At 72.6% G+C, this 115343-nt stretch carries 100 protein-coding genes, 1 pseudogene and 2 riboswitches (1 of these 103 running past the window's edge); of the genes and pseudogenes, 40 read left to right on the plus strand and 61 right to left on the minus strand.

Going from position 1 to position 115343, the window contains the following annotated elements:
- Positions 1 to 423: 423 nt before the first annotated feature.
- A complete protein-coding gene (locus tag IE260_RS18740; protein ID WP_189873325.1) occupies positions 424 to 1428 on the plus strand; it encodes a sigma-70 family RNA polymerase sigma factor in 1005 nt (334 codons plus the stop codon).
- Here IE260_RS18740 and IE260_RS18745 read toward each other — a convergent pair.
- Entirely contained in the window at positions 1321 to 1707 is a 387-nt protein-coding gene (locus tag IE260_RS18745) for an STAS domain-containing protein (RefSeq protein ID WP_189873327.1), read from the minus strand. The two genes, IE260_RS18740 and IE260_RS18745, sit on opposite strands and share 108 nt — an antisense overlap.
- A gap of 125 nt (positions 1708 to 1832) precedes the next feature.
- Here IE260_RS18745 and IE260_RS18750 point away from each other — a divergent pair, with 125 nt between their 5' ends.
- Entirely contained in the window at positions 1833 to 2753 is a 921-nt protein-coding gene (locus tag IE260_RS18750) for an AEC family transporter (RefSeq protein WP_189873328.1), read from the plus strand.
- Positions 2754 to 2817: 64 nt separating this feature from the next.
- On the opposite strand, the gene IE260_RS18755 is transcribed toward IE260_RS18750, so the two are convergent.
- From IE260_RS18755 to IE260_RS18810, 12 genes are all read right to left on the minus strand, one after another.
- Entirely contained in the window at positions 2818 to 4095 is a 1278-nt protein-coding gene (locus tag IE260_RS18755) for a thymidine phosphorylase (RefSeq protein ID WP_189873330.1), read from the minus strand.
- Positions 4096 to 4106: 11 nt separating this feature from the next.
- Positions 4107 to 4499, minus strand: coding sequence for a cytidine deaminase (locus IE260_RS18760; RefSeq protein ID WP_189873332.1), 393 nt, complete (start codon positions 4497 to 4499; stop codon positions 4107 to 4109).
- A complete protein-coding gene (locus IE260_RS18765; protein ID WP_189873334.1) occupies positions 4496 to 5770 on the minus strand; it encodes an ABC transporter permease in 1275 nt (424 codons plus the stop codon). The genes IE260_RS18760 and IE260_RS18765 overlap by 4 nt, the downstream gene beginning before the upstream one ends.
- Positions 5767 to 6891: an ABC transporter permease gene (locus tag IE260_RS18770; protein WP_189873336.1), complete on the minus strand. Its 1125-nt coding sequence runs from the start codon at positions 6889 to 6891 to the stop codon at positions 5767 to 5769. The genes IE260_RS18765 and IE260_RS18770 overlap by 4 nt, the downstream gene beginning before the upstream one ends.
- Positions 6891 to 8447 (minus strand): ABC transporter ATP-binding protein, encoded by a 1557-nt coding sequence (locus IE260_RS18775; protein ID WP_189873338.1) that lies wholly within the window; start codon positions 8445 to 8447, stop codon positions 6891 to 6893. Before IE260_RS18775 ends, IE260_RS18770 begins: the two co-directional genes overlap by 1 nt.
- Positions 8448 to 8659: 212 nt before the next feature.
- Positions 8660 to 9706, minus strand: a complete 1047-nt coding sequence (locus IE260_RS18780; RefSeq protein ID WP_189873340.1) for a BMP family lipoprotein — start codon at positions 9704 to 9706, stop codon at positions 8660 to 8662.
- A 299-nt stretch (positions 9707 to 10005) separates the two neighbouring features.
- Positions 10006 to 11058 carry a BMP family lipoprotein gene (locus IE260_RS18785; RefSeq protein ID WP_189873342.1) on the minus strand — a complete coding sequence of 351 codons (1053 nt, stop codon included), beginning with the start codon at positions 11056 to 11058 and terminating at the stop codon, positions 10006 to 10008.
- Between the two features lie 291 nt (positions 11059 to 11349).
- Entirely contained in the window at positions 11350 to 12579 is a 1230-nt protein-coding gene (locus IE260_RS18790) for a M20 family metallopeptidase (RefSeq protein ID WP_189873344.1), read from the minus strand.
- 258 nt (positions 12580 to 12837) lie between these two features.
- Entirely contained in the window at positions 12838 to 13905 is a 1068-nt protein-coding gene (locus IE260_RS18795) for a hypothetical protein (protein WP_189873346.1), read from the minus strand.
- A gap of 41 nt (positions 13906 to 13946) precedes the next feature.
- Positions 13947 to 14885 carry an N-acetylneuraminate synthase family protein gene (locus IE260_RS18800; RefSeq protein WP_189873348.1) on the minus strand — a complete coding sequence of 313 codons (939 nt, stop codon included), beginning with the start codon at positions 14883 to 14885 and terminating at the stop codon, positions 13947 to 13949.
- A gap of 14 nt (positions 14886 to 14899) precedes the next feature.
- Positions 14900 to 16153, minus strand: coding sequence for an N-acylneuraminate cytidylyltransferase (locus tag IE260_RS18805; protein WP_189873350.1), 1254 nt, complete (start codon positions 16151 to 16153; stop codon positions 14900 to 14902).
- Between the two features lie 83 nt (positions 16154 to 16236).
- Positions 16237 to 17550 (minus strand): DUF6716 putative glycosyltransferase, encoded by a 1314-nt coding sequence (locus IE260_RS18810; RefSeq protein ID WP_189873352.1) that lies wholly within the window; start codon positions 17548 to 17550, stop codon positions 16237 to 16239.
- A gap of 198 nt (positions 17551 to 17748) precedes the next feature.
- Between IE260_RS18810 and IE260_RS18815 the strand changes: the two genes are divergently transcribed.
- From IE260_RS18815 to IE260_RS18840, 6 genes are all read left to right on the plus strand, one after another.
- The gene (locus IE260_RS18815) at positions 17749 to 18729 is read left to right on the plus strand and encodes a glycosyltransferase family 2 protein (protein ID WP_189873354.1); all 981 of its coding nucleotides are present in this window, start codon (positions 17749 to 17751) and stop codon (positions 18727 to 18729) included.
- The gene (locus tag IE260_RS18820; protein ID WP_189873356.1) at positions 18726 to 20060 is read left to right on the plus strand and encodes a polysialyltransferase family glycosyltransferase; all 1335 of its coding nucleotides are present in this window, start codon (positions 18726 to 18728) and stop codon (positions 20058 to 20060) included. Before IE260_RS18815 ends, IE260_RS18820 begins: the two co-directional genes overlap by 4 nt.
- Positions 20061 to 20245: 185 nt before the next feature.
- Positions 20246 to 22912: a glycosyltransferase family 4 protein gene (locus IE260_RS18825; RefSeq protein WP_229880904.1), complete on the plus strand. Its 2667-nt coding sequence runs from the start codon at positions 20246 to 20248 to the stop codon at positions 22910 to 22912.
- A gap of 186 nt (positions 22913 to 23098) precedes the next feature.
- On the plus strand, positions 23099 to 24046 hold the full coding sequence (locus tag IE260_RS18830; protein WP_189873360.1) for a class I SAM-dependent methyltransferase: 948 nt from the start codon (positions 23099 to 23101) through the stop codon (positions 24044 to 24046).
- 43 nt (positions 24047 to 24089) lie between these two features.
- Positions 24090 to 25241: an acyltransferase family protein gene (locus tag IE260_RS18835; protein ID WP_189873362.1), complete on the plus strand. Its 1152-nt coding sequence runs from the start codon at positions 24090 to 24092 to the stop codon at positions 25239 to 25241.
- A gap of 77 nt (positions 25242 to 25318) precedes the next feature.
- Positions 25319 to 26260: a class I SAM-dependent methyltransferase gene (locus IE260_RS18840; RefSeq protein ID WP_189873364.1), complete on the plus strand. Its 942-nt coding sequence runs from the start codon at positions 25319 to 25321 to the stop codon at positions 26258 to 26260.
- A 13-nt stretch (positions 26261 to 26273) separates the two neighbouring features.
- On the opposite strand, the gene leuE is transcribed toward IE260_RS18840, so the two are convergent.
- Positions 26274 to 26924, minus strand: coding sequence for a leucine efflux protein LeuE (gene leuE / locus IE260_RS18845; RefSeq protein ID WP_189873366.1), 651 nt, complete (start codon positions 26922 to 26924; stop codon positions 26274 to 26276).
- A gap of 24 nt (positions 26925 to 26948) precedes the next feature.
- The gene (locus tag IE260_RS18850) at positions 26949 to 28529 is read right to left on the minus strand and encodes an acyl-CoA mutase large subunit family protein (protein WP_189873368.1); all 1581 of its coding nucleotides are present in this window, start codon (positions 28527 to 28529) and stop codon (positions 26949 to 26951) included.
- A gap of 245 nt (positions 28530 to 28774) precedes the next feature.
- On the opposite strand from IE260_RS18850, the gene IE260_RS18855 reads away from it, so the two are divergent.
- Entirely contained in the window at positions 28775 to 29614 is an 840-nt protein-coding gene (locus IE260_RS18855; RefSeq protein ID WP_229880909.1) for a L,D-transpeptidase family protein, read from the plus strand.
- 208 nt (positions 29615 to 29822) lie between these two features.
- On the opposite strand, the gene IE260_RS18860 is transcribed toward IE260_RS18855, so the two are convergent.
- From IE260_RS18860 to IE260_RS18880, 5 genes are all read right to left on the minus strand, one after another.
- On the minus strand, positions 29823 to 30956 hold the full coding sequence (locus tag IE260_RS18860; protein WP_189873374.1) for a hypothetical protein: 1134 nt from the start codon (positions 30954 to 30956) through the stop codon (positions 29823 to 29825).
- Positions 30956 to 31618, minus strand: a complete 663-nt coding sequence (locus IE260_RS18865; RefSeq protein WP_189873376.1) for an RNA polymerase sigma factor — start codon at positions 31616 to 31618, stop codon at positions 30956 to 30958. The genes IE260_RS18860 and IE260_RS18865 overlap by 1 nt, the downstream gene beginning before the upstream one ends.
- 363 nt (positions 31619 to 31981) lie before the next feature.
- A complete protein-coding gene (locus IE260_RS18870) occupies positions 31982 to 32722 on the minus strand; it encodes a hypothetical protein (RefSeq protein WP_189873378.1) in 741 nt (246 codons plus the stop codon).
- Positions 32723 to 32767: 45 nt separating this feature from the next.
- Complete coding sequence (locus IE260_RS18875; protein ID WP_189873380.1) at positions 32768 to 33385, minus strand: RNA polymerase sigma factor; 618 nt, start codon at positions 33383 to 33385, stop codon at positions 32768 to 32770.
- A 146-nt stretch (positions 33386 to 33531) separates the two neighbouring features.
- Positions 33532 to 33972, minus strand: a complete 441-nt coding sequence (locus tag IE260_RS18880; RefSeq protein WP_189873381.1) for a hypothetical protein — start codon at positions 33970 to 33972, stop codon at positions 33532 to 33534.
- A gap of 194 nt (positions 33973 to 34166) precedes the next feature.
- Here IE260_RS18880 and IE260_RS18885 point away from each other — a divergent pair, with 194 nt between their 5' ends.
- Positions 34167 to 36869, plus strand: a complete 2703-nt coding sequence (locus tag IE260_RS18885) for an FG-GAP-like repeat-containing protein (RefSeq protein WP_189873383.1) — start codon at positions 34167 to 34169, stop codon at positions 36867 to 36869.
- Between the two features lie 51 nt (positions 36870 to 36920).
- Here the strand turns inward: IE260_RS18885 and IE260_RS18890 are convergent, their stop codons facing one another.
- From IE260_RS18890 to IE260_RS18905, 4 genes are all read right to left on the minus strand, one after another.
- Entirely contained in the window at positions 36921 to 37304 is a 384-nt protein-coding gene (locus IE260_RS18890) for a hypothetical protein (RefSeq protein ID WP_189873678.1), read from the minus strand.
- A gap of 165 nt (positions 37305 to 37469) precedes the next feature.
- Positions 37470 to 38027 (minus strand): hypothetical protein, encoded by a 558-nt coding sequence (locus tag IE260_RS18895; protein WP_189873385.1) that lies wholly within the window; start codon positions 38025 to 38027, stop codon positions 37470 to 37472.
- A gap of 86 nt (positions 38028 to 38113) precedes the next feature.
- A complete protein-coding gene (locus tag IE260_RS18900; RefSeq protein WP_189873387.1) occupies positions 38114 to 38617 on the minus strand; it encodes a hypothetical protein in 504 nt (167 codons plus the stop codon).
- Positions 38618 to 38750: 133 nt separating this feature from the next.
- Positions 38751 to 40370 (minus strand): beta-N-acetylhexosaminidase, encoded by a 1620-nt coding sequence (locus IE260_RS18905; RefSeq protein ID WP_229880877.1) that lies wholly within the window; start codon positions 40368 to 40370, stop codon positions 38751 to 38753.
- A 218-nt stretch (positions 40371 to 40588) separates the two neighbouring features.
- Here IE260_RS18905 and IE260_RS18910 point away from each other — a divergent pair, with 218 nt between their 5' ends.
- The 9 genes from IE260_RS18910 to IE260_RS18950 all read left to right on the plus strand — a co-directional run bounded on the left by IE260_RS18910 (position 40589) and on the right by IE260_RS18950 (position 47021).
- The gene (locus IE260_RS18910; protein WP_189873682.1) at positions 40589 to 41101 is read left to right on the plus strand and encodes a 2-oxo-4-hydroxy-4-carboxy-5-ureidoimidazoline decarboxylase; all 513 of its coding nucleotides are present in this window, start codon (positions 40589 to 40591) and stop codon (positions 41099 to 41101) included.
- 212 nt (positions 41102 to 41313) lie between these two features.
- Positions 41314 to 41694 (plus strand): succinate dehydrogenase, cytochrome b556 subunit, encoded by a 381-nt coding sequence (gene sdhC, locus IE260_RS18915; RefSeq protein ID WP_189873389.1) that lies wholly within the window; start codon positions 41314 to 41316, stop codon positions 41692 to 41694.
- A 5-nt stretch (positions 41695 to 41699) separates the two neighbouring features.
- The gene (locus tag IE260_RS18920) at positions 41700 to 42182 is read left to right on the plus strand and encodes a succinate dehydrogenase hydrophobic membrane anchor subunit (RefSeq protein WP_189873391.1); all 483 of its coding nucleotides are present in this window, start codon (positions 41700 to 41702) and stop codon (positions 42180 to 42182) included.
- Positions 42183 to 42201: 19 nt separating this feature from the next.
- Complete coding sequence (gene sdhA / locus IE260_RS18925; RefSeq protein WP_189873393.1) at positions 42202 to 43956, plus strand: succinate dehydrogenase flavoprotein subunit; 1755 nt, start codon at positions 42202 to 42204, stop codon at positions 43954 to 43956.
- Complete coding sequence (locus IE260_RS18930) at positions 43956 to 44717, plus strand: succinate dehydrogenase iron-sulfur subunit (RefSeq protein ID WP_189873394.1); 762 nt, start codon at positions 43956 to 43958, stop codon at positions 44715 to 44717. Before sdhA ends, IE260_RS18930 begins: the two co-directional genes overlap by 1 nt.
- 116 nt (positions 44718 to 44833) lie before the next feature.
- Entirely contained in the window at positions 44834 to 45244 is a 411-nt protein-coding gene (locus tag IE260_RS18935) for a VOC family protein (protein ID WP_189873396.1), read from the plus strand.
- 109 nt (positions 45245 to 45353) lie between these two features.
- The gene (locus IE260_RS18940; RefSeq protein ID WP_189873398.1) at positions 45354 to 45761 is read left to right on the plus strand and encodes a hypothetical protein; all 408 of its coding nucleotides are present in this window, start codon (positions 45354 to 45356) and stop codon (positions 45759 to 45761) included.
- 4 nt (positions 45762 to 45765) lie between these two features.
- Positions 45766 to 46245 (plus strand): thiol-disulfide oxidoreductase DCC family protein, encoded by a 480-nt coding sequence (locus tag IE260_RS18945; RefSeq protein WP_189873400.1) that lies wholly within the window; start codon positions 45766 to 45768, stop codon positions 46243 to 46245.
- A gap of 11 nt (positions 46246 to 46256) precedes the next feature.
- Complete coding sequence (locus tag IE260_RS18950) at positions 46257 to 47021, plus strand: TetR/AcrR family transcriptional regulator (protein ID WP_189873402.1); 765 nt, start codon at positions 46257 to 46259, stop codon at positions 47019 to 47021.
- Between the two features lie 45 nt (positions 47022 to 47066).
- Here the strand turns inward: IE260_RS18950 and IE260_RS18955 are convergent, their stop codons facing one another.
- Together IE260_RS18955 and IE260_RS18960 are read right to left on the minus strand one after the other, a co-directional pair.
- Complete coding sequence (locus IE260_RS18955; protein ID WP_189873404.1) at positions 47067 to 48389, minus strand: metallophosphoesterase; 1323 nt, start codon at positions 48387 to 48389, stop codon at positions 47067 to 47069.
- 63 nt (positions 48390 to 48452) lie between these two features.
- Entirely contained in the window at positions 48453 to 48692 is a 240-nt protein-coding gene (locus IE260_RS18960; RefSeq protein WP_188184088.1) for an SCO4848 family membrane protein, read from the minus strand.
- Positions 48693 to 48783: 91 nt separating this feature from the next.
- On the opposite strand from IE260_RS18960, the gene IE260_RS18965 reads away from it, so the two are divergent.
- Positions 48784 to 50073 carry a D-alanyl-D-alanine carboxypeptidase family protein gene (locus IE260_RS18965; RefSeq protein WP_373303361.1) on the plus strand — a complete coding sequence of 430 codons (1290 nt, stop codon included), beginning with the start codon at positions 48784 to 48786 and terminating at the stop codon, positions 50071 to 50073.
- On the opposite strand, the gene IE260_RS18970 is transcribed toward IE260_RS18965, so the two are convergent.
- The 4 genes from IE260_RS18970 to IE260_RS18985 are packed head-to-tail and all read right to left on the minus strand — an operon-like array spanning position 50021 to position 52828.
- Positions 50021 to 50926 carry a YihY/virulence factor BrkB family protein gene (locus IE260_RS18970; RefSeq protein WP_189873407.1) on the minus strand — a complete coding sequence of 302 codons (906 nt, stop codon included), beginning with the start codon at positions 50924 to 50926 and terminating at the stop codon, positions 50021 to 50023. The genes IE260_RS18965 and IE260_RS18970 overlap by 53 nt on opposite strands.
- Positions 50914 to 51384: a GtrA family protein gene (locus IE260_RS18975; protein WP_189873409.1), complete on the minus strand. Its 471-nt coding sequence runs from the start codon at positions 51382 to 51384 to the stop codon at positions 50914 to 50916. The genes IE260_RS18970 and IE260_RS18975 overlap by 13 nt, the downstream gene beginning before the upstream one ends.
- Positions 51378 to 52325, minus strand: coding sequence for a decaprenyl-phosphate phosphoribosyltransferase (locus tag IE260_RS18980; protein ID WP_189873411.1), 948 nt, complete (start codon positions 52323 to 52325; stop codon positions 51378 to 51380). Before IE260_RS18980 ends, IE260_RS18975 begins: the two co-directional genes overlap by 7 nt.
- Positions 52322 to 52828 (minus strand): phosphatase PAP2 family protein, encoded by a 507-nt coding sequence (locus IE260_RS18985; protein ID WP_189873413.1) that lies wholly within the window; start codon positions 52826 to 52828, stop codon positions 52322 to 52324. Before IE260_RS18985 ends, IE260_RS18980 begins: the two co-directional genes overlap by 4 nt.
- A gap of 133 nt (positions 52829 to 52961) precedes the next feature.
- On the opposite strand from IE260_RS18985, the gene dprE1 reads away from it, so the two are divergent.
- Together dprE1 and dprE2 are read left to right on the plus strand one after the other, a co-directional pair.
- Positions 52962 to 54317: a decaprenylphosphoryl-beta-D-ribose oxidase gene (gene dprE1, locus IE260_RS18990; protein ID WP_189873415.1), complete on the plus strand. Its 1356-nt coding sequence runs from the start codon at positions 52962 to 52964 to the stop codon at positions 54315 to 54317.
- A 19-nt stretch (positions 54318 to 54336) separates the two neighbouring features.
- The gene (dprE2, locus tag IE260_RS18995) at positions 54337 to 55092 is read left to right on the plus strand and encodes a decaprenylphospho-beta-D-erythro-pentofuranosid-2-ulose 2-reductase (RefSeq protein ID WP_189873417.1); all 756 of its coding nucleotides are present in this window, start codon (positions 54337 to 54339) and stop codon (positions 55090 to 55092) included.
- Positions 55093 to 55122: 30 nt separating this feature from the next.
- On the opposite strand, the gene IE260_RS42605 is transcribed toward dprE2, so the two are convergent.
- The 3 genes from IE260_RS42605 to trpS all read right to left on the minus strand — a co-directional run bounded on the left by IE260_RS42605 (position 55123) and on the right by trpS (position 59202).
- Positions 55123 to 57396 (minus strand): protein kinase domain-containing protein, encoded by a 2274-nt coding sequence (locus tag IE260_RS42605; protein WP_189873420.1) that lies wholly within the window; start codon positions 57394 to 57396, stop codon positions 55123 to 55125.
- A gap of 37 nt (positions 57397 to 57433) precedes the next feature.
- On the minus strand, positions 57434 to 58015 hold the full coding sequence (locus IE260_RS19005; RefSeq protein ID WP_189873422.1) for a 2'-5' RNA ligase family protein: 582 nt from the start codon (positions 58013 to 58015) through the stop codon (positions 57434 to 57436).
- Positions 58016 to 58188: 173 nt separating this feature from the next.
- Positions 58189 to 59202: a tryptophan--tRNA ligase gene (trpS, locus tag IE260_RS19010; RefSeq protein WP_189873424.1), complete on the minus strand. Its 1014-nt coding sequence runs from the start codon at positions 59200 to 59202 to the stop codon at positions 58189 to 58191.
- Between the two features lie 89 nt (positions 59203 to 59291).
- On the opposite strand from trpS, the gene IE260_RS19015 reads away from it, so the two are divergent.
- From IE260_RS19015 to IE260_RS19025, 3 genes are all read left to right on the plus strand, one after another.
- On the plus strand, positions 59292 to 59906 hold the full coding sequence (locus tag IE260_RS19015; RefSeq protein ID WP_189873426.1) for an RNA polymerase sigma factor: 615 nt from the start codon (positions 59292 to 59294) through the stop codon (positions 59904 to 59906).
- Entirely contained in the window at positions 59899 to 60774 is an 876-nt protein-coding gene (locus IE260_RS19020; RefSeq protein ID WP_189873428.1) for a hypothetical protein, read from the plus strand. The genes IE260_RS19015 and IE260_RS19020 overlap by 8 nt, the downstream gene beginning before the upstream one ends.
- Before the next feature lie 129 nt (positions 60775 to 60903).
- Complete coding sequence (locus IE260_RS19025) at positions 60904 to 61617, plus strand: hypothetical protein (protein WP_229880884.1); 714 nt, start codon at positions 60904 to 60906, stop codon at positions 61615 to 61617.
- Positions 61618 to 61838: 221 nt separating this feature from the next.
- Here the strand turns inward: IE260_RS19025 and IE260_RS19030 are convergent, their stop codons facing one another.
- The 4 genes from IE260_RS19030 to pdxR all read right to left on the minus strand — a co-directional run bounded on the left by IE260_RS19030 (position 61839) and on the right by pdxR (position 66641).
- Entirely contained in the window at positions 61839 to 63287 is a 1449-nt protein-coding gene (locus IE260_RS19030; RefSeq protein ID WP_189873432.1) for a glycine hydroxymethyltransferase, read from the minus strand.
- Positions 63288 to 63318: 31 nt separating this feature from the next.
- Positions 63319 to 63426, minus strand: a riboswitch (ZMP/ZTP riboswitch).
- A 173-nt stretch (positions 63427 to 63599) separates the two neighbouring features.
- The gene (locus tag IE260_RS19035) at positions 63600 to 64784 is read right to left on the minus strand and encodes a glutathionylspermidine synthase family protein (protein ID WP_189873434.1); all 1185 of its coding nucleotides are present in this window, start codon (positions 64782 to 64784) and stop codon (positions 63600 to 63602) included.
- 3 nt (positions 64785 to 64787) lie between these two features.
- Positions 64788 to 65138: a hypothetical protein gene (locus tag IE260_RS19040; RefSeq protein WP_189873436.1), complete on the minus strand. Its 351-nt coding sequence runs from the start codon at positions 65136 to 65138 to the stop codon at positions 64788 to 64790.
- Positions 65139 to 65216: 78 nt separating this feature from the next.
- The gene (gene pdxR / locus IE260_RS19045; protein ID WP_189873438.1) at positions 65217 to 66641 is read right to left on the minus strand and encodes a MocR-like pyridoxine biosynthesis transcription factor PdxR; all 1425 of its coding nucleotides are present in this window, start codon (positions 66639 to 66641) and stop codon (positions 65217 to 65219) included.
- A 47-nt stretch (positions 66642 to 66688) separates the two neighbouring features.
- On the opposite strand from pdxR, the gene IE260_RS19050 reads away from it, so the two are divergent.
- The 3 genes from IE260_RS19050 to IE260_RS19060 are packed head-to-tail and all read left to right on the plus strand — an operon-like array spanning position 66689 to position 68351.
- Positions 66689 to 67192, plus strand: coding sequence for a carboxymuconolactone decarboxylase family protein (locus IE260_RS19050; protein WP_189873440.1), 504 nt, complete (start codon positions 66689 to 66691; stop codon positions 67190 to 67192).
- Positions 67189 to 67635, plus strand: coding sequence for a carboxymuconolactone decarboxylase family protein (locus tag IE260_RS19055; protein WP_189873442.1), 447 nt, complete (start codon positions 67189 to 67191; stop codon positions 67633 to 67635). Before IE260_RS19050 ends, IE260_RS19055 begins: the two co-directional genes overlap by 4 nt.
- Entirely contained in the window at positions 67632 to 68351 is a 720-nt protein-coding gene (locus IE260_RS19060; RefSeq protein WP_189873443.1) for an isocitrate lyase/PEP mutase family protein, read from the plus strand. Before IE260_RS19055 ends, IE260_RS19060 begins: the two co-directional genes overlap by 4 nt.
- A gap of 3 nt (positions 68352 to 68354) precedes the next feature.
- Here the strand turns inward: IE260_RS19060 and IE260_RS19065 are convergent, their stop codons facing one another.
- Genes IE260_RS19065 through IE260_RS19085 form a run of 5 tightly spaced genes read right to left on the minus strand, consistent with a single transcriptional unit; the run spans position 68355 to position 75583 of the window.
- Entirely contained in the window at positions 68355 to 69302 is a 948-nt protein-coding gene (locus IE260_RS19065; protein WP_189873445.1) for an ABC transporter substrate-binding protein, read from the minus strand.
- Between the two features lies 1 nt (position 69303).
- The gene (locus IE260_RS19070) at positions 69304 to 71247 is read right to left on the minus strand and encodes an ABC transporter permease (protein ID WP_189873447.1); all 1944 of its coding nucleotides are present in this window, start codon (positions 71245 to 71247) and stop codon (positions 69304 to 69306) included.
- On the minus strand, positions 71247 to 72476 hold the full coding sequence (locus IE260_RS19075; protein ID WP_189873449.1) for a quaternary amine ABC transporter ATP-binding protein: 1230 nt from the start codon (positions 72474 to 72476) through the stop codon (positions 71247 to 71249). Before IE260_RS19075 ends, IE260_RS19070 begins: the two co-directional genes overlap by 1 nt.
- On the minus strand, positions 72473 to 74005 hold the full coding sequence (locus tag IE260_RS19080) for a GMC family oxidoreductase (RefSeq protein ID WP_189873452.1): 1533 nt from the start codon (positions 74003 to 74005) through the stop codon (positions 72473 to 72475). The genes IE260_RS19075 and IE260_RS19080 overlap by 4 nt, the downstream gene beginning before the upstream one ends.
- A gap of 48 nt (positions 74006 to 74053) precedes the next feature.
- Positions 74054 to 75583, minus strand: coding sequence for an aldehyde dehydrogenase family protein (locus IE260_RS19085; protein ID WP_189873454.1), 1530 nt, complete (start codon positions 75581 to 75583; stop codon positions 74054 to 74056).
- 201 nt (positions 75584 to 75784) lie between these two features.
- Here IE260_RS19085 and IE260_RS19090 point away from each other — a divergent pair, with 201 nt between their 5' ends.
- Entirely contained in the window at positions 75785 to 76702 is a 918-nt protein-coding gene (locus IE260_RS19090; RefSeq protein ID WP_189873456.1) for a bifunctional helix-turn-helix transcriptional regulator/GNAT family N-acetyltransferase, read from the plus strand.
- Positions 76703 to 76784: 82 nt separating this feature from the next.
- On the opposite strand, the gene IE260_RS19095 is transcribed toward IE260_RS19090, so the two are convergent.
- The 4 genes from IE260_RS19095 to IE260_RS19110 form a co-directional block, all read right to left on the minus strand.
- Positions 76785 to 77774, minus strand: a complete 990-nt coding sequence (locus IE260_RS19095; RefSeq protein ID WP_189873458.1) for a malate dehydrogenase — start codon at positions 77772 to 77774, stop codon at positions 76785 to 76787.
- 579 nt (positions 77775 to 78353) lie between these two features.
- Positions 78354 to 79622, minus strand: coding sequence for an XRE family transcriptional regulator (locus IE260_RS19100; RefSeq protein WP_189873460.1), 1269 nt, complete (start codon positions 79620 to 79622; stop codon positions 78354 to 78356).
- A gap of 582 nt (positions 79623 to 80204) precedes the next feature.
- A complete protein-coding gene (locus tag IE260_RS19105) occupies positions 80205 to 80681 on the minus strand; it encodes a DUF3017 domain-containing protein (RefSeq protein ID WP_189873462.1) in 477 nt (158 codons plus the stop codon).
- Positions 80671 to 81525, minus strand: a complete 855-nt coding sequence (locus tag IE260_RS19110; protein ID WP_189873464.1) for a bifunctional methylenetetrahydrofolate dehydrogenase/methenyltetrahydrofolate cyclohydrolase — start codon at positions 81523 to 81525, stop codon at positions 80671 to 80673. Before IE260_RS19110 ends, IE260_RS19105 begins: the two co-directional genes overlap by 11 nt.
- 297 nt (positions 81526 to 81822) lie before the next feature.
- Here IE260_RS19110 and IE260_RS19115 point away from each other — a divergent pair, with 297 nt between their 5' ends.
- Positions 81823 to 82464 (plus strand): hypothetical protein, encoded by a 642-nt coding sequence (locus IE260_RS19115; RefSeq protein ID WP_189873466.1) that lies wholly within the window; start codon positions 81823 to 81825, stop codon positions 82462 to 82464.
- Between the two features lie 265 nt (positions 82465 to 82729).
- On the opposite strand, the gene purH is transcribed toward IE260_RS19115, so the two are convergent.
- Together purH and purN are read right to left on the minus strand one after the other, a co-directional pair.
- Positions 82730 to 84292, minus strand: a complete 1563-nt coding sequence (gene purH / locus IE260_RS19120; protein ID WP_189873468.1) for a bifunctional phosphoribosylaminoimidazolecarboxamide formyltransferase/IMP cyclohydrolase — start codon at positions 84290 to 84292, stop codon at positions 82730 to 82732.
- Positions 84289 to 84918 (minus strand): phosphoribosylglycinamide formyltransferase, encoded by a 630-nt coding sequence (purN, locus tag IE260_RS19125; RefSeq protein WP_189873470.1) that lies wholly within the window; start codon positions 84916 to 84918, stop codon positions 84289 to 84291. Before purN ends, purH begins: the two co-directional genes overlap by 4 nt.
- 363 nt (positions 84919 to 85281) lie before the next feature.
- On the opposite strand from purN, the gene IE260_RS19130 reads away from it, so the two are divergent.
- Complete coding sequence (locus tag IE260_RS19130) at positions 85282 to 86079, plus strand: hypothetical protein (protein ID WP_189873472.1); 798 nt, start codon at positions 85282 to 85284, stop codon at positions 86077 to 86079.
- Between the two features lie 11 nt (positions 86080 to 86090).
- Here the strand turns inward: IE260_RS19130 and IE260_RS19135 are convergent, their stop codons facing one another.
- Entirely contained in the window at positions 86091 to 87797 is a 1707-nt protein-coding gene (locus tag IE260_RS19135; RefSeq protein ID WP_189873474.1) for a cell division protein PerM, read from the minus strand.
- 104 nt (positions 87798 to 87901) lie between these two features.
- On the opposite strand from IE260_RS19135, the gene IE260_RS19140 reads away from it, so the two are divergent.
- Positions 87902 to 89068: a helix-turn-helix domain-containing protein gene (locus tag IE260_RS19140; protein ID WP_189873476.1), complete on the plus strand. Its 1167-nt coding sequence runs from the start codon at positions 87902 to 87904 to the stop codon at positions 89066 to 89068.
- 68 nt (positions 89069 to 89136) lie between these two features.
- Here IE260_RS19140 and sucD read toward each other — a convergent pair whose 3' ends face one another.
- From sucD to IE260_RS19185, 7 genes are all read right to left on the minus strand, one after another.
- The gene (sucD, locus tag IE260_RS19145) at positions 89137 to 90021 is read right to left on the minus strand and encodes a succinate--CoA ligase subunit alpha (protein WP_189873478.1); all 885 of its coding nucleotides are present in this window, start codon (positions 90019 to 90021) and stop codon (positions 89137 to 89139) included.
- A gap of 28 nt (positions 90022 to 90049) precedes the next feature.
- Positions 90050 to 91231 (minus strand): ADP-forming succinate--CoA ligase subunit beta, encoded by a 1182-nt coding sequence (gene sucC, locus IE260_RS19150; protein WP_189873480.1) that lies wholly within the window; start codon positions 91229 to 91231, stop codon positions 90050 to 90052.
- 570 nt (positions 91232 to 91801) lie between these two features.
- The gene (locus IE260_RS19155; protein ID WP_189873482.1) at positions 91802 to 92935 is read right to left on the minus strand and encodes a hypothetical protein; all 1134 of its coding nucleotides are present in this window, start codon (positions 92933 to 92935) and stop codon (positions 91802 to 91804) included.
- Between the two features lie 166 nt (positions 92936 to 93101).
- Positions 93102 to 94118: a hypothetical protein gene (locus IE260_RS41710; protein WP_229880886.1), complete on the minus strand. Its 1017-nt coding sequence runs from the start codon at positions 94116 to 94118 to the stop codon at positions 93102 to 93104.
- Between the two features lie 197 nt (positions 94119 to 94315).
- A complete protein-coding gene (locus IE260_RS19175) occupies positions 94316 to 95479 on the minus strand; it encodes a VWA domain-containing protein (RefSeq protein WP_189873490.1) in 1164 nt (387 codons plus the stop codon).
- Positions 95476 to 97896 (minus strand): DUF5682 family protein, encoded by a 2421-nt coding sequence (locus IE260_RS19180; RefSeq protein ID WP_229880889.1) that lies wholly within the window; start codon positions 97894 to 97896, stop codon positions 95476 to 95478. Before IE260_RS19180 ends, IE260_RS19175 begins: the two co-directional genes overlap by 4 nt.
- Before the next feature lie 117 nt (positions 97897 to 98013).
- Complete coding sequence (locus IE260_RS19185; protein WP_189873492.1) at positions 98014 to 99213, minus strand: ATP-binding protein; 1200 nt, start codon at positions 99211 to 99213, stop codon at positions 98014 to 98016.
- A 133-nt stretch (positions 99214 to 99346) separates the two neighbouring features.
- Here IE260_RS19185 and IE260_RS19190 point away from each other — a divergent pair, with 133 nt between their 5' ends.
- Both IE260_RS19190 and IE260_RS19195 read left to right on the plus strand, forming a co-directional pair.
- Positions 99347 to 100702, plus strand: coding sequence for an SWIM zinc finger family protein (locus IE260_RS19190; RefSeq protein ID WP_189873494.1), 1356 nt, complete (start codon positions 99347 to 99349; stop codon positions 100700 to 100702).
- A 23-nt stretch (positions 100703 to 100725) separates the two neighbouring features.
- Complete coding sequence (locus IE260_RS19195) at positions 100726 to 102345, plus strand: DUF5691 domain-containing protein (protein WP_189873496.1); 1620 nt, start codon at positions 100726 to 100728, stop codon at positions 102343 to 102345.
- Positions 102346 to 102605: 260 nt separating this feature from the next.
- Here IE260_RS19195 and icmB read toward each other — a convergent pair whose 3' ends face one another.
- Positions 102606 to 103022, minus strand: a complete 417-nt coding sequence (gene icmB / locus IE260_RS19200) for a coenzyme B12-dependent isobutyryl CoA mutase small subunit (protein WP_189873498.1) — start codon at positions 103020 to 103022, stop codon at positions 102606 to 102608.
- 535 nt (positions 103023 to 103557) lie between these two features.
- Between icmB and IE260_RS19205 the strand changes: the two genes are divergently transcribed.
- A complete protein-coding gene (locus IE260_RS19205; protein WP_189873500.1) occupies positions 103558 to 104490 on the plus strand; it encodes an esterase/lipase family protein in 933 nt (310 codons plus the stop codon).
- A gap of 189 nt (positions 104491 to 104679) precedes the next feature.
- Positions 104680 to 106239, plus strand: coding sequence for a M23 family metallopeptidase (locus tag IE260_RS19210; protein ID WP_189873502.1), 1560 nt, complete (start codon positions 104680 to 104682; stop codon positions 106237 to 106239).
- A 59-nt stretch (positions 106240 to 106298) separates the two neighbouring features.
- Here the strand turns inward: IE260_RS19210 and pcrA are convergent, their stop codons facing one another.
- The gene (gene pcrA, locus IE260_RS19215) at positions 106299 to 108782 is read right to left on the minus strand and encodes a DNA helicase PcrA (RefSeq protein WP_189873504.1); all 2484 of its coding nucleotides are present in this window, start codon (positions 108780 to 108782) and stop codon (positions 106299 to 106301) included.
- Between the two features lie 247 nt (positions 108783 to 109029).
- Positions 109030 to 109185, plus strand: a riboswitch (cyclic di-AMP (ydaO/yuaA leader).
- Between the two features lie 8 nt (positions 109186 to 109193).
- Here pcrA and IE260_RS19220 point away from each other — a divergent pair.
- Complete coding sequence (locus IE260_RS19220; RefSeq protein WP_189873506.1) at positions 109194 to 110384, plus strand: C40 family peptidase; 1191 nt, start codon at positions 109194 to 109196, stop codon at positions 110382 to 110384.
- A gap of 26 nt (positions 110385 to 110410) precedes the next feature.
- Positions 110411 to 111410: pseudogene (locus tag IE260_RS19225) on the plus strand (tellurite resistance/C4-dicarboxylate transporter family protein).
- Here the strand turns inward: IE260_RS19225 and IE260_RS19230 are convergent.
- A complete protein-coding gene (locus IE260_RS19230) occupies positions 111388 to 111741 on the minus strand; it encodes a hypothetical protein (protein ID WP_189873508.1) in 354 nt (117 codons plus the stop codon). The pseudogene IE260_RS19225 and the gene IE260_RS19230 sit on opposite strands and share 23 nt — an antisense overlap.
- Positions 111742 to 111992: 251 nt before the next feature.
- Between IE260_RS19230 and IE260_RS19235 the strand changes: the two genes are divergently transcribed.
- Entirely contained in the window at positions 111993 to 113042 is a 1050-nt protein-coding gene (locus IE260_RS19235; RefSeq protein ID WP_189873510.1) for a C40 family peptidase, read from the plus strand.
- Between the two features lie 19 nt (positions 113043 to 113061).
- Here IE260_RS19235 and IE260_RS19240 read toward each other — a convergent pair whose 3' ends face one another.
- Together IE260_RS19240 and IE260_RS19245 are read right to left on the minus strand one after the other, a co-directional pair.
- On the minus strand, positions 113062 to 113805 hold the full coding sequence (locus tag IE260_RS19240) for a LuxR C-terminal-related transcriptional regulator (protein WP_189873512.1): 744 nt from the start codon (positions 113803 to 113805) through the stop codon (positions 113062 to 113064).
- Positions 113802 to 115094 (minus strand): ATP-binding protein, encoded by a 1293-nt coding sequence (locus IE260_RS19245; RefSeq protein WP_189873514.1) that lies wholly within the window; start codon positions 115092 to 115094, stop codon positions 113802 to 113804. Before IE260_RS19245 ends, IE260_RS19240 begins: the two co-directional genes overlap by 4 nt.
- A 179-nt stretch (positions 115095 to 115273) precedes the next feature.
- Here IE260_RS19245 and IE260_RS19250 point away from each other — a divergent pair, with 179 nt between their 5' ends.
- Positions 115274 to 115343, plus strand: the start of a protein-coding gene (locus IE260_RS19250) for a PspC domain-containing protein (protein ID WP_189873516.1). The gene runs 1346 nt beyond the window's last position; 70 of the gene's 1416 nt are visible here — the first part of the coding sequence; it begins with the start codon at positions 115274 to 115276; the stop codon falls past the right edge of the window.

Raw genomic sequence — 115343 nt, forward strand, 5'->3', positions numbered from 1 at the left:
CCCCCGAACCGGACAGCGGCACCCCACGCGTGACCGTGCCCCCCCGAACCGGACAGCGGCACCCCACGCGTGACCGTGCCCCCCCGAACCGGACAGCGGCACCCCACGCGTGACCGTGCCCCCCCGAACCGGACAGCGGCACCCCACGCGTGACAGTGCTCCCCCGGACCGGACAGCGGCACACGGCGCGTGACGGAGTGCCACCGGCGGACCGGACGGTGGCAGGCGACGTGCGGCGGTGTGCCGCCGGAGTGGGTGGTGGGTGCTCGGGGGCGGGGTGGGTGGGCGGGCACCGTAGCAGTGGGGCGCCTTCGGCCTGCGGGTTTCTCGACTCCGCGGGCCGTTGTCAGTGGGCTGCGGTAGCTTCCGAAGTGCGAGGCGCGAAGACGCGCACGACGGGACGGCCACAGGGGTGGGTGGACGATGACCAACGGCACGGTGACGACCGAGCTCGACGACGCGCTGGAGAAGCACCGGGTCGAGCTGACCGGCTACTGCTACCGCATGCTCGGTTCCTCCTTCGAGGCCGAGGACGCCGTCCAGGACACCCTGGTCCGCGCCTGGCGGAGCTACGACAGGTTCGAGGGCCGCTCCAGCCTTCGCTCCTGGCTCTACCGCATCGCGACGAACGTCTGCCTGGACATGCTGACCGCCGGCAACAAGCGGGCCCGCCCGATGGACCTCACGGACTCGACGCCCCTCGCCCAGGCCGCCCTGTCGCCCCGCCCCGACAACACCTGGCTGGAGCCGATGCCGGACACCCGCATCCTGCCGACCACGGCCGACCCGGCGGAGGCCGCGGTCGCCAAGGAGTCGGTGCGGCTCGCCTTCATGGCCGCCCTGCAGCAACTGCCGCCCAAGCAGCGCGCGGTGCTGATCCTGCGCGAGGTGCTGGCCTGGAAGGCGAGCGAGGTCGCCGAGCTGCTCGGCACCTCCGTCGCGTCCGTCAACAGCGCCCTGCAGCGCGCCCGCGCGACCCTGGCCGAGCGGGAGGACAGGGGCGACGGCGCGGCGGTGTCGGACCCGCTGGACGAGGAGCAGCAGAAGCTCCTGGAGCGCTACGTCGCGGCCTTCGAGGGTTACGACATGACGGCCCTGACGGCCCTGCTCCACGAGGACGCCGTCATGACGATGCCGCCGTTCGACCTGTGGCTGGCCGGCCCGTCGGACATCACCGGCTTCATGACGACGCTCGGCGCCTCCTGCGCGGGCTCGCGGCTGCTGCCGGTCCAGGCCAACGGGCTCCCGGCCTTCGCGCACTACAAGCCGGACCCGGAGGCCGGCGGCTTCTCCCCCTGGGCGGTCCAGGTGCTGGAGATCTCAGACGGCCGCATCACCGGGTTCCACTGCTTCCTCGACACCAAGCGGTGGTTCCCGCTGTTCGGGCTGCCCCTCCGTCTCGAAGCGGAGACCGACCAGGTCGAGTAGGGCGTGCAGCGCGGGGTCGGGGTCGCGCAGCCGGATCCGGCCTCCGGCCCGCCGGGCGGTGAGTTCCAGGCGGGCCAGCAGGTCGACGACCGCGAGTCCGGGCGGCCCGAGCCCCCCGACATCGCAGACGACGACTCCGGCCCGGCCGGCTTCCAGCAGCGCGCGCACCTCGTCGCAGAGCCGGGGCAGCTCCCCACGGGAGACAGGCCCCGGCAGCACGAGTACGGCGGGTGTCACGGCGTCCACGTGCGGTAGACCCGGCGCGGGCGAGGAACTCATCGGTGCCGGTCCGGTCAGGTATCACATTGACCTTGCCGCAGCCCGCCCCAGAGGGTTGGCTGTATGCCCCAAGCATCCCCTCCCGCCGCGCTGCCCGACGTCTTCCTCCCGGCCGAGGAGGCGCCGTGCAGGGTGTGCTGACCGGCTTCGCGGTCATCGCGGTGGTGATCGCCGTGGGCTATGCGCTCGGCCGGGGCGGTCACCTCGGGGACCAGGGCCGCGAGGTGCTGACCCGGCTCGCCTTCCACGTGGCCTCGCCCGCCCTGCTGTTCACCACGCTGGCGGGGGCCGACCTGTCGGTGGTCTTCTCCAGCCGGCTCCTCGTCACGGCGCTGAGCACGGTGGCGGTGGCCGGGGTCTTCGTCGCGGTCGGCGTCGTGCGCGGCTGGGGCGTGGGGCGGACCACCATCGGCGCTCTGTGCTCCGGCTACGTCAACTCGGGCAACCTCGGGATCCCGATCGCCGTGTACGTCCTGGGCGACGCCTCGCTGGTGGCGCCGGTGCTGCTGTTCCAGCTCGTCGGTGTCACGCCGGTCGCGCTGACGATCCTGGACCTGTCGGGCGACGGGGCGAAGGGGCCGCTGTGGCGGCGGCTGCTGACGCCGCTGCGCAATCCGATAGCGCTCGGCTCGCTCGCCGGGGTCGCGGTGTCCGCGAGCGGGGTGCGGATGCCGGGCCCGGTCATGGATCCGCTGACGCTCATCGGCAACATGTCGGTGCCGGCGGTCCTGCTGGCCTTCGGTATCTCGCTGTGCGGCAGCACGATGCCCGGGCGCGGGGCCGACCGCCACCCGGTGCTGCTCGCGGTCGCCCTGAAGGCGGTGGGTCAGCCGGCGGTGGCCTGGGCGCTGGCGACGGGGGTCTTCGGTCTGCGGGGCGCGCAACTGCTGGACGTGGTGGTGACGTCGGCGCTGCCGGCGGCGCAGAACCTCTACACGTACGCGTCGACGTACGGGGTGGGCGAGCGGCTGGCACGGGACGCGGTCCTGGTGTCGACGGTGGTGTCGATACCGGTGCTCGTCGTGGTGGCGGCCGTCCTCGGGTGACGGCATGCGAACGGGACCGGCGGGGCTGCACCGGTCCCGTTCACGCGCATGAGGAAACCGCGGGTCAGGCGATCCGCTCCCGGACCACCGGGGCGGCGGTGAACTTGGTCCCCGGCGCGGCGATGTCGTACGAGCCCTCCACCGCCGACAGGGCGTACGCGAAGCGTTCCGGGGTGTCCGTGTGGAGGGTGAGGAGGGGCTGGCCCTCCGTCACCGTGTCACCGGGCTTGGCGTGCAGTTCGACGCCCGCCGCCGCCTGCACCGGGTCCTCCTTGCGGGCGCGGCCCGCGCCCAGGCGCCAGGCGGCGACGCCGATGTCGTAGGCGTCGAGGCGGGTCAGGACGCCGGAGGCGCCCGCCTTCACGACGTGCTGCTCCTTCGACGTGGGCAGCTCCGCGTCCGGGTCACCGCCCTGGGCCGCGATCATGCGGCGCCAGACGTCCATCGCCGAGCCGTCGGCGAGCGCCTTCGCCGGGTCGGCGTCCTTGAGGCCGGCCGCGTCGAGCATCTCTCGGGCGAGCGCGAGGGTCAGTTCGACGACGTCCGCCGGGCCGCCGCCCGCCAGGACCTCCACGGACTCGCGGACCTCCAGGGCGTTGCCCGCCGTGAGGCCGAGAGGGGTGGACATGTCGGTGAGCAACGCGACCGTCCTCACCCCGTGGTCGGTGCCCAGGCCGACCATCGTGGACGCCAGTTCGCGGGCGTCCTCGATCGTCTTCATGAAGGCGCCGCTGCCCACCTTCACGTCCAGGACGAGGGAGCCGGTGCCTTCCGCGATCTTCTTGGACATGATCGAGGAGGCGATCAGCGGGATCGCCTCGACCGTGCCGGTGACGTCGCGCAGGGCGTACAGCTTCTTGTCCGCCGGCGCCAGCCCGTCGCCCGCGGCGCAGATCACCGCGCCGACGCCGTCCAGGACCGACAGCATCTCCTCGTTGGACAGCAGCGCGCGCCAGCCCGGGACGGACTCCAGCTTGTCCAGGGTGCCGCCGGTGTGGCCGAGGCCGCGGCCCGACAGCTGCGGGACGGCCGCCCCGCAGGCCGCCACGAGCGGGGCGAGCGGCAGGGTGATCTTGTCGCCGACGCCGCCCGTGGAGTGCTTGTCGGCGGTCGGGCGGGACAGGGACGAGAAGTCCATGCGCTCGCCGGAGGCGATCATCGCGGCCGTCCAGCGGGCGATCTCGCGGCGGTTCATGCCGTTGAGCAGGATGGCCATCGCGAGCGACGACATCTGCTCGTCGGCGACCTCGCCGCGCGTGTACGCGTCGATGACCCAGTCGATCTGCTCGTCGCTGAGTTCGCCGCGGTCCCGCTTGGTGCGGATGACGGAGATGGCGTCCATGTCTGGCTTCCTTACTTGGTGAGGTGGTCCGGCCCGAAGGCCTGGGGCAGCATCTCCGACAGCGGCAGGACCCCCGCCGGGGTCTCGAGCAGCAGGTCCGGGCCGCCGAACTCGTACAGCAGCTGGCGGCAGCGGCCGCACGGCACCAGGACCTCGCCGTGGCCGTCCACGCAGACGAAGTGCGTGAGCCGGCCGCCGCCGGTCAGCTGCAGCTGGGAGACCAGGCCGCACTCGGCGCACAGGCTGATGCCGTAGCTGGCGTTCTCGACGTTGCAGCCGGTGACCGTGCGGCCGTCGTCGACCAGGGCGGCGGCGCCGACCGCGTAGCCGGAGTACGGGGCGTACGCCCGTGCCATGGCGTCCCGGGCCGCCTCGCGCAGCCCGCCCCAGTCGGCGCCGGTCACTTGCCCTGCCCCTTGCGGTACTGCATGCCGTCCGCCTTGGGCATCCGCAGCCGTTGCGCGGACAGGGCGAGGACGACGAGGGTGACGACGTACGGCGTGGCGGAGACGACCTGGTTGGGGACCTCGTCGGTGCCGGCGTACCAGGCGAACACCAGGGCACCGACGACCAGGGTGATCACCGCGTGGACGTACTTCTTGCGGACCGCCAGCCAGATGGCGCCGGCGAGCAGCAGCAGCGCGCCGAGCAGCAGCAGGGCGTGGACGTTGGCGGAGCCGCCGCGCAGGTTGAGGCTGTCGGTGTAGCCGAACAGGCCGGCGCCGATGGCGAGGCCGCCCGGCATCCAGTTGCCGAAGATCATGGCCGCGAGGCCGATGTAGCCACGGCCGCTGGTCTGGCCCTCCAGGTAGAAGGGGTTGGCCACGATGGACAGGAAGACGCCGCCGAGGCCGGCCAGGCCGCCGGAGATGATCACGGCCAGGTACTTGTACTTGTAGACGTTGACGCCGAGGGACTCGGCGGCGACCGGGTTCTCGCCGCAGGAGCGCAGGCGCAGGCCGAAGGGCGTGCGCCACAGGATCCACCAGGTGGCGGGGACCAGCGCGACCGCGATCAGGGTCAGCCAGGAGACGTTGGTGACCAGGCCGCCGAGCAGGCCGGCGATGTCCGAGATCAGGAACCAGCCCTGGTCGTTGAGGGACTTCAGCCCGTCGGAGAGCCCGGGGATCGTGAAGTGGCCGAGGGAGTCGACCGGCGGGGACTGCTTGGCCGAGCCGCCCTGGTGGCCCTCGAAGGCGAGCGGGGCGAGGTAGCGGGTGGCGCCGAGGGCGAGGATGTTGATGGCCACACCGGAGACGATGTGGTTGACGTTGAAGGTGACGGTGACGATCGCGTGCAGCAGACCGCCGATCGCGCCGCCGACGATGCCGACCAGGACACCGGTCCACGGTCCCCACTGGAAGCCGGCCCAAGCACCGAACCAGGTGCCGAGGATCATCATGCCCTCGAGGCCGATGTTGACGACGCCCGCGCGCTCGGCCCACAGGCCGCCGAGGCCGGCGAGACCGATCGGCACGGCGAGCTGCAGCGCGGTGGACATCTGGCTGACGTTGGTGATGCCGTCGGCGCCGGTGATGATGCGGACGAGCGAGGTCAGCGCCAGGGCTCCGGCGATGACCAGCAGCAGCACGGGCCACGACATGCGGCGGCCGGTCGGCGCCGCGGGCTGCAGCGTGGGCTGGTTGACGTCGGTCGGAGAGACGGGGGCGGTCATCGGCCAGCCACCTCCTTCGTGGTGTTGTTGTCGGCGCCGAGGACGTGACCGGCGGCGAGTTCCGCGCCGACCCGGCGCTGCTGGCGGCGCAGGCCCCACTCGCGGACGGCCTCGTAGGAGACGACGACCGAGAGCACGATCAGGCCCTGCATGATGACCGCGATCTCCTTGTCGTAGCCGTGGAAGTCCAGCTCGGGGCTGGCCTTGTCGAGCCAGGCCCACAGCAGGGCGGCGAAGGCGATGCCGACCGGGCTGTTGCGGCCGAGCAGGGCGATGCCGATGCCGAGGAAGCCGATGCCGGTGGGGAAGTTCAGGCTGTAGGTGTGGGTGTCGCCGAGCAGGATCGGCAGGCCCGCGAGTCCGGCGAGTCCGCCGGAGATCAGCATCGCGGTGAGGACCATGCGCTTGGGGTCGACTCCGCTGGCCGCGGCGGCGGACTCCGAGGCGCCGGAGGCGCGCAGGTCGAAGCCGAAGCGGGTGCGGTTGAGGACGACCCAGTAGCCGATGCCGAGCAGGACGGCGAGGATCACCAGGCCGTAGATCTCGCCGGCGGCGCCCATGTCGATGCCCGGGATCCATCCGGACTCGTGCATCTCGCCGGTGGTGTTGTTGTTGCCGATCTTGACGCCGAAGACGTCCGGCAGCCACAGGTAGCCGATGACGGAGGTGGCGATGGCGTTGAGCATGATCGTCGCGACGACCTCGCTGACGCCCCGGGTGACCTTCAGGACGCCGGCGATGCCGGACCAGAAGGCGCCGGTGAGGACGGCGGTCAGCAGGAGCAGCGGGATCTGCAGGAACGCCGGGAGGTTCGCGTGGGCGCCGACGATCGCGGCGATCATCGCGGCGAGCTGGTACTGGCCGTCGACGCCGATGTTGAACAGGTTCATCCGGAAGCCGATGGCGACCGCGAGGGCCGCGATGTAGTACATCGACGCCTGGTTGACGATCAGGACCTGGATGTCGGAGAAACCGGCCTGCTCGAACATCAGGGCGAACGGCTCGACCGGGTTCTTGCCCGAGGCGATCAGGACGATCGCGCTGAGCACGAAGGCCACGGCGAGCGCGATGACCGGCCCGGCCACCGCGAGGAGCACGCGCTCCTTGTCGAACTTCTTCATCAGCGGGCCTCGTCTTCCGTACCCGGGCCGTCGGTCGGGGTCTCTTCGTGCTCGAGGTGTCCGGACGCGGCACCCGTCATGGCCGAGCCCAGCTCCTCCGGAGTGATGGTGGCCGGGTCGGCGTCCGCGACGAGCCTGCCGTCGTAGATCACGCGCAGGGTGTCGGACAGGCCGATCAGCTCGTCCAGGTCGGCGGAGATCAGCAGCACGGCCAGTCCCTCGCGCCGGGCCTCGCGGATGTGGTCCCAGATGGCGGCCTGCGCACCGACGTCCACACCGCGGGTGGGGTGCGCGGCGATGAGGAAGCGCGGCTTGTGGCTCATCTCGCGGCCGACGATCAGCTTCTGCTGGTTGCCGCCGGAGAGCGAGGCGGCGGTGACGTCGATGCCGGGGGTGCGGACGTCGTAGGTCTCGACGATCCGGCGGGTGTCCTCCTGGGCGGCCTTCGGGTCCAGCCAGACGCCCTTGGCGTTGGGCTTCTCGGTGACGTGGCCGAGGATGCGGTTCTCCCAGAGGGGCGCTTCCAGGAGCAGGCCGTGACGGTGGCGGTCCTCGGGGATGTAGCCGACGCCCTGCTCACGGCGCTTGCGGGTGGTCCAGCCGGTGATCTCCTCGTCGGCGAGCCGGATGGTGCCGGAGTCGGCGTGGCGCAGGCCGATGAGCGCGTCGACCAGTTCGGTCTGGCCGTTGCCCTCGACACCGGCGATGCCCAGGACCTCGCCCGCGTGGATGGTGAAGGTGACGTCGTCGAGCAGCGCCTTGCCGCCCGGGGCCGCCAGGCGCAGCTTGTCGACCGCGACGACCGGGCGGTCGGTGACCGTGGACTCGGCGGTCTCCGGGGTGGGCAGCTCGCTGCCGACCATCATCTCGGCGAGCTGACGCGGGGTCGTCTCCGCGGGCACGGCCGTGCCGACCGTGGTGCCGCGGCGGATGACGGTGATGTCGTCGGCGACCGACAGGACCTCGCCCAGCTTGTGGGAGATGAAGATGACGGACAGGCCCTCCGACTTCAGCTCGCGCAGGTTGTCGAAGAGGGCGTCCACCTCCTGCGGGACCAGGACCGCTGTGGGCTCGTCCAGGATGAGCGTGCGGGCGCCGCGGTAGAGGACCTTGAGGATCTCCACGCGCTGGCGGGCGGCGACGCCGAGCTCCTCGACCAGGACGTCGGGGCGGACGCCGAGGCCGTAGCGGTCGGAGATCTCCTTTATCTTGCGGCGGGCCTTCGCGCCGATGCCGTACAGCTTCTCGCTGCCCAGCACCACGTTCTCCAGCACCGTGAGGTTGTCGGCGAGCATGAAGTGCTGGTGGACCATGCCGATGCCGCGGGCGATCGCGTCGGCCGGCGAGTGGAAGCTCACCTGCTCGCCGTCGATCGCGATGGTGCCCTCGTCCGGCTTCTGCATGCCGTAGAGGATCTTCATCAGCGTCGACTTGCCGGCGCCGTTCTCGCCGACGAGGGCGTGGACGGTGCCCTTGCGGACGGTGAGGTGGATGTCGTGGTTGGCCACGACGCCCGGGAAACGCTTCGTGATCCCGGCGAGCTCGACGGCGGTCACCTGACCACCCGCCGCCGCTCCGGCCGGAGGGCTGCTGGACGCGTTGATGGCGCACTCTCCTGGGGACGGGGGTCGTCTACGCGCGTAGCGCCCCTACGGCATCGAAAGGGGCGACGCATCGCCACGACGGGGTACGGGGAGGCGGCCTCCCCGTACCCCGCCGCGCGGACGCAACCCCGTGGTTACACGCTGCTCAGGGTCTTGCTGGGATGTCAGCTGCTCTTGACCTTGATCTCGCCGCTGATGATCTTCTCCTTGGCCGCCTCGACGGCCTCCTGGACCGCCTTGTCGGCCTTGAACTTGGGGTTGGAGTCCGCGAGACCGACCTCGCCGGACTTCAGATCGCCCCTGACGATACCGGTCTCGGGCTTGCCGTCCTCGACCGACTTCGAGAGGTTGTAGACCGCCTTCGCGACGTCCTTCGTCGCCGAAGTCAGGATGTATTCCTTGTACTTGGCGAGGGCTTCCTGCTTGTACTGGTCGGAGTCGACGCCGATCGCCCAGATCTTGTTGGCGGCGGCGGCCTCGATGACACCCTGGCCGGACAGACCGGCGGCCGCGTAGACGACGTCGGCCTTCTTCTCGATCTGGCCCTCGGCGGCGGTCTTGCCCTTGTCCGGGCTGGAGAAGCCGCCCTCCTCCGCCGTCTGCGTCAGGTACTGCGACAGCACCTTGACCTTCGGGTTGGTGTCCTTGACGCCCTGCTGGAAGCCGGCCTCGAACTTGTGGATCAGCGGCACGTCCACGCCGCCCACGAAGCCGACCGTGTTGGTCTTGGTGCTCTTGGCGGCGGCGACGCCGGCGAGGTAGGACGCCTCCTCCTCGGAGAAGACCAGGTCGGCCACGTTCTTGGCCTCGATGGTGGCGTCGTCCACGATGCCGAAGGTGGTGTCCGGGAACTTCTCCGCGGCACCCTTCATGGCGGCGGCGTACGCGTAGCCCACGCCGATGACCGGGTTGTAGCCCTGCTTGGCCAGGGACTCCAGGCGCTGCTGCTTGTCGGCGTCCGTCTCGCCCTCGGTGGGCTCGATGTCGGCCGTCTCGTAGCCGAACTCCTTCTTCGCCTGCTCCAGGCCCGCGTACGCGGCGTCGTTGAACGACTGGTCGCCCTTGCCGCCGACGTCGTACGCGATGGCGAGGCCCTTGTCGCCCTTCGACTCCGACGACCCGGAGGTCGAGGTACCACCGCAGGCGGAGAGGGCGAGGGCCAGGGAGGCGGTCGCTGCGCCTGCGACCGTGATCCGGGAAATCCGGCGCATGTGGGGTGCTCCTGTCGTACAAGCGCCGGACGGTTCGGCTTCGGCGCTGGCTTCGCCGCAGATTAACGCGCGTAGACCTGCCTGAAAACCCCTTCTGTCCACCTTGTTATCCGCCCGTGCCCAAGGCGCCGCGTGGGACGGGCCGGGGCTTGCCGGACGCAAACAGCGCGTGGTCGGAGGGTGACGGGAGGAACCGGGAACGCCGGAGCGGGCGGGCGCTTCCCGGGCACCCGCCCGCTCCGGTCACGTTCCGCCGCGCTCGCCCCTGGGGGCGGTACGCGGCGGGGCCGTGTCGCGGATCACTCGGTCTTGACCTTGATGGAGCCGTCGACGATGCCTTCCTTGGCCTTGGCCACGGCGTCCGCGGCGCCCGGGACCTCGGCGAACTTCGGGTTGCTGTCCGACAGGCCCACGCCGTCGGACTTCAGGTCGAAGGTCTGGGTGCCGGTCAGCGGCTTGCCGTCCTCGACCGACTTGGCCAGGGCGAACACCGCGCCGTTGATGTCCTTGAGCGCGGAGGTCAGGATGTGGTCCTTGTACGCCGCGAGGGCTTCCTGCTTGTACTGGTCGGAGTCGACGCCGATCGCCCAGACCTTCGCCTTGGCGGCGGCCTCGATCACGCCCTGGCCGGACAGACCGGCCGCCTGGTAGACGACGTCGGCCTTCTTCTCGATCTGGCCCTCGGCGGCGGCGCGGCCCTTGTCCGGGCTGGAGAAGCCGCCCTCCTCCGCGGTCTGCGTCAGGTACTGCGAGATCACCTTCACCTTGGGGTTGGTGTCCTTGACGCCCTGCTCGTAGCCGGCCTCGAACTTGTGGATGAGCGGCACGTCCACACCGCCCACGAAGCCGACCACGTTCGTCTTGGTGGCCTTGGCGGCGGCGACACCGGCGAGGTAGGACGCCTCGTTCTCGGCGAAGACGAGCGACGCCACGTTCTTGCCCTCGACCACGGAGTCCACGATGCCGAAGGTGGTGTCCGGGTACTTCTCGGCCACGGCCTTCATCGCCGGGCCGTAGGCGAATCCGACGCCGATGACCGGGTTGTAGCCCTGCTTCGCCAGCGAGGCGAGGCGCTGCTCCTTGTCGGCGTCGGTCTCGCCCTCGGTGGGCTCGATGTCGGCGGTCTTGTAGCCGAACTCCTTCTGGGCCCTCTGCAGACCGGCGTACGCGGCGTCGTTGAAGGACTGGTCGCCCTTGCCGCCGATGTCGTACGCGATCGCGAGGCCCTTGTCGTCCTTGGCGCCCTCGTCGCCGCTGTTGCCTTCGCTGCTGGTGCCGCCGCAGGCGGTGGCGGCGAGTGCGAGCGACGCGACCCCCACCGCGACGCGGGTCAGTCTCGATATCCGACGCATCTGAAGTTCCCCATTCTCCAAAGCCCCGCAGCGGGCGCTCGGTTCGGCGCACATTAACGCGCGTAGAAACTCCTGGGAACGGGGTTCCGCAGGGCCGTTACCCATTCGTGCCGCTGGCCGGTTACGCCCTTGTGAACCACCGGACCGAAGGGGCCCGAAAGGGGCGCGCGCGGGGCATGTGCGGGCCTGCACCGCACGCGCACCCGGCTGCTCCGGGCCCGCCCCGGCCGCAACCGCAACGGCCGGGCCGCGGGCGGTCCCCCTGCCGGACGGCGCCGACGGGCGCGGCCGTCAGACGGCGTCGATGAGCGCGGCCGCGGTGAAGAGCTCCACGCCGACGGTGATGGCGTGCTCGTCCACGTCGAAGTCACCCTGGTGCAGGTCGCGGACCGTGCGCTCGCCGGGCGGGCGGACCCCGAGCCGGGCCATGGCGCCGGGCACCTGCTCCAGGTACCAGGAGAAGTCCTCGCCGCCGAGGCTCTGCTCGGTGTTCTCGACGGCGTCCGTGCCGCGCCGGGCGGCCATGGCGGCCTGGAGCAGTTCGGTGCTCGTCACCTCGTTGACGACCGGGGGCACGCCTCGCACGTAGGTGATCTCGGACTTGGCCCGGTACAGGTTGGCGATCTCGTCGATGGCGCCGACGACGAGGTCGGGCGCCTGCCGCCAGGCGTCCAGGTCGAGGCAGCGCACGGTCCCCGCCAGCTCGGCGTGCTGCGGGATGACGTTCGGGGCGTGGCCGGACTCGACCCGCCCCCACGTCATGACGAGCCCGCTGCGGCTGTCCACGCGCCGGGACACGAGCGCGGGGACGTCGACGACCACGCGTGCCGTGGCGGTGACCAGGTCGGTCGTCAGGTGCGGTCGTGCGGTGTGTCCGCCGGGGCCGTTGAGGGCGATCTCCAGTCGGTCGCAGGCCGAGGTGATGGGGCCCACCCGCAGTCCGATCCTGCCGACTTCCACCCGGGGGTCGCAGTGCACGGCAAGGATGCGGCGCACCCCGTCGAGTGCGCCGCCCTCGATGGCGTCGGCGGCACCGCCGGGCAGCACCTCCTCCGCCGGCTGGAAGATCAGCCGCACGGGCCGGGGCAGCAGGCCCTCCTCGTGCAGGGCGGCGAGCACGAGTCCGGTGCCGAGGACGACCGTGGTGTGCACGTCGTGCCCGCAGGCGTGGGCCCGGTCCGGCACGGTCGACCGGTACGGGCACTCGCTCTTGGTGTCCGGGATGGGCAGGGCGTCGATGTCGGCCCGCAGGGCGAGCATCCTCGGGCCGCCGGCCCACTGTCCCGATTCGGTGCCGATGTCGCAGACGAGTCCGGTCCCGACGGGGAGCACGCGCGGCTTGAGGCCGGCCGCTTCGAGCCGTTCCTTGATCGCGGCAGTGGTGCGGAACTCCTGGTTGCCCAGCTCGGGGTGCATGTGCAGGTCGCGACGGAACGCGACGAGTTCGGCACGCAGTGCCTCCGGCAAGTTGCCGGGAAGCAGTGCTTCCCCTGACGGATCGGCCTCGGACTCTAGGGACATCAGTTGCTTCACCCTCTGAAGGGTAGGACGCCGAGGCGGTCAACTGACCCACGATCAACAAAAGTTCAACCCGTTAGGGGACGAAAAGTTGGCCGTACGGCGCATGGCTCTCGACAGAGGTGGGTACCCTCATGGGTCTTTTCGGCCGTGGTGCCCGCTCTCTGTTTTCCTTGCTGCTTCCACGGATACCACGCCCCGCCCACCCCACGCGTCCCCGTTCACCAGCCGGACGACCCGTCGGGGCCCGGTGCGGGGTGTCTAGCCGGCGCTCGGCACGGCCGACAGCCGGTGCACGTCCCGTGCCGTCCCGGTCACCCCGGACAGGAAGCCGCGGGCCCGTGGTGAGGCGTTCCGGGTCAGCCAGTCGGGGTCGATGTCGCAGACGGCGACCCTGACCCGGGTGCCGGCCAGGGCCAGCGGCAGGGTGTGGACGACCGTGGACGGAAAGCTGAGGATGGTCCGCCCGATCGGGCCACGGCGGGCGATCAGCTCCAGGGGGAGGTCGGGGCGGACGACCTCCAGGCCGGTCTCCACCGCCAGCCGGTGGAGCTTCTCGGCGCTCTCGCGGCGGTGGGCGAAGTAACGGGTCGCGCCGTGGGTCTTCGCCAGGCCGCGCACGGCCTCCAGGTAGCGGTCGCCGTCCACGACGCCCGTTTCCACCAGTGACGTGCCGACCATGTCGGCGCCCTTGGTGATGCGGGGCGGCCCGAAGCGGGCGCGGGTCCAGGCGAAGCCGTTGGCGGTGACCGTGACGCCGTCCGGGGTCTCCTCGATCGGCATGGAGGAGAAGACCGAGACCCGGCGGTCCCGGGTCGGGGTCAGGCGGCGGCGCGCCGAGGAGGACACCGGGGCGAAGAGCAGGTCTCGGGGGCCGGGGCGGGTGCCCTTGCGGTGCCAGCGCACCAGGCGTTCGCCGCGGGCCAGCTGGGTGACGAACTCCATCGTGGCCGTGCCGTCGTCGACGACGACCAGCTCGCGGGCCCGGGTGATGGTGAGGAGCAGCTGCACGTAGCGGGAGAAGGGGTCGCCCATGACGATGCGGTCCGCTCGGCGCAGGGAGGCCGTCAGGCCGCCCACGGTGCGGAACGGGGCCGTGGCACCGCCCCGCGCCTCCTCCCAGCGGACCTGGTGGCCCTCCTGCCGGGCCAGTTCCGCCATGCGGCGCAGCTGGCCGCGGGTCATCGGGTCGACGGGTGACAGGACGACGAGGGTGAGCCCCGCGCCGGGCGCGTGCGTGTGCGCCCACTCCAGCACGTTCAGGAGCTGCACCGGGCTCTCGACGAAGGCGAGAGTGTGGGGGCCGGCATTCCCGGCGCGGGGGCTCATCGGCGTACGACCGTCCCGTCGTGGTGGGGGTGGGGGTGAGGTCAGACCGAGACCGGCTCGCCCGCCGCCGCGGCGATCTCCGCCTCGGCGACCACGCCGGTGACGCGGCGCAGCTTCTTCATGGGGCCGAGCTCGGACTCGTAGACCTTCTTGACGCCGTCGCCGAGGGAGGCCTCGATGGTGCGGATGTCGCGGACGAGGCGGGTCAGGCCCTGCGGCTCGACCGAGGCGGCCTGGTCGGAGCCCCACATGGCGCGGTCCAGGGTGATGTGGCGCTCGACGAAGGTGGCGCCGAGGGCGACCGCGGCGAGGGTGGTCTGGAGGCCGGTCTCGTGGCCGGAGTAGCCGATCGGGACGTTCGGGTACTCCTGCTGGAGGGTGTTGATCACGCGCAGGTTCAGCTCCTCCGCCTTCGCCGGGTAGGTGGAGGTGGCGTGGCAGAGCAGGATGTTGTCGCTGCCCAGGACCTCGACGGCGTGGCGGATCTGCTTCGGGGTGGACATGCCGGTGGAGAGGATGACCGTGCGGCCGGTGGCGCGCAGGGCGCGCAGCAGCTCGTCGTCCGTGAGGGAGGCGGAGGCCACCTTGTGGGCGGGGACGTCGAACTTCTCCAGGAAGGCGACGGCCTCGGTGTCCCACGGGGAGGCGAACCAGTCGATCCCCTTCTCCTTGCAGTACTCGTCGATCTGGCGGTACTCGTCCTCGCCGAACTCCACGCGGTGGCGGTAGTCGATGTACGTCATCCGGCCCCAGGGGGTGTCGCGCTCGATGTCCCACTGGTCGCGCGGGGTGCAGATCTCGGGGGTGCGCTTCTGGAACTTGACGGCGTCGCAGCCGGCCTCGGCGGCCACGTCGATCAGCTTGAAGGCGTTGTCGAGGTCGCCGTTGTGGTTGATGCCGATCTCGCCGGTGATGTAGACGGGGCGGCCGGGGCCGGCCTCGCGCGTACCGAAGGTGCGGATGCGGGAGTTGGTGCTCATGGCTGGGTCTTTCCTTACTTGGACTGGGTGATCGTGGTGGGGGATGCGAGGGAGTCGAGCGAGGGGCCGAGGATCCAGCCGGCGATCTCCCGGATCGCGCCGTCGCCACCGGGGACGGTGGTGACCGCGCGGGCGGCGCCGCGTACGACGTCGTGGGCGTTCGCGACCGCCACGGGCCAGCCGACGAGGGCGAAGCACGGGAGGTCGTTGACGTCGTTTCCGACGTAGAGCACGCGCTCGGGCGCGATGCCCTGCTCCTCGCACCACTGCTTGAGCGCGAGGTCCTTGCGGTCGATGCCGTGCAGCACCGGGAGCTTCAGCTTCCGGGCGCGGGCGGCGACGACCGGGTTCACCTCCGTGGACAGGATCAGCATCGTCAGCCCGCTTCTGCGCAGGGCCGCGATGCCGAGTCCGTCACCGCGGTGCACGGAGACGAACTCCCGTCCGTCGGAGTCGATCAGCACCCGGTCGTCGGTCTGGGTGCCGTCGAAGTCGAGGACGACCGCGTCGATGTCGTCGGCGGTCGGAAGCGCGCCGGGGCGTGCCGCGTCGAACAGGGGCGCGAGGGCCCGGGCGCGGGCCAGGTCGTGCGGGTCGTCGATCTCCAGGACGCGGGCCGGGTCGGTGCGGACCAGGTCGGTGCGGCCGAAGAAGCGGTGCCCGTGCTCGCGGAAGCCGGCCGCGTCCATGGCGTAGGCGGCGCCGGTCTCCAGCAGGTCCTGGGGGCGGTCCTGGCGGCGCGGACGGTACGACTTGTCGTGGTTGACGCCGTGGCCGCCCTCGGCCTCGTCGTCCGCGTCGCGCCACACGAAGCCGTGGAACGGGGCCACCGTGACGGCGGTGTCGGCGCCGTTCTCGACGACCGCGGCGGCCACCCCGTCGACGTCCTCGCGGACCAGGAACGGGCTGGTGCACTGCACGAGCAGTACCACGTCGACGGTCGCGCCGTGCAGGGCCTCGTGGGCCTCCATGGCGTGCAGCACCGCGGCCTCGGAGGTCGCCGTGTCCCCGGCGATGGCGGCCGGGCGCAGCACGACCTCGGCGCCGGCCTCCCGGGCCGCCGCGGCGATGGCCTGGTCGTCGGTGGAGACCACGACGTCCGTCACCAGGCGGGTGGCCCGGCACTCGCGCACGGCGCGGGCCACGAGGGGCACGCCGCCGACGGGGGCGAGGTTCTTCGCGGGGACGCCCTTGGAGCCGCCGCGCGCGGGGATCACGGCGAGCACACGGCGCACCGAGGCGCCCTGGCCCGCTTCCGGGTCGGTCATGGCATCTGCTCCTTGCGCAGGTATCGCGGAAATCGGGGCGGTCGTCGCGGGAGGACGGGCGCTCGTCGCGGGGTCCGGGGCGGTCACAGCTCCCCCATCCGCCGGATCACCGGCGCCACCCGCTGGACGCCGTGCCGGTAGGCGCCGCGCGCGGCCCGGCGCACGATCTGCCGGACCGGGCCGGGTTGCCTGTCGGCGGCGGGCGCTCCGGGCAGCGGGGTGCCGTCCGGGCCGAGGTGGTGGCGGGCGAGGATGCCGGGCAGATAGCCGGGGGCGGTGACGGGCGTGTAGTACGGGGTGAGCGGGGGCAGGCCGCCGGGCCGGCCGAGCAGCTTCGCGATGCGCTCGCGGGCCGCGTCGAAGGCGGTCGCGTAGGTGCCGTCCGCCGCGACGCCCTGCCGGGCGACCCACTCGGGGTCGGGCACCGGGCGGTGGCCGTCGTCGAGCTGGTCCCAGGAGGCGAGGCAGCCGGAGCCGACGAAGTGGTGGTTGCCGAGGGCCTCGCGCACCCCGAGGTCGGTGAGGACGGCGGTGGGGATGCGCCGGTGCAGGGACTCCAGGGCGGCCGTGGAGCTGATGGTCACCAGCAGGTCGGTGCGGTCGAGGACCTCGCCCATGTGCCCGTAGACCAGGCGGAAGTTGGGCGGCGGGTCGGCCTTCTGCACCAGCTTCTGGTAGGGCAGCTCCTCGATGTGCGTGGTGTGTTCGCCGGGCTTGGAGCGCAGCTTCAGCAGTACTTCGCGCTCGGGGTGCCGGCGGGCGTGCCGGATGAGCCGGTCCAGCAGGTAGGTGCGGTCCTTGCGGCTGTCCGGGACGGAGGGCTGGGCGGCGAAGACGACCGTGTACGGGTCGTGCTCGCCGGTGTAGCCGGCACCGCCGAGGAACGGCAGCGCGACCTCCGTCACGGCCGAGGCGTCGGCGCCTACCCCCTCGTACACGGACCGGAAACGGTCGGCGTCCTGGCGGGAGTTGGCGAGGACCAGGTCGGCGCCGTGGCGCAGCAGCAGACCGTCGGCGAGCTTCTCGTAGACGACGCCGACGTATCCGGTGACGACGACGGGCCGGTCCGTGCGGTCCTCCCAGACCCGCCCGAGCCCGTGCAGCATGGCCTGGACGCCGCCGCCGACCAGGGCGAGGACGAGGACGTCGTACGGTTCCTCGGCCATCGCCCGCAGGAACTCGACGGCGGTGACCTCGCTCAGTGAGTCCGCGTCGACGCCGACTTCCCGCAGCTGGCGGGCGGTGGGGGTGGCTCGGCCCCGCAGGAGGTACCCGTCCAGGTGGACGTCCGAGTCGTCCGGTGACATGCGGGTCGCGGTGAGCGCGCCCCATTTCCACCGGGTGTCGGAGTCCGCGAGGACGGCCACTCGCAGGGCCTTCGTTGCACTTGCTGGCACGCCGAAGACGCTAGGAAGCCATTTCTAGGAACCGCCCAACCGGAATCCAACAAATGGTGAACAGCACATCGCCGAATGGCGAATCGGGCCGCCGGACGTCCGGAAAAGCGTTCGCTTCACGGCTTCGCCACGCCTCGTTCACCTCGCATCAAGCCGCGGGTAAAGCCGAATGCCGGACCGCCGCCTAACGTCCCTCACGTGCTCAAGCTCTCCGTCATCGTGCCGTTCTACAACGTGCGGCAATACGCACCCGACACCCTGCGGAGTCTGCGCGCGAACGCGCGGGACGACTTCGAATTCATTCTCGTCGACGACTGCTCGACCGACGGGACCGCGGACATCCTCGCGCGCGCGGAGCGCGAGCTGCCGGGGGCGGTACTGCTCAGACACGAGCGGAACGGCGGCCTGGCGACCGCCCGCAACACCGGCATCGACCGGGCGCGCGGCGAGTACCTCACCTTCCTGGACGGCGACGACTGGCTGGCGCCCGGCCACTACGACCGGCTGGTCGCCGCGATCGAGGAGCTGGGCTGCGACTTCCTGCGCACCGACCACGTCCAGTGCACGGCACGGGCCCGCACCGTGCACCGGGTGCCGCACGGCCGCCGCAACGTCGTCCTGCGTCCGCGCGACGCGATCCTGCCCGCCCACCGGTCCACCTCGGTCGACTACGCCTTCGCCTGGGCCGGCGTCTACCACCGCCGGCTGGTCGAGCGGGGCCTGCTGCACTTCACCGACGGGCTGCGCACGGCCGAGGACCGGCCGTGGATCTGGAAGCTGCACCGGGAGGCGGAGTCCTTCGCGGTGACCGGGCTGCTCGGGGTCTTCTACCGGCGCGGGGTGGCGTCCTCGCTCACCCAGATCGGGGACGTCCGCCAGCTCGACTTCATCCGCGCCTTCGACGAGGTCGTCGCGGGGGCGGCCGGGGACGCCGACGCCGCGAACCTGCTGCCGAAGGCCGTGCGCACGTACTGCGCGATCATTTCCCACCATCTCGGTTCCATCGAAAGGTTCGAGCCTGCCGTGGCCCGGAAACTGAAGGCGATGAGCGCCGCCGCGCTGCGGCGGATGCCCCAGGACGCACTCGACGAGGTGCTCGGCTCGATGGACGCCGAGCGCGCCACGCGGCTGCGCCGGCTGCGCCGCCGCGCGGTTCCGGCCGCGGGGGTGGCCGCGTGACCACGCAGATCTTCCTGGCCTCGACGCTGTACGGCACGGCCACGCTCGCCGCGGCCCTCGACGCGGGCTGCTTCGCCCCGGCCGACCGGCGGATCCTGCTGGTCTCCAACAACGCGGCGACGCCCGAGACGACGCCCGCCCTGGACGCGATGCCCGGGTTCGAGGAGCTGCGGCCGCGGTTCGACGACGTGGTGTCGTGGAACGAGACGATCTTCCCGTTCCATCCGGGCGGCTGGTCTCCGCGGGTGGAGGACGTGCCCATGTGGGAACGGTATCTGCGGCTGGCCTGGGGGCTCGGCGACGACGACGTGGCGCTCGCCGTGGAGTCCATCCAGGTGCACCCGGCCCTCGGGGTGGCGCAGATCTTCAACGACGCGCCCCTGACCGTCTACGCGGACGGCCTGATGAGTTACGGCCCCACCCGCAACAAGCTCGACCCGCTGGTCGGCACGCGCGTGGAGCGGCTGCTCCACCTCGACCTGGTGCCGGGGCTGACGCCGCTGCTGCTGACCGAGTTCGGCGTCGGGCCGGAGGTCGTGCCGACACAGGCGTTCACCAAGGTGCTGGCCGAGCTGGCGGGCACCGGCGCCGGTCTGCCGGACGTCGAGGAACCGGCCCTGCTGCTCGGCCAGTACCTGTCGGCGCTCGGCATCCTCTCCGCGGAGGAGGAGGAGGCGCTGCATGTGCGGATGCTGACGGGCGCCGTCGGCCTCGGCCACACCCGCGTGGTGTTCAAGCCGCACCCCACGGCCCCGGCCCGCTTCACCCGCACCCTGGAGCAGGAGGCCGAGAAGCTCGGCGTCGACCTCACCGTGCTGGACACGCCGGTCCTGGCGGAGGTGCTGTACCAGCGGATGCGCCCGGCGCTGGTCGTCGGCTGCTTCTCCACGGCCCTGCTCACCGCGTCCGCCCTGTACGGCCTGCCGGTGGCCCGGGTCGGCACCGACACCCTGCTGGACCGGCTGACGCCGTACGAGAACAGCAACCGCGTCCCCGTCACGATCGTCGACGCGCTGCTGCCGGAGCCGGCCGACTCCGACGCCGTCGCGGAGGGCCGGCGGGGCCTGGACACCGATGCCCTGGCCGCGCTGGTGCGGGCCGTCGGGTTCGCGATGCAGCCCAAGATCCTGCCGGAGCTGCGGCCGGCGGCCGAGGAGTACCTGCGGAGCAGCCTGAACGCCCGCACCCGGCGGTACTTCAAGAAGCGGCGGCTCACCTCGCTGGGTCTGCCCGGCGGCATTCCGGAACGGCTGGCATTCCTGCCGCGAAATTCCACGGCACGCAAGGTGGTGCGTCGGGCGCGGGCCATTCGACGCTCGATCAAACGATGAGGTAATTCCCGGCGTCGGGAACATGAACGCAGGGTTCAAAACCCACCGGCCCGCCCTCCGTTCATTTTCCCTTCACCCCTCGGTCGTCACTTCTCGTGCGATGATCCCCTCGGAGATTCTCCTCGAAAAAATCACAACTCTGTGCATCTGTGCATCACAGACCCTTTGGACTGGGCTGGTTGTCTATGCGTATCGCCGTCTTCATCGAGAACCGCAACGGTGTCGGTCTCACCGCACGGATCATGAACGCTCCCGGAGCCCGGGAGCACACCTTCCTGCTGGTCACCGCAGACCTCGACGGAGACGTGGGGCGGTGGATCGAGGAGGAGGCCTCGACCCGGCTCGACGGCGCGCGGGTGCGCAATCTGTTCCGGGAGGAGGAGACGCTCGCGCACGCGCAGTTCCTGGAGGAGACAGGTCCCCGAATATCGGAGTTCGTGCGGACCGAGTCCGTCGACCGGCTGATCCTCTTCAACGACCAGTCGCAGCGCGGCAGCAGGGTCGCCCGTGCCCTCACCGACACGCTGCCGGTGGTCCTCGTCCAGGACGGCCACCTCGACTTCCACTACAAGAGACTCAGACCCGGCCTGCGCGACCAGAACTGGTACTACGGGTCCTCCGACCCCGCCGCCGTCTGCGTCTGGGGCCCGGCCACCGCCCACCACCTGCTGTACCGCACGGCGGACGCGGACCCGGCCGTCCACATCACCGGCGCCCTCGGTCACAGCGACGACCCGGACCTGCTGCGCGCCGCGCACAACCCCGCGCCGCGGCCGGCGCGCTCCTCCCGGGACCCGCTGCGGATCATCGTCCTCGACCAACCCCTGGGCGACCAGCGCAAACTGGCGGCCGGTCAGCACCGCGAGTACCTGCGGGCGGCCTGCGAGGCGCTCGCCGAGTTCGGCGAGGTCGCGGTCAAACCGCACCCCTCGACCCTCTCCGGCCATCTGAACTGGCTGGGCACGCTGCCCGGGATCACCGTCCTCGACGAGTCGACGCTGGTGGACGCGGCCGGCCTGGAGTCCTACGACCTGGCCGTCACGTTCTTCTCCACGACCTATCTGCAGACCCTGCGGGCCGGCGTGCCGCTGGTGCTGTTCAGCCCGCCGCCGCTGAACATCGTCTTCCCCGCCGTCAACCACGCGCTGCTGCGCAACGTCGGCACCGTCGGCGAACTCACCGACGTGGTGGGGCAGTTGCACCGCACGGGCAAGTTCACCGGCAACAACACCGGCGAGCCGCTGACGCACTTCCTCACCTTCCGCGACGACGTGGCCGAGCGGATCCTCACGGTGGTCCAGGAGGCGAAGGTCCGCGCGCCGCGCGCCGCCCCCGGGTCCGACACGGCCGCACCCGCACCAGTCGGCACCCGTGCCGAGCGCGCGCTGCGCGCCGTACGGGACCGGCAGACGCCGCCGCGTTCGCTCGCCGTTCTGGGCCTGGGCTTCGGCTACGTCACCGGCGTGGCGATCCCGATCCTGACGTACACGCAGGCGCTCCTCGCGCACTCCCCCGTGGACGTCCGGTACATCGACCTGAGCGCCTACTGCCGCACCGAGGACGTCCTCGCCGCGCTGCGGGACGTCGACGTCGTCCTCGTCAACAGCCTGGCTCCGCTGTGGCGTTCGGCCCTCGGCAACGAACTGGTCGGCGAACTGGTGTCCGAGGACCGAAAGGTCTTCCTGTACGCGCACGAGACCGAGCACGTCATGGCCTACGAGGCCGAGCACAGCACGCTGCGCCACAAGGAGATGCTCAAGCTCCTGCCGCAGCTGAGCGTGCTGTGCGTGTCCACGGCCCAGGCCGACATGTTCCGCGGGCTCGGGGTCGCCGACCCCGTCGTCGTCTACAACACCGTCCCGCAGGACACCCACCGGGTCCGCGCCCGGGTCACGCCGGGGGCACAGCCGCGGATCGTGATGGTCGGCTCCATGCAGGACCGCAAGGGCCTGGACGTCTTCTCCCGGGTCGCGGAACTCGCCTACGCCGAGGGCCTGCCGTGGCGGTTCGCGTGGATCGGCCACCGCACCCCGCGGATCGCCTCCTCGACCCTGATCTCCGACCGGGTGACGTGGATGGGCGCGCTGTCGCGGGCGCGGGTCCGGGAGGAGCTCGCCGCGTCGGACGTCTTCTTCCTGTCCTCCGTGGACGACCCGATGCCGCTGTCGGTGGTAGAGGCCGTCCAGCAGCGGCTGCGGGTGGTGACGTACCGGCGGGTCGGCTCCCACGAGGTGCTCGACGGGGTGCCGGGCTACCGGTCGTTCGCCGACTACACACCCCAGGCGGCGTTCGAGGCGCTGCGGGCGGTGCTCGGCGAGGAGGTCTCGGAGGACGACTACCGGGAGGTCGAGGAACTCTTCGACATCCCCGCGTTCACCGCGCGGATGACGGCCGCGCTGGGACTGCCCGGGCCCGACCGGGTGCCGCACCGCCGGGAGGCCGCGCCCGAGGAGGACGGGGACACGGCGGACGGCGAGGGCCCCGAAGAGCTGCGGGCGGTGATCCCGCAGCAGATCCGGCACCTCAACGAGGACTTCAAGCGTCATGTCAGCACGGGCAACGTCGAGGACGCGCTGCGGGTGGGCACCGAGATCCTGCGCCGCCGGCAGCCGGTGGACGTGCTGATCGGCATGGCCGAGCTGCGCGCCGCCCGGGGCCAGGCGAAGGAGGCGTGCCAGCTGCTGGCCGCGGCGGCCATCGTCGGCGGCGACCGGGGCCGGGTGTGGTCGGAGATCTCCCGGGTGGCGGCCCTGCTCGGCGCGCGCGGACGTGCCATCCGGCAGCTGGCCCGCAAGGAGTCGATGCGGGCGCAGGTGACCCATCACTCCGCGCGACTGCGCAAGGGGGACTGAGCGAGACCGGCCGGGGGCGCGACGGCCGCCCCCGGCCGGACATCCGGAGTTCCGCAGAAGTTCGCCTGATGGCCCGCTCGGCTGTTCTCCTCACGGCCGGGCACATGCCTAGCCTTTGCCCCACCCACCCCACCCGTGTTCCTCGTACTCACGTTCAACTCCGTGACGGATTGAGGTCCTTGGCCCATGAACAGCCGTTCCATGCTCCGCAGTTCGGTTTCCCGGCGTCTGCTGCGCCCGGTCGCCGACCTCATCGACCAGCGCATCGAGCGGCAGGTCCGCTCGGCGGTGCGGCGCGCCGACGCCCAGGGGACGCCGGCCGCCCCGGCCACCGAGCAGCTGGTCCGTGACGTCGAGCTCCTCAGGCGCCGGCAGCTGACCTTCGAGCTGCTCCTCGGGCCGCGGGGGCGCGGCATCTCCCGCATGGTGGCCGAGGCCCCGCTGGAGCGTCTGTACGCCGAGGTCGCGGCCCTGTCCGGCGACCGTGACGCGGCGGTGCGCAACGTCGCCGCCGCCTTCCGGCTGCTCGTCGCGCTGGAGTCGCTGGGCGTGGGCCGGATCGCGGGCGGCACCATGAACATCTGCGGCAAGCTCGGCGCCATCCCGCTGCTCGACCCGCCGAACGACGAGATCCTGGAGATCGGCACGCTGTACGGCATGTTCTCCGCCGGGCTCGTCCGGATGATGGAGCGCGACGGCCGCAGCCCGAGCCTGACGATCGTCGACCCGTTCGCGGGCGTGCAGCTCCAGCCCGGCACCGACCAGCGCCCGGACCCCACCGGGGCCCCGGTCGACGAGCACGCCGTGCGCACCAACCTCGGCCTCGCCGGTCCGGCGGGCGCGGCGGCGCGGATCCAGCAGGGGTTCTCCGAGGACCCCGAGACCCGGGCGGCCGTCTCCGACCGCCGCTACGGCGTGATCGTCGTGGACGGCGACCACTCGGCCAAGGGCGTCGCCCAGGACCTGCAGTGGGCCGAGGAGATCGCCGCGCCCGGCGCGATCGTCGTCCTGGACGACTACGGCGACCCCCACTGGCCGGGCATCAAGAACGCCCTGGACGACCACCTGAAGGGCGAGACCCGCTTCACCTACCTGGGCAAGGCGGCCCACGCGGCGTACCTGCGGGCGTCCTGAGCACCGACACCGACCGGAGAACGGTCAAAGGAGAAGTACGAGCGTGACCGAGACGGTCGTGAGCACGTCGACAACGCGGCCCGGCACGGCCGCCCTCGCCCCGGCACCGCCCGCACCGGCGCCCGAGGTGAGAAGGGCCGCCCCGGGCCGGCTGCGCGCCCTGGACGGACTGCGGCTGGTGGCCGCGCTGATGGTGGCGGCGTACCACTACGGCGGACGCGGCGGCTTCGTCACCGATGCCTGGGGGAGTTCCCCCAAGCACCAGTTCCCGACGCTGCACACCCTGTTCTCCTACGGCTGTCTCGGTGTCCAGGTCTTCTTCGTGATCAGCGGGTTCGTGATCTGCATGAGCGGCTGGGGGCGGTCCCTGACGTCGTTCTTCGCGTCGCGCGTGTCCCGGCTGATGCCCGCGTACTGGGTGGCGGTCGTCCTGGTGACGGCGGTGTTCGCACTGCCGGCGGTCGCCTATGACGCGGTGTCGCCGAGCGACGCCCTGGTCAACCTGACGATGCTGCAGCAGCCGCTGGGCGCTGACCGGGTGCTGGGCGTGTGCTGGACACTGTGGGTGGAGGTCCGCTTCTACGCGCTGTTCGCGCTGTGCGTCGTCCTGCCGGGCGCGAACCGCCGGCGGGTCCTGCTGTTCTGCGCCGGCTGGCTGCTGGCGGCGGTGATCGCGCAGGCCGCGCACGAGCCGCTGCTCGACCTGGTGCTGATGCCGGAGTACGCCCCGTTCTTCGTCGGCGGCATCGGCCTGTACCTCGTCCACCGTGACCGGCGGGACGTCCACGGCTGGGGCGTCACGGCCGTGAGCTTCCTGATCGGGCAGCACTACGCGGTGGGCGAGCTGTGGAACGCCTCCGACCCGAACGCCTTCGCCCACCGCACCACGGTCGGCATCGTCCTCGTCGTCGCCTTCGGCTTCGTGGCGGTGGCGGCGATCGCCCTGGGCTGGCTGAACTGGGCGAACTGGCGCTGGCTGACGGTGGCCGGGGCGCTGACGTACCCCTTCTACCTGGTCCACGAGCACCTGGGCTGGGTGGTGATCCAGGGCCTGCATCGCGGTCTGCACGTTCCGTCGGCGGCGACCTTCGTGCTGACGGTGGCCGCGATGTTGCTGCTGGCGTGGCTGCTGTACCGGTTCGTCGAGAAGCCGCTGACGCCACGACTGCGGTCGGTGCTCTCTCGGACACATTGAGCGATTCGTGCGATGTTCTGTCCATGAGATTGCGCGCGCTGACTGCTTTTCGGCCATAGAGGAGGCATCCTCGCTTCATGGCGACTGCGCAAGCTACGCACAAGGACCCCAGTGAGCTGAAAGACGTCCCGGGCTGGTTCTGGCCGCTCGACCAGGTGCTGTTCTCCTGGTTCCTGGAACGGCAGGAAGCCCGGGGGACCCGCGGCGACCTGCTCGAACTGGGCGCCTACATGGGCAAGAGCGCGATCCTGCTGGGTCACCATCTGCAGGACGGTGAGAGCCTGACCGTCTGCGACCTGTTCGGGACCGAGCCGCCGGACGAGGCGAACCGGGCCGAGCTGGCGCGATCCTACTCCTCGCTCACCCGGCAGGCGTTCGAGCGGAACTACCTCGCCTTCCACGACACCCTGCCGACGATCGTCCAGGCCCCCAGCTCCGCGATCGTCGACGAGGTGGAACCCGGCACCTGCCGGTTCGTCCACATCGACGCCTCGCACCTGTACGAGCACGTCCAGGGCGACATCGGCGCGGCCCGCGACCTGCTGCTGCCCGACGGCATCGTGGTCCTCGACGACTTCCGCACCGAGCACACCCCGGGTGTCGCCGTCGCCGCCTGGGAGGCCGTCCTCAACCGGGGTCTGCGGCCCGTATGCCTGAGCAGCCAGAAGCTGTACGGCACGTGGGGCGACCCGGAGCCCGTCCAGGAGGAGCTGCTCGCCGCGCTGCGCGGGCGCGACGACTGCGGGGTGCACGTGGAGTGGGCCGCCGGGCACCGGCTGATCCGCGCCCGCGCCAAGGCGCAGGGCATGCGGCCGCCGTCGCTGCCCAGCGCTCGGCGCCCGGCGGCCACCGGCGCGGACCGGGGCCCTGGTGCGGCACCGTCCGGCGCCCCGGCGGGCGCGGCGCGGCCGCTGACTCCGCGCGCCCGCGCCCGTCGCCTCGCCCTGGACCTGCTGCCGCCGGTCGTCACCCGGGCCGTACGCCGCTACCGGGCGGCGCAGCGGGCCGGCGTGCGCTGACCGCCCCCGGCCGCTAACTCGCCAGCGACAGCTTCACGGCGAAGCCGAGGAACAGCGCGCCCGCCGCCGAGGTGGCCCCGGCCGCCAGCCGCCGCCTGCGGCGGAACGCCTCGGCCAGGCGGGTGCCGCCGAATATCAGCAGCGACAGGTACAGGAAGCTGGCCGTCTGCAGCATGGCGCCGAGGATGACGAACGAGAGCGCGGGGTAGGCGTAGCCGGGGTCGACGAACTGCACGAAGAAGGAGATCAGGAAGAGGATCGCCTTCGGGTTGAACAGCGACACCACCAGCGCGCGGCGGTAGGGGTGCTCGTCGGTGGACGGGACGGCGGCGGACCCCTCGGCCGCAGCGGAGGTGCCCCGTGCCTTCCACATGCTCCACGCCGAGCGCAGCATGCCGTACGCCATCCACGCCAGGTACGCGGCACCGGCGTACTTCACCACCAGGAACAGCAGCGGGGTCGTGGTGAGCACGGAGGCCGCGCCCAGCGCCGCCAGCGTCATCAGAACGGTGTCTCCGGTGAAGACGCCGGCCGCCGCCGCGTAGCCGGTGCGGACGCCCTTGCGGGCGGCGACGGAGAGGACGTAGAGCGAGTTGGGACCGGGCAGCAGGACGATCAGGACGAGGCCTGCCAGATAGGTGGGAAGATCGATGACGCCGAACATGGAGAGGAGTTTCGCACGCCGGGATCAGAAGGCGTCCGAGGGTACGTACGTCCCCCAGACCTCGCGCAGTGCGTTGCAGACCTCGCCGACGGTGGCGCGGGCGCGCAGGGCGTCCTTCATCGGGTAGAGGACGTTGTCGTCGCCCTCGGCGGCCTTCTTCAGGGCGGCCAGTGCGGTGTCGACCGCGGGCTGGTCGCGCTCGGCGCGCAGCTTGGCCAGGCGCTCGGCCTGCTGGGCCTCGATGGCGGGGTCGACGCGGAGCGGCTCGTAGGGCTCCTCCTCGTCGAGCTGGAAGCGGTTGACGCCGACGACGACCCGCTCGCCGGAGTCGGTCTCCTGCGCGATGCGGTAGGCGTTGCGCTCGATCTCGTTCTTCTGGAAGCCGTGCTCGATGGCGTTGACCGCGCCGCCGAGGTCCTCCACCTTCGCCATCAGCTCCAGCGCCGCCGCCTCGACGTCGTCGGTCATCCTCTCCACGACGTAGGAGCCGGCGAAGGGGTCGACGGTCGCCGTCACATCCGTCTCGTAGGCCAGCACCTGCTGCGTGCGCAGCGCCAGACGGGCGGACTTGTCGGTCGGCAGCGCGATGGCCTCGTCGAAGGAGTTGGTGTGCAGCGACTGGGTGCCGCCGAGGACCGCGCCGAGGCCCTGCACCGCGACCCGGACCAGGTTGACCTCCGGCTGCTGCGCGGTGAGCTGCACCCCGGCCGTCTGCGTGTGGAAACGCAGCATCAGCGACTTCGGGTTGCGCGCGCCGAACTCCTCCTTCATCACCCGCGCCCAGATCCTGCGGGCCGCGCGGAACTTGGCGACCTCCTCCAGGATCGTCGTACGGGCCACGAAGAAGAACGACAGGCGCGGCGCGAAGTCGTCGACGTCCATGCCGGCCGCGACCGCCGTGCGCACGTACTCGATGCCGTCCGCCAGCGTGAAGGCGATCTCCTGCGCCGGCGAGGCACCCGCCTCCGCCATGTGGTAGCCGGAGATCGAGATGGTGTTCCACCTCGGGACCTCGGCCCGGCAGTACTTGAAGATGTCCGCGATCAGCCGCAGCGACGGCTTCGGCGGGAAGATGTACGTCCCGCGCGCGATGTACTCCTTCAGCACGTCGTTCTGGATCGTGCCGGTGAGCTTGTCGGCGGAGACGCCCTGCTCCTCCGCGACCAGCTGGTACAGCAGGAGCAGCAGCGCGGCCGGAGCGTTGATCGTCATCGACGTCGAGACCTTGTCCAGCGGGATCCCGCCGAACAGCACCCGCATGTCGTCGATCGAGTCGATCGCCACGCCGACCTTGCCGACCTCGCCCGAGGCGATCGGCGCGTCGGAGTCGTGACCCATCTGGGTGGGGAGGTCGAAAGCGACCGACAAGCCCATCGTGCCGTTCGCGATCAGCTGCTTGTACCGGGCGTTCGACTCCGTCGCCGTACCGAAACCCGCGTACTGCCGCATCGTCCACGGACGACCGGTGTACATCGTCGGATAGACGCCGCGGGTGAACGGGTACGCCCCCGGCTCGCCCAGCTTCTCCTCCGGATCCCAGCCCTGGAGAGCATCGGGTCCGTAGACCGGCTCGATGGGCAGCCCGGACTCCGACTCGCGTGCCATGGTGTGATGCCTCCCCGCTGAGCGGTACTCGTTTGCTCGCCAGTCGCCCGCCGTACAGGCCGACCTTCGACGGACTGTAGCGGCGCACGTGCACCCGGTGGAGGGGCACACGCTGGGACCTTGCTCACAGCAACACTGCGGCCCCGGTCACAACCTTGCCGCGCCGTTCGCGGCCCGTCATCCGCGGGGAACATCTCAGGTGACGTCCGTGCGGATCCATGAGACGACGGGGGGCCGTGACGCGTATGACGGGCATGGGGAGTCTGGGGAGGACGGCCGCGGTGGCCGCCGTGGCGGCCGCGGTGGCGGTGAGCGGCTGCACGGTGCAGGGCGCGGAGGCCGACGGCAGGGGGCGCCCACCGGTGCGCGTCGACATCACCGGCGCACCACCGCCGCCCGCGCCGTCCACGCCGCCCGGGGACCGCACGAGCGCCCCGCCCGTCCGTACGGAGCCCCGGGTGCTGTGGGCGCGCGGCGACACGGGACGGGACGTGCGCGAACTCCAGGCCAGGCTGCGCCAGATCGCCTGGCTCTTCGAGGGGCCGACCGGGACGTACGACGACGTGACGGAGCGGGCGGTGAAGGGCTTCCAGGGCAAACGCGGGCTGCCCCGCACGGGACGGACCGACACCGTCACCTGGCAACGGCTGCTGCGGATGACGCGTGAGCCGGGCCGGTGGGACCTGTACCTCATGGGCGGGCAGCCGGCCGCCGCACCCGACCCGCGCTGCACCACCGGCCGGGTGCTGTGCGTCAGCAAGTCGAGCCGGACGCTGCGCTGGATGGTCGACGGGAGGACGGTGTCCACGATGCCGGTCCGGTTCGGCTCGCAGTACACGCCGACCCGGGAGGGCGTGTTCCACGTCTACTGGAAGTCCCGCCACCACTGGTCGACGCTCTACGACTCCCCCATGCCGTACGCGATGTTCTTCAGCGGCGGCCAGGCCGTGCACTACTCGGAGGACTTCGCCGCGCGCGGCTACGCGGGTGCCTCGCACGGCTGCGTCAACGTACGGGACGAGGCGGCGATCGCGGACCTGTACGCGCAGGTGCGCAGCGGCGACAAGGTCGTCGTGTACCCGTGAGACCGGGCGGGTGAGGGGGATGCGGGGCGCGGGCGGGACCGGGGGAACGTGTCCCGCCCGCGCCGAGGTGCACGAGCCGTGGGTACGGGGGGAACCCCGGCTCGGTGCGACAGCCGATGACCAGTCGGCTCACTTCTTACTGCGCCGCGGCGGGCGAAAGTGTCACACCTGCGGTGCGGGAAATCCGCTTCAGTCACGAAAGCGCAGGTCAGGGGGTTTTCTCGGTGGCGGAGGACGACTGCGGCGAGTGCGCCGGCCGCTCCTTCCTCAGGGGCTCGTGGGCGGCCGAGGAGCCCTCGGGTCCGGAGGGACCCTGGGCGTGCGGGGTCGGTAGGCGGCTGTCGTCGTCGCCACCCTTGCCGTTCTTGCCACCCTTGCCCTCCTTGTCCCCCTTGTTGCGACCGCCGCCCTTGTCGCCCTTGTCGCCCTTGTCGCTCTTGGTGTCTTCGTCGCCCGTGTCCTTGCGGGTCCCGTGGGCTCCGGCGGCGTCCCCGGTCTCGCCGGTCTCCCCGCCGTCCCCGCCGCTGTCGCCGTCGCCGTCCCGGCCGGTGGCGCCGGTCCCGGCGAGGACGCCCTTGCAGTACGTCCGCACCCGGGAGGAACCGCCGGCCGCCTCCTTCAGCGCCTGCCTGCGGGCGTCGTCGAGCCTCTCGCCGGCACGCAGGTCACGGCAGGACGCGGCGAGGCCGTGCCGCCGGTCGCCGGAGTCGCGCGCCCGGTCGTCGGAGCCCGGGTCGCGGTCGGCGTCCGTGCCGCCGCCCGTCCCGTCCCGCGTGGCGCCCGGGGCGGAGGGCCCGGTCGCGGCGCCGTCGGGTGGGGAGCCGCTCCGCTCGCCGTCCGGCGAGGGTGACGACAGGAGCGGCCGTTCGGGTGTCGCGGCGGCCGAGACGGTGGCGGCGGGAGCCGGTTCCGTACCGCCGAACGGCGTCGGCAGCACTCCGGTTCCGGCCGCGACCGCGACCCCGCCCACCATGCCGACGGTGAGCGCGGCGGCCAGCCCGAAGCGCACGGGGCGGCCCCAGCGGGAGCGCCGGGCGCCCTCGCCCCGACCGCAGATACGGACGAGCCCGGCGTCGGCGGGCCGCGCCTCGGTGTCCCGGCCGGGGCGGGCCGGCGCGACGTCCGGCCGCTCGGTGCGCGCCTTGCGGAAGGCGGCCAGAGCGGCGGCCTCGCCGGGGAGTTCCTGGCTGGTCGGCGGGGGTTGCGCGGAGAGCGCGTGCAGAGCTTCGGCGAGCCGTTCGGCCCGGTCCCGGACCGCGGGGTCGACAGCGTCCAGTGACTCTCCGCGCAGCAAGAGTTCCGCCGTTTCGCGGTCCAGCCACCTGTCCTGCTCGTCGGCCATCACATGTCCTTCTGCGTCTGCGCACGCGTATGCGTCACAGTCGCGGACGTCACCGCACGGCGGCGCGGTTCTCGCTGGGGCGGCAGGGCGTCGAGTCCGCCGGCCGATTCCGGATCGGCACCGAGCAGCTCGGCCAGGCGCTTCAGGCCGCGGTGCGCCGCCGTGCGGACGGCGCCCGGGCGCTTGCCCAGCGTCTCGGCGGCGCTCTTGGCGTCGAGGCCGACCACCACACGCAGGACGACGGCCTCGGCCTGGTCCTGGGGGAGCCGGGAGATGAGGGAGAGGGTGCTGTCGGTGGCCAGGGCCTCGATGGCCTCACCCGCGGTGTCGGACTCGGCGGGCTTCCCGGTCAGCTCCGTCTCGTCGCCGCCGATCACCGGCCGGCGCCCGCGCATGCGGATGTGGTCCAGCGCGCGGTTGCGGGCGATGCGGGCGGCCCAGCCGCGGAACCGGTCCGCGTCGCCCTGGAAGCGTTCCAGGTCGCGGGCGATCTGCAGCCACGCCTCGGACGCCACGTCCTCGGCGTCGGGATCGCCGACCAGCGTCCGTACGTAGCCGAGCAACCGCGGGTGCACGGTGCGGTAGACGGTCCGGAACGCGGTCTCGTTCCCGTCCTGTGCCGCACGCACCGCGGCGGTCAGCTCCGCGTCGTCCCCCAGCACCGAGCGCCACCTCTTTGCGCCTAGGCCGGCGCCGCTCTCGCGGACCGGGTTCTCGCCGTCGTGGTTCCTGGATCGATGGTTGCGGTGGTCCTCCGCGGATGTGATGCGGCAGGAGTCCCCCCGCTGATCGGCGCGAAAGGCACGTTACGTCTTGAAACCGCCGCTCGTCCATGTGCTCATCACCTCGCCGTACAAGATGCAACTAACCCGTGATGCGGTGAGGTGTGACAGAAAACGCAGTCGTGGCGCTGTAGTGAGTACGGGCCGCCGCGCGGCCCGTACCGCGCGACGGCCGGGGCCTCTCCTGTGGGGGGTGGCGGCCCCGGCCGTTGCCTCGGCCGCCGTCGTCCCTCCGGACGCGGACTACTTGTCGCCGCCGCGGGGCGGACCGTCGCCCGCCTTCTTCCCGCCGTTGCCGTCGGCCTTGCCGCTGCCCTGTCCAGCCGTACCGCCCGGATTTCCGTTCGAGGCCGCCGGGCCCGGTCCGTCCGCCCTGCCCGGTTCCTTCCCCGTGGCGGGACCTGCCGTGCGCCCGGCGCAGTAGGCGGCGACGTTCTCCCCACCGCCCGCCTCCTCCACCAGCCGCCGCCAGGCCGTGGCGTCCAGCGCCTTGCCCCTGCCTTCGAGGCGCTCGTACGCCCGGCACTTGGCCGCGGTGTCCTGCGCGGCGGCCGGGCGGTCCGGCCGCGCGGAGGCGGCGGGGGGCGTGCCGGAGGGCCGCGTCGGGTCGGGACGGTCGGCGGAGGACGTGGCGGCGGGCGGGCGACCCCGGTCGCCGTCGGCGCCGTCCCCGGCCGACCCGGCGGCGCCGATCGCCGCGTAGGCGACACCGCCCAGGGTGAGGCTCGCCAGCAGCACGGAGAGGGTGGAGCGCAACGGACGCCACGCGTGCCGCCGGGCCCGGGGCCGCCAGTCGTCCCTGCGCCGGGTCCGTGCCGCCCGGTGCGCACCCGCGTCCCGAGCCGCCCGGAAGGCCGCCACGGCCCGACGCTCGCCCTCGCCGTCACCGCGATCCGCCCGCAGGGCGCCGGCGAGCAGGACGGCGGCATCGGGGCGTGCGGACCGGCGGTCGGTGGGGCCGCCGTCGCGCTGCCGTTCACCCATGTCCGCTTCCGTTCCCGCTCGGTTCACCGGGCCGCCTCCGGCCCGTCATGTCGACTCCCCCAGCGTCCGGGGGGCCTCTTCCGTCACAGTGTCGACGCCCAGCTGCCGCGCCAGCCGCTTCAGCCCCCGGTACGCCGCCGTGCGCACCGCGCCCGGCCGCTTGCCGAGGACGCGCGCGGCGGCGGGGCCGTCGAGGCCGACGACGACGCGCAGCAGCACGGCCTCCGCCTGGTCGCGCGGCAGCCCCCGGACCAGTTCCAGGGCGGCCTGCGTGGACAGGGACTCCAGCGCCTGGTCGTGCGTGGAGTGCGGGCCGGGCAGGTCCAGCACGTCCTGTTCCAGCGCCGTCGCGCGGGGCCGCACCTTCTGCCGGCGCAGGTGGTCCAGTGCCCGGTGCCGGGCTATGGTCGCCGTCCAGCCCCGGAACCCCGCCCCGTCGCCCTTGAACCGTCCCAGGTCGCGGGCTATCTCCAGCCAGGCGTCGGACGCCACGTCCTCGGCGTCGTCGCCGACGATTCCGCGCAGGTAGCCGAGCAGGCCGGGCTGCACGAGCCGGTAGGCGGCCGCGAAGGCGGCCTCGTCGCCCTCCTGGGCCCGCGCGACGGCCGCACCCAGTTCCCCGTCGTACGCCTGTCCGCGGCGGGCTTCCCCTCGCTGGCCCAAGAACCGTCCCTGTTCCGTACCGAGTTCTCGGCGCGCTCCGGTGAGCCCGCCCCGTGCGGCACGCACGAACGGTCACGTCGCACGTCCCCCGTGGTCATCAGCGTCGGGCCGCACAGAAGTGTCACAGGCGGCGGCCCGGACGCGGTTCACGCCACGGCCGGCCGGCGGCGCCGGGCCCGCCCGTGCAGCGTCAGGTAGAAGAGCTGCAGCGACTCCTCGGGGCCGCCGGACACCAGGCGGTTGTGGACCTTGCCGAGCGGGTTCCACACCCGGCCGTCCGGCATCCGTACGCCGACCGGATGCCCGAAGTACGCCCGCTGGCCGGCGTCGAAGTCCACCCAGACCGCGCCCGCGCGGCGCACCAGCACCTCGCCGACGTAGGCGCCCAGGCCGAGCAGCGTGCCGCGGGCCCGTTCGTGGTCGGCGCCCCCCTTGCGCAGCCCGTCGATCAGGAAGTCGACGATCCGCAGGCTGGCCGGGGAGTAGTCCAGCGGCAGCCGGTTGCGGGCGGTGGCCCGGCCGACGAACGCCGTCGCGTACGCCCGCATCTGCCCTGCGCTCGGTATGCCGCCGTCCGCCTCGTCCATCGGGACCACCCCACCCCTTCGCTCGGTGCCGGGAGACCGCGCCCCGGCTCCCCCGCTGACCCAGCGGACGGGACGCCTCAGGTGTCACTCCGGTGACGAGGGCGCCTGTGACGTTCCGTAGGCTCTGCACGCTGAGTCATTGACACCTGTGTGACAGGTGATTCGATCGTGTTCTTTTTCTAGGGGTGGGGCAGTTGAGTCCTCGCAGGACCCATGCGTACAGAGCGCTCAGTCTCAAAAGACGTGTCTGGCTGACGACCGGAGCCGTCGTCCTGAGCGCCGCGGGTGTCGTGACGTACGCGGTGGCGGACCCGTCCGCGCCGTCCGACGGCAAGAGCGCCACGGCGCGCAAGCCGTCCGTCCACACGCTGAAGCTGGAGAGCGAGGGCGCGGGCCGCAAGGGGCTCGACCGGCGGGACACCAAGCGCTTCAGCGCCGTGCTGGTGACCTGGGACGACCCGGACGCCAAGGCCAAGGGCACGCCCGAGGTGCGGACCCGGGACCTGGAGACCGGCAAGTGGTCGGGCTGGCAGCAGCTGGACGTCGAGCCGAACCAGGCCGACGGCGCCGAGGGCGAGCGGGCCGCCGCGCGCGGCGGTACCGGCTCGCTGTGGACCGGTGACGCCGACGGCATCGAGGTACGCGTCGTCAAGGCGGACGGCACCGAGGCGGGCGGCCAGCCGGCCGGCATGGACGTCAAGCTGCTGGACCCCGGCACCGACCCCAAGGGCACGATCCAGCCCGCGGCGTTCGCGGCCGAGACCACGGCTCCGGCGACGCAGTCCCCGGCGCCCACGGACACGGAGACGACCACCGCCCCCGGCGCGGGTACGGCCACGGAGTCGGAGCCGGCCACGCCGACCGGTGCGCCCACGGAGACGGTCACCGCAACCCCCACCGGGACGCCCAGCGGTTCGGCGTCCCCGACCGCCTCGCCCTCCCCCACACCCACGATCCCCGCGCCGCGCCCGTCGACGGTCGTCAAGCCGCCGGTCATCACGCAGGCCCAGTGGGGCGCCTCCACGGACTACGACGGCACGCCGAGCTACGGCACCGACATCAAGGCCGCCGTCGTCCACCACACCGGCATGGACAGCGACAACGGCCTGTCCTGCGCCCAGTCGCGCGCCCGGATGCGCTCCATCCAGCAGGAGCACTTCGCCCGCGGCTACTACGACATCGGCTACAACTTCCTCGTCGACCGGTGCGGCCAGATCTTCGAGGGCCGCAGCGGCGGCATGGACCTGCCGGTCGTCGGCGCGCACGACGTCGGCTTCAACACCAACACGCTCGGCATCTCCTACATCGGCAACTTCGAGAAGGTGCAGCCCAGCCGGGCCGCGCTGGACGCCATCGCGCGGATCGTCGCGTGGAAGTTCGGGATGTACGGCATCGACCCGACCGGCAAGGTCACGCTGACCTCCGGCACCCCGAAGGGCCAGGACGGCAACCTGGTCGACAAGGGCACGTCGATCACGCTGCCCCGGGTCTTCGGCCACCGTGACACCAACGCCACGGCCTGCCCCGGCGCGAACCTCTACCCCAAGCTCTCCCGGATCGCCACGCTCGCGAAGACCCCGGGCATCTCGCACGCCCTGCCCACCGCCGACTACAACCGCGACGGCGTCACCGACCTGGCCGTGGGCGTCCCCGTGGGCAACGTGGTGAAGGTGGTCCCCGGCGGCATCAACGGCCCGGTGACCGGGTCCAGGCTGTCCCTCACCCAGAACAGCGCGGGCGTCCCCGACTCCACCGAGTCCGGTGACTCCTTCGGCGCCTCCACCGCCTGGGGCGACGTCAACGGCGACGGCCACGCCGACCTCGCGATCGGCGCCCCCGGCGAGGACGACACCAGCGGCAACGCCGACCGCGGCATGGTCACCGTGATGTACGGCCCCGCCCTCACCACCGGCTTCTCGTACTACGCGACGGGAGTGACGTGGGCCGGCGCGAAGCTCGGCACCGCGGTCACGGTCGGTGACTTCAACGGCGACGGCAAGGCGGACGTCTTCTCGGCCGGCACCGGTCGCGGCGGCAACTACAACGTCAAGCTGACCGGGGGCGCCACCACCTACGGCAGGCTCACCTCGGCCACGGGCTCGGTCGGGTACATGGACGCCGCCACCGGCGACTTCAACCGGGACGGCTACGCGGACGTCGCCCTGAACTACCGCGACAACGTGGGCGTCGGCCAGGTGGTCCGCTTCGCGGGCTCGGCGACCGGCCTGACCAAGGTCGGCGTCATCTCCGTCAAGGGCGGCCGGTCCATCGCCGCGGGCGACGTCAACAACAACGGCTACGACGACATCGTCATCGGCCAGCCGTCCGCCACGGAGTCCGGCGGCATCTCCGGCGGCCAGGTCACCATGCTCCTCGGCACGTCCACCGGGTTCACCACCACCGGTATGAAGGTCATCCACCAGGACACGTCCGGCGTCCCCGGCGGCAACGAGTCCGGCGACTCCTTCGGCACCTCGGTGTCGCTGGGCGACTACAACGCCGACGGGTACGCGGACGTCCTCACCGGCGCCCCCGGCGAGGACGCGAGCCGAGACGGCGTCAACCGCGTCAACTCCGGCTCCGTGGTCCTGATCAAGGGCACCGCGTCCGGCCTCACCGGCACCGGCTCGGTCTACATCTCCCAGGACAGCTCCAGCATCGCCGGCTCCACGGAGAGCGAGGACCGGGTCGGCTCGTCCGTGTCCCTCACCGACCTGTCCGGGTACGGACGCGCCGACCTCACCTTCGGGGCCGACGGCGAGGACGGCACGGACGGCCTGGTGCACCACGTCCCGAGCAACAGCTCCGGGCTGGGCTACTCGCAGTCCGTGATCTGGAGCAAGACCACGCTGGGCACCCCGACGGACGGACGGCTGGGTCAGACGCTGACCCCGTAGCCGCCGGCCCGGCCTGCCGGGGACCGCACCCGTACGGTCCCCGGCAGGCCGTCACCCGCCCGTCGCCTGCCGGCACAGCAGCCGCAGCGACCCGTCCCCCGCGAAGCAGCGGCGGGCCTCGTCGATGGGGTCCCACAGGCGCCCGTCGGGGGTGCGGACCCAGTGGTCACCGCCCGCCGACCACCACTCGGCGCCGGCCTGACGCACGATCACCTCACCGGCGTACGCGCCGAGACCGCGCAGTACGGTCTCCACCGCGGCGTACGGCGCCTGCTCGGCCCGGATGCCCTCGATCAGGCGGTCCACGCGCCACAGACTCCGGGCCGAGTAGTCCAGACGCAGCCGCGCGCCCTCGCGCAACGTGGCCACCGCGTCCGCCGCCCACCGCACCGGTTTGGCCGCGGCCGACGGCCGGGTCTCCTGCTGAGTCGTCAATCCGCTGGTCACAGTCGTCACATCCGCTAGAGCGTCGACCGGCGGCGTTTCGTCACTCGGATCCGGCGGTGGTCCCGCAACGGGTGCAGGACCGCCCCACCTCCCCCACGAGCAGCGCATCTCCGCCGCGCACTCCCCGCACGACGCTCACAGACGCCGGTGGTTTCACACCCGGCCGCGGGCCCGCCGGGACACCACCGCGCGCAGCACCCGGCGCCCCTCCGTGGCGACCTCCAGAGCCCCGCGCAGCCCGGTCGTACCGTGCCCGGCGAGCAGTTCCAGGACGGTGACCTGGCGGCGCAGTTCGGCGGCCACGAGTGGCGACAGTCCCTCCGTACGGCCCTCCCGGCCGACGTCGGCGCCGGAGGCGGCGTCGGACGCCGGATCGAGGAGCCGGTGGATCCTGAGCGAGGCGACGGAGCAGGCGTCGGCCCACACCCGTACCTCGGCGGCGCCGCGCCCGACCGGCGCGGCGGCCAGCATCCGGCGGGCCAGCAGCACGGCCTCGTCCTCGTCGGCCGCGTCGGGACCGGCGAGCTTGCCGCGCACCTGTTCCAGTCCCTCTCCCCAGTCGCCCCCGTCGCCGTCGGCGAGGGTCGCCCACAACGGACGCAGGACGTCGTCGTCACCGTCCAGCAGGGGTACGCACCGATCCAGACAAGCCAGTCCGCTCGCGGCCAGTCCGCGTGCGTCGGCCTGCGCGATCAGTTCCACCAGGCTCATCCAGCGTCTCCCTCTTCATGCCGCTTCACCTGCTCGCAGCCACGGAACCCGCACTTCCCCCTACTGCGTGCGACGGCCCGGGAGTGTCACAGGGGCACCACGCCCAGCCGGTCCAGGAACCGGAAGAAGAGGTTTTCGGCCAAGGGATCGGGGTCGGCCGACAGCACGTCGAGCAGGTCGTCGGCGCTCGCGGTGCGCCCGGCCTCGGCCGCCCAGGCGACCGCGCGGTCGGCGGCGTCACGGGGCTCCAGGAAGTAGTCCTCCAGCGTCAGCCCCTCGTTCTCGGCGCCGAGGTATCCGGCCATCGCGGCCCGCGCCAGACAGGTGGTCCACGCCCCGCTCCCCGGCGCCGCCGCCTCCACGACCACGCAGTCGCTGTCCATGACGTAGCCGAACAGGGCGGGCGCGCCGGTCTGCGCTGCCAGGTCGTTCATGTTGCCGACGTCGCCGTCGCCGCCCGGGAACTCCCACACCTGCCAGCCGTCCGGCGCGGACACCCGCAGGGTCATGTCCGCGGCGCCCGCCAGCGCGTCCAGTTCCGCGAGCGGCCGCTCGGCGCGGCCCACGACGAAATACCCCCAGTAGCCCATGTCCCGGCTCCCCCCGGCGTGTCCGTTCGGCTCGCCCAAACACCACCACAGCCGTACGGGGGTTCGCAGCCGGATCGGACAATCCGTACGGGACCGGCGGTGCGGGACCCTCGGTGGGCGGACCGCCGCGGGGTCAGTCCAGCCGGTTCGCCAGTGTCCGGAACTCCGCCCAGGACAGCTCCGGCCGGTCCGGGTCCCACAGCTTCTGGACGGTCGCCGCCAGCGGCAGCCGGATCCCGTCGGCGACCTGGGCCTGCGTCTGGGAGTTCGGCAGGTCGCCCCATACGGCGAAGCTGCCGCCGAGGATCTGGTCGTCGTACCTGGCGTCGACCGGCTGGGTGCCGCGCAGGACGCGGGGGGTCCACTGCTCGTAGATGCGCTGTCCGGTCGGGTAGACGAAGGTCTGCGGCTGTCCGAGCACGTAGTAGAGGAACTCGTCGTTGTAGTTCAGGACCTTGCGGCCCTCGCGCAGGTACTCGACAGGCTGCCGGGCGCCGATCTCCTTGCCGGTCCAGTAGGCGACCTGGATGTCGTCGGCCGGCTTGACGGAGGTGTCGCGGAGGAATCCGTCGTTCCAGGCCCGCGGCGTCCGGTCGTGGGCGCGGACGGTCTCGGCGCGGCCGTTGAGCCAGCCGGTGGTGAGGTCGGCGACGGTGGCGCCGGGACCGTACGCCTTGCGGGCGGCGGCGGCCAGCTGGGGGTAGGACGCCTCGGGGTCGGGCACCACGAGCGCCTGGTACTCGTCGGCGCCCAGGTGCCACTGGGAGCCGGGGAAGAGGTCGGCGTACTCGTTCAGCAGGTCGTCGACGATCTCGGCCGACTCCGGCTTGGAGATGTCGATCGCGCCGCGGGTGGGCGTGCCCTGCGCGTTGCGCAGCTGGAGGTCGGGGTGGGCGGCGATCACGGCGCCGAGGTGGCCGGGCGAGTCGATCTCGGGGACGACGGTGATGTGGCGGGACGCGGCGAGATCGATGATCTCCTTCATCTCGGCCTTGGTCAGATGGTCCTCGGAGACGATCTCCGGGTGCGAGTCGGACTCGATGCGGAACGCCTGGTCGTCGGAGAAGTGCAGGCCCAGCTCGTTGAACTTCAGGTCGCCCAGCTCGCGGATCCGGTCCTTGATCCAGTCGGCCGTGAAGTGCTTGCGTGCGATGTCCAGCATGAGCCCGCGCCGCGGCTTGTCCGGCTCGTCCCGCACGACGCCCTCCGGCGCCGTGCCGCCGTCGTCGACCGCCTGCTTCAGGGTGCGGGTGCCGTAGTAGACGCCCGCCTCGGCCGGGCCGCTGACGGTGACGCGCCCGTCGCGCACCGTCATGGTGTACGACTCGGCGTCCGCGCTCTTGTCGCCCTTGAGTTCCAGCCGCAGGTCCCCGGCCCGGGCGTCGCCCTTCTCGCCCGCGTAGGCCATCCCCAGCTCGCCGGCGATCAGGCGCCCCTCGTCGGCGAGGCCGGCGTCGGCGACGACGACGCGGTGGCCGCGCTCCGGCTGCCAGCCGGGGCCGCGCGCCGGGGTGTGGTCGCGTACGGCGGGGATGGTGCGCGGTTCCTGCGACAGGGGGTACGAGCGCGTGGGGCTGGGCGTCGGTGCGGCCACGGAGACGCCGTCGGTGGACCGCGCGGAGCCCGCGGGGCCGCCGTCACCGCCGGCGGCCCACAGGCCTGCGCCGACACCGACCGCGGCGACCGCCGCGGCGGCGATCACGGCCCGCTGCCTCACCTGTCGCGCCGGAGTCCGGCGTCCGTGCTGGCTCACGTCGCCAACCTACGGCCGTCGGCGACGGCATGCGTCCACCACACGTTCCGAAACTCTCCCGTTCGGGTGAAATTCGGGCAGCCGTCGGACACCTCATGCCCCCATTCGATAACGTGGCGCCACATCTCTCACACAATCCCCTGCCGACACACACGTGACGCCCACGAGGACCCACGCTGCCTGCGCACCGTCTTCCAGATCTCTCCGGCCGAGTCGCCATACCGGTACGAGTGCAAACCTGCGGCACATCCTCGCCGCTGGAGCACTTCAACAGCGCTCCCGCCGACGTCGCCGCCCAGTCCCTGCTCACCTGCCTGAACAGCCACCGCTGGGCCCACCGCATCGCCTCCCACCGCCCCTACCCCGACCTGCCCTCCCTCCTGGCGGCCGCGGACGAGGCGTCGTACGACCTGGCCCCGGAGGACCTGACGGAGGCCCTGGCGGCGGAGGCGCTGCCGCCACTGCCCGAGGACACGTACGCCGTCGCCCACACGGCCCTGAGTGCGGCGCATGCCGCGTACGAGGCCCGTTTCGGACACGCATTCGTCATCTGCCTGGATGGCCTTCCTGTGACCGAGGCCCTGGATCACGTACTCGGAGACATTCGGTCACGATTGACCAACGATCCGGAGGAGGAACGCCTGGTTGCGGCAGAGCAACTCCGCCGCCTGGCAAGGGGCAGGCTGACCGGCATGCTCAGGGGCGCGGGGAACTGCGCGACCAGCCACTGACGGCCCGAACCCGGCGAACCGGACAAGCCCCCCACTTCCTCGCCTCCGGATAAGCCACCCGCGTGCAAGTTTGATCACACCGGCAGGCCCCCCGTAAGCGCCGCAGGCAACCGTCGCTACGATGCTGGGGGCCGGTGGACCGTACCCGGCCGGGCCCGACCGACACGAGAAAGCCGGCGCGGCCCCAATCCCCGCTCCCGGAGGAAACTTCCGTGCCGGCTGGAACGCTGTACCGCGGCCGGGAAGGAATGTGGTCCTGGGTGGCTCACCGAGTCACCGGCGTCCTCATTTTCTTCTTCCTGTTCGTTCACGTGCTGGACACCGCCCTCGTCCGTGTGTCCCCCGAGGCCTACGACAAGGTCGTGGCCACGTACAAGTCGCCGATCGTCGCGCTGCTGGAGTACGGCCTCGTCGCCGCCATCCTCTTCCACGCGCTCAACGGTCTGCGCGTCATCGCCGTCGACTTCTGGGTCAAGGGCGCTCGCTACCAGAAGCAGATGCTCTGGACCGTCGTCGCCCTGTGGGTCGTGCTGATGCTCGGGGCGATCTACCCCGTCCTCGGCCACGCCGCTCGTGAACTGTTCGGGAGCTGACGCCAATGTCCACGACTGAATCCACCGCTTCCGGGATCGGCCCCGTCGAGGGTGCCTCCGTGTACACCGTCGACAACCCGGCGCCGCTGATCGAGGCCCCCCGCCGGCGCACCAAGAAGACCCCGAAGACCACGCGCGGCAACTTCGAGATGGTCGCCTGGCTCTTCATGCGCCTGTCCGGCGTGGTGCTGGTCGTCCTGGTGATCGGCCACCTGCTGATCCAGCTGGTGCTGGACGGCGGCGTCTCCAAGATCGGCTTCGCCTTCGTGGCCGGCCGCTGGGCCTCGCCGTTCTGGCAGGTCTGGGACCTGCTGATGCTGTGGCTCGCCATGCTGCACGGCGCCAACGGCCTGCGCACGGTCATCAACGACTACGCGGAGCGCGCGAACACCCGTCTGTGGCTCAAGGGCCTGCTCTACACCGCCACGGTGTTCACCATCCTGCTGGGCACGCTGGTGATCTTCACCTTCGACCCGAACATCCGCTAGGCACGGGGCTGCGAGAATCATGAAGATCCACAAGTACGACACCGTCATCGTCGGCGCCGGCGGCGCCGGTATGCGGGCCGCCATCGAGGCGACCAAGCGCAGCCGCACGGCCGTCCTGACGAAGCTCTACCCCACCCGCTCCCACACGGGCGCCGCGCAGGGCGGCATGGCCGCCGCGCTGGCCAACGTGGAGGAGGACAACTGGGAGTGGCACACCTTCGACACGGTCAAGGGCGGTGACTACCTGGTCGACCAGGACGCCGCCGAGATCCTGGCGAAGGAGGCCATCGACTCCGTCCTCGACCTGGAGAAGATGGGCCTGCCGTTCAACCGCACCCCGAACGGCACCATCGACCAGCGCCGCTTCGGCGGTCACTCCCGCAACCACGGCGAGGCCCCGGTCCGCCGCTCCTGCTACGCGGCCGACCGCACCGGCCACATGATCCTCCAGACGCTGTACCAGAACTGCGTCAAGGAGGGCGTGGAGTTCTTCAACGAGTTCTACGTCCTGGACCAGCTGATCACCGAGGTCGACGGCGTCAAGCACTCGGCCGGTGTCGTGGCGTACGAGCTGGCGACCGGCGAGATCCACGTCTTCCAGGCGAAGTCCGTGATCTACGCCTCCGGCGGCACCGGCAAGTTCTTCAAGGTGACGTCCAACGCGCACACGCTGACCGGTGACGGCCAGGCCGCCGTGTACCGGCGCGGGCTGCCGCTGGAGGACATGGAGTTCTTCCAGTTCCACCCGACCGGCATCTGGCGCATGGGCATCCTGCTGACGGAGGGCGCCCGCGGTGAGGGCGGCATCCTCCGCAACAAGGACGGCGAGCGCTTCATGGAGAAGTACGCGCCGGTCATGAAGGACCTCGCCTCGCGTGACGTCGTCTCCCGCTCCATCTACACGGAGATCCGCGAGGGCCGCGGCTGCGGTCCCGAGGGCGACCACGTCTACCTGGACCTGACCCACCTCCCGCCGGAGCAGCTGGACGCCAAGCTGCCCGACATCACGGAGTTCGCGCGCACCTACCTGGGCATCGAGCCGTACACGGACCCGATCCCGATCCAGCCGACCGCGCACTACGCGATGGGCGGCATCCCGACCAACGTCGAGGGCGAGGTCCTGGCGGACAACACCACCGTCGTGCCGGGCCTGTACGCGGCCGGCGAGGTCGCCTGCGTGTCGGTGCACGGCGCCAACCGCCTGGGCACCAACTCGCTGCTGGACATCAACGTCTTCGGCAAGCGGGCCGGCATCGCCGCCGCGGAGTACGCGCAGAAGGCGGACTTCGTCCCGCTGCCCGAGGACCCGGAGTCCCTCGTCGTCGGGCAGATCGAGCGGCTGCGCACCTCCACCGGCAACGAGCGGGTCGCGGAGCTGCGCCGCGAGCTGCAGGAGACCATGGACGCCAACGTCATGGTGTTCCGCACCGAGCAGACGATCAAGACGGCGGTCGAGAAGATCGCCGAGCTGCGCGAGCGCTACAAGAACGTGGCGATCCAGGACAAGGGCAGGCGGTTCAACACCGACCTGCTGGAGGCCGTCGAGCTGGGCAACCTGCTCGACCTGGCCGAGGTCATGGCGGTCTCCGCCCTCGCCCGCAAGGAGTCGCGCGGCGGTCACTACCGCGAGGACTACCCGAACCGCGACGACGTCAACTTCATGCGCCACACCATGGCGTACCGCGAGGTCGGCGACGACGGCACCGAGTCCATCCGTCTCGACTACAAGCCGGTCGTCCAGACCCGCTACCAGCCGATGGAGCGTAAGTACTGATGGCTACCCCCGTTATGGACAAGGTGCAGGCGGACGCCACCGCCTCGCCGTACATCACGGTCACTTTCCGCGTCCGGCGCTTCAACCCCGAGGTCTCGGCCGAGGCGACCTGGGAGGACTTCCAGCTCGAGCTCGACCCGAAGGAGCGCGTCCTCGACGGCCTCCACAAGATCAAGTGGGAGCAGGACGGAACGCTGACCTTCCGGCGTTCCTGCGCCCACGGCATCTGCGGGTCCGACGCCATGCGGATCAACGGCAAGAACCGTCTGGCCTGCAAGACGCTGATCAAGGACATCAACCCGGAGAAGCCGATCACGGTCGAGCCCATCAAGGGCCTGACGGTCCTGAAGGACCTCGTGGTCGACATGGAGCCGTTCTTCCAGGCGTACCGGGACGTGATGCCCTTCCTGATCACGAAGGACACCAACGAGCCGACGCGTGAGCGTCTGCAGTCCGCCGAGGACCGCGAGCGCTTCGACGACACGACGAAGTGCATCCTCTGCGCCGCCTGCACGTCCTCCTGCCCGGTCTTCTGGAACGACGGCCAGTACTTCGGTCCGGCGGCCATCGTCAACGCCCACCGCTTCATCTTCGACTCGCGTGACGAGGCCGGCGAGCAGCGGCTGGAGATCCTCAACGACCGTGACGGCGTGTGGCGCTGCCGCACGACCTTCAACTGCACGGACGCCTGCCCGCGTGGCATCGAGGTCACCAAGGCGATCGCGGAGGTGAAGCGGGCGCTGATCACGCGCCGCTTCTGACCAGCCGTTCCCCGTACGTCCCCGAGGGCCCCGCTTCCGCCGGAAGCGGGGCCTTCGGGCATTTTCGGAACCCGCCAATCACGGGTTCCGGCCGATGATCGCCCTACTCTGACGGCATGTCAGATGACGAGTCCTACGAGCTGCTCGGGTTCGACAACGTACTGCTGCCCGTCGGAGACCTCGGTGAGGCCGTCGGGTTCTACGAACGCGCCGGGTTCCCCCTGGCCTTCCGGCTCGACGAGGCCGGGATCGCGCTGCTGAAGGTCGGAGGGGAGACGCCGGGCATCCTGCTGCGCGCGGAGGAGGAGTTCGGGCGCCGTCCGCCGCTCTGGCCCTCCGCGCGGGTGTGGCTGGAGGTGCCGGACGCCCGGACGGCGGACCGCGCCCTGCGCGAGGTGGGCATCGTGCCGCTCGACGAGCCGTTCCCCGTGGCCACCGGATGGACCGTGGAGTTCGCCGACCCGTGGGGCAACGTCATCGGTCTCACGGACTACTCCAAGCGCCGGGAGCTCGGCCGCCGGCCGTGACGCCGACGCCGTGACGCGGACCACTCCGCCCTTGAGTTGAACACGTTCAAAAGCAGGTCTAGAGTCTGCCCCGTCAGCGTTTTGAACGCGTTCAAGAAGGGGTGGGGCAATGGACCGCACCGTCATCGCCTACGTCATCTACCTGGTCGTCAGCATCGGCCTGACCGTCTGGGTGGCCCGCACGCTCAGCCGCAACGGACGGGTCTTCCTCGCCGACGTCCTGCACGGCAACGAGAAGCTCGCGGACGCCGTCAACCACCTCCTGGTGGTCGGCTTCTACCTCGTCAACCTCGGCTTCGTGGCCCTGTACCTGAGCGACGACGAGACGATCACCGACACCCGCGGGATATTCGAGGCCCTGTCGACCAAGCTGGGCGTGGTGCTGCTCGTGCTGGGCGTGATGCACCTGGGCAACGTGTACGTGCTCAACCGGATCCGGCGGCGCGGTGTGATGGAGCGCGAGCAGCTGCCGCCGGTCGAGCCGCAGGGCTGGGTGGCCCCGACGGCGGGGGCCTGACCCGATGGCTCCCGCTCGGGCGACGGCCGGCGCCCCGGTGCGCCGGCTCACCGTCCTCTACGACGCCGAGTGCGCCCTGTGCACCTTCGTCCGCGACTGGCTGCTGCGGCAGCCGAGGCTGGTGCCGCTGGAGCTCGTGCCGGCGGGGTCCGACGAGGCCCGGCGCCGGTTCCCCGGACTGGACCACGCCGGCACCCTGGACGAGGTCACCGCCGTCGGCGACGCCGGGCAGGTCTACCGGGGCGCCGCCGCCTGGATCGTCGTCCTGTGGGCGCTGCGCGAACACCGGCCGCTCGCCCACCGGCTCAGCACCCCCGCGGGGGCGAGGCTGGCCAAGGGCGCGGTCCTGGCCGCCGCCAAGTGGCGGGGCGGGCAGTGGGGAGGCAAGGCCTACCGCCGGGCCGACGGGTGGACCTACGACCCGCGCGCGGGGTGGTCGTACGCCGGGCCCGGCTGTGACAACGGCACCTGTGTCACTCGTTAGGCTCTGGTCCTGTGCCTGCGAAGAACGACGGCCCCGACGAGGCGGCCCCACTCAGCAAGTCCGAACAGACCCGCGCGCTGATCCTGGAGACGGCCATGCGGCTGTTCCAGGAGCGCGGCTACGACCGGACGACGATGCGGGCCATCGCCCAGGAGGCCGGGGTCTCCGTGGGCAACGCCTACTACTACTTCGCGGGCAAGGAACACCTGATCCAGGGCTTCTACGACCGGATCGCCGCCCAGCACCAGGAGGCGGTCCGGGAGGTCCTGGCCCGGGAGACCGACCTGGAGGCGCGGCTCGCTGGCGTGCTGAAGGTGTGGCTGGACATCGCCACGCCGTACCACGAGTTCGCGGTGCAGTTCTTCAAGAACGCCGCCGATCCGGACAGTCCGCTCAGCCCCTTCTCCCCGGAGTCGGAGCACGCGCGCGTGGAGGCCATCAGCGTGCACCGGGCGGTGCTGGCCGGGGCGAAGACCAAGGTGCCGGAGGACCTGCGGGACATCCTGCCCGAGCTGATGTGGCTCTCGCAGATGGGGCTCGTCCTGTACTGGGTCTTCGACCGGACTCAGGGGCGCGAGCGCAGCTACCGGCTCGCCGAGCGCGGCGCCCGGCTGACCGCGCGGGGCGTCGCGCTTGCCCGTTTCCGCGTGCTGCGCCCCCTGGTGCGCGAGGTGCACGAGCTGTTCACGGACTTCCTGCCGGGCATGACGAAGGCACTCCCGGACCCGGCGAAGAAGGGGACACCCGATGCGGGGGACGGGCCCGGGCGTGCCTGAGCGGTCGCCCGGTGGCGTCGGCCGGGGACCGGCAGCGGGACCCCGTCAGGCCTGACGGGACGCCAGCTCGATCACCGTGATGTCCGAGGGCGCCCCCACACGCGTGGGCGGGCCCCAGGCGCCCGCGCCCCGGCTGACGTACAGCTGGGTGTCGCCGTAGCGCTCCAGGCCCGCGAGCGTCGGGTTGGCGGCGCCCGCGATGAGGTTGCCGGGCCAGAGCTGGCCGCCGTGGGTGTGGCCGGAGAGCTGGAGGTCGACGCCGTGGTCGACGGCGTCGTGGATCTGCACCGGCTGGTGGGCGAGCAGCACGCACGCGCGTGTCCGGTCCCGGTCGCCGAGGGCCTTCGCGTAGTCGGGGCCCTGGCCCTCGTCCTCGCCGGCCACGTCGTTGACGCCCGCGAGGTCGAAGTGGGGCAGCTCGGTGCGCGCGTTCTCCAGCGGGAGCAGGCCGAGCCGCCGTACCTCCGCCACCCATTGCTCGGCGCCGGAGAAGTACTCGTGGTTGCCCGTGACGAAGTACGCGCCGTGCCGGGCCCTCAGCCGGGCCAGCGGGGCCGCCGCCGGCCCGAGGTCCTTCACGCTGCCGTCGACCAGGTCGCCGACGACGGCGATGAGGTCGGGCTGCGTGGAATTGATCGTGTCGACGACCTTCTGCGCGAAACCCCGGCCGAGGACCGGGCCGAGGTGGATGTCGCTGACCACGGCGATGCGGAAGCCGTGCGCCGCGCGCGGGAGCTTGGCCAGCGGCACGGTGACCCGCTTCACCTTCGGGCCGCTCAGCACGCCGTACGTGCCGTACCCGACGGTCCCGACGGCCGCCGCGGCGGCGGCGCCGGCGACGACGCGGGAGACGAACAGGCGGCGGGAGGGCACGGCGAGGGGGCTCGGGGGCGGGGCGTCCGGCGGGCCGTCGGGCGTGGGGGGCGGCTCCGGGGCATCGGTCCTCGGCGGCGCGGTCGCCGCCGGTATGCGCTCCGGGGCCGCGGCCTTCGGCGCCTGCTGACGGGCGCTCTCCGCCGGGACCGGCTCCGACCGCGGTGCGGCGGCCCGCCGGGCCGGCAGCCGTCGCAGCACGGGCCGTACGACCTCACCGGCCAGTACGGCCAGCAGCAGGTAGATCGACAGGGCCAGCCACAGGAAACCGGGCCAGGCCAGGACGCGCTGGAGCCAGAACGGGGCGCCGGTGCGCTCGGCCACCAGCGCGCCGACGGCCAGTGCCCAGCCCCCGGCGATCACGACGGCGCCGATGCGGCGGACGGGTCCGGGGCCCCGGGTGGTGTCGCGGAACAGGCGCCGCCACACGTACCAGTTCGCCGCCACCAGCACGCTCACCACGGCCAGCGCGACGAGCGCGAAGACGACCACCATGCCGTCGTTTCCCCTCCGTTGTGACGTCCAGGGACGTCCATGGCCTCCGGCTGCGGCGTCCGGCTATGACGTTCGGCGCAGTGCGCGCAGTCCGCGCAACCCGATGACCCCGATGATCGTCCCCAATACGAAGGAGACGACGGCGAGCAGCAGGTGCACCCAGAAGTAGGCCGTGGGTTCGCCGTCCTCGAAGGCGAGCCCGCTGCTGTCCTTGATCAGATTATTGACGAAAGTGATCCAGATGAACCAACTCCACACCCCGAAGGCGAGCAGGAACCAGGAGACGGGGCGGCTGAGCTTCATGGGTCCAGTATCGCCGTCCCGTGTCCGGTTCCGTGTCCGGGGTGGGGAGGGGGCCGGGACTCCGCCGCGCCCGGCGGGTACGTTCTCGCTCGTGCCCGCACCCAAGAAGACCCTCAGGCGATCCCTGCTGGTCGCCTCCGCCGTCCTGACCACCCTGTCGTCCCTGGCGATCACGGCGCCCGCCGCGCATGCCGCGCCGAGTCCCTCGGCGAGCCCGTCGGCCACGCCCCCGGCGTCGATGTCGACCGTGGGCGGCGCCCGGCTCGGCAAGCCCGGGACACAGGTCGATCTCGCGGGCGGAGCGCCCGTCCTGCCCAAGGACCTCACCGCACGCTCGTGGATCGTGGCCGACGCCGAGTCCGGGGAGGTCCTCGCGGCGCACAACGCGCACTGGCGGCTGGCCCCGGCGAGCACGCTGAAGATGCTGTTCGCCGACACGCTGCTGCCGAAGTGGCCGAAGACCACCAAGCACAAGGTCGAGGTGTCCGACCTCGCGGGCGTCGGCGCCGGCTCCAGCATGGTCGGGATCAAGGAGGAGGAGACCTACACGGTCCACGACCTGTGGCTCGGGGTCTTCCTGCGGTCCGGCAACGACGCCGTGCACGTGCTGTCCGCGATGAACGGCGGGGTCGACAAGACGGTGCAGGAGATGAACCGGCACGCCGAGGAGCTCCAGGCCGGCGACACGGAGGTGGTCAGCCCCGACGGCTACGACGCGCCGCGCCAGGTCTCTTCCGCGTACGACCTGACGCTGTTCGCCCGCTCGGGCCTGCAGAAGAAGGACTTCCGCGAGTACGCCTCCACGGTCCGCGCGAAGTTCCCGGGCCGGACCACGAAGGACAAGAAGGGCAAGACGTCCCGCGAGTCCTTCGAGATCCAGAACACCAACCGGCTGCTGACCGGCGACTCGGGCCTGGACGTCTACCCGGGCATCGCGGGGGTGAAGAACGGCAACACCACCCACGCCGGCGCCACCTTCACCGGCGTCGCCGAGCGGGGCGGCAAGGTGTTGCTCGTCACGGTCATGAACCCGGCGAAGGACGAGCACAACGAGGTGTACAAGGAGACCGCCCGGCTCTTCGACTGGGGTTTCCAGGCGGCCGGCAAGGTGAAGCCGGTGGGCGAGCTGGTGCCGCCGAGGAGCGCCGCCCGGACGGACTCCAAGCCCGGGGCGGACGCCTCCGGCGAGGCCGGGGGCACCGGCAAGGGCGCCGCCGGGTCGAAGCCCGTGGCGGGCGCCCCGGCCGCGGACGGCTCCAGCGGCGTCGCGATCGCGGCGGCCGTCGCCGGCGGGCTGCTGGTCCTGCTCGCGGGCGGCGCGTTCCTGGTCAACCGCCGTTGGCCGCTGCCGGACCTGGTGCGTCGCCGGCCCCGTCCGTGAGCTCCGCCTCCTTGCTCTGCGTCGCCGTCCAGGCGGCGCAGAACAGCACCAGCTTCGAGGTGAAGTTGATCCACAGCAGCAACGCGATGGGGACGCCGAAGGTGCCGTACATGCTCTTCGTTGCCACGCCCTGCATGTAGCCGCTGAGCAGCAGCTTCAGCAGCTCGAAGCCGACCGCGCCGATCAGGGCGGCCACCACCAGGCGGCGCCTGGTCGGCTCGACGCCCGGCAGCAGGGTCAGGACGTAGAGCAGCACCAGGAAGTCGGCGAGCGCGGCGACGGCGAACGCGGCGATGTACAGCAGGGCCCCGCCGAAGCCGCCCTCGATGCCCAGTTGGCGGATGATCCAGCCGACCAGCGCGGAGGCCACGGTGGAGATGCCGATGGTGACCAGGAGCGCGCCGCCGAGGCCGACCAGGATGCCCGCGTCCTTGGCCCGGTGCAGGACCGGGTTCTCGTCCTCGTCGGGCAGTTCCCAGACCGCTCGCAGGCAGCCCCGCGTCGCTTCCACCCAGCCCATGCCGGTGAACAGCAGCAGGGCGCCGGCGACCACGGAGACGGTGCCCGCGTTCTGCACCAGGCTGTCGATGTTCAGCTGGTCGGAGATGCCGGGCACCTGTTCGGCGAGCTTGTCCTGCAGCTTGTCCTGCTGCTCGGTGCTGAGCGTGGAGGCGGCGATCGCGGCGGCCAGGGTGAGCAGCGGGAAGAGCGCGACGAAACTGGTGAAGGTCATGGCGGCGGCCAGCCGCGTCCACTTCACCCGGTCCAGCCGCTCGTACGACCGCCACGCGTGCGTGGCCATCAGCCGCGCCGCCCAAGGCCCCACGACGGGGAGCTTTTTCAGCCAGTCCATGATCCGACTCTGCCCCCGTTTCTCTCGGTCCATGGTCCCGGGCCGCCGCCGGTTCCTTCCCCGGCGCGGAAGACCAGTGTTCTTGTGCCCCAAAAACGCAGGATGGTGGCGAGCGCCATGCCGATTCCGGCGCCGGAGACGGTGTCCGCGCGCTGCGAGGTGAAGCCGAGGCCGTAGTGGCTGACGGCCAGGCACAGCAGCTGTACGGCGGCGCCGGCGACGTTCACCGCGAAGAACACGGCGTAGGCGCGCAGGCCGCCGGGCCGGGTGTGCCGGTAGGTGCCGAGCGCGTTGCCCGCGTACGCCACGGTGCAGCCCGCGACGAAGGAGAGCGCCTTGGCGGTGAGCGGGTCGAGTCCGGCCGGGCCGCGCAGGCAGGTGAACAGCGCCAGGTCGGCGGCGTAGGCGAGGAGTCCGGCCGCGGCGAAGCCGAGGAGTTCGCGCCGACGACCTACCAATTGGCCACCGCCAGGCCGTACATCGACACCCACACCACGCCGATCAGCGCCAGCGCCCGGTCGCGCAGGACGACGTCCTCGGGCTCCCCCGCCGTGCCGCGGTCGGCGAAGACGGCGTACCTCAGGACCGCGAGGATGAAGGCGACCATGGACAGCTGCCGCCACGGCAGCACGCTGGTGTGCGGGACGCCGCCCTCCTCCATGGCCCACAGGCAGTAGGCGAGGACGGCGACGCCGGCCGCGAGCTGCCAGACGAAGCGGAGGTAGCCGGTGGTGTACTCGGTGAGCAACGCGCGCGTCGCGCCCGCCTTCCCGGCCATCTGGACGGCTTCGGAGTAGCGCTTGGCCGACACCATGAACAGCGCGCCGAAACCGGTCGTGATCAGGAACCAGCGGGACAGCGGGATGCCGAGCGCGAGCCCGCCGATCATCGCCCGCATCAGGAAGCCGGTGGTGACGACGGCGAGGTCGACGACCAGGACGTGCTTGAGGCTGACGCAGTACGCCAGTTGCATGCCGAGGTAGGCGGTCAGCACGACGGCGACGGCGGGCGGGCACAGCCAGGCCGCGACGACGGGCGCGAGCACGCCCAGGGTGCCCCCGACGGCGTAGGCGACCGGTACCGGGACCTGTCCGGCGGCGATCGGCCGGTGCCGTTTGACCGGGTGGGCGCGGTCGGCCTCGGCGTCACGGGCGTCGTTGACGAGGTAGACCGCGGCGGCGCAGGTGGTGAACAGGACGAAGACGAGGGCGAGCCGGGCCAGGGAGTGACCGGAGAACAGCTCGCCGGCGGCGGCCGGGGCGGCGACGACCAGGACGTTCTTGATCCATTGCCGGGGACGTGCGGTCCTGAGCAGACCGCGCGGGAGGCCACCCTTGCGGGGCGGCGCGGATGGCTGTTCCTCGGGGGCACGCTGCCGCAGGACGGCCGTGTCGGTCACGGGGTGCCTCCTGTCATCCAGCGGGCGCCGAGCCGGGCGGTGAGCACGCCCAGGGCCGCGCCCGCGGCCACGTCCGAGGGGTAGTGGACGCCGACGACCAGCCGCGACACGCACACCGCCGCGGCGAGCGGCCAGGCCGCGTGCGCTCCGAGCGCGCCGAAGGCGACGGCGGCCGCCGCGGCGGAGGTGGCGTGCGAGCTGGGGAAGGAGTGCCGGCCCGCCGTACGCACCAGGGGCTCGACGTGCGCGGGGCGCGGGCGGCGCACGATCCGCTTCAGCCCCATGCTGGCGAGGTGTGCGCCCGCGGTGAGTGCGGTGCCGCGCAGCCAGGCGTCGCGCCGCGCCCGATCCACGGCGGCTCCGGCGAGGCCGGCCGCGAGCCACAGCGCGCCGTGCTCCCCCGCCCAGGACAGGGCGCGGGCGGCGCCGGCCACGCGCGGGTCACCGCCGCACGCTCTGAGCACCGAGACGATCCGGTGGTCCATGTCGTCGAGGTCGTCCATGTGGACTCACTGTTCACGCCGACGGCATCCGAAGTCCGGCAATATCGAGCGACATACCATTAATCACCCGTTTCGGGGAGAGGCATGAGGTTTCACAACCGACCAGTCACATAGGGGCGATACGGTCACCGGCATGTCTGCCGACACCGTTCCCGTCACCGGCTGGGGCCGTACGGCGCCCACCACCGCCCGGCTGATCCGCCCACGGACGTACGAGGAGGCCGTGGCCGCGGTCCGGGACTGCGGAGCCCGCGGCGGCATCCCCCGGGGCCTGGGACGGGCGTACGGGGACGCGGCGCAGAACGCGGGCGGCGCCGTGCTCGACATGACCGGCCTGGACCGCATCCACGCCATCGACGCCGACGGCGGCACCGTGCGGTGCGACGCGGGCGTCTCCCTGCACCGGCTGATGGAGGTGCTGCTGCCGCTCGGCTGGTTCGTTCCGGTGACGCCCGGCACCCGCTACGTGACGGTCGGCGGGGCGATCGGCGCGGACATCCACGGCAAGAACCACCACGTGTCCGGGTCCTTCGCCCGCCACGTCCTGTCCCTGGAACTGCTCACCGCCGACGGCGGGATCCGCACCGTCGCCCACGGCACGCCCCTGTTCGACGCCACCGCCGGCGGCATGGGCCTGACCGGTGTGATCCTCACCGCGACCGTGCGGCTCCAGCCGGTCGAGACCTCGCTGATGACGGTCGACACCGAACGCGCCGGTGATCTCGACGACCTGATGGCCCGTCTGACGGCCGGCGACCACCGCTACCGCTACTCGGTGGCCTGGATCGACCTGCTCGCCCGCGGCGCCGCGACCGGCCGCGCGGTCGTCACCCGCGGCGACCACGCGCCCCTGGACGCGCTGCCCGCCGGCACGCGCGCCCGGAGGGAGCCGCTGGCCTTCCGCACCTCCCGCCTGCCGCCCGCCCCCTCCTTCGTGCCCGGTGGCCTGCTCAACCGGACGACGGTGGGGATCTTCAACGAGCTCTGGTACCGGAAGGCACCACGCGCGCGTACCGGTCAGCTGCAGCGGATCTCCACCTTCTTCCACCCCCTGGACGGCGTGCCCCACTGGAACCGCGTCTACGGCCGCGGCGGCTTCGTGCAGTACCAGTTCGTCGTCGGCCACGGCCAGGAGGACGCACTGCGCCGGATCGTGCGCCGCATCTCCGCCCGCCGCTGCCCGTCCTTCCTGGCCGTCCTCAAACGCTTCGGGGACGCCGACGCGGGCTGGCTCTCCTTCCCCGCACCCGGCTGGACGCTGGCCCTGGACATCCCGGCGGACCTGCCCGGCCTCGGTACCTTCCTCGACGAACTGGACGAGGAGGTCGCCTCGGCCGGCGGCCGGGTCTACCTCGCCAAGGACTCCCGGCTGCGGCCCGAACTGCTCGCCGCGATGTACCCGCGCCTGGCCGACTTCCGCGCGCTGCGCGCGGAACTGGACCCGCGCGGGGTCTTCGTCTCCGACCTGGCCCGTCGCCTCCACCTCTAGGCAACCTCTAGGAGCTGTCGTGAAGGACGCCTTCGGCACCCCCCAGTCCCTCCTCGTCCTCGGCGGTACGTCCGAGATCGCCCTCGCCACCGCACGCCGTCTGATCGCCCGCCGCACCCGCACCGTCTGGCTGGCCGGCCGTCCCTCCCCCGCCCTGGACGGGGCCGCCGAGCGGCTGCGCGGCCTGGGCGCCGAGGTGCACACGGTCGACTTCGACGCCCTCGACCCCGATTCCCACGAGTCGGCGCTCGGCAAGGTGTTCGCCGAGGGCGACGTCGACATGGTGCTGCTCGCCTTCGGCATCCTCGGCGACCAGGCGCACGACGAGCGGGACCCGGCCGGCGCGGTGCGGGTCGCGCAGACCAACTACACCGGCGCGGTCTCCGCCGGCCTGATCACGGCCCGCTCGCTCCAGGCCCAGGGCCACGGTTCCCTGGTGGTGCTCTCCTCCGTCGCCGGTGAGCGCGCCCGCCGCGCCAACTTCATCTACGGCTCCAGCAAGGCCGGACTGGACGCCTTCGCCCAGGGCCTGGGCGACGCGCTGCACGGCACGGGCGTGCACGTCATGGTCGTACGCCCAGGGTTCGTCCGGTCCCGGATGACCGCCGACCTGGAGGAGGCACCCTTCGCGACGACCCCGGAGGCCGTCGCGAGCGCCATCGAGCTGGGGCTGCGGCGGCGCTCGGAGACGGTGTGGGTGCCCGGTGCGCTGCGCGTGGTGATGTCGGCGCTGCGGCACCTGCCGAGGGCGGTGTTCCGGCGGCTGCCGGTGTAGGGGCCGGCCGGGACCAGGGGCCGTCCGGCGTCAGGCGCGGACGTCGTGGGCGCTCACGCCCCCGTACCCGCGCAGGTACAGCAGGTCGCCGTAGGCCCAGTGCGGCTGGTGGTCGCCCGGACAGGAGCCGGACGACTCGTCGGACCACACCTCGTGGCCGTCGGCCAGGCGCAGCACGTGCAGCCGACGGCTGTCGTCGAGGAACAGCAGGCCCCCTTCGGACACCGTGGGGAAGCCGATCCGGTGCTCGGTCTCCGTGCGCCACAGCAGCCGTCCGTCGGCCGCGTCGTGGGCGAACGCCAGCCGGCCCATGACGGACCACAGCACGCCGTCGGCGATTCCGGCGTGGACGACCAGCGGCTTCTCGCGGCCACCCGGTACGGACGCCGTCCACAGCGACCGGCCCGTACGGGCGGCGAACGCCCAGGTGCCCCTGTTCGTCACCACGGCGACCACGGCCCCGTCCGGGCTGCCGGACACCGCGCCGACGGCCCCGCGAGGTCTGCGGCTGCGCCACAGGACGGTGCCGGTGGCACCGTCACGGCAGGTCAGTCCCCTCAGCGGGCTCCAGATGACGACACGCTCGCCGAGGGAGACGGACGCGTCCGCGCGCTCCCGCCACCGGGCGCCCGTGTCCGTCGCCAGTCCCAGGGAGACCAGTTGCCGGTAGCCCTGGACGAACAGCCGCTGGGGGGAGACCCAGATGGTCGTGCCCCATCTGTTGTAGGCCTGGTCGTTGGTCTCGAACGGAGCCGTGACGTGCTCGCCGGTGGCCGGGTCCAGCAGATGGATGTGCTCCCAGGTGGGCACCGAGTGGTCGACGGTCTCCGGGGCCATGTCGCGCCGAGCGTGGCGCAGGGCCACCCACCGCTGCGGGGTGTCGGTGACGAGCAGTCGGGCTCCGTCCAGCAGCGAGGCGGACCGCTCCGGCTTGTCCCACCGCGCCCACAGAGCGCCTCCGTCCGTCGCGCGATGGCCGCTCACCCGGCCGGTGTCGTCGGCGACCACGAAGACGTCGCCGGCTGCCACCGGCCCCGCCGCCACGGTCTCGAAACCCGTATCGGCCGTCCAGCGCTCGGCCCCCGTGGCCGCGTCCAGACCGTGCAGGCGGCCGTCGGCCGCCACGCACACCACGCCGCCGCCGTCCCGTGTGTCCGCGACGGCGGGGCCCCGGATCTCCGGGGGCCCGGCCTCGCGTTCGGCGGCGGGAGCCGTCCACGCCCACGGCCGGTGGCGCGCCGGCGCTTCGGAGTCCCCCGGCCCGGCGGTCGGCCGCCGCCCGGGCGCGGCGACCGTGACGACGGTCGGCGCGGGGTCGGACGTGGCGTCACGTGCGGCCTCCGTCATGGCATCCCGCCCGGGGCGTGCCCCCGGGGCGGGCGGCGTGGGACGCAACGGCACCGGTGCCGACGCCTCCGCCTCGGCACCGGCGAGCAGGTCCCTGACCGCGGGTGCCAGCAGGTCGGCGAAGGGACGCGGCGCACCGGCCCGGCCGACCCGCTCGGCGCACAGCGCGGCCAGCTCGGGCAGGGCGGGACGCGCGCCGGGGTCGAGGGCGAGCCCGGCCTGCGCCAGGGCGGCCAAGGGGGCGTCGAGGCCCGACAGGTCGGGCGGCTCGTGCAGGACGTGGGCGATGTACTCGACCAGCGTTCCGCCGCGGAACGGGCCGCGGCCGCTGCCCGCGTACACCAGGAGGCAGGTCAGCGCGAAAACGTCCGCCGCCGGGCCGACGTCGCGCATGCCGCGCAACTGCTCGGGGGCGGCGTACCCCGGGGTTCCGGCCGCCTCGTGGGTGACGGTGAGGCGCGTGGCGTCGGTGAGCGAGGCGATGCCGAAGTCGATGACGCGGGGCCCGTCCTCGGCCAGGAGCACGTTCGACGGCTTGAGGTCGCGGTGCACAAGCCCTACGCCGTGCAGCGTGGCGAGCGCCTCGCACAGCCCGGTCCCGAGCCGCCAGACCGCCTCGGGGGCGAGCGGGCCGCCGCGGGCGACGACCGTGCCGAGGTCCGGACCGGGCACGTACTCGGTGGCGAGCCAGGGAAGCGGCGCACCGGGGTCCGCGTCGACGAGCGGTGCGGTGAAGAACCCCCCGGCCCGGCGCAGCGCCTCCACTTCGCGGCGGAACCGGGCTCGGAAGCCGTCGTGGTCGGCGATGTGCCGGTGCACCGTCTTCACCGCGACCCTGCGGCCCCCGGCGGTGAGTCCCAGGTAGACCGTGCCGAAACCGCCGGCGCCGAGCCGGCCCAGCAGCTCGAAGTCCCCCACCGCGGCCGGGTCCTCGGGCGTGAGCCCCGTAACCCCCACCCCTCGTCCCCTCCCCGTGCGCCCCGCGTCCCCTCGGTCAGTACGCGGTCAGACCGCCCCGTTCCAACGGGGCGCCGGCCTGCGGCGGCACCACCGCACCGCCGAACGCGTACTCGCGCAGCTTGCGCCAGACCCCGTCGGCGCCCTGCTCGTACAGGGCGAAGCCGGTGCAGATCCACTCGGCCTCGTAGTCGGCGAGCTCCTCGTACGCGCGGTCCATCGCGGCGTCGTCGATGCCGTGCGCCACCGTGACGTGCGGGTGGTACGGGAACTGCAGTTCGCGTGCCAGCGGCCCTGAGGCGTCCCGGACCTGCTGCTGCAGCAGGGCGCAGCCTTCGGCGCCCGTGGCCACCTGGACGAACACGACCGGCGACAGCGGCCGGAAGGTCCCGGTCCCGGCGAGCCGCATCGGGAACGGCCGGCCGGCCGCGGCGACCTCGGTGAGGTGCCCCTCGACGGCCGGCAGGTCGCCACTGTCGACCTCTGTCGGCGGCAGCAGCGTGACATGCGTGGGGATGCCGTGAGCCGCGGCGTCGCCGAAGCCCGCGCGCAGCTGCTGGAGCTCGCTGCCGTGAGGCTCCGGGACCGCGATCGACACGCCGATCGTTACGGTCCCCACGTCGTCTCCTGTCCTTCTGTCGGTGCCGTCGCCCACGGGCGGACGGAGGGGGCCGCCGATGCGACCACCCGGTTATCGACTGTACGGCCACGACCGTGCCGCGGGCAGGCACGAACGGAGTGATGTACAGCGCTCGCCGCGCGGTGGTACGGCACCGTGCCGGAGTGGTGCGGTCAGTGCTTGGCGGGCAGGAAGCCCACCATCTCGTAGGTCCGGGAGAGGGTCTCCGCGGCGACGGCGCGCGCCTTCTCCGCGCCCTTGGCCAGGATCGAGTCGAGCGTCTCCGGGTCGTCCAGGTACTGCTGGGTGCGCTCCCGGAACGGCGAGACGAACTCGACCATGACCTCGGCGAGGTCCGTCTTGAGCGCGCCGTAGCCCTTGCCGGCGTACTTCTCCTCCAGTTCCGCGATGCCCGCCCCGGTGAGGGTCGAGTAGATCGAGAGGAGATTGCTGACGCCCGGCTTGTTCTCCGGGTCGAAGCGGATCACGGTGTCCGTGTCGGTGACCGCGCTCTTGACCTTCTTGGCGGTGGTCTTCGGCTCGTCCAGGAGGTTGATCAGGCCCTTCGGCGTGGACGCCGACTTGCTCATCTTGATCGACGGGTCCTGGAGGTCGTAGATCTTCGCGGTCTCCTTCAGGATGTACGGCGAGGGGACGGTGAAGGTCTCGCCGAAACGTCCGTTGAAGCGCTCCGCGAGGTCCCGGGTCAGCTCGATGTGCTGGCGCTGGTCCTCGCCGACGGGGACCTCGTTGGCCTGGTAGAGCAGGATGTCCGCGACCTGGAGGATCGGGTACGTGAACAGGCCGACGGACGCGCGGTCGGCGCCCTGCTTGGCCGACTTGTCCTTGAACTGGGTCATGCGGGAGGCCTCGCCGAATCCGGTGAGGCAGTTCATGACCCAGGCGAGCTGGGCGTGCTCGGGGACGTGGCTCTGGACGAAGAGCGTGCAGCGCTCCGGGTCGAGTCCGGCGGCCAGCAGCTGGGCGGCGGCGAGCCGGGTGTTGGCGCGCAGCTCCTTCGGGTCCTGCGGAACCGTGATCGCGTGCAGGTCGACGACCATGTAGAACGCGTCGTGGGTCTCCTGCAGGGCCACCCACTGGCGGACGGCACCGAGGTAGTTGCCGAGGTGGAACGAGCCGGCGGTGGGCTGGATACCAGAGAGCACGCGGGGTCGATCAGAGGCCATGCTCACCATTCTCTCAGGTCGCGGCGGCCGCTCCGGAACTGGTCGGAAACAGATGGGAACCGATCGGTCCCCGGCGGTGTAACAAAGGTGTGAGGACGCGGGAGGGGGGCCGCATCGTCGATGAGGCCGCGGTGATCGCACGCGTACGCGCCGGGGAGCCGGAGGCGTATGCGCAGCTGGTGCGGGCCCACACGGCCATCGCGCTGCGGGCGGCCACCGCGCTCGGGGCGGGGGCGGACGCGGAGGACGTGGTGCAGCAGGCGTTCGTGAAGGCGTACTGCGCGCTGGGGCGGTTCCGGGACGGCACGGCGTTCAAGCCGTGGCTGCTGGCGATCGTGGCCAATGAGACGAGGAACACAGTGCGCACGGCCGCGCGCCAGCGCACGCTGGCCGACCGCGAGGCGGCGTTCGTGGAGGCGGAGCCGCTGATACCGGAGTCGGCGGACCCGGCGGTGGCGACCCTGCGGACCGAGCGCCGCTCGGCACTGCTGGCCGCGTTGGAACAGCTGAGCGAGGAGCATCGTCTGGTCGTCACCTATCGCTATCTGCTGGAGATGGACGAGTCCGAGACGGCCCAGGCACTGGGCTGGCCCCGGGGGACGGTGAAGTCCCGGCTCAGTCGTGCGCTGCGGAAGCTGGCCCGGCTGCTGCCGGACTTCCGGCCCGGGGACGAGCTCGGGGAGGGGGGTGAGGGGCGTGCGTGACGAGCCGGAGGCGTACGAGGGCGCCGGCGGGCTGCCGGAGGAGCTTCGGGCGCTGGGACGGTCGCTGGATCCGCCGGGGGCCGACGGCGGGGCGGGGCCGGAGACGATGGTCGAGCGGGTGCTGGGGCAGATACTCGCCGAGCGGGTGCCGGTCCCGGTGGCCGCGCCGGCGGGGCCTGCCGAGCGGCTGCGGGCGGTGCGGCGCTGGACGCGGATGCGGTGGCGTTCGCTGACGGCCGCCCTGTGCGGTCTGCTGACGGTGCTCCTGCTCACGCCCCCGGTGCGGGCGGTGGTCCTGGACTGGTTCGGCTTCGGCGGGGTCCAGGTGCGGTACGACCCGTCGGCCGCGCCGTCGCCGGGCGCCGAGGTGCCCGGCTGCGGGCGGTCGGTGCCGCTCGCCGAGGCCGGACGGCGGGCCGGGTTCGAGCCGGTGGTGCCGGCGGCGCTCGGTGCCCCGGACGCGGTGTCGGTCGGCGGGATGCCGAATGGGCGGTTCCTGGTGACTCTGTGCTGGCGCGGGGCGGCGGGCGGACAGGGTGGCACGGTCCGGCTGGACCAGTACCCGGCCCGGCTGGACATCGGCTTCGTCAAGACCGTGCGCGAGCAGCCGGAGTGGCTGTCGCTCGGCGGTGGCGGCACGGCCGGCGGGACGGCGGATCCGGCGCTGTGGTTCCCCCGGCCGCACCTGCTGAGTTTCTGGCTGGTGGACGCGGACGGGGAGCGCTACATGCGCCGGGAGCGCACGGCGGGGCCGACGCTGCTGTGGACCCATGGCGGCGGGGAGCTGTCGCTGCGTCTGGAGGGGGTGGCCTCCAGGGACCGGGCCGTGGAGGTCGCGGAGTCGCTGGAGCGGTCTCCCGCGAAATAGCCGGATGCGGGGTGGGAACCCCGGCGGCACGGGCGGTGTACCAGAAGTGACACGCGGCTCGGGGACGGGCCGCTCGGGTTCGGCGGAAGGGGGTTCTCCATGCGCAGGTGGTGGGTCAGGACTCGGGAAGTGGTGGCGTTGGCAGGGGCGTTGGCGGCGACGCTGGCCGTGATGGTGTGGGGTGCGTCGTCCGCCTCCGCCGGGGGACCGACGAGCGTGATGCTGGTCTCGCCGGAGAGCACGGAGACGGCATCGCTGTACTACTCCGACAGGGAGTACGGGGAATTGGAGCGGTTGCTGGGCCCGGTGGGCGCGGGCAGCCGGACCAAGCCTCCCGAGGCCGGCCTCGGGTCCGCCCGGCAGATCAATGTGACATGGCTGGTGCACGACGTGACGCCGTGGCGGGTGGACCGGGTCTACGCGGCGCTCGACGACCGGCAGGTCTGGATACACACCTCGACGGATGTCCCCGGCGCGATGCGGGGCACCTGGCACCGCGCCGAGCGGCCCGACCAGCTCCGTGCCCTGCTGAAGGAGCTGGGACTGACGGGCAAGGCGTCGCCCGAGGGCTCGTCCGGCATCTTCCCTGCACCGGAGGAGACGGGTGGGGCCGTGTCGGGCGGGGCCGTGACGGACGGAAGCGCCGCGGAGGCGGGGGCGTCCAAGGCGCCTGCCGCGCGGGCGGCCGGTTCGGCGGACGGGGGTACGGACTGGTGGTGGGCGGTGCCGGGCGCGGCGGCCGGGGCGGTGCTGGCGCTGGTGCTGCGGCCGCATGTCTCGCGGATACCGGCGGAGCTCCGCCGGCGCAGGGCGGAACCCCGGCAGGAGCTGTTCGACGCGTGAAGGCCGGCAGTGGCGCCGCAGACGGGCAGGCACCGGCGGGTCGGGGCCGGACGCGGTCTGGTGGGCGGCTCCGGGGCCGGACGCCGGGGCCGGCGGCACTCTGCTGGTACGCCGCGCGGCGGCCCGGCATGAGGCCGGCCCGCCGCGGGAGGAGCCACGTCAGGAGCTGATCGGTCTGTGAGCGCCGCCGGACAGGCCCGGCGGGGCGTCGACAGCCGGGGTCAGCCCAGGTCGATCTCCGGGTAGAGCGGGAAGCCGGTCACGAGGTCGGTGGCCCGGTGGGAGATCTCGTCCGCGACCTTGGGGTCGAGGATGTGCTGGGCCTTGGAGGGCGCGCCCTTGCTGGTGGTGCCCGGCTCGGTGGTGGTCAGGACGCGGTCGATGAGTCCGGCGACCTCGTCCATCTCGGCGGTGCCCAGGCCGCGGGTGGTCAGGGCGGGCGTGCCGATGCGGATGCCGGAGGTGTACCAGGCGCCGTTCGGGTCGGCCGGGATGGCGTTGCGGTTGGTGACGATCCCGGAGTCCAGCAGGGCGGCCTCGGCCTGGCGGCCGGTGAGGCCGTAGGAGGTGGCGACGTCGATCAGGTTGAGGTGGTTGTCGGTGCCGCCGGTGACGAGGGTCGCGCCTCGGCGCATCAGGCCCTCGGCGAGCGCGCGGGAGTTGTCGACGATGCGCTGGGCGTAGTCGCGGAAGGAGGGCTGGCGGGCCTCGGCCAGGGCGACCGCCTTGGCGGCCATGACGTGCGGGAGCGGGCCGCCGAGGACCATCGGGCAGCCGCGGTCGACCTGGTCCTTGAGGGAGTCGTCGCACAGGACCATGCCGCCGCGCGGGCCGCGCAGGGACTTGTGGGTGGTGGTGGTGACGATCTGGGCGTGCGGGACCGGGTCGAAGTCGCCGGTGAGGACCTTGCCTGCGACGAGGCCGGCGAAGTGGGCCATGTCGACCATGAGCGTGGCGCCGACCTCGTCGGCGATCTCACGCATGATCCGGAAGTTCACCAGACGGGGGTAGGCGGAGTAGCCGGCGACGATGATCAGCGGCTTGAACTCGCGGGCGGAGGCGCGCAGGGCCTCGTAGTCGATCAGCCCGGTGGCCGGGTCGGTGCCGTAGGAGCGCTGGTCGAACATCTTGCCGGAGATGTTCGGGCGGAAGCCGTGGGTGAGGTGGCCGCCGGCGTCCAGGGACATGCCGAGCATGCGCTGGTTGCCGAAGGCCCGGCGGAGCTCGGCCCAGTCGGCCTCGGAGAGGTCGTTGACCTGGCGGACGCCGGCCTTCTCCAGTGCGGGGGCCTCGACGCGCTGGGCGAGGACGGCCCAAAAGGCCACGAGGTTGGCGTCGATGCCGGAGTGCGGCTGGACGTAGGCGTGGCGGGCGCCGAAGAGCTCACGCGCGTGCTCGGCGGCCAGCGACTCGACGGTGTCGACGTTGCGGCAGCCGGCGTAGAAGCGGCGGCCGACGGTGCCCTCGGCGTACTTGTCGCTGAACCAGTTGCCCATCGCCAGGAGGGTTGCCGGGGAGGCGTAGTTCTCGGAGGCGATCAGCTTGAGCATCGCGCGCTGGTCGGCGACCTCCTGGCCGATGGCGTCGGCGACGCGGGGCTCGACGGTGCGGATCACGTCGAGGGCGGCGCGGTAGGCGGTGGAAGCGGTGGAGAGGGGCTCGGCGGGCATGGGGACCTCCGGACGTTGCGTTCAGCGTTCACGGTACGGCCCAGGCGCACGGCACATTGCCGGTCCCGGGGGGTCACGGGTCCGGGGGCCGCTTCCCGATGGTCGGTCCCATCCCAGCGCGCCAGTCACGGCCCGTGGTCAGCCTACCGGGCGGCACGCGGGGACGAACGCCGGCGTCCACCATGCGAGCGGGGGCGTCCGCCGGGTCGCTGCGGGGGGCGATCCGCGCATTCGTCGTGGCCGTTCGCGCGCGGCCAAGCCGCGTGCCGGGCACGGCCCCGTGCCGCTGGGGCGTCGCCCTCGGGGCTCCTCTCAGAGGATGACGTGTGGCAGGAAGCGTGCGTACTCGTCCGTGATCAGGCCCTTCGACTCCCGGATGCCCAGGCCCGCCGACTCGTTCTCCACCACCCAGGCGCCGAGGACCACCCGGTTGCCGTCGAAGTCGGGGAGGGGGGCCAGTTCCTGGTAGCAGCAGGGCTCGGTGCGCGGGGCGGCTTCGGTGCCGGGCCGGTGGACGGTGACGCCCGCGCCCTCGCGGCCCAGCAGCGGCTTGGCCACGTAGCCGGTGGTGTGCGCCAGTTCCCTCGGGCCGTCCAGGTAGGCGGGGAGGAGGTTGGGGTGGCCGGGGTACAGCTCCCAGAGGATCGCCAGGAGGGCCTTGTTGCTGAGCAGCATCTTCCAGGCGGGTTCGATCCACAGGGTGGTGCCGGTGCCGCCGCCGTTGTCGAGGGTGTCCAGGACGTGGTCGGCGAAGCGGTCGGTGGTGAGCCACTCCCAGGGGTAGAGCTTGAAGATGCTGCGGATGAAGCGCAGCTTGTTGTCGACGAAGCGGCCCGACAGGCGGTCCCAGCCGATCTCCTCCATGGAGATCCAGTCGGTGTCCAGGCCGGCCTGCTCGGCGGTCTCCTTGAGGTAGGCGACCGTCATGAGGTCCTCGCCGAGTTCGTCGGCGGAGGAGTGCGCGAAGTACAGGGGGCCGCCGGGCGGGAGGAGGGCGGCCTGCTTCTTCCAGGCGTCGATCAGGCGCTCGTGGAGGGAGTTCCACTGGTCGGCGCCGGGGAAGCGCTCCTCCATCCAGAACCACTGCGGGGAGGCGGCCTCGACGAGGGAGGTGGGCGTGTCGGCGTTGTACTCCAGGAGCTTGGCGGGCCCGGTTCCGTCGTAGCGCAGGTCGAAGCGGGCGTAGACGGAGGGCAGTTCGGCGCGGCGGCGCCATGCCTCGGCGACCGCGCCGGCCACGCGCGGGTCGGTGATGCCGAGGTCGGCGAAGCGGTCGGCGGCGACGATGTGCTCGGCCGCGGCCAGGCACATGCGGTGGAGTTCCTCGACGACCTCCTCCAGCGCTTCGACCTCCTCCAGGGAGAAGACGTAGTAGGCGCTCTCGTCCCAGTAGGGGCGCAGGGAGTCGTCGGGGTAGCGGGTGAGCGGGTAGATGCACCCCTGTTCCTCGACGGTCTGCTGCCAGCCGGGGCGGGGCTCGATGGTGTGGCGCCGCACGGCTCAGCCGCCGCCGCTGCCGGAGCTGGAGCAGCCGAAGCCGCCGCGGTCGACGGCCTCGTCGCGGCTGAAGGTGCCGTCGTCGGCCCAGCCGCCCGAGACGTCGGCGTCGTAGTACCAGTCGGCGCTCGCCACCCTCTTGGCGCCGGTCTTGCGGTTCTTGCCGGAGGAGGAGCCCGACGACTTGCAGTTCTTGTCGGCGACGATCTTGTAGCCGTTGAGGTAGTCGTAACTGTCGCGGTCCACGCACCGGCGGTCCGGGTCCGAGCCGCACGCGCTCAGGGCCGCCGCGAGGACTCCCATGCCGCCGAGCACCACGGTGCTCGACCTCAGCCGCCGCCGGGTCTCTGCCATGTCCTTGTCTCCCCGTTGTCCATGCGTGTGTACGGCAGTTGGGCCGATCGAGTGTACGGCCGCCGCCGGGGCTGGACTCTACGGCAGCGCGCGGCACAGCGCGTCCAGGGCCCCCGTCCAGGCGTGGTCGGGCGGGGTGCCGTAGCCGACGACCACGGCGTCCAGTCGTTCGGTCACCGCGTCCGGGTGGCGGAAGAAGGACAGGCCGTACAGGCCGAGTCCCTGCCAGGCGGCCGACCGGACCACCGACCGTTCGGTGCCGGGCGGCAGCCGCAGGACCGCGTGCAGCCCGGCGGCGATGCCGGTGGCCCGGACCTCGGGCGCGCGTTCGGCGAGCGCCGCGACCAGGGCGTCGCGGCGGCGGCGGTAGCGCAGGCGGGAGGAGCGGACGTGCCGGTCGTAGGCGCCCGAGGTGAGGAACTCGGCCAGGGTCAGCTGGTCCAGCACCCCGCAGGTGTCCAGGCCGCCCCTGGCCGCCGTGAGGTCGTCGGCGAGCCCCGGCGGCAGCACCGCCCAGGCCAGCCGGAGGCCGGGGGCGAGGGACTTGCTCGCGGTGCCCAGGTAGACCACGCGGTCGGGGTCCAGGCCCTGGAGGGCGCCCACGGGCTGGCGGTCGTAGCGGAACTCCCCGTCGTAGTCGTCCTCCAGGACGAGGCCGCCGGTGCGCCGCGCCCAGTCCACGACGGCCGCCCGGCGGTCGGGGTGCAGGGGTTCGCCCATCGGGAACTGGTGGGCGGGGGTGAGCAGTACGGCGCCGGCGCCGGTGTCCGTCAGCGGCCCGGGGTCGGTGCCCCGTTCGTCGAAGGGCAGCGGGACCGTGCGCAGGCCGGACGCGGTCAGTACGTCCCGGTGCCGGTCGAGGCCGTAGGACTCGACGGCGACGGTGTGCACGCCGCGGGCCCGCAGCACGGCGCCGAGGATCGTCAGTGCATGGGCGAAACCGCCGCAGATCAGGAGGCGTTGCGGGTCGGCGCGCACGCCGCGCGCCCGGGAGAGGTAGCCGGCGAGGGCGGTGCGCAGTTCGGGCCGGCCCCGGGGGTCGCCGTAGCCGAGGGCGTCGTTCGGGGCCGCGGCGAGGGCGCGGCGGGCGGCCTTGAGCCACTCGGCGCGCGGGAAGGAGGCGAGGTCGGGGGTGCCGGGGCGGAGGTCGTAGTGGGGTCGGGAGCGGTCGCGGGGCCGGGAGTCCGGCCCGGTCGGCGAGGCCGCCGTCCGGGAGCGCTGCCCGGAGAGCGCGGACGGCGCCCCCATGGCCACCCGGGTGCCGGAGCCCTGCCGTGCGGTGAGCCAGCCCTCGGCGACGAGGTCGGCGTAGGCGTCGGCGACGGTGTTGCGGGCGATGCCGAGGTCGGCGGCGAGGGTGCGGGAGGAGGGCAGCCGGGTGCCGGGTGCCAGGCGGCCGGTGCGGACGGCCTCGCGCAGGGCGTCGGTCAGGCCGCGGCGCAGGCCCGGTCCGGTCGGTTCGAGGTGGAGGTCGACACCCAAAGTGGCCCAGTGTTCCGCCATGGAAATGGACCATACTCCTGGGCTGCTTGGTTCCTAGGGTCGAGGGCATGACGACATACACCGAGGACACGACCGAGTACGCGCCGGAGCTGCCCGTCCGACTGCGCTGGGCGGAGCACGCCCCGGAGGTCTACAAGGCGATGATCCGGCTCGACACGGCGGCCCGGAAGGGGCTGGACCCGAAGCTGTACGAACTGGTGAAGATCCGCGCCTCGCAGATCAACCGCTGCGCCCTGTGCATCGACATGCACGCCAAGGACGCGCTCGCGGCGGGTGAGAGCGTCGAGCGGATCGTCCAGCTGAACGCGTGGGAGGAGTCGCGGCACTTCTACACCGAGAAGGAGCTCGCGGCGCTGGAGCTGACCGAGGCGGTGACCGTCCTGACGGACGGGTTCGTTCCGGACGAGGTGTACGCGAAGGCCGAGAAGCACTTCCAGGAGGCCGAGCTGGCGCAGCTGATCTCCGCGATCGCGGTGATCAACGCGTGGAACCGGTTCGGCGTGACGTGCCGGATGACCCCGGGCCACTACCAGCCCGGGCAGCACGGGTGACGGCCCGTACGACGCACCTGGACGCCGGCGTGCGCTCCGCGCTGCAGGCCGTGAGTGCCGCCGCCAAGAGGGGTTTCGACGATCCCGGTCTCGCCGAGCTGGTGCAGATCCGCGCCTCGCAGATCAACCACTGCGCGTTCTGCCTCGACATGCACCTCGCCATTGCCCGCAAGCACGGGGTGAGCGAGCGGCAGCTCGATCTGCTGAGTGCCTGGGAGGAGGCCGAGGAGGTCTTCGACGGGCGGGAGCGGGCGGCGCTGGCGTTGACCGAGGCGGTCACGGTCCTGACGGAGGGGTTCGTGCCCGACGAGGTGTACGAGGAGGCCGCTCGGCACTTCGACGGCGCGCGGCTGGCTCACCTGCTCGCCCTGATCACCGCCATCAACAGCTGGAACCGGCTGATGGTCGGGCGGCGGATTCCCCCAGGGAGCACCGAGTGGTGACGAAAGCCGCTCTCTTCCGCGCCCTCCACCACGGCCGTACTCCCGAGGACCCCTTGGTCCTGCCGGGGCCCTGGGACGCGGCGAGTGCCCGCGTGTTCGTCGAGGCCGGGTTCCGGGCGCTCGCGACGCCCAGCGCCGGGGTCGCCGCCGCCCTCGGGTACGAGGACGGGGCCACCCCGGCCGACGAGATGTTCGCGGCGGTCGCGCGGATCGCCCGGGCGGTCGACGTGCCGGTGTCGGCGGACGTGGAGGACGGGTACGGGCTGGCACCCGGGGAGTTGGTGGACCGGCTGCTGGAGGCGGGCGCCGTGGGCTGCAACCTGGAGGACTCCGTGCGCGGGGAGCTGAAGGACCCGCGTGAGCACGCCGACTGGCTGGCCGAGGTGCGGTCCGCGGCGGCGGACCGGCTGTTCGTCAACGCCCGGGTGGACACGTTCGTACGCGGGGTCGCGGACCCCGAACGGGCCATCGAGCGGGCGGCGCTGTACGTCGCCGCGGGCGCCGACTGCGTGTATCCGATCGGCGCCCCGGCCGCCGTGCTGCCGCTGCTGCGGGCCGGGATCCAGGGGCCGGTCAACGTGTTCGCGAAGGCCGGGGAGGGCCCCTCGCCCGCCGAACTCGGCGAGCTCGGGGCCACCCGGATCACGTTCGGGCCGGGGCTCCAGCGACGCGCGGCCGTGGCGCTGCGGGAGATCGCGGCGCGGCTCGTGAAGTGAGGGTCAGGGCAGCCACGCCTTCCAGACGGACTCGTGGCTGTCCACCCACTCCTTCGCCGCCTCCTCGGGCGACATCTTCTGCTCGGCGATCATCAGGGAGACCTGGTTCTGGTCCTCGGTCGTCCACGTGAACTTCTTCAGGAACGCCGCCGCCTCGCCACCGCGCTTCGCGAAGTCGGCGTTGAGGTACTTCTGCAGCGGGGTGTGCGGATAGGCGCAGTCGACCTTCGCCGGGTCCGCGTCGCAGCCGTCCTTGTAGGGCGGCAGCTTCACCTCGGTCATCGGGACCTTCTCGAACAGCCACTGGGGGGTGTACCAGTAGGTCAGGAAGGGCTTCTTCTCCTTGGCGAACTGCTTGATCTGGGTGATCTGGGCCGCCTCGGAGCCGGCGAAGACGACCTTGTAGTCGAGGTCCAGGTTCTTCACCAGGGCCTCGTCGTTGGTGACGTAGGACGGGGAGCCGTCCATCAGCTGGCCCTTGCCGCCGCTCTCCGGGGTGCGGAGCAGGCCGGCGTACTTGTCGAGGTTCTTCCAGTCCGTGACGTCGGGGTGCTCCTCCGCGAAGTACGTGGGGACGAACCAGCCGATGTGCCCGGTGACTCCGAGGTCTCCGCCGGACGCGATGGTCTTCTTGTCCTCGACGTACCGCTGCTCCTGTTCGGGATGGCCCCAGTCCTCCAGGATGGCGTCGACCCGGCCCTGGCTGAGCGCGTCCCAGGCGGGGACCTCGTCGACCTGGACGGTGTCGACGCGGTAGCCGAGTTCGTGCTCCAGCAGGTACTGGGCCACGGCGACGTTGGCCTGGGCGCCGACCCAGGACTGCACGGACAGGGTGACGGTCCTGGCGCCCTGGGCGTTCGCGAACGGGGACGCCTGCTCGGTCATGTCGGCGGCGCCGCAGCCGGTCAGCAACAGCAGGGCGCCGGCCACGGCCGTCGTACGCAGTCGCATGTCAGGCTCCCTTCGTCGTACGGCGTTCGGTCGGCTGGGTCACCCGGTCGAGCATCAGGCCGAGGCAGACGATCGCCGCGCCGGCCACCAGGCCGGCCGCGAGGTCGCCCTGGGCCAGTCCGAAGACGACCTGGTAGCCGAGGGCGCCACCGCCGACCAGGCCGCCGATGATGACGACCGCGAGGACGAGGACGACTCCCTGGTTGACGGCGAGCAGCAGGGCCGGGCGGGCCAGCGGGAGCTGGACCTGCCGCAGCTGCTGCCCGCTGGTGGCGCCGAGCGAGCGGGCCGACTCCAGGGCGGCGGGGTCGACCTGACGCAGTCCCTGGGTGGTGATGCGGACGACGGCCGGGAGGGCGTAGACGACCGCGGCGGCCACGGCGGGCGCGCGGCCCACGCCGAACAGGGCGACGACCGGGATCAGGTACACGAACTGCGGCATCGTCTGGAACACGTCCAGGACGGGCCTGAGCCACCGCTCGAAGCGGTCGCTGCGGGCGGCGGCGACGCCGACGGCGAAGCCGATGACGAGGGTGACGGCGACGGCCGCGAGGACCTGCGAGAGCGTGTCCAGGGACGGGTTCCACACCCCGAGCACGCCGATCGCGGCCATGGCGAGGACGGCGGTCAGCGCGGTGCGCCAGGTGCCGATCAGCCAGGCCAGGGCGGCGACGACCAGCAGCACGGACCACCAGGGCAGCCACTGCAGGCCGTCCCGGAGCGGGTCGAGGACCCAGGTGGTGAAGTGGCCGGCCCAGTCGGCGGTGCCGCCGATCACGGGCACGCCGGAGTAGAGGTGCGCGGTCATCCAGTCGACGGCGCGGTTGACCGGCCCGGCGATCTCCGCCTCCCACGCCTCGGGCCACTCCAGGAGCCCGGCGAACCGCCCTGCGAGCGCCACGGCGACGGCGGCGACCAGGGCGTAGGCCCACGTGGCCGGGGACGCCTGAGCGTCCCCCAGCCGCTCCCCCGCCGCGCCCGTCACCCGGTCCAGGACGACGGCGAGCAGCACGATCGGGATGCCGGCCGCGAGGGCGGCGCCGACGTCGACCGAGGCCAGCGCCTGGTAGACGCGGTCGCCGAGACCGCCGGCGCCGATCACGGAGGCGATGACGGCCATGGAGAGGGCCATCATGATCGTCTGGTTGAGGCCGAGGAGGAGGTCCTTGCGGGCCAGCGGGACGCGGGCCGTCAGCAGTCGCTGGCGGGCCGTGGTGCCGAGGGACTCGACCGCTTCCAGGACCTCCTTGTCGGCGCCGCGCAGACCGAGGGCGGTGAGCCGGGCCATGGGCGGGGCTGCGTAGACGACGGTGGCCAGGACCGCGGCGGGCACGCCGATGCCGAAGACCAGGACGACGGGCAGCAGGTAGGCGAAGGCCGGCAGGACCTGCATGGTGTCGAGGACGGGGCGCAGGACGCGGTCCATCCGGTCGGACAGTCCGGCGGCCAGCCCCAGCAGCGCGCCGACGACGACCGACGCGACGACCGCGACGACCATCAGGGCGAGCGTCTGCATGGTCGGCACCCACATGCCGAGCAGCCCGCAGACGAGGAACGCCACCGCCGTGCCGAGGGCGAGCCGCACTCCGGCGACCCGCCAGGCGACGAGGGCGCCGACGGCCGTGACACCCGCCCAGCCCACGGCGAGCAGGGCGAGGTAGACGGCGTGTACGGAGATCACGACGGCGTTGCTGACGTGGCCGAAGAAATAGAGGAACAGCGGGTGGCTGTCGCGGTTGTCGATGATCCAGTCGCTGGCCGTGCCGAGCGGCCCGGAGACGTCGACGGTGAGGGCGCTCGGCCAGGTGGTGCCGCCCCACTGGGAGACGGCGAGGGGGACGAGGATCGCGGCGGCCACGGCGAGGGTCAGGAGCTTGCGGGCGGCTCGGTTGGTGAGGATGCCCGGCGGGGCGGCCTTCTGGGCCGGTGCGGTGATCGTTGCCATCACACCGGCTCCTCGGTCGTGGCGAGGGCGGGGTTGGTCGGCTCACGGCGCTCGGCCGGTGCCTCCCCCGCTCCCGGCTTCGCCCGAGGGGGGGAGGCACCGTCGTCCACCCGTGCCGCCCCGGCGGCACGACTGCCCTCGACTGGGCCGGCCGTGTCGGCTGTGCCCGCCACGACCGACAGCAGCGCTTCCGCGTCGACCACGCCCAGGCAGCGGCCGTCGGACATGACGCGGGCGGCCGAGCCGGCGCGGGCGACGGCCTCGATGGCCTCCGTCACCGTGGCCTCGGGCCGCAGCGCCGGACCGGCCCCGGCCTCGTCGGCGGACGACGCGGGGCGCATGGCCGTACGGACCGTGACGACCTGCTCGCGCGGGACGTCTCGGACGAACGCGCGGACGTAGTCGTCGGCGGGCGAGCCCACGATCTCCTCGGGGGTGCCGAGCTGCACGACGCGGCCGTCCCGCATCAGGGCGATGCGGTCGCCCAGCTTCAGGGCCTCCTGGAGGTCGTGGGTGATGAAGACCATCGTGCGGCCCTCCTCGCGGTGCAGGCGGACGACCTCCTCCTGCATGTCCCTCCGGATCAGCGGGTCGAGCGCGCTGAACGGTTCGTCGAAGAGCAGGACCTCGGGGTCGACGGCGAGGGCGCGGGCGAGGCCGACGCGCTGCCGCTGGCCGCCGGAGAGCTGGCCCGGGCGTCGGTGCTCCAGGCCCTCCAGGCCGACCTTGGCGACGACCTCGGCGGCCCGCTCGCGCCGCTCGGCGCGTCCCATGCCCTGGACCTCCAGGCCGTAGGCCACGTTGTCGAGGACCGTGCGGTGCGGGAGCAGGCCGAAGTGCTGGAAGACCATGGCGGCGCGGTGGCGGCGCAGTTCGCGCAGCCGGGACTTGTCCATGGCGCGGACGTCCTCGCCGTCGATGGCGATGGTGCCCGCGGTCGGCTCGATCAGCCGGGTCAGGCACCGCACGAGCGTGGACTTGCCGGAGCCGGACAGGCCCATGACGACGAAGACCTCGCCCTTGCGCACGTCGAAGGACACGTCCCGGACGGCGGCCGTGCAGCCGGTGCGGGCACGCAGCTCGGCCGGGGACAGGGCGGTCAGCTCGGGGTCGGCGGGGACGCGGCCGGCCTTCGGGCCGAAGACCTTCCACAGGCCGTCCACGGAGAAGACGGGGGCCGGGGGCCGCGCGGTACCCGGCGGCGTACCGGTGCTGGTGGAAGTACTCATCGGGCATCACCGCCGATCAGCTCGACGGCCCGCTCCCCGACCATGAGCACGCCGATCATCGGGTTCACGGCCGGCATGGTCGGGAACACGGAGGCGTCGGCGATGCGGATGCCCGCGAGGCCGCGGATGCGCAGCTCCGGGTCGACGACCGCCTGCTCGTCGTCGGCGGCACCCATGCGGCAGGTGCCCGCCGGGTGGTAGACGGTGTGGGCGACCTTGCGGGCGTACTCGCTCAGCTCCTCGTCGCCGGTGATGTCCGGGCCGGGGCACACCTCGCGCTTGAGCCAGCCGGCGAGCGGCTCGGCCTTGGCGATCTCGCGGGCGATGCGGATGCCGTCGACGAGGGTGCGGCCGTCGTGGTCGTCCTCGTCGGTGAAGTAGCGGAAGTCGAGCGCGGGCTTGACCTCGGGGTCGGCGCTGGTCAGGTAGAGCCGTCCGCGGCTCTTCGGCTTGGGGATGTTCGGGGTCATCGAGACGCCGAACTCCGGCCGCTCGTAGCCCAGTCGCTCCGGGTTGTCCGTGAAGGGGATCTGGTAGAAGTGGAACATCAGGTCGGGGCCCGCGTGTTCGGGGTCGCGACGCACGAACAGGCCGGCGTCGGAGTCCATCGCCGAGTTGTCCGGGATGGGACCGTTCGTCTCCCACACGATCACCGACTCGGGGTGGTCGAGCAGGTTCTCGCCGACGCCGGGCAGGTCGTGCGCCACGGGTATGCCGAGCGCCTCGAGGTCGGCCTTCGGGCCGATGCCGGAGTGCAGGAGCAGCCGCGGGGAGTCGACGGCGCCGGCGCACAGCACGACCTCGTTGCGCGCCTTGACGAGGATCTCCTCGCCGTCCTTGGTGCGCACGTGGACGCCCTCGGCGCGGGTGCCGTCCAGCTGGAGCTTGTACGCCCAGGTCTCCAGCAGGATCGTCAGGTTGGGGCGCTCGTCCATCACCGGGTGCAGATACGCCACCGACGCCGAGGAGCGCTTGTTGTTCTCCGGGTGGTAGGCGAGGTCGAAGAAGCCGACGCCCTCGGTGAACGGCTTCTTGTTGAACCCCTCGATGCGGGGCACCTGGAGCGCCTTCTGCGCCGCGTCGACGAAGTCCCGGGCGATGGCGTTCCGGTCCTTCTCGTCGACCGGGACGATGTTGTTGAGGAGGCGGGCGAAGTACGCCTCCATCTGCACCGCGCCCCAGCCTTTGGCCCCGGCCGCCTCCCACTCGTCCCAGTCGGACGGCAGCGGCTTGAAGGCGATCAGCGTGTTGTGCGAGGAGCAGCCGCCGAGCACGCGGGCGCGGCTGTGCCGGATGTGGGAGTTGCCGCGTGGCTGTTCGGTGGTGGGGTAGTCGTAGTCCAGTTCGCCGCCGAGCAGGCCCATCCAGCGGCGCAGCGTCAGGACGTCGTCGCGGCCGACGTCACTGGGGCCGCCCTCGATGACGGCGACCGTGACGTCCGGGTTCTCGGTCAGGCGGGAGGCGACGACCGAGCCCGCGGTGCCGCCGCCGATGACGACGTAGTCGTAGACGTGGGTGGTCTCGGACATGGGGGGTACTCCTGTGGTGCGTGGGGAGGGGGCGGGGCCGAGGGGTGTTCAGCCGGCGAACCAGCGGACGGGCCGGGGCGCGAGGTTCTGGTAGACGTGCTTGCTCTCGCGGTACTCGGCGAGGCCCGCGGGGCCCAGTTCGCGGCCGACGCCGCTCTTGCCGAAGCCGCCCCACTCCGCCTGCGGGAGGTAGGGGTGGAAGTCGTTGATCCAGACGGTGCCGTGCCGCAGCCGGCCCGCGACCCTGCGGGCCCGGCCCGCGTCGGCGGTCCACACGGCGCCCGCGAGCCCGTACTCCGTGTCGTTGGCGAGGGCGACGGCCTCGTCCTCGGTGCGGAAGGTCTCGACGGTGAGGACGGGTCCGAAGACCTCCTCGCGGACGACGCGCATCTCGCGGTGGCAGTGGTCGAGGACGGTCGGCTCGTAGAAGTAGCCGCTCTCCGGCCGCTGGGGGGACGGCTCGGGGCGCCTGCCGCCGCAGCGCAGTACCGCGCCCTCGGCCAGTGCGGAGGCGACGTACTCCTCGGTCTTCGCGCGCTGCTGCTCGGAGACGAGCGGGCCGCACTCGACGCCGTCCTCGGTGCCGCGGCCGAGGCGGATCTTCCCGGCGCGGCGGGCGAGTTCGGCGACGAAGCGTTCGCGGACCGACTCCTCGACGATGAGTCGGGAGCCCGCGGAGCAGACCTGGCCGCTGTGGATGAAGGCCGCGTTGAGGGCCTGGTCGACGGCGGTGTCGAAGCCGTCCTCGGTGGCGCAGGCGTCGGCGAAGACGACGTTGGGGTTCTTGCCGCCGAGTTCGAGGGCGACCTTCTTGACGGTGACGGCGGCGGCCTGGGCGACCTTGGTGCCGCTGACCAGGCCGCCGGTGAAGGAGACGAGGTCGACGTCGGGGTGCTCGGCGAGCCGGGCGCCGACCGTGTGGCCGGGGCCGGTGACGATGCCCGCGACGCCGGTGGGCAGGCCGGCCTCGATCAGCAGGTCGATCAGGGCGACGGTGGTCAGCGGGGTGATCTCGCTGGGCTTGATCACGAAGGTGTTGCCGGCGGCCAGCGCGGGGGCGATCTTCCAACTGGCCTGGAGCAGCGGGTAGTTCCAGGGGGTGATCATGGCGCAGACGCCGACCGGCTCGTGCACGACGACGCTGTGGATGCCGGGTGAGCCTGCGTCGACGACCCGGCCGGGGGCCTCGGCGGCGACCAGGTCCGCGAAGTAGCGGAAGGCGTCGGCGACGCAGTCGATGTCGACGCGGCCCTCCTCGACGGTCTTGCCCGCGTCACGGCTCTCCAGCAGGCCGAGCCTCTCGCGGTCGCGCACGAGGAGATCGGCCACGCGCCGCAGCAGGGCGGCGCGTTCGGCGACCGGGGTGTGCGGCCAGTCGCCCTCGTCGAAAGCGCGGCGGGCGGCGGCCACCGCGAGGTCGACGTCCTTCTCGTCGCCCTCCGCGACCACGGCGAACGGCTGGGCGTCCGCGGGGTCGAGGATCTCGCGCGTGGCACCGGAGAGCGCTTCGCGCCACTCGCCTCCCGCGTGAATGGTCTTGCGCGTCCGCCCCGCCTGGAGTTCCGTTCTGTCCGCCATGATCCGGTCTTTGCCTTCCGTTGCTGTTCAGCGTCCCTGTGTCACACGCGTGTCACTCTCAGGACCGTGAGCCCCTGCCCTGCGCCTCCGAAGGCATGCGGAATCGATGGCCGAAAGTGCGCCGCGTCACTGACAAGCACGGCAAAAGCGGGCGAACCACCTCTGGACCCGGCGTTTTTCTTTGACTAAAGTCAAAGAAATATGGAGCCAGTGTCGACGGATGACGTGACGGCCTTCCGCCGCTTCAACCGCTACTTCACGCGCCGCATCGGCGTCCTCGACGACCACTACCTCGGCCAGGACCGTCCGCTCGGCGAGGCCCGGCTGCTCTTCGAGATCGCCGGGAGCGGCTCCGGGGTGTCCCTGCGGGACCTGCGCGGCCGCCTCGGCCTGGACGCGGGGTATCTGAGCCGGATGGTCAAGACGCTCCAGGCCCAGGGCATGATCCGGCTGAGCGTCCACCCGCAGGACAGCCGACTGCGGACGGTGGAGCCGACCGCGGCCGGACGGGCCGAGGTCGAGGAGCAGAACCGGCGGGCCGGCGCGCTCGCGTCCGGGCTGCTCCAGGGGCTCACCCCGGACCAGCGCCGGGAGCTGACCGAGGCGATGGCCACCGCCCAGCGCCTGCTGCGGCTGGCGGGCATCACCGTCGAACGGGTCAACGGTCACGCTCCGGACGCCCGCGCCTGCCTGGACGCGTACGCCGCCGACCTCGACGCGCGCTTCCCCGAGGGCTTCGACAAGTCCGACCTCGTGGGCGCGCACGAGGTGTCCGGGGACGCCGGGGCGTTCTTCGTCGCGTACGAGGAGGGCCGGCCGGTCGGCTGCGGGGCACTGCGGCGACTGGAGCCCGGCGTCGGGGAGATCAAGCACGTGTGGGTGCACCCCGAGGCCCGGCGGCTCGGGCTGGCCCGGCGGCTGCTCGACGCCCTGGAGGCCGAGGCGGCCGCACGGGGTCTCACCGTCGTACGGCTCGACACGCACGCCGTGCTCACCGAGGCGCAGGCGATGTACGAGGCGTGCGGCTACACGGAGATCCCGGCGTACACCGACCACGTGTACGCGGCCCACTGGTTCGAGAAGCGGCTGGGGGCACCGGCAGCCGACGCGCCGGCCTGAACGGGAACGGGCCCCGTTCCGGCGGCAGACCGGAACGGGGCCCGTACGGGGCCGTGAGGTACGGCCCGGGAGCGGCGGGGGCTCAGATGAGGCCGAGACCGCGGACCGCCTCGCGCTCCTCCGACAGCTCCTTGACGGAGGCGTCGATACGGGCGCGGGAGAACTCGTTGACGTCCAGGCCCTGGACGATCTCGTACTTGCCGTCCTTGCAGGTGACCGGGAAGGAGGAGATCAGGCCCTCCGGCACGCCGTAGGAGCCGTCCGACGGGATGCCCATGGAGGTCCAGTCGCCCTCGGCGGTGCCGTTGACCCAGGTGTGGACGTGGTCGATGGCGGCGTTGGCGGCGGAGGCGGCCGACGAGGCGCCACGGGCCTCGATGATGGCGGCACCGCGCTTGGCGACGGTCGGGATGAAGTCGTCGGCCAGCCACTTCTCGTCGTTGACGACCTCGGCGGCGTTCTTGCCGGCGACCGTGGCGTGGAAGATGTCCGGGTACTGGGTGGCGGAGTGGTTGCCCCAGATGGTGAGGCGCTTGATCTCGGAGACCGGGACGCCGGTCTTCTTCGACAGCTGGGTCAGCGCGCGGTTGTGGTCCAGGCGGGTCATCGCGGTGAAGCGCTCGGCCGGTACGTCCGGGGCGGCGGCCTGCGCGATGAGCGCGTTGGTGTTGGCCGGGTTGCCGACGACGAGCACCTTGATGTCGTCCGCGGCGTGGTCGTTGATGGCCTTGCCCTGCGGCTTGAAGATGCCGCCGTTGGCCTCCAGGAGGTCACCGCGCTCCATGCCCTTGGTGCGCGGGCGGGCGCCCACGAGGAGGGCGACGTTGGCGCCGTCGAACGCCACGTTCGGGTCGTCGGTGATGTCGATGCCCTGCAGGAGCGGGAACGCGCAGTCGTCCAGCTCCATCGCCGTGCCCTCGGCGGCCTTGAGCGCCGGGGTGATCTCCAGCAGGCGCAGCTTGACCGGCACGTCCGCGCCGAGCAGCTGGCCGGAGGCGATGCGGAAGAGCAGGGCGTAACCGATCTGGCCGGCCGCGCCGGTGACGGTGACGTTCACGGGAGTGCGGGTCATGGCGTTCTCCGTATGACAGCTGGCGGTGGGGCGTCCCTGCCCCGGGGCGAGACGTACAAATGATCGATCTCTTGGCGTCAAGATAGATCAGCGGTCAGGCTATCGCGCCCTCGGGATCCCGGACGTCCGGGTCGGTGTGGCCCGTCCCACAGCACCGCCCGCTCGGGTCACCCCGGAAGGTCACCTTCGCGCGGGGACAAGAAGAGGCGGCCGCCCGTCCGGGAGAGGGGGGACGAAGGCGACCGCCGTTCGGGGATACCGTTGCCGGACTCCCGTGGGGGTACTGTTCGCGTGCCCGGGACGGCCGCACCCATGCCTGCTCCGGCGGATTCTTTTCGGACAGCCCGAGCGGAGACACCCGACCGCCCACGGGTCCGCGGCCCGTCCGGAGACACCCAGCCCCCTTCGCTCCACGGCCCGGGCGAGGCACCCGGCCACCCTTGCGCCCGTGGACCGGGCGGAGACCCCCGGCCGCCCTCCGCTCCACGGCCGGACCGGAGACACCCGACCGCCCATGGGTCCGTGGCCCGGGCGGAGACCCCCGGCCGCCCTTCAACGTTCGTTGTGCCCCCCGCTCCGCTACTTCGTGCAGCCCTTCTGGCCGGACGCGAGCGTCACGCACGCCTTGGCCTCGGCCGCGGTCTTCACCGCCACCATGGGCGTGTACGCGACCGTGTCGCCGGTCGCGGTGATCGAGCCCGTCTGCTGGTTCTTGCCGTCGGCGCTGACCTGTACCTCGTCGCCCTGACCGGCCTGGGTGACCCGGCCCCACGCAGTGCCGCAGGTCTTGCTGTAGCGGACCTCGACGACGGCGGTGCCGACGGTGGCGGTGCTGGCGGTGGTCACCAGGTCGCCGCCGCAGCCCATGATCTCCGCGTCCTTGCCGGTGCACAGGTCACCGCTGCACTTCACGCCGGGCGGCAGGTCGGGGTTGGTGCTCACGCTGGGGGACGGGGACGGTTTCGCACCCTCGTTCTCCTTGTCCCCGCCGTCGTTCAGCAGGAAGAAGGCACCGGCGACGACGACGAGCACGCCGACGACGCCCGCGACGAACGTCGTCATCCGCTTACCCCCGGCGGAGGACCGGCCCCGCGAGCCGGTGTCCGGACGCGGGGGCTCGCCGTAGGCACCCCCGGCGTCGGCACCGTGCCGAGCGGCGGACGCGGCCGGAGCACCCGCGAGGCCCGTCACCCCCGCGGCGCCGCCCTCGACGCCCGTGGTCCCCGCCCCGCGGCCGCCGGTGGGCGACGGCCCCCTGTACCCGGCGAGATTCCAGGAGTTGCCGTCGGAGGGCCCCGCGGAGGAGGCGCCGGACGGGCCGCCGCCCCGCACCGCGCGACCGGCCGAGTCGGGGCTGTCGGCGGCCGTCGGCTGAGCGGGAACCGTCGTCGGCGGCAGCGTGGGCGACACGCCCGCGGGCCCGGCGACGCCGGGGGTGGCCGTGGCGCTGCCGCTCTTGCGGCCCGTCCGGCTCCCCTTGCCGTTGCGGGAGTTCGCCGGGGGCGAGGCCAGCTCGCCGAGGGCGGCGCGCGCCTGGGAGATCCGGATGGCCTCCATGGTCATGTCGTGCCGCATCTCCGAGCGGCTCCAGGCGCGCTCGGCCAGCTCCCACATGGTGGTCAGGTGGACGGGGTTGGTCCCCGTCACCTCGGCCAGGGCCACGATGGCACCCTTGGGCGCCAGCAGGCGCCCGCCCAGATAGCGCTCCCAGGACGTCTTGCTGTAGCCCGTGGCGTCGGCCACCGACGCGATGCTCAGATCGTGGCGGTCCACGAGTCGGCGCAACTGGCTGACGAACTCTCTGATCTGCGGATCGAGTTCCTCCGGCAAGGCCTTCCAACGAGGCATTGCTTCCCCCTCTTCCCCCCGGTGACGTGCTGGTTGTTCCCCCGCTCGGGCCCCGCGCGGTGCGTGCCGCGCCGAGTTCCCGTTCTGGCTACCCACAGGGATGCGCCCGGTCAGGATCTCAGTTCCCGGGGTGGGGGCGCACGGGAGCACAGAAGCCGCGAGCATGCACCGTCGCACGCCCACCGGCTCGTGGTCCAGTGTCCCACCGGCGTTCCTGTGCATCGAACAGAACCCCTGCCGGCGTCCCGGGCTCCGAGGCGCAGAACCCCTGGACGTCGTACGGGAACCCCCGACCGTCGTACGGGACGCCCCTGACGTCCCGATTGACCACGCTAACCCCGCCCTTGAACGACTTGGCGTCAAATCCGCGAACTTGTCAATACTTCCGCACACGGATCGCACATGTACGGTCACGCCCGGCACAGGGGCCCCGTCACTCACGGAATCCGTAGCGGAACGGTCACTTCCGTGCCACAGCGCCCTGCCGACCGTTGAACAGGTCGTTCCGCGTGCAGCAGGGTTGATCCCGACGGCGGCCCGTCCTCCCACGGGGGAGAGGACGGGCCGCCGCACCTCCGGCTCCTACTGACTGACCGTGAAGTGCAGCGTGTCCTTCAGGAACGGGATCTCCAGCAGCGGATTCGGCTGGGCCATCAACGCGAGCAGGGCGATCACGAGGCCGAGGACGCCGTAGGTGGCGATGTCCGTGAAGCGGGAGCGCACGGCGAGCATGCCGACGTCGGGCACGACCCAGCGCAGCGCGGCGCCCGCCAGCAGCGCGACGCCGATCAGCAGCGTGCCGTAGCGGAACACGTCCAGCGCGGTCAGCAGCAGGCCGAGGCCCACCAGGCCGGCCACGGTGAGCACGGGCCACTGCCGGGCCGGCGCCGGGGCGTCGCCGGACGCGGCCCGGCCGCCGCCCTCGGGACGCGCCGTGTCGCGCGTGAACAACGGGAAACGACGAGTGGTGCGCCGCGGCCTGCCCTCGGCGTCGGGCGCGCTGACGGCGTCCCGGACCGTGGCCTCCTCAGGCCGCTTGGCGTCCGAGTCAGCCGGCACTGCGCTCCGCCGCCTCGACCACGTTGACGAGCAGCTGGGCCCGGGTCATCGGGCCGACACCGCCGGGGTTCGGGGAGATCCAGGCGGCCACCTCGGCGACGTCCGGGTGGACGTCGCCCACGATCTTGCCCTCGGCGTTGCGCGAGACGCCGACGTCGAGGACGGCCGCGCCCGGCTTGACGTCCTCGGCGCGGACCAGGTGCGGGGAGCCGGCGGCGGCGATGACGATGTCGGCGCGCTTGAGGTGGGCGGACAGGTCACGGGTGCCGGTGTGGCACTGGGTCACCGTGGCGTTCTCGCTGCGCCGGGTGAGCAGCAGCGGCATCGGCCGGCCGATGGTGACGCCACGGCCGACGACCACGACCTCCGCGCCCTTGATCTCCACGCCGTAGCGGCGCAGCAGGGTGAGGATGCCGTTGGGGGTGCAGGGCAGCGGCGCGGGCTCGTTGAGGACGAGGCGGCCGAGGTTCATCGGGTGCAGGCCGTCCGCGTCCTTGTCCGGGTCCATCAGTTCGAGGATGCGGTTCTCGTCGATGCCCTTGGGCAGCGGCAGCTGGACGATGTAACCGGTGCAGGCCGGGTCCTCGTTCAGCTCGCGGACGACCGCCTCGATCTCCTCCTGGGTCGCCGTGGCGGGCAGTTCGCGCTGGATGGAGGCGATGCCGACCTGGGCGCAGTCGCGGTGCTTGCCGGCGACGTACTTCTGGCTGCCGGGGTCGTCACCGACCAGGACGGTGCCGAGGCCGGGCGTGACGCCCTTCTCCTTCAGCGCCGCCACGCGGGCGGTCAGTTCGGACTTGATCGCGGCTGCGGTGGCCTTGCCATCGAGAATCTGGGCGGTCATGCCCCCATCCTCGCGGATGACCGGCCCCCGGTTCCAATCCGGCCGCCATCCGGGCACCGCCCGGGAAACATCCGGGCACCGCGGGACGCGTCCCGCCGTATCCGGTCATGATCATGGATGTTGCACTTGCACAACACCTCGCGAATGCGGCTGGACAAGCAAGTGGTGGTCGAGAACGATGGGACAGCACAGTGCCGCGGGCAGTACCGGGGGGACGAACCGCATACATCTGTAGAAACTTCCTCCGAACCGTGCCGCGCGTCCCCGCACATGGAGCACATCGGAGGAAGGACCGCCATGAGTTTCGGCGACCCGAACAATCCCTACGGGCCCCCGCCCGCCCAGCCGCCGGCCGCTCCCGGCTACGGCTACCCGCAGCAGCCGCCCGGCGCGCCGCAGCAGGGCTACGGTTTCCCGCAGCAGCAGGGTTACCCCGGCTATCCGGGCGCGAACCAGATGATGCCGCAGTCGATGCCGGGACTGCTGGTGACGGCGCGGGTCTTCCTCTACATCATCTCGGCCGTGCAGATCATCGGCGGCCTGATCTACCTGTACGTCGCCGCCTTCGTGAACGACGTATCGGACTCGGCGGACTCGCTGAGCACGTCCTCCGACGACCCGTTCAGCGATCTCGGCGACTTCGGCGACGCCGCGGCCGGACTCATCGCCGGCATCGCGATCTTCCTGCTCGCGCTGGCGGCCCTGTCCATCACGCTCGGCGTCAAGTTCGGCAAGGGCGGCCAGGGAATCCGGATCACCACCGTCGTCTACGGCGCGCTCGGTACCGTCGTCGGTCTCATCCTGCTGTTCATCGGTCTCGACTCCGGTCTCGCCTCGGCGATCATCTTCCCGCTGCTGTGGGTCGTCTTCGGTGCCGTCATCACCGCCGCCCCGGTGGTCTCCAGCGGCACTGCCTGGTTCAACCGCCCGCGCTACTGAACGCGCCCCGGCGACTGAACACTTCACGCCGATCACGTCCAAGGGCCGTGTCTCACCCTCACGAGGGGAGACACGGCCCTGGTGCGTCGCCCGGTCCGGCGTGAGCAGCCGTCAGGCACGGGAAGACGCACCTTGTACGGCATCGTCGTGGTACCTCAGCCGGCCACGGAGGACGAACGCAGCCGCACCCGATGGGACGGTCGTTCGCTGTCCCCGGAAGGCGAGGGGGCCCGTCGGCCGACGCCGACGGGCCCCGTACCGCTGCTCAGTGGAAGAAGTGCCGCGTCCCCGTGAAGTACATGGTCACGCCGGCCTTCTTCGCCGCCTCGACGACCTGCTCGTCGCGGATCGAGCCGCCGGGCTGCACGATGGCCCGGACGCCGGCGTCGATCAGGATCTGGGGGCCGTCGGGGAACGGGAAGAACGCGTCGGAGGCCGCGTAGGCACCGCGCGCCCGCTCCTCGCCGGCCCGCTCCACCGCGAGACGGCAGGAGTCGACCCGGTTGACCTGGCCCATGCCCACGCCGACCGAGGCGCCGTCCTTGGCGAGCAGGATGGCGTTGGACTTCACGGCCCGGCAGGCCTTCCAGGCGAAGGCCAGCTCGGCCAGCTCCGCCTCCGACAGGGCCTCGCCGCTGGCCAGCGTCCAGGTGGCCGGGTCGTCGCCCTCGGCCTGGAGGCGGTCGGCGACCTGGAGGAGGGCGCCGCCGTCGATCGGCTTGACCTCGACCGGGGCCGCGGGGGCCTCGGGGGCGCGCAGCACGCGGATGTTCTTCTTCTTGGTGAGGGCCTCCAGCGCGCCCTCCTCGTAGTCCGGCGCCACGATGACCTCGGTGAAGATCTCCGCGACCTGCTCGGCCATCTCCTTGCTGACCGGGCGGTTCACCGCGATCACGCCGCCGTACGCGGAGACCGGGTCGCAGGCGTGCGCCTTGCGGTGCGCCTCGGCGACATCCGCGCCGACCGCGATGCCGCACGGGTTGGCGTGCTTGATGATCGCGACGCACGGCTCGTCGTGGTCGTACGCGGCACGGCGGGCGGCGTCCGTGTCCGTGTAGTTGTTGTACGACATCTCCTTGCCGTGCAGCTGCTCGGCCTCCGCGAGACCGCCGGTGCCGGAGGTGTACAGGGCGGCGGGCTGGTGCGGGTTCTCGCCGTAGCGCAGGGTGTGGGCGCGGTCGTAGGTGGCGCCCAGGAAGTCCGGGAACTGCGAGTCGTCGACCGGGGCGTACTCGGAGGCGAACCAGGAGGCGACCGCCACGTCGTAGGCGGCGGTGTGCTGGAACGCCTCGGCGGCCAGGCGCTTGCGGGCGGCCAGGTCGAAGCCGCCGTCCTTGGCGGCCGACAGGACGTCGGCGTACCGGGCGGGGCTGGTGACCACGGCGACCGAGGGGTGGTTCTTGGCGGCGGCGCGGACCATGGAGGGGCCGCCGATGTCGATCTGCTCGACGCACTCGTCGGGGGTGGCGCCCGAGGCGACGGTCTCGCGGAACGGGTAGAGGTTGACCACGACCAGGTCGAAGGGCTCCACGCCCAGCTCGGCGAGCTGCTGCCGGTGGCTGTCCAGGCGCAGGTCGGCGAGGATGCCGGCGTGGACCTTCGGGTGCAGCGTCTTGACGCGGCCGTCCAGGCACTCGGGGAAGCCCGTGAGGTCCTCGACCTTGGTGACCGGGACGCCGGCGGCGGAGATGCGGGCGGCCGTGGACCCGGTGGAGACGAGCTCCACGCCCGCCTCGTGCAGGCCGCGGGCGAGCTCCTCCAGCCCGGTCTTGTCGTAGACGCTGACGAGCGCCCGGCGAAGGGGCCGCTTGTTGCTCTCGGCGGTCACTGGATAACTACCTTTCGTCCCTCAATGCGATAGCCGTTGCGGGCGAGACGCCCCACGACATCGACGAGCAGCCTTCGCTCGACTTCCTTGATGCGCTCGTGCAGAGCGCTCTCGTCGTCCTCGTCCCGGACCTCCACCACGCCCTGCGCGATGATCGGCCCGGTGTCGACGCCGTCGTCGACGAAGTGGACGGTGCAGCCGGTGACCTTGGCGCCGTACGCGAGCGCGTCGCGCACGCCGTGGGCTCCCGGGAAGCTGGGGAGGAGGGCGGGGTGGGTGTTGACGAACCGCCCCCCGAAACGGGCCAGGAACTCCTTGCCCACGATCTTCATGAACCCGGCCGAGACGACGAGGTCCGGCTCGTGGGCGGCGACGGCCTCGGCGAGCGCCGCGTCCCACTCCTCGCGGGTCCCGTAGTCCTTGACCTTCCGGACGAAGGTCGGCAGCCCGGCGCGCTCGGCGCGCGCGAGCCCCTCGATGCCGTCACGGTCGGCGCCGACGGCCACGATCTCGGCTCCGTAGACCTCGACGCCGACGGCGGCGATCTCGTCGAGGAGCGCCTGCAGATTGGTGCCGGATCCGGAGACCAGCACGACGAGGCGCTTGGCCACGGGCTTGGCGGCCACGGTGGGGCCCTTTCTCGGGGAATCGGTTCTGTGCAGCCGGCTCGCACGTCGGTTTGTACAGTCGTACGAATGCTTCGCGCCCCGGGATACGGGGAAGTCTACGAAGCGGCCGGCCGTCAGCAACGATACCGGCACACCGGACGGCCCCCTCGGGACGGGGGCGTGGCCGGCAGGTAGCGTCTGGATGGAGCCGGACCGGGAACGCCGCACGTGGGCCACGCGTTCACCAGTCGTGCCCACCGGTTCACGAGCACGGTTCGTCCATGCAGTTCGTCCACGCAGTTCCACGCAGTTCGAGCCACCGTTCGTAGATCATTCGTCCGCAACCGCCATTCGTATCGCCAAGGGGAAGACGCTCACTTGATGCCGGACCGCAGCCTGCGACTGCTCACGCTCCCCCAGCAGTCGGCGCAGGGAGGAGAGCGCAGCGCCGTGCTGCTGCGGGAGCGCCCGTCCTCGCCGCCCGACGCGTCCTCGGACCGGAAGAACGGCGGCGAGCAGGGCGGCGGGACCCAGGAGGACAACCCGTTCGCGCCGCCGCCGGAGGGCACGCCGGACTCCCCCTGGCAGCCGCGGCACCCGGCGGGCGGCGACGGCTCGCAGGACGGTGACGGTGCCCAGGGCGGCGGGCGCTCGCCGTGGGGCCGCCAGTGGAGCGACCGGCAGCCCGGCCGCTCCTCCGGCGGCTTCGGCGAGCGGCCCGGCGGACCCGGTTCCGGCCCCGAGGGGCCGGGCGGCGGCGCGGGCCCCCGCTGGGACCCGACGGACCCCGCTCAGCGGCGCGCCCGCTATGCGCTCCTGTGCGGGATGTGGGCCCTCTTCTTCGCCCTCTTCAGCTGGCCGTACGTGGCGCTGCTGCTCGGTGCCCTGTCCCTGTACTGGGGCATCAGCTCGCTGCGCGCCAAGCCGCGCGCGGCCGCCGACCCGGACCGTCCGGCCCCGGCCTCCGACCCGGCCGTCCGCCCGCAGCGCACCGCCGCGGTCAGCGGCCTGGTGACGTCCTCGCTGGCCATCGTGCTGGTCGCCGCGTCCTTCACCGCGCAGCTGGTCTACCGCGACTACTACACCTGCCAGAGCGACGCCCTGACCAGCGAGGCGAAGCAGTCGTGCAGCCGGCATCTGCCGGAGGAGCTGCGGGGCGTGCTGGGCACGGACGGCTGACGCCGCCCGCCTCAGCCCTCAGGGGTGCGGGGCGGTTCGGGCGGGGAGTCGACGGGCGGCAGGCCGTAGGGCCGGAGCGCGTCGTCGTCCTGGTCGTACAGGCCGTACGGCATGGCGGCGTCGTCGGCCTCTCCCGTCGCCGGGTGCCTTTCCGCGTCCGGGCCCTTGCCGTCCTTCCCGCGCTTGCCGTCCTTCCCGCCCTTCCCGCGCGCGAACGAGCCGCCCACCGGCGGCAGCGGCACCCGCAGCCGGCGACCGCCGGTCCCGGGCGTCGCTGCCGTCTCCGTCCGGATCCGCCCGTCGGCGCCCCGGGCCGCCGGCGGCGTCCGCTCCGGCTCGCTCCGCTCCCTGCAGCGCCAGGCGCGAACGCCCAGCGCGACCGGAACGGTCATTACCCCGAGCCATGCCAGCGCGGCGCACCCGACCTGCCACCACACCGGGCCGAACCGGGCGAGGGCTCCGTTCCCGAGCGGCCCGCCCGCCCACGCGGCGAGCAGGGCGACGAAGACCGCGCAGAGCAGGGCGGCCAGGCCGGCGGCGGCCGCGGTCCGGCCCGGCGGCCACGGCCCGGCGTCCGGGCCGCCGCTTCCGGGCGTCGTCGTCTTCCGGCCGGCGCCGGCCGTCGCGGCGGTCGTCTTCGTGATGGCCGTCGTCTCCGTCGTGGCCGACCGGGCCGTGAACCAGCCCACCGTCGCACCGGCCGCGACCGGCACCGCGCCCGCCGCCCAGTGCAGCGGCGTGCCCGGGCCCGCGTCCGGCACCGCGGCCAGCAGCGGGAACGGCGGCAGCAGCCGGACGGGGTCGGAGAGGAACGGGCTGACGAGGTGGCCCGTGCCGAGCGCGAAGCCCGGACCGAGGGCGTACGCCGCCGCCCACACCGCCGCGTTCGGCACCAGCACCAGGCAGAGCAGCAGTACGGCGAACTGACCCGACCATCCCTCGGTCAGCCGCAGGAAGGACCCGCGGGCCGCCCCGCCGTGCCACACCAGGGACGTGACGAGCAGCAGCGCCCCGCCGCCCACGAACACGGCCGCCCCGGCGCTCGCGGCGCGCGTCACGGCTCCCAGGCGCGCATCGGGCCCGACGACCAGGTCCCGCAGCCACGGGGGCAGCGTGCCCAGCACCCGCCCCGCCGGGCCGCCGGGGCATCCGTACGCCGTCCACACCCCCATCCCCGCCGCGCCCGTGACGAGCAGCGGGAGGCACACCGCCGCCCACAGCCATGAGGGCCGCGGCTCACCGCCCGCGGCGTACAGCACGGCCGGAACGCCGACGGCCAGGTAGCCGAGGACGACGCCCGTCCACGCGGTGCGCGCGGAGACGAGCGGCGGGGCGGCACTCGCGTCACCGGCATCCTGTGCGTCACCGTCCACGGCGTCCCGGGCCGCCCGGTGCACCAGCCACACCGGCAGCACGAGCAGCAGCAGCGGGGTGACGCCCACGGGTGCCGGGGCGCCGGAGAGGGTGTCGGCGCGCACCAGCTCGGCCCCGTGCGCCAGGACCCACAGTGCCGCGGCGACGTGCAGCGTGCCGCCGGGGCCGCTGTCGGGGTACGGCGAGCTGATCCACAGCACCATGACGAGCACGGTGATCGAGCCCAGTCCCAGCCCCGCCGCGACGGCGCCTCCCAGGAGGGCCGGGGCCAGCCCCGGCGACCGGTCCCGCCACCGGGTGCGGAGCAGGGACAGCGGGGCTCGGCGAGCGGTCGTCTGGATCACGCCGCCATGCTCCCAACGACACGCGCTTTCCCGGTGTAACGGGCGAAGCCCCGCTGTGTCGCCCAATATACGTTTATGTACTTTTTCGTACGAAGGGGTGCCTTGTGACAGAGAGCCCTGCCGCCCCGCTCCCCCCTCCGGAGGCGCGCCGACGCCTGCGCGAGGCCGCCTCGCTGACGCAGGATCAGCTGGCGGCACGGATGGGCGTCACCCCGGGGACGGTGCGCGCGTGGGAGAGCGGCCGGACGACTCCGCGCGGCCGGAGACGGGAGGCGTACGCGAAGCTGCTGAACACCCTGGCCACCGAGGAAGCGGTACGGTCACCCCAGTCCGCACCGGCCGCCGAGCCGCAACCGGAGCCGGTCCCGGCGTCGGTGCCCGTGGTCGTCGCCGTCGGGGCCGAGTCCGCCGACGGCCCCCTGCTCACCGCTGAGCCGCCCGACGGCCCGCCGCGGCCCCTCCCCGAACGAGCCGCGCTGACACCCGCTCAGGCCTTCGACGCGCTGTACGAGTTCGGCGCCCCGGCCCTCGTACGCCAGGTCTATCTGCTGACCGGCCGCCGGGAGCTGGCCCGCGAGTCGGTGGAGCGGGCCTTCCAGCTCGCCTGGGAGCGCTGGCCGGAAGTGGCCCGCGACCCCGACCCGGTGGGCTGGGTGCGGGCGGCGGCCTACGAGTACGCCCTCTCCCCCTGGCAGCGGTTCCGTCCGCGCCACCGGCACCCCGAACCGCCGCCCGCCGACGCCGGCGCCCACGCCCTGCTGAACGTGCTGCTCACACTCCCCCCGCCCCACCGCCGCACCCTCGTGCTGCACGACGGGGTCGGCCTCGGTCTGCCCGAGACCGCCGCGGAGACCGAGGCCAGCACCCCGGCGGCGGCGGGCCGGCTGCTGCACGCCCGCGCGGCCGTCGCCGCCCTCCTGCCCGAGCTGGCGGACCCGTCGGCGTTGCACCGGCGGATGACCGAGCTGGCGTCCGCCGAGCGGCTGCGGGCGGCGGCGCCGCCGACGGTGCGGGTGAACAGCGAGCGCCGGGCCCGGTTCTGGACGCGGGCCGCGATCGCGTTCACGGCCGCCCTGATCGGCACCACCGCTCTCGCCATGCGCACCACTCCCACGCACTACGTACCGCCCGTGGCCCCGGGATCGACGGTCCACGGGGTGCCGCCCCGGGTGGCCCCGGGAGCCCTGTCGGACGCCGAGCTGGACCTGCGGCGCAAGCTCCGCTCCGAGCTGCAGGACGGCCCGCAGCGACTGGTGCCCAGCGCCGGGTGACGCCCCCGGAACGGCAGCGGGCCCGCCCCCGGGAAGGAGGCGGGCCCGCTGCCGTGCGCGGAAGGTGCTCAGCCGGCGAGGATCTCGCGAGCGAGCTTGGCCGTCTCGGTCGGCGTCTTGCCGACCTTGACGCCGGCGGCCTCCAGGGCCTCCTTCTTGGCCTGTGCGGTGCCAGAAGAACCGGAGACGATGGCGCCGGCGTGGCCCATGGTCTTGCCCTCGGGCGCGGTGAAGCCCGCGACGTAGCCGACGACCGGCTTGGTCACGTTGGCCTTGATGAAGTCGGCCGCGCGCTCCTCGGCGTCGCCGCCGATCTCGCCGATCATGACGATCAGGTCGGTCTCGGGGTCGGCCTCGAACGCGGCGAGCGCGTCGATGTGCGTGGTGCCGATGATCGGGTCGCCACCGATGCCGACGGCCGTGGAGAAGCCGATGTCACGCAGCTCGTACATCATCTGGTACGTCAGCGTGCCGGACTTCGAGACCAGGCCGATGCGGCCCGGCTTGGTGATGTCGCCCGGGATGATGCCGACGTTGGACTGGCCCGGGGTGATGATGCCGGGGCAGTTCGGGCCGATGATCCGGGTCTTGTTGCCCTTCTTGCCGGCGTACGCCCAGAACGACGCCGAGTCGTGCACGGCGATGCCCTCGGTGATCACGACGGCCAGCGGGATCTCGGCGTCGATGGCCTCGACGACCGCGTCCTTGGTGAACTTCTCCGGCACGAAGATGACGGAGACGTTGGCGCCGGTCTTCTCGATGGCCTCCTTGACGGTGCCGAAGACCGGTACCTCGGTGCCGTCGAAGTCCACGGACTGCCCCGCCTTGCGCGGATTCACGCCGCCCACGACGTTGGTGCCGTCGCCGAGCATGAGCTTGGTGTGCTTCATGCCGGTGGCGCCGGTCATGCCCTGGACGATGACCTTGCTGTCCTTGTTGAGCCAGATAGCCATGGTGTGTTGGTGTCCTCGTCCTGAGTGCTTACTTGGCGGCGTGGGCCAGCTCGGCGGCCTTGTCGGCCGCGCCGTCCATGGTGTCGACGCGCTGGACCAGCGGGTGGTTGGCGTCGGTGAGGATCTGCCGGCCGAGCTCGGCGTTGTTGCCGTCGAGACGGACGACGAGCGGCTTGGTGACCTCCTCGCCGCGGTCCTCCAGGAGCTTCAGGGCCTGGACGATGCCGTTGGCGACCTCGTCACAGGCGGTGATGCCACCGAAGACGTTGACGAAGACGGACTTGACGTCCGGGTCGCCGAGGATGATCTCCAGACCGTTGGCCATGACCTGGGCGGAGGCGCCACCGCCGATGTCCAGGAAGTTGGCCGGCTTGACGTTGCCGTGCTTCTCACCGGCGTACGCGACGACGTCCAGGGTGCTCATGACGAGACCCGCGCCGTTGCCGATGATGCCGACCTCGCCGTCGAGCTTGACGTAGTTGAGGTTCTTCTCCTTGGCGGCGGCCTCGAGCGGGTTGGCCGCGGCCTTGTCGTGGAGCTCCTCGAAGTCGGGGTGACGGAACTCGGCGTTGTCGTCGAGCGACACCTTGCCGTCGAGGGCGATGACGTCGCCGGAGGCGACCTTCGCCAGCGGGTTGACCTCGACCAGGAGGGCGTCCTCCTTGATGAAGGTGTCCCACAGCTTGACGAGGACGTTCACGACCTTGTCGGCGACCTCGGCCGGGAACTTCGCGGCCTCGACGATCTCGCGGGCCTTCTCCGGCGTCACGCCGTCGATGGCGTCGATCGGGGTCTTGGCGACAGCCTCCGGACGGGTGGCCGCCACCTCCTCGATCTCCATGCCGCCCTCGACGGACGCGATGGACAGGAAGGTGCGGTTCGCACGGTCGAGGAGGAAGGAGACGTAGTACTCCTCGACGATCTCCGGAGCGGTCTCGGCGATCATCACCTTGTGGACCGTGTGGCCCTTGATGTCCATGCCGAGGATGTCCGTCGCGCGGGCGACGGCCTCGTCCGGGGTGGCGGCGAGCTTCACGCCACCGGCCTTGCCGCGGCCACCGACCTTCACCTGAGCCTTGACGACGGACTTGCCGCCCAGACGCTCGGTGATCTCGCGCGCCGCCTCAGGCGTGTCGATGACTTCACCGGCCAGCACCGGTACATCGTGCTTGGCGAAGAGGTCCCTCGCCTGGTACTCGAACAGGTCCACGCGCTTCCGTCCCTATCAGTGATCTCGCGGTTCGTTGGATGCGTGGGCGTGCCGCGAAGGGCAACGTGACGTCCGCTGTCACTAGGGAGGCGCACACGGTGTCCGAGCGCGCGGCATGTCCGTCTCGCAGGTTATCGCCGCTTGCGGGGGGTCTCTAAATCGCGGGTCACACCTGAGCGGTGATACCTGTCACATGATGCCGCCCTCTCTGGCACGCCGTGCCGTGCGTGAGGGCAGGGACGGCGGGGCGGGACGGCGGGTGAGGGGCCTCACCGGGCTGGGGTTGACCCGGTGAGGCCCGTCGGACTCCTCCGCGGGGCCGCTGGAGAGCGGCCACCCGGAGTGCGGTCCGGCCGGTCCCCACCCCAATGGGGACCGGCCGGACCCGTCCGCGGGGTCTCGGCCCGCCGGGGGCCGACGGCTTTCGGCCGTCCGGGGCCTGATGCCCCGCGGAGTCGTTCGTCCGCCCCGGTCACGTTCCGGCGGGTGCGTGCGTCGCTCGCATCCGTCGCGGTCGCGCTGCGCGGGGCGGTGCGCCTGGTACGGCGCCGGGGAGAGCGGTCGTCCCGGTCAGACGCTGTAGGGGCTGACCGCCTGGTACGCGCCCTGCGCGTAGCCCGGGGTGACCGACTCGGCCACCGTCTCGACGCCGGTGACGGCGTGGCCGGCCAGCGGGCCCGCGGTGTCCCGGACGGTGCCGGTCAGGTCCTGGGCGAAGGGCGCGACCTGACCGGTGACGCCCTGGGCGAACGGGGCGGCGACCTCGCCGACGACACCGTCCGCGAAGGGCACCGCGCGCCCCACGGCCCCGTACGCCAGCGCGGTGGTGCTGCCGCCGACGCCCTGGGCGACGGGACCGACCGTCTCGACCACCGTGTCGACCACGGGCCGGACGGTGCCCGTCACCCCGGCGGCGAAGGGCGGCACCTCGCCCACGACGCCCTCGGCGAACGGCTCGGCGTGCTCGGTCACCCCCTGCGCGAGCGGCGGCACGGCGCCCACGACGCCGCCCGCGAAGGGGCGCACGTCGCCCACGACGCCGTACGCCACGCCGCTCACGTCCTGGACGGCCTGCCCGGCGACGGGCACGACGCCCTGCACGGCGGTGCTCGCGACCGGCGGCAGCACGGCGTCCGCGGTGTCACCGGTGACCTGGCCGACCAGGCCGGTGGCGTACGGCGGCACGTCGGCGGCGACGCCCTCGACGACCGGGACGACGCCGGCCACGGCGCGCTCGGCGACCGGCACGGCACCCGTCACGGCCCGGTCGGCGACCGGCGGGGCGACCGCGTCGGTGGTCTCCCCGGCGACCGACGTGACCGCGCCCGGGACGCCGCCGACGGTGTCCTGCGCGGCGGCCGGGACCTGCTCCAGCTCGGGGGCGAAGGCGGAGAGGGGGCCGAAGAGGTAGTCGATGTCGCCCTCGGGGGTCTGGATCTCGGGGGTCTGGATCTCGGGCGTCTGGACCTGCGGGGCCTCGGTGGCCTGGGCGGCGGTGTCCTGGACCTCGGAGACGGTGCTGTCGAGCGTGTCCGGGACGGTATCGGTGACGGCGTCGGTGGCGCTGACGGCGTCGGTGGCGGCGTCCGGCACGGAGACGGAGGCGGCGGGCAGCTCGTCCGCACTGGCCACGGTGGAGCCCAGCGCCCAGGCACCGGTGACGCCGGCGGCTATGACGATGGAGCGGCGGATGTTCTTGTTCATGGGTGTGTCAGGGTCCTTCACAAGCTTGGGGACATTTCCGGCGCCGGGCCCTGCGGTGCTCCGCGGTGGCTCCGGCGGCTTCCGTCCGGACACGGAAGGGTTTCCGGACGGGCGGGCAGACCTTTCCGCCCCCGCGCGGCAGGTCTGTCGCGGGGGAACGCCTGCCCTAGGCCGGAGAGACGGGAATGTCCCGGTACCTGTCCCGGACCTCGGCCGTGTCGGCGCGCACGAGGGCGCCGGGCACGAGCCGGAGCGGTACCTGGTGGTGGTGAGTGACCGCGTGGGCGTCGCCGTGCCGCGGCGTGCCGTTGTCGGCGGCGGACCCGTTGCCGAGCGCCCCGTCCGGGTCACCGGCGGGTGCCGGGCGGGCGGGCGCGTACTCGGTGCCGGCGGCACGGGGTGTGCCGCCGTGCGCCGCGGGGTGGACCCCGTCACCGGCGAACAGGGGCCCGTACGCCCCGGCGTCGGACGCCTCGGCGTCGGCGGCCGGTGGCGTGGCCGCGGTGTCGTGGCCGGGTCGCGGGGCCGGAGAGACCGGCGTGACCGGCTCACCGGGGTCGGACACGTCCGGCAGCGTCGACGGCGCGGGCGGCACGGGGACAGCCGGAAGCGAGGGGGCGTCCGGGAGGCTCGGGGCGACCGGGAAGTCCGGGGCGCCGGGGAGCGCGGGGGCCTCGGGGAGCGCGGGGGCCTCGGGGAGCGCGGGCAGCGCGGGAGCCTCGGGGATCGCGGGCAGCGCGGGGGCCCCGGGGAGCGCGGGCAGCGACGGCAGGGAATCCAGCGGTGGCGCCTTCGCCCGCGCGGCCTCGAGTTCCTCCGACACCGTCCGCACCAGGTCGTCGACCGGCCGCGCGACCCGGTCCCGTACGGACCGGACGACGTGATCGGTCACCGGACGGAGGTCCGGAACGGCCGGGTCGGGTGTCCCTCGGGACGGCCCCGTGCCGGCCCCGTCACGCTCACGGGACGGTGTGGGCCCGCCGGGAGCCGCCGGGACGTCGGCGATCCCGCCGACGACGTCCTTCACCGGCGGCACGCCCTCGGCCGCCTGTGCCCGCTGCCCGCACAGCAGCCCGAGGACGAACACCCCGCCCACCAGCACGGCCACCTGAAGCGCACGCCACCCGGCCGCCCCGCGCAGGACGCGCAGAGCGGCACCGGGAAGGGCTGGTGACCAGATCAAGAGGGGGAGGATCCTCCCGTTCGGCGGAACGAGCTGGGCGTAGCGCGCGACGCGTCGATACGACGCGCGATCCTCGCACGGGAGTCCCGAGGTTGCGCAAGCCCGCCGTTACCGATGGGTAGTCATGTCCCTTTTGACGGCAGGAACCGGGCGACAGCGGATCGACAAGTCGCCAACGGGCCCGCGCCCACCCGGCCTCACCCGGCGTCCGGTACGGGCAGGGGCCGCTTCTCGATCGCCGCCGCCATCACCTCCGGGAACAGATCCGGCGTGCAGGCGAAGGCCGGCGCGTCCAGCGCGGCCAGCGCTGCCGCGTGCTCCCGGTCGTACGCCGGCGCCCCCTCGTCGGACAGCGCCAGCAGCGTCACGAACTGCACGCCCGCCCCCTTCATCGCCGCCACCCGCTTGAGCATCTCGTTGCGTATGCCGCCCTCGAAGAGATCGCTGATCAGCACGACCACCGTCTCCGCGGGCCGGGTGATCCGGGACTGGCAGTACGCAAGCGCCCGGTTGATGTCCGTGCCGCCGCCGAGCTGCGTGCCGAAGAGCACGTCGACCGGGTCGTCGAGCTGGTCGGTGAGGTCGACGACCGCCGTGTCGAAGACGACGAGCCGGGTGCTGATCGACTGCATGGACGCCAGCACCGCCCCGAACACCGACGCGTACACGACGGACGCCGCCATCGACCCCGACTGGTCGATGCAGAGGACGACCTCCTTCTTCACCGACCGGGACGCCCGCCCGTAGCCGACGAGCCGCTCCGGCACGACCGTCCGGTGCTCCGGCAGGTAGTGCTTGAGGTTGGCCGCGATCGTGCGGTTCCAGTCGATGTCGTGGTGGCGGGGGCGGTTGACGCGCGCGCTGCGGTCGAGGGCGCCGGTGAGTGCGGCCCGGGTGCGGGTGGAGAGCCGCTTCTCCAGGTCCTGGACGACCTTGCGCACGACGGCCCGTGCCGTCTCCTTCGTCGTCTCCGGCATCGCCTTGTTGAGGGACAGCAGCGTGCCGACGAGGTGCACGTCGGCCTCCACCGCCTCCAGCATCTCCGGCTCCAGCAGCAGCGTGGCGAGGCCGAGCCGGTCGATGGCGTCCCGCTGCATGACCTGCACCACGGAGGACGGGAAGTACGTGCGTATGTCGCCCAGCCAGCGGGCCACGGACGGCGCCGAGGCCCCGAGCCCCGCCGAACGGTCGCGGCCCTTGGTCCCCTTGTCCGCCTGTCCGTAGAGCGCCGCGAGCGCTCCGTCCATCGCGGCGTCCCGCCCGGAGAGCGCGCACCCGGTGCCGTCGGCCGTGTCGCCGCCGAGCACGAGCCGCCACCGTCGCAGCCGCTCCCGCGCCGGGTCCGTCAGCTCGGTCGTCATGCCTCCACCCCCACGAGGTCGTTGTCGTCGGCGTCGTGCCGGCCGGTGCCTGCTGCGGTGCTTCCGGCTTCGTGCGTGCGTGCGTCGGCCGCGTCCAGGCCGAGCAGCAGGCGGACCACGGGCAGCACGGCATCGGCGCGCGCGGTGTCGAGCTCGGCCGCGAAACCGGGTGTGCCGGACCCGGCGGTAGCCCCGCCCACCCGCTCCGGTCCGCGCCGGACCAGCTCGCCGAGGGTGCGGCGCACCCCCCGCTCGTACGCCGAGAAGGTGCGGCGCAGCAGCGGCAGCACGTCCGTGAACGCGTCCGCCGGTACGCCGGTCAGCCAGGCGTCCACCAGTCCGAGCAGCCGCTCGTCGTGGACGAGGAGCATGCCGCCACCCGAGCCGCCTCCGACGAAACCCTCGATCCAGGCCGCCCCGTCCGGCGGCGGCGTCCCCGGGGAGAGCGCCAGCCCCATGAGCCGTGCCGCCTCGTCCGCCGCCAGTGCCCCGTCGTCCAGCAGGAGTCGTACCGCCCGTCCCCGGATGACGCCGGGCACGGTGTCGCGCCCGGACAGCAGCCGCAGCACCGACTGCCAGCGGGCCCGCAGGTCGCCGTGGCCAGGGGCGGATTCGTCACCCAGCAGTGCCACCGCCCCGTGCACGGCGTCCACATGACGGCGCATCTCCTCGGCCGCGTCGGCGTCCAGCGCGGCACAGGCCGGGGGCAGGCCGACGAAGACCCGCTCGGCCAGCCCTGCCGCGACCTCGGCCAGGGCGCCGGTGTCCGTGCCCCGCACGTCGCCGTAGCGCAGGGAGCGGACCAGCGCCGGCAGGGCCTGGGCGAGGTGGCCGACGTCCGTGTCGAGCGCCGCGCGGTCGGCGAGGATCCGCATCACCGTGGGGAGCGCCTGGGGCAGTTCGGCCAGCAGGCAGCGCTCGGCGAGCGCGGTGACCTCGGCGAGGCCCTGCGCGGCGACGGCGTCCGCCTCCGCCTTGGCGGTCGCGGCGGCGAGCACGGTCGTGCCCCACACCCCGGCCTCGGCCACCCGCACGGACAGCTCCGGCTCCCAGCGCAGCCGCCATGTCTCCCGGAACGTGCCCGTGCTGCCCCGCGAGGCGGCCGGCTCGCCCCACCCGATGCCGAGCAGCCGCAGCCTGTGCAGCAGTCTGCCGCGCTCGGCGTCGGTCTCCTTGCGCAGATCGAGCTCCAGCTCCCGCTCCAGGGCCTCCGGCTTGAGCCGCAGTCGCCGCTGGGTGCGGGTGAGGTCGCGCTGCAGGGGCACCGCGGGCGCCTCCGGGGGCACCTCACCCAGCACGTCCCCCACGACCAGCCGGTCGTGGACCAGCGCCAGCGGTACGTCCGAGCCGTCGCACATGACCGCCCGCACGGCGTCCGTCGTCTCACTCAGGCCGGGCAGCGGACGGCCGCGCATCGCGGCGAGCGTCTCGGCGAGCCGTACCGCCTCGATGACATGGGCCGAGGAGACGATCCGGTCCTCCTCCCGCAGCAGACCGGCCACCTTCGTCAGCCACCGCTCGACGGGCCGGTCCGGCGCGCCGAACAGATGTCCGTACCAGCCCGGCGAGTCGATGCCCGCCCCGTATCCTCCGGCCCGGGACAGCCTGCGGTGGGTCCACGGCACCCAGGTCATGTCGACCTTGGTCCTGGGCAGCCCCTTCAGCAGCGCCCGGTCGGCGGTGGCGGTGGCCTTCCGTCGCAGCGCGGGCACGTGCCAGGCCCCGCAGACCACGGCGACGTCGTCGGCGAACTCGCGCTGCGCCGCCCGCACCTGGAGCCGCATGTACGCCTCGCGCACGAGGTCCCGGTCGCGCCCGCCGTCCGGCTCCGTCTCCCGCAGCGCCCCCATGGCCTCCTCCAGCGCGGTGAACGGCGCGAGGGCGTCTCCCTCCGCCGCACCCCGGTGCTCGACGACGTCCTCCCACCAGCGCTCCGGGTCGTCGTGACCGGCCGCCTCGGCGAGCGCGGCGAGGGGATCGGCCCGGACGTCGGAGGCGGGGTCGGGCTCACGCCCCTCGTCCGGATCCGCCTCCGGGGTGTCGTCTTGGGGATCCTCGGTCCGCCACGCCAGCGTGTGCGCGGCCGGGAGGTCGATGAAGCGGGCCGGCACGTCGTGTTCCAGGGCCCAGCGGACGGCGACCCACTCCGGGGAGAACTCGGCCAGCGGCCAGAACGCCGACCGGCCGGGTTCGTCCACGGCGTGGGCGAGGAGGGCGACCGGCGGTCGCATGTCCTCGTGGGCGGCCAGCGGGATCAGCGGGTCGGCCTCCGGAGGTCCCTCGATCAGCACGACCCGCGGCCGGGCCGCCTCCAGCGCCGCCCGGACCGCCCGCGCAGAACCGGGTCCGTGGTGGCGCACGCCGAGCAGCAGCGGACCCGGCCCGGCCCGCCTCCCGGCCCCGTCAGCGCCCGTCACGCCGTCCCCCTCGCTTCCGGGACCAGCTGGAGTCGTCCTCGTCCCCGGCCGGGCCGGCCGCGGCGCCGCGCGGGCCGCCCGCCGTGACACCCGTCCCGAGCTGCCGCCACCCGCCGGTCACACGCTCACCTCCCGGCAGGCCCGGTAGAAGTCCTTCCAGCCGTCGCGCTCGCGGACGACCGTCTCCAGGTACTCCTGCCAGATGACGCGGTCGGCCGCCGGGTCGCGGACGACCGCGCCGAGGATGCCCGCGGCGACGTCGTCGGGCCGCAGCACGCCGTCTCCGAAGTGGGCGGCCAGAGCGAGGCCGTTGGTCACCACGGAGATGGCCTCCGCCGTGGACAGCGTGCCGCTGGGCGACTTCAGCTTCGTCCGGCCGTCCGCCGTCACGCCGTCGCGCAGTTCGCGGAAGACGGTGACGACACGGCGGATCTCGTCGATGCCGTCGGGCGCGGCCGGCAGGTCGAGGGAGCGGCCGATCTGGCCGACGCGGCGCGAGACGATGTCGACCTCCGCCTCGGCGCTCTCCGGCAGCGGCAGCACCACGGTGTTGAAGCGGCGGCGCAGCGCGCTGGAGAGGTCGTTGACCCCGCGGTCGCGGTCGTTGGCGGTGGCGATCAGGTTGAAGCCGCGGACCGCCTGTACCTCCTGGCCCAGTTCCGGTATCGGCAGGGTCTTCTCGGACAGGATCGTGATGAGTGTGTCCTGCACATCGGCCGGGATGCGGGTCAGCTCCTCGACGCGGGCGGTCATCCCCTCCGCCATGGCCCGCATGACCGGGCTCGGCACGAGGGCGTCGCGGCTGGGGCCGTGGGCGAGCAGCCGCGCGTAGTTCCAGCCGTAGCGGATCGCCTCCTCGGGTGTGCCGGCCGTGCCCTGCACCAGCAGCGTCGAGTCACCGCTGACCGCGGCGGCCAGGTGCTCCGACACCCAGGTCTTCGCGGTGCCGGGCACGCCGAGCAGGAGCAGGGCGCGGTCGGTGGCGAGCGTGGTGACGGCGACCTCGACGATGCGGCGCGGGCCCACGTACTTCGGTGAGATCACCGTGCCGTCCGGCAGGGTGCCGCCGAGCAGGTACGTGGCGACGGCCCACGGCGACAGCTTCCAGCGGGCCGGGCGCGGGCGGTCGTCCTGCGCGGCCAGCGCCGCGAGTTCGGCGGCGAAGGCGTGCTCGGCGTGCGGCCTCAACGCCTCTGCTCCGGGTGCGGTCGAGGGCGTGTGGATGCCCGCGGACGAGGCGCTGCCCGCTTCCGGGTTCGCGGGCGCGGACCCGTTCTGGCTCGGGTCCGCGGACGTCGGTTCAACGGACACAGGCATGGCTGAGTCCCCCTCCAGCTCGGCCGGTTCGGATCTGGCATCCACGGTGCACCACACCACTGACAATCGCCTCTGACCTGCACAAACGCTCTCGCGAGGCCGATTGTCAGTGGCGGGATCTACCTTCGATGGCATGACTCAGCAGGGGGTGCGCCGGAGCGCGGACCAGGTGCTGGCACTGGCACCTGACGCCGCGTCACGCAAAGCGGGCAGCAAACTCGGCGTCGCCGGGCCGTGGTCCGGGACGGGGAGTTCCGAGGAGGGGGCGGTGTGGGGGCTGTGCAAGGGCAGCGGCAGCGAGCCGTACCGGACGGTCGTCGACATAGCGGACGTGACCGGGCCCGCGTACCAGTGCAGTTGTCCGAGCCGGAAGGTCCCGTGCAAGCACGCGCTCGGACTACTGCTGCTCTGGGCGGGCGGAGAGAGCGCGGTGCCGCTCGCTCAGGCGCCGGACTGGGCGGAGCAGTGGATGGCGGGACGGCGCGGACGCGCGGAGGGGGCGGGCGCGGCGGCCTCCCCGGGTTCCGCTCCCGGCTCCGGTGATCCGGAGGCGGCGCGGCGCAGGGCGGAGCGCCGGGCCGAGCGGATCACCGCGGGGGCGACGGAGCTGGAGCAGCGGCTGGCGGACCTGCTGCGCGGCGGTCTGGCCGGTGCGGAGCAGGCCGGGTACGGGCTGTGGGAGGAGACGGCGGCCCGCATGGTGGACGCCCAGGCGCCGGGGCTGGCGGCACGGGTCAGGGAGCTGGGGGCCATCCCGTCGTCCGGTCCGGGCTGGCCGGTGCGGCTCCTCGAGGAGTGCGCTCTCCTCCACCTCCTCGACCAGGGCTGGCTGGGCCGTGAGCGGCTGCCCGACGACCTGACGGCGACGGTCCGCGCGCGCGTCGGCCTGCCGTCGTCGGCGGACGGTCCCGCGGTGCGGGACCACTGGCTGGTCCTGTCCCAGTACGACACGGCGGACACGCGTCTGACGACCCGCCGGATCTGGCTGTACGGCGCCGGCTCGGGCCGCACGGCGCTGCTCCTCTCCTACGGCGCCGCGGGCCGTGCCCCGGACCTCGCGCTGCCGGTGGGCCTGGCCTTGGAGGCGGAGGTGTCCGCGTATCCGGGGGCCGGTCAGTCTCGTGCGGCCCTGGGCGAGCGGTTCACGCCGCCGGAACCGACGGCGATACGGCCACCGGGGGTGACGACGTCCCGGGCCGCCGCCCGCTACGGCGAGGCGCTCCGCGACGACCCCTGGCTGGAGTCGGTCCCGGTGACCCTGGAGCAGGTCGTGCCGGTCCCGGACGGCGACTCCTGGCAACTGGCGGACGCGGAAGAGGACACCGCGCTGCCGCTCACGCCCGCCGCGCACCGGCGTCCGGGTCTGTGGCGCCTGGTCGCGCTCTCGGGCGGTGCGCCGGTCAAGGTCTTCGGCGAGTGCGGCCACCAGGGCTTCACCCCGCTGGCGGCCTGGCCGGCGGAGCCGGGCCCGGCGGTGCAGCTGTGCTGATCCGTCCCACGGAAAGGAACCGCATGACCACGCCGACTTCCGCGGACGTGCCCGTGACGGGCATCTGGGAGGAGCTCGTCACCTCGGCGCTGCTCGGCACGGACCGGCGCACTCCCCCGGGCTGCGCGCCCGGCCGCGCGGCTCCGACGGCGCTGCTGGACACGGCGGCCGTGGAGACCGTACGCAGGCGCGCCGGACTGCGCCCGGCCCGCTCGGCAGAGCGTCTGGAGCGGGCGCCGGAGGATCCGCGCCCGCCACTGCCGGCCGCGGCGGCCCGCAGGCTCACCATGCTGCTCGCCGACCGCCCCGGCACGGCGGGCGGCGGCCGCCGAGGCACGGCGCCCGACCTGATGGAGCTGCTGCCCCAGTGGCTGGCGGCGGCGAACGCCCGGGGTTTCGCCGCGCCTCCCCAGACGTTGCCGGCCCTGCTCGACGCGGCACGGGGGCGTACGGACCTGCGTCCGGCGGCGCTGACCTTCGCCGGGCCGCGCGCCCTGTGGCTGGCCCGGCTCAACCCGGACTGGCGGTTCGCCCTGCGCGCCGCACCGGGCGGAGGCGCCGCGCTGCCACGCCCCGAGGACACGGACCGGGTGCGGCAGCTGTGGGAGGAGGGTCTGTTCGCCGAGCGCGTCGCCCTGCTGGCGGCCCTGCGCGCCCGTGACGCCGTCGGCGCCCGCGAACTGCTGGCCTCCACCTGGTCGACGGAGCGGGCCGAGGACCGCCTGATGTTCCTCGACTCGCTGCGGACGGGGCTGGAGCCCGAGGACGAGCCCTTCCTGGAACAGGCACTGGCCGACCGCAGCCGCAACGTGCGGGCGACGGCGGCGGAGTTGCTGTCCGCACTGCCGGGCTCGGCGCTCGCCGCGCGGATGGCGGCCAGAGCCCTGACCTGCGTGGCCGTCGACCGTACGGGCACCGCACCGATGATCACGGTGGAGGCGCCGCACGAGTGCGACGCGGGCATGGAGCGCGACGGCGTCATACCCAAGCCTCCTGCGGGACGGGGTGAACGGTCCTGGTGGCTGGGCCAGTTGGTCGAGTCGGCACCGCTCGGGACCTGGCCCGCACGGCTCGGCGGACGGACGCCCGAGGAGATCGTCGCCCTCCCCGTGGCGGACGACTGGCAGGGCGAGCTGCACGCGGCGTGGTGCCGGGCGGCGGTACGGCAGCGGGACGCCGCGTGGGCGAGGGCGCTGCTCGGTTCGCCGACGGCACCCGAGGCCGGAGGGCCGGGAGCGGTGTCCCTGGCCGAGCGTGCCAAGCTGCTCGGCACACTGGACGCCGGCGAACGGGCCGAGTGGGTCGCGGGGTTCATCGCGACGCACGGCCTGTCCGAGGCGTTCCAGCTGCTCGGCATGTGCGCGGTGCCGTGGGCCCCGTCGCTCGGGCGGGCGGTCGTCGACGCGCTCAACATCGCTCGGGACGCCGGGAGTTATCCCTGGAGTTTCAGCGGTGTCATGGGACTGGCCGAGCGCTGCCTCGACCCCGCGGAGGCGGGCCGGCTGGACGGCCTGCTGGCGATACCGGACGAATCGGAGGACGCTTCACCGGGGGCGGGCGGGTACTGGGCGGAGGCGTTCCAGCGCCTGGTCACGACGTTGCGCCTGCGCGCGGCGATGGCCGAGGAGCTTCGGGCGGGCTAGGGGGTGACCGCGTACTGGTCGTCCTCAGGTGTTCGCCCGGCCCGGCGGTGGGGCACCAACCGCCACCGCACCACCCGCGCGAGCGAAGCCGAGAGCGGGGAGGGTGCCCCGGCGTCGCGGGGCGGGAACGGCTCTGCGGACACCCCGTAGAGGATCCGGCGTCGACGGGGTTGCCCTCCCCCGGGCCCTTCGGCCCGAGGGACCGCAGACCCGAGGGACCGCAGAGCGGCGGTCGGCACCCCGTCCCGGCCGGGCGGCGCCTATGCCTGCGCCGGCTGGCGCACGTTCGCCCGTACCCAGTCCACGATCGACGCCGTCGTCGCACCGGGCGTGAAGATCTCCGCGACGCCCTTCGCCTTCAGCGGGGGGATGTCCGCCTCGGGGATGATCCCGCCGCCGAAGACCAGGATGTCCTCCGCGTCCCGCTCCTTGAGCAGGCCGATCACGGCGGCGAAGAGCGTGTTGTGCGCACCGGAGAGGATGGACAGCCCGATCGCGTCGGCGTCCTCCTGGATCGCGGTGTCCACGATCTGCTCGGGGGTCTGGTGAAGCCCGGTGTAGATGACCTCCATACCGGCGTCGCGCAGCGCCCGCGCGATCACCTTGGCCCCGCGATCGTGGCCGTCGAGCCCCGGCTTGGCCACCACCACGCGGATCGGACCGGCTGCCACACCCATCACTGCCTCCATGAAGCGACTACATCCATCCGTACGGACAAGTACCGCACACATCACCCACGCCGTACACAGAGGCACGGCGTGCACGAGGGGCACGTTGTGCAGGGATGCCCGTTCTGCAGGGCGCGCATTCCGCACGCGCCCCCACGGCACCCGGCACAGACACCCCGTTCCACGGCGTCCGGGGAAGTGAACGAACGTTATCGCCAGCATCCCGCAACCGGCAGTTTCGCGGTGGATACAGAGGGGGAAATCACACGTGGGACACGTTCCGCCGCGCACCTCTTCGAGGGTGGCGGGGGACATGCGCAAGGAGAGCCGCAGCGAGGGCAGCGCGGCGGGAAGCCGCGCCGCCGCACCACAGGACACCACTCACCCGATCGCACCACTGGCACCAGTTGCTCCCTATCCATCGCAGGGGCAGACTCAGCTCACGGCAACCTCGCAAACACCGTCGACCGCAGGTGTCACGGCTCTCCACGAGGGCACACGGGGACAGAGGCGTTCCTCCGCGTGCCGACAAGGAGGTCGGCCCATGATGGTCACCAGAGCAGTTTCGCCCTTCCTGCCGCTCTGCCAGCGTCTTCTGCCTGATCTGCCCGCTCTTCCGGGGAGGCTGACGGGAATCTCCCTGACCCTCCTCAAAGCCACGGCGCTGGAGATCGCGATCCTCGCCGGGCATCTGCTGCTCTATCCCTACGGCATCGCCCAGGAACGCCGGTCCGGTCCCGCCATCCCGTCGCCCAAGACGCCGGGCGCGGCGGGCTGCCCGGAGTCGACCGAGTTGCAGACCGCGTCACCCACGCCGCAGTTGCCCACGCGCGGCAGCCCCCCGGTCGTCCTCCTGCACGGCTTCATCGACAACCGCTCGGTCTTCCTGCTGCTGCGCCGCAGCCTGGCCCAGCACGGCAGGCATCAGGTCGTGTCGCTCAATTACTCACCGCTGACCTGCGACATCCGCACCGGCGCCGAGCTGCTGGGCCGGCACATCGAGGAGATCTGCGCCCGCACCGGCAGCGAGCAGGTCGATGTCGTCGGACACAGCCTCGGCGGGCTGATCGCGCGTTATTACGTGCAGCGACTGGGCGGTGACGCACGGGTCCGGATGCTCGTGACGCTCGGCACCCCGCACGCCGGCACCCGCGTGGTGCCGCTGGCCAACGCGCACCCGATCGTCCGCCAGATGCGCCCCGGCTCCGCGGTGATCGAGGAGCTGGCCCTGCCCTCACCCGGATGCCGTACTCGGTTCGTGAGCTTTTGGAGCGACCTGGACCGCGTGATGGATCCGCTGGAGACGGCCTGCCTCGACCACCCCGACCTGTCGGTGCAGAACGTGCGCGTGAGCGGCATCGGCCATCTCGCCCTGCCCGTGCACCCCGCCGTGGCCACAGGCATACGGCAGGCCCTCGACACCACCGTGCCGACCGCCGAGAAGGACAGCCGCGCCGACGGCCTGACCGTCGCCTGACACCCCGAACACCTGTCGAACGTTTCTCGAACAGAAAGCCAAACCCGCGTCCGTCGTCCGCCAAAACACGGCCGATTGCCCGTTTCCTGCGCACGCGAAACCTGCCGAAGATTGTCGTGCCCGTATACCGCCGGGTACAGTCGCCGCACTGCTCTGGCAGCCCCTGTTGTCGAGGCGAAAGAGAAGTTGGTGAACGACCGTCACCCGTCGGGGACCATGACCACCCCGGCCTCGGCTTCCGACGCCGACCCGGCGCACTACGCGTCGTACGGCACCGAGGAAGCCCAGTACGGCGACCTCACCACGTACGGCGGCTACGCCGCCACCGGTTTTGCCACTGGCCACCACGCCACGGCGGCCTTCCACGCGGACCCCCTGTTCGGCAACTTCCCGGGCCAGGACACCGGCGCGTACGACACCAGCGGCGCGTACGACACCACGGGTGCGTACGACGCCACCCAGTGGTCCACCGGCAGCCACCAGACCCTGGACTACGACCAGTACGCGGCCCCGCAGCACACCGCCTACGACACCGGCGCCTACGACGCGACCGCGTGGACGGCCGGGTACCAGCAGCCGGTCTCCGTGCCGGCGCAGGCCACCGGTGAGGCGAGCGGGCAGTGGGACACCGGAGCCTGGGCCCAGTCCGACCGGTCCGGCGAGCCGGCCGACCCGACCCAGCAATGGGAATGGGGCACGCAGACCTTCGGCACCGGTGTGTTCGACACCGGCGCCTACGACGCCACGCAGTGGAACTCGGACGGCACGGCGGAGAGCACCGCCGACAGCCCTCCCCCGCAGGACACCTACGCCTCCCCGCCTCTCGACCAGCAGACGACGGCGACCTTCGCCCAGCTCCCGCAGGACGAGGAGCAGGACGAGTCCGCAGGGGACGACGAGTCGGCCGCCACCGGCGAACTGCCCACCGTGACCACCCTGCTGGACGACCAGGAAGAGACCACCCCGGCCCGGATCCCGGCCCCTCGTGGCGCATCCCGCGGCGCGGCCCGTTCCCGCCGCCGTCAGCCCGCCAGGCGCTCGGCGCTGCTGACCGTCGCCGTTCCCTCGGCCTGTGTGATGGGCGTCGCCGGAATCGCCGCCGCGTCGGTCGGCAACCTCACCGGCGGCGACGAAGGCCAGGACACCACGGCGTCCGCGGCGGACGCGCAGCCGGTGAAACCGTCCACCGCCAACAACAAGCTGGACACCCAGCTCGCGAGCCTCTCCGCAGGCGCCGACGACTTCGCCGACCGGGCCAGCCGGACCCAGGAGCGCATCGACCTCAAGGCGCAGCAGGAGGCGGAGAAGAAGAAGGCGGCGGAGGAGGCGGCCCGCAAGGAACGGCTGCGTCCGAAGTTCGCGCTTCCGGTCGCTCAGCACGGACTGAGCGCGTACTACGGCCAGGCGGGCATCAACTGGATGTCCGTGCACAGCGGCATCGACTTCCCCGTGTCGTACGGCACCACCGTGATGGCCGCGACCGACGGCACGGTCCGTACGCAGTGGAACAGCGCGTACGGCAACATGATGATCGTGACCGCGAAGGACGGCACGGAGACCTGGTACTGCCACCTCTCCAGTTACCGGGTGCCCTCCGGCACGACCGTGAAGGCGGGCGATGCGATCGCCTACTCCGGCAACTCGGGCAACTCCACCGGACCGCACCTGCACTTCGAGGTGCGACCCGCCGGCGGCTCGGCGATCGACCCGCTCTCGTGGCTGCGCAGCCACGGGCTCGAACCCTCGTGACGCAGTAACGTCCCACCGGACAGGTGGGCGGGCCCCGCCGGTCGGCGGGGCCCGTGCCGTCAGAGCTTCTCCACCGGCGCGTACCGCAGCAGCAGGCGCTTGGGCTTGGTGTCCCCGAAGTCGATCGTCGCCTCGGCGTTCGCCCCCGTGCCCTTCACCGCGACCACGGTGCCGAGTCCGAACTGGTCGTGCGTGACCCGGTCGCCCACCGCCAGCGAGACCGTCGGCTTCTCGGCGGTGGTCCGGCGGGTGGCGAAGCCGGACGCGCCCGACGCCGAGGAGCGGGAGCGGGACGACGACAGTGAGGCCGCCACACCCGAGACCGGCCCGGAGGACGAGGGCGCGCTCGCCCCGGTCCGCTTCCACTCCACGTGGGGCGCCGGGATCTCCTCGAGGAAACGCGAGGGCGGGTTGTACGAGGGCTGCCCCCAGGCGCTGCGCAGTGTCGAACGCGTCAGGTACAGCCGTTCCTGCGCGCGGGTGATGCCGACGTACGCCAGGCGCCGCTCCTCCTCCAGTTCCTTGGTCTGGCCGAGGGCGCGCATGTGCGGGAAGACGCCGTCCTCCATGCCGGTGAGGAAGACGACCGGGAACTCCAGGCCCTTGGCGGTGTGCAGGGTCATCAGGGTGACGACCCCGTCGCCGTCCTCCTCGTCGGGGATCTGGTCGGAGTCCGCGACCAGCGCGACCTTCTCCAGGAAGTCGGCCAGGGTCCCGGCCTCCTCGCCCTCGGCCCGCTCCTGCTCGAACTCCAGGGCGACGGCCGCGAGTTCCTGCAGGTTCTCGATGCGGGTCTCGTCCTGCGGGTCGGTGGACGCCTGCAACTCCGCCAGGTAGCCGGTGCGTTCGAGGATGGCCTCCAGCACGGTCGCCGGTCCGGCGCCGGACTCGACGATCGTCCGGAGGTCCTCCATGAGCGTGTTGAACCGCTTGACGGCGTTCGCGGAGCGCGCGGCCATGCCGTACGCCTCGTCCACGCGCTTGAGCGCCTGCGGGAAGCTGATCTTCTCGCGCTGGGCGAGGGCGTCGATCATCGCCTCGGCCCGGTCGCCGATGCCCCGCTTGGGGACGTTGAGGATGCGGCGCAGCGGCACCGAGTCCTCGGGGTTGGCCAGCACCCGCAGGTAGGCCAGGACGTCCCGGACCTCCTTGCGCTCGTAGAAGCGGACCCCGCCGACGACCTTGTAGGGCAGGCCGACGCGGATGAAGACCTCTTCGAAGACACGGGACTGGGCGTTGGTGCGGTAGAAGACGGCGACGTCGCCGGCCTTCGCCTGCCCCGCGTCGGTGAGGCGGTCTATCTCGTCGGCGACGAACTGCGCCTCGTCGTGCTCGGTGTCGGCGACGTACCCGGTGATCCGCGAGCCGGCGCCCTGGTTGGTCCAGAGGTTCTTGGGGCGGCGGGACTCGTTGCGCTCGATGACGGCGTTGGCCGCGCTGAGGATCGTCTGGGTGGAGCGGTAGTTCTGCTCCAGCAGGATCGTCGTCGCGTCCGGGTAGTCCTCCTCGAACTGGAGGATGTTGCGGATGGTGGCGCCGCGGAAGGCGTAGATCGACTGGTCGGCGTCGCCCACCACGCACAGCTCGGCGGGCGGGACCTCGGCCTCCGGCGGCACGTCGACGGGGTGCTCGGTGGTGCCGACGAGCTCGCGCACCAGGGCGTACTGGGCGTGGTTGGTGTCCTGGTACTCGTCGACGAGGACGTGCCGGAAACGGCGGCGGTAGTGCTCGGCGACGTCCGGGAAGGCGCGGAGCAGGTTGACCGTCGTCATGATCAGGTCGTCGAAGTCGAGGGCGTTGGCCTCGCGCAGCCGCGACTGGTACAGGGCGTACGCCTGGGCGAGGGTCTTCTCGAAGCCGTCGGCGGCCTGGGCGGCGAAGTCCTCCTCGTCGATCAGCTCGTTCTTCAGGTTGCTGATCTTGGCACTGAAGGACTTCGGCGGGAAGCGCTTGGGGTCCAGGTCGAGATCACGGCAGACGAGCGCCATCAGACGCTTGGAGTCGGCGGCGTCGTAGATGGAGAACGACGACGTGAAGCCGAGCCTCTTGGACTCCCGGCGCAGGATGCGCACGCACGCGCTGTGGAACGTCATCACCCACATCGCGTTCGCGCGCGGGCCGACGAGGTGCTCGACGCGCTCCTTCATCTCGCCCGCGGCCTTGTTGGTGAAGGTGATCGCGAGGATCTGGCCGGGGTGGACGCCCCGGTCGGCCAGCAGGTGGGCGATGCGATGGGTGAGCACGCGGGTCTTGCCGGAGCCGGCACCGGCCACGATGAGCAGGGGGGAGCCGGAGTGGACGACGGCGGCGCGCTGGTTGTCGTTCAGCCCCTCCAGGAGCGCGGCCGGGTCCGTCGCGGGGCGGGGGGCGCCGTCCCGGTAGTGCGTGTCCCGCTCCGGTGGCACGTCGAACTTCCCGCCGAACAGATCGTCCGGGACCGACTCCGGAAGGTGATCGTCCTCGGGCGGCGGCGGGGGTTCCTCCTCGTGCCCGCGGGGGGCCTGGAGGCTCGCCAGGAAGCTGTCGTCAAAGAGGCTGCTCATCGCTCTACGAGTCTAGGGCGCCCCACCGACAACCTGCCGCCGTCCGGAAAACCTGGCCGGTATGTCCCGGACCGGCACAGCACTGACACGCGGCGTCACCCAGCGTGAACCCCGGAGCCGAGGTCACGAAAATGTATCGGGCATATCACCCACCAACCTTCACAGGCGCCACACGAGTTGGCTACGGTGCGGGCGGGCCGTGCGACCCCCACCGGCGAACCCCGCCGGGCCGCGCGGCCTCCGCCGAGTCCGGCACGCGCCCGCGCAGCGACCGGAGCCGGGGACCCACCGAGACATTGGGGTGAATCGGCCCACACCTTCGTGGCGGGCCGTAGGGCAACCCTTCCGAACCACCCCCGCCCGAACCCGACAGCTAACCCGGTAGGCGGTTCAGGGAAGGAGTCGCCTCACTTGGTGTCGCACCGCAAGCCGCGCCCCTCGGGCACGCGCGTCGCAGGCATACGGACCCCCGCGCTGGCCACGGCCGCCCTCACCTCCGTGGCGCTGCTCTCGCAGTCGGCCAACGCCGCCCCCTCCGACGACAGGCCGAGCCTGGAAGAGGTCGAGAAGAAGGTCGACGACCTGTACCGCCAGGCGGGGGCGGCGACGGAGAAGTACAACGCGGCCAAGGAGAAGACCACCAAGCAGCGCAAGCGCGTCGACACCCTCCTCGACGACGTCGCCCAGCGCACCCAGCGGCTCAACGAGGCGCGTGAGGAGCTGGGGTCCTTCGCCGCCGCCCAGTACCGCACGGGCACCGCCGTCCCCGACACCGCGACCTTCCTGCTCGCGGACTCGCCGCAGGACTACTTCGACCAGAACCAGCTGATGAACCGGCTCACCGGCCGTCAGAAGGAAGCGGTCGACGACTACATCACGCAGCAGTCCGAGACGATGGAGAAGCGGCGGGAGGCCACCGAGAGCCTCGAGACGCTCACCGACTCGCAGGACGACCTGAAGACGGCCAAGGCCACCGTCCAGAAGAAGCTCGCCACCGCGCGCGAGCTGCTGTCGACGCTGACCGCCGAGGAGAAGGCCCGGCTCGCGGCGATCGAGAAGAAGAAGCAGGAGGAGGCCGCCCGCAAGGCCGAGGAGCTCGCCCGGCAGCAGGCCGAGGAACAGCAGCGGCAGGAACAGGAGCGCGAGCAGGCCGCCCAGCAGGAGAGCGGCTCGTCCGGCAGCTCCGGCGGCTCCGGGGAGACCGCCACGGACACCGGATCGTCCGCGTCCGACTCCTCGTACGCCACCAAGGCCGAGAAGGCGCTCGCCTTCGCCCGCGCCCAGATCGGCAAGCCGTACGTCTGGGGCGCCACGGGCCCCGACTCCTACGACTGCTCCGGCCTCACCCAGGCCGCCTGGAAGGCCGCGGACGTCACACTGCCGCGCACCACCTACGACCAGGTCGCGGCCGGCACGACGGTCCCGATCTCCCAGGCACAACCCGGCGACCTGGTCTTCTTCTACGACGACGTCACCCACGTCGGCCTCTACATCGGCAACGGCATGATGATCCACGCCCCGAAGCCGGGCACGTACGTGCGCGAGGAGTCGGTCTACTACGACGGCGAGTCGTCGATCCACAGCGTGGTGCGCCCGGCCTGACCCGCGCCGATCCCTACGATCGGCCCATGTCGTCCGGGACCTGCCCCCTGCGCGCCTGGTGGGCTCAGCGTCCACCGGCGGCCGGGGCCGCCGTGATGGCGACCGGCATCGTGTCGGTCGGCCCGCACCTGACAGGACACGAGTTCCTGTCCCGGGTCGCGCTGGTCCTGGCCTGCGCCGCCTGGCTGGGGCTGGCGGTGAACTTCGTGTCGCTGCTGCTCCACCGCGCGACGTGGATCACGCAGGCGGGGACGCCGGGCGCGCTCACCGCCGTCGCCGCGACGACCGTGCTCGGCACCCGTTTCTCCCTGCTCGGCCGGCAGCCCCTGGCCGAGGCGCCGCCGGCGCTGGCCGCGGTGCTGTGGCCGGGGGGCTGCTCCTGCTCGTCGTACGGCACTGGGAACGGCGTATGCGGGGGGTGTTCCTGGGATGTGCGGCGGCGGAGGGGCTCGCCGTGCTCGGTGCCACGCCGGCCGCGGCCACCTCGACGGCGTGGCTCGCGCATGCGGCTCTGGTGCCGTTCCGGCTCGGGCTCGCGCTCTATCTGATCGCGCTCTTCCGCTTCACCCCCCGGCAGGTCGCCCACGGCGCCGGGGACCACTGGGTCGCGGGCGGCGCGCTCGCCATCTCGGCGCTCGCGGGGTCCGAGCTGCTCGCCGCCGAGACCGGCATGTACCTGTGGAACGCCGACGACCGCGACGTCCTGCGCGACGTGACCGTCACGCTGCTCGTGCTCGACCTCGCCTGGTACGCCGTACTGCTCGTCGCCGAGTTCGGGTGGCCGCGAACCGCTACGACGTCCGCCGCTGGTCGACCGTCTTCCCGCTCGGCATGACGGCGGCGGCGACGCTGTCCGTCGCCGCCGCCGTCGACGTCCCGTGGCTGGACGGGCCCGGTCAGGTGCTGCTGTGGGTCGCGGTGGCCGCCTGGCCGACGGTCGCCGCGGGGGCGGTCGTCTCGGCCCGGGCCGCGCTGCGGTCCACGGGCGCCGACGCCCCGGAGGTCAGGTCCACAGCACCGCGATGAAGATGTTCGCCAGGGTCAGCAGGCCCACCAGGCCGAACAGGGGCTTGTCCACCTTCTCGTCGTCCCGCTTCACGTAGACGAGGCCGAGGATCACGATCAGCACGGCCAGCTTCACGCCGATCTTGATGTTGTTCACCGACTGGTCGTCGGCCTGGTTGAGGCCGACCAGGATCACTCCCGTGACCAGCATCGTCAGCGCGCCGTGCAGCATCGCCGGGCCGAAGCGGGCCGTCCCCTGGCCCATCGCCTTCATCTGGGTCAGGAAGCCTCCGAGGAGCGCCGCGATACCGACGATGTGCAGGCCGACGAAGAGGTGGATGAGTACGTCCATGAGGCCGGAGCCTAATGAGGCCCCCGGACAGGCTCCGACACCGGGCCCGCCGGCAAGAAGGCGCCCTGCACGCTCTAGTCGCATATATGCGACGGACCGCCGATCACATACGGTCACGCAGTGACTCTCTCGTGTCACTTCCGCACATCCCGTCACCGTCCCGGCGCGGCCGGGCCTAGCGTCCTGCACCGGACGACCGGATCCGCACGGACCGGGCGGTCGTACGAGTCGTGGAAGGACGTGGATCACTGGTGGCAGCGCACCGCAGGCCACGACAGCGCGCGACGGGCGGCGGGGCGGCCCGGACCGCCGCCACGATCACGCTCGCGGGCGCGGCGACCGCGACCGGGCTGGGCGGGACGGGGCATGCCGAGCCGGACCCGACACCCGAGCAGGTCGGGGCCAGGGTCGACAGGCTGTACCAGGAGGCGGAGGTCGCCACCGAGAAGTACAACGGCGCCAAGGAGAAGGCGGACGCCGCCGAGCGGCGGCTGGAGGGACTGCGGGACGAGGCGGCCCGCAAGGAGGACCGCCTGAACACGGCACGGGAGGCGCTGGGTTCGGTCGCCGCGGCGCAGTACCGCAGCGGCGGCCTCGACCCCGCGCTGCAGCTCGCGCTCTCCGCCGACCCCGACCGGTACCTCGACGGCGCCGCGTTCGTGGAACGCGCGGGCAGCCGCCAGACGGCCGCAGTCGAGAAGGTGCGCAAGCAGCTGCGGGAGATCGAGCGGCTGCGCGGAGCCGCCCGCGTCGAGCTGAGCTCGCTGAAGTCGCGGCAGGCCGAGCTGAAACGGCACCGGAAGACGATCACCGACAAGCTGGGCGCGGCACGCCGGCTGCTGTCCCGGCTCACGGCGGAGGAACGCGCCGGACTCGGCCACGGCGCGGACCGCGCCTCACGATCGCCGTCGGGAGCGCGCGAGGGCCTGTCCGCCTCGGCACAGGCGCCCGACTCCCGCGCCGCGGCCGCCGTGTCGTACGCCCACCAGAAGCTCGGCAGCCCCTACGTGTGGGGCGCGACCGGACCGGACGCCTTCGACTGCTCGGGCCTCATCCAGGCCGCCTACCGCGCGGCCGGTGTCTCCCTGCCCCGCACGACCTACGCGCAGATCGACGCCGGCCGCCGCGTCGCCCGCTCCGAACTTCTCCCCGGCGACCTGGTGTTCTTCTACTCGGGCATCAGCCACGTCGGCATCTACGTCGGCGACGGACAGATGATCCACGCCCCGAACCCCTCGGCACCGGTGCGCCTGGCACCGGTCGACCAGATGCCGTTCGCCGGGGCGACCCGGGTGGTGTGAGCCGTCCGGCCGCAGGCCGTCACACCAGCCGGCGTGCCGTCGCCCAGCGGGTCAGCTCGTGCCGGTTGGACAGCTGGAGCTTGCGCAGCACCGCCGAGACATGGGACTCGACCGTCTTCACGGAGATGTACAGCTGCTTGGCGATCTCCTTGTACGCGTAACCGCGGGCGATGAGCCGCAGCACCTCGCGCTCCCGCTGCGTCAGGCGGTCGAGGTCCTCGTCCACCGGCGGGGCGTCGGTGGAGGCGAAGGCGTCGAGGACGAAGCCGGCCAGGCGCGGGGAGAAGACCGCGTCGCCCTCCTGGACGCGGAAGACGGAGTCGACGAGGTCCGAGCCGGTGATCGTCTTGGTCACGTATCCCCTGGCGCCGCCCCGGATCACGCCGATCACGTCCTCCGCCGCGTCCGAGACAGACAGGGCGAGAAAGCGCACGGGCTGCTCGGCGTCGGCCATCAGCGGAGCGCAGCGGCGCAGGACCTCCACCCCGCCGCCGCCCGGCAGGTGCACGTCGAGGAGCACCACCTCGGGCCGGGTCGCGGTGATCACCGTGACCGCCTGGTCGACGTCGGCGGCCTCGCCGACGACCTCGACGCCGGTCTGCGCGGTCTGGCCGATCTCGGCCTGGACGCCCGTGCGGAACATCCGGTGGTCGTCGACGAGGACCACCCGCACATGGCGCCCTTCCGCGCCGCCCGCCGTCCGCGCGGACTCGGCCGCCTCGTCCGCTCCCGCCGTTCCGTGTCCCTCGGTCGGGTCGCTCATGACGTCTTCTCCGCCCTCTCCATCTCCAGCTCGACCTCCGTGCCGCCGTCCGGCACCGCGCGCAGCCGCGCCGTGCCGCCGTTGCGCTCCATGCGGCCGATGATCGATTCTCTGACACCCATGCGGTCGGCGGGTATCGAGTCCAGGTCGAAGCCCGGGCCGCGGTCGCGGACGGACACGAAGACCGTCCTGCCCTCGACTTCCGCGTAGACCTGCACGGCGCCGCCCTCGCCACCGTACTTGGCCGCGTTCACCATCGCTTCGCGCGCGGCCTGCATCTGTGCGCCGGTCCTCTCGTCGAGCGGGCAGTCGCCGACGACGACCACCTCGATGGGGACGCCGTGCTTGTCCTCGACCTCCGCGGCGTTGCGCCGCACCGCCTCGGCGAGGGTGCTGGGTTCGTCCTCCTCGTCCTTGCCGTTGCCCTCGGGCTTGTAGAGCCAGGCGCGCAGGTCGCGCTCCTGGGCCCGGGCCAGGCGGCGCACCTCTCCCGCGTTCTCCGCGTTGCGCTGGATCAGGGTCAGGGTGTGCAGCACCGAGTCGTGCACGTGGGCGGCGACCTCCGCCCGCTCCTGGGCGCGGATGCGCATCAGCCGCTCCTCGGAGAGGTCCTGCGTCATGCGGACCAGGTAGGGACCGGCGAGCAGCGTGATGCCGACGAGGACCGCGAGCGCCGCCTGCAGTACGGAACCGAGGTGGGCCGCGGACCCCTGGAGGACGAAGATGGCGGAGACCCCGGCGGTCACCAGGAGCACGCCGGCCACGGAGCGCAGCAGCGTGACCGTGCGCCGGTGCCGTCCCACCTCGGCCCAGCGGGCCCGGCGGGCGTTGTCCGCCTGGCGCCAGACGAGGGCGACGCCCGCGCCGACGAGCACGGTCGGCCAGAGATAGGCCTTGGCGCCGCCGCCCAGATTGACGTTGCCGACGAAGACCATGGCCACGACGACCATGAGGAGCAGGGCGACTATCTGCCCCTTGTCCGGCTTGCGGGCGACGATTCTGCGGCGGCCGTCCGGCGAGGTCTCGGTCGTGACCAGGGAGGGCGGTTTCTGTGCGTCGACGCCGCCGACGCCGAGCGGTACGAAGAACCAGAAGGCCGCGTACAGCAGCGCGCCGAGGCCGTCGGCCATGAACAGGCCGACGAAGACGAGCCGAACCCAGATGACGGGCAGCCCGAGATGCCCGGCGAGCCCCCGCGCCACGCCACCGAGCCAGCGTCCGTCGCTGCTGCGGTAGAGCTTGCGCGGCGGCCGCGGTTCGACGAGGGGTGCTGCTGCGGCTTCCGGCATGCCACTGATGGTCACACGGCCGCAGGCACGGAGCATCAGGGTCCGCCCCGGAGACTCCCCTGATCTTCGGGCGGCGGGGCCGTCGAACGCTCCCCGGGCATCGCCTCAGGGCCGATCTCAGGGTCCGACCAGGGTCGTACCGACTGCCACCACGGCGCCGCGCCCGTCACCATGGACCCATGACAGATCACGAGCACGCCGCGACGGGTCCGGGACCCGGCTCCGGCCCGCGCACCCCGCCGGGCGCCG

This window comes from Streptomyces viridiviolaceus (assembly GCF_014650995.1).
Lineage (GTDB): Bacteria > Actinomycetota > Actinomycetes > Streptomycetales > Streptomycetaceae > Streptomyces > Streptomyces viridiviolaceus.

Excerpts from the sequence above, each read along its gene's own strand:
- trpS (WP_189873424.1), bottom strand. The coding sequence starts at position 59,202 with ATGGCCTCTGATCGACCCCGCGTGCTCTCTGGTATCCAGCCCACCGCC.
- IE260_RS18830 (WP_189873360.1), top strand. The coding sequence starts at position 23,099 with ATGAACAGCCGTTCCATGCTCCGCAGTTCGGTTTCCCGGCGTCTGCTG.
- IE260_RS19130 (WP_189873472.1), top strand. The coding sequence starts at position 85,282 with ATGCCGGACCGCAGCCTGCGACTGCTCACGCTCCCCCAGCAGTCGGCG.
- IE260_RS19190 (WP_189873494.1), top strand. The coding sequence starts at position 99,347 with ATGACTCAGCAGGGGGTGCGCCGGAGCGCGGACCAGGTGCTGGCACTG.
- IE260_RS19085 (WP_189873454.1), bottom strand. The coding sequence starts at position 75,583 with ATGGCGGACAGAACGGAACTCCAGGCGGGGCGGACGCGCAAGACCATT.
- IE260_RS18755 (WP_189873330.1), bottom strand. The coding sequence starts at position 4,095 with ATGGACGCCATCTCCGTCATCCGCACCAAGCGGGACCGCGGCGAACTC.
- IE260_RS19065 (WP_189873445.1), bottom strand. The coding sequence starts at position 69,302 with ATGCGACTGCGTACGACGGCCGTGGCCGGCGCCCTGCTGTTGCTGACC.
- IE260_RS18740 (WP_189873325.1), top strand. The coding sequence starts at position 424 with ATGACCAACGGCACGGTGACGACCGAGCTCGACGACGCGCTGGAGAAG.
- IE260_RS19230 (WP_189873508.1), bottom strand. The coding sequence starts at position 111,741 with ATGGACGTACTCATCCACCTCTTCGTCGGCCTGCACATCGTCGGTATC.
- IE260_RS18825 (WP_229880904.1), top strand. The coding sequence starts at position 20,246 with ATGCGTATCGCCGTCTTCATCGAGAACCGCAACGGTGTCGGTCTCACC.
- IE260_RS18840 (WP_189873364.1), top strand. The coding sequence starts at position 25,319 with ATGGCGACTGCGCAAGCTACGCACAAGGACCCCAGTGAGCTGAAAGAC.
- IE260_RS19050 (WP_189873440.1), top strand. The coding sequence starts at position 66,689 with ATGACGACATACACCGAGGACACGACCGAGTACGCGCCGGAGCTGCCC.
- IE260_RS18780 (WP_189873340.1), bottom strand. The coding sequence starts at position 9,706 with ATGCGCCGGATTTCCCGGATCACGGTCGCAGGCGCAGCGACCGCCTCC.
- IE260_RS18945 (WP_189873400.1), top strand. The coding sequence starts at position 45,766 with ATGGCTCCCGCTCGGGCGACGGCCGGCGCCCCGGTGCGCCGGCTCACC.
- IE260_RS19245 (WP_189873514.1), bottom strand. The coding sequence starts at position 115,094 with ATGCCGGAAGCCGCAGCAGCACCCCTCGTCGAACCGCGGCCGCCGCGC.
- IE260_RS19100 (WP_189873460.1), bottom strand. The coding sequence starts at position 79,622 with ATGCCTCGTTGGAAGGCCTTGCCGGAGGAACTCGATCCGCAGATCAGA.
- IE260_RS18960 (WP_188184088.1), bottom strand. The coding sequence starts at position 48,692 with ATGAAGCTCAGCCGCCCCGTCTCCTGGTTCCTGCTCGCCTTCGGGGTG.
- IE260_RS18745 (WP_189873327.1), bottom strand. The coding sequence starts at position 1,707 with ATGAGTTCCTCGCCCGCGCCGGGTCTACCGCACGTGGACGCCGTGACA.
- IE260_RS18765 (WP_189873334.1), bottom strand. The coding sequence starts at position 5,770 with ATGACCGCCCCCGTCTCTCCGACCGACGTCAACCAGCCCACGCTGCAG.
- IE260_RS18940 (WP_189873398.1), top strand. The coding sequence starts at position 45,354 with ATGGACCGCACCGTCATCGCCTACGTCATCTACCTGGTCGTCAGCATC.
- IE260_RS18770 (WP_189873336.1), bottom strand. The coding sequence starts at position 6,891 with ATGAAGAAGTTCGACAAGGAGCGCGTGCTCCTCGCGGTGGCCGGGCCG.
- IE260_RS18900 (WP_189873387.1), bottom strand. The coding sequence starts at position 38,617 with ATGGGCTACTGGGGGTATTTCGTCGTGGGCCGCGCCGAGCGGCCGCTC.
- IE260_RS19195 (WP_189873496.1), top strand. The coding sequence starts at position 100,726 with ATGACCACGCCGACTTCCGCGGACGTGCCCGTGACGGGCATCTGGGAG.
- IE260_RS19040 (WP_189873436.1), bottom strand. The coding sequence starts at position 65,138 with ATGGCAGAGACCCGGCGGCGGCTGAGGTCGAGCACCGTGGTGCTCGGC.
- leuE (WP_189873366.1), bottom strand. The coding sequence starts at position 26,924 with ATGTTCGGCGTCATCGATCTTCCCACCTATCTGGCAGGCCTCGTCCTG.
- IE260_RS18790 (WP_189873344.1), bottom strand. The coding sequence starts at position 12,579 with ATGTCCCTAGAGTCCGAGGCCGATCCGTCAGGGGAAGCACTGCTTCCC.
- pdxR (WP_189873438.1), bottom strand. The coding sequence starts at position 66,641 with ATGGCGGAACACTGGGCCACTTTGGGTGTCGACCTCCACCTCGAACCG.
- IE260_RS19090 (WP_189873456.1), top strand. The coding sequence starts at position 75,785 with ATGGAGCCAGTGTCGACGGATGACGTGACGGCCTTCCGCCGCTTCAAC.
- IE260_RS18795 (WP_189873346.1), bottom strand. The coding sequence starts at position 13,905 with ATGAGCCCCCGCGCCGGGAATGCCGGCCCCCACACTCTCGCCTTCGTC.
- IE260_RS19075 (WP_189873449.1), bottom strand. The coding sequence starts at position 72,476 with ATGAGTACTTCCACCAGCACCGGTACGCCGCCGGGTACCGCGCGGCCC.
- IE260_RS18970 (WP_189873407.1), bottom strand. The coding sequence starts at position 50,926 with ATGGACTGGCTGAAAAAGCTCCCCGTCGTGGGGCCTTGGGCGGCGCGG.
- IE260_RS19110 (WP_189873464.1), bottom strand. The coding sequence starts at position 81,525 with ATGACCGCCCAGATTCTCGATGGCAAGGCCACCGCAGCCGCGATCAAG.
- IE260_RS18920 (WP_189873391.1), top strand. The coding sequence starts at position 41,700 with ATGTCCACGACTGAATCCACCGCTTCCGGGATCGGCCCCGTCGAGGGT.
- IE260_RS18935 (WP_189873396.1), top strand. The coding sequence starts at position 44,834 with ATGTCAGATGACGAGTCCTACGAGCTGCTCGGGTTCGACAACGTACTG.
- IE260_RS19240 (WP_189873512.1), bottom strand. The coding sequence starts at position 113,805 with ATGAGCGACCCGACCGAGGGACACGGAACGGCGGGAGCGGACGAGGCG.
- IE260_RS18880 (WP_189873381.1), bottom strand. The coding sequence starts at position 33,972 with ATGGACGAGGCGGACGGCGGCATACCGAGCGCAGGGCAGATGCGGGCG.
- IE260_RS18855 (WP_229880909.1), top strand. The coding sequence starts at position 28,775 with ATGACGGGCATGGGGAGTCTGGGGAGGACGGCCGCGGTGGCCGCCGTG.
- IE260_RS19185 (WP_189873492.1), bottom strand. The coding sequence starts at position 99,213 with ATGCCTGTGTCCGTTGAACCGACGTCCGCGGACCCGAGCCAGAACGGG.
- icmB (WP_189873498.1), bottom strand. The coding sequence starts at position 103,022 with ATGGGTGTGGCAGCCGGTCCGATCCGCGTGGTGGTGGCCAAGCCGGGG.
- pcrA (WP_189873504.1), bottom strand. The coding sequence starts at position 108,782 with ATGAGCAGCCTCTTTGACGACAGCTTCCTGGCGAGCCTCCAGGCCCCC.
- IE260_RS18850 (WP_189873368.1), bottom strand. The coding sequence starts at position 28,529 with ATGGCACGCGAGTCGGAGTCCGGGCTGCCCATCGAGCCGGTCTACGGA.
- IE260_RS19155 (WP_189873482.1), bottom strand. The coding sequence starts at position 92,935 with ATGAACAAGAACATCCGCCGCTCCATCGTCATAGCCGCCGGCGTCACC.
- IE260_RS19205 (WP_189873500.1), top strand. The coding sequence starts at position 103,558 with ATGATGGTCACCAGAGCAGTTTCGCCCTTCCTGCCGCTCTGCCAGCGT.
- IE260_RS18955 (WP_189873404.1), bottom strand. The coding sequence starts at position 48,389 with ATGGTGGTCGTCTTCGCGCTCGTCGCGCTGGCCGTGGTGAGCGTGCTG.
- IE260_RS18930 (WP_189873394.1), top strand. The coding sequence starts at position 43,956 with ATGGCTACCCCCGTTATGGACAAGGTGCAGGCGGACGCCACCGCCTCG.
- IE260_RS19095 (WP_189873458.1), bottom strand. The coding sequence starts at position 77,774 with ATGACCCGCACTCCCGTGAACGTCACCGTCACCGGCGCGGCCGGCCAG.
- IE260_RS19115 (WP_189873466.1), top strand. The coding sequence starts at position 81,823 with ATGAGTTTCGGCGACCCGAACAATCCCTACGGGCCCCCGCCCGCCCAG.
- IE260_RS18805 (WP_189873350.1), bottom strand. The coding sequence starts at position 16,153 with ATGACCGACCCGGAAGCGGGCCAGGGCGCCTCGGTGCGCCGTGTGCTC.
- IE260_RS18800 (WP_189873348.1), bottom strand. The coding sequence starts at position 14,885 with ATGAGCACCAACTCCCGCATCCGCACCTTCGGTACGCGCGAGGCCGGC.
- IE260_RS19175 (WP_189873490.1), bottom strand. The coding sequence starts at position 95,479 with ATGACGACCGAGCTGACGGACCCGGCGCGGGAGCGGCTGCGACGGTGG.
- IE260_RS19070 (WP_189873447.1), bottom strand. The coding sequence starts at position 71,247 with ATGGCAACGATCACCGCACCGGCCCAGAAGGCCGCCCCGCCGGGCATC.
- IE260_RS19030 (WP_189873432.1), bottom strand. The coding sequence starts at position 63,287 with ATGCCCGCCGAGCCCCTCTCCACCGCTTCCACCGCCTACCGCGCCGCC.
- sdhA (WP_189873393.1), top strand. The coding sequence starts at position 42,202 with ATGAAGATCCACAAGTACGACACCGTCATCGTCGGCGCCGGCGGCGCC.
- IE260_RS19080 (WP_189873452.1), bottom strand. The coding sequence starts at position 74,005 with ATGTCCGAGACCACCCACGTCTACGACTACGTCGTCATCGGCGGCGGC.
- IE260_RS18785 (WP_189873342.1), bottom strand. The coding sequence starts at position 11,058 with ATGCGTCGGATATCGAGACTGACCCGCGTCGCGGTGGGGGTCGCGTCG.
- sucD (WP_189873478.1), bottom strand. The coding sequence starts at position 90,021 with ATGGCTATCTGGCTCAACAAGGACAGCAAGGTCATCGTCCAGGGCATG.
- IE260_RS18860 (WP_189873374.1), bottom strand. The coding sequence starts at position 30,956 with ATGGCCGACGAGCAGGACAGGTGGCTGGACCGCGAAACGGCGGAACTC.
- dprE1 (WP_189873415.1), top strand. The coding sequence starts at position 52,962 with ATGTCTGCCGACACCGTTCCCGTCACCGGCTGGGGCCGTACGGCGCCC.
- IE260_RS18895 (WP_189873385.1), bottom strand. The coding sequence starts at position 38,027 with ATGAGCCTGGTGGAACTGATCGCGCAGGCCGACGCACGCGGACTGGCC.
- IE260_RS18870 (WP_189873378.1), bottom strand. The coding sequence starts at position 32,722 with ATGGGTGAACGGCAGCGCGACGGCGGCCCCACCGACCGCCGGTCCGCA.
- IE260_RS18985 (WP_189873413.1), bottom strand. The coding sequence starts at position 52,828 with ATGGACGACCTCGACGACATGGACCACCGGATCGTCTCGGTGCTCAGA.